Origin of the sequence: Cupriavidus basilensis (genome assembly GCF_000876015.1) — a bacterium.
GTDB classification, from domain to species: domain Bacteria; phylum Pseudomonadota; class Gammaproteobacteria; order Burkholderiales; family Burkholderiaceae; genus Cupriavidus; species Cupriavidus basilensis_B.
On sequence record NZ_BBQM01000019.1, the window covers coordinates 112,154 to 224,730 of the forward strand.

Annotated in this window: 101 protein-coding genes and 5 tRNA genes (2 of these 106 running past the window's edge); 48 read left to right on the forward strand and 58 right to left on the reverse strand. The window is 69.8% G+C overall.

Features of this window, described 5'->3' with window-relative positions; translation table 11 throughout:
• Positions 1-2,432, forward strand: the 3' portion of a protein-coding gene (locus KF708C_RS20800; RefSeq protein WP_059413109.1) for a PAS domain S-box protein. It extends 184 nt beyond the left edge of the window; the window shows 2,432 of its 2,616 coding nt (coding positions 185-2,616); the start codon falls outside the window, past its left edge; its stop codon occupies positions 2,430-2,432.
• Positions 2,433-2,568: 136 nt separating this feature from the next.
• On the forward strand, positions 2,569-3,201 hold the full coding sequence (locus KF708C_RS20805; protein ID WP_020201175.1) for a response regulator transcription factor: 633 nt from the start codon (positions 2,569-2,571) through the stop codon (positions 3,199-3,201).
• 70 nt (positions 3,202-3,271) lie between these two features.
• Here KF708C_RS20805 and KF708C_RS20810 read toward each other — a convergent pair whose 3' ends face one another.
• Positions 3,272-3,946, reverse strand: coding sequence for an energy-coupling factor ABC transporter permease (locus KF708C_RS20810; protein WP_059413261.1), 675 nt, complete (start codon positions 3,944-3,946; stop codon positions 3,272-3,274).
• A 147-nt stretch (positions 3,947-4,093) separates the two neighbouring features.
• Between KF708C_RS20810 and folD the strand changes: the two genes are divergently transcribed.
• From folD to KF708C_RS20865, 12 genes are all read left to right on the forward strand, one after another.
• Positions 4,094-4,945 (forward strand): bifunctional methylenetetrahydrofolate dehydrogenase/methenyltetrahydrofolate cyclohydrolase FolD, encoded by an 852-nt coding sequence (folD, locus tag KF708C_RS20815; protein ID WP_020201173.1) that lies wholly within the window; start codon positions 4,094-4,096, stop codon positions 4,943-4,945.
• Between the two features lie 91 nt (positions 4,946-5,036).
• Positions 5,037-7,130, forward strand: a complete 2,094-nt coding sequence (locus KF708C_RS20820) for a M3 family metallopeptidase (RefSeq protein ID WP_020201172.1) — start codon at positions 5,037-5,039, stop codon at positions 7,128-7,130.
• Between the two features lie 186 nt (positions 7,131-7,316).
• Complete coding sequence (gene hutC, locus KF708C_RS20825) at positions 7,317-8,030, forward strand: histidine utilization repressor (RefSeq protein ID WP_020201171.1); 714 nt, start codon at positions 7,317-7,319, stop codon at positions 8,028-8,030.
• Between the two features lie 135 nt (positions 8,031-8,165).
• A complete protein-coding gene (locus KF708C_RS20830) occupies positions 8,166-10,898 on the forward strand; it encodes a cation-translocating P-type ATPase (RefSeq protein ID WP_269432167.1) in 2,733 nt (910 codons plus the stop codon).
• Positions 10,899-10,965: 67 nt separating this feature from the next.
• A complete protein-coding gene (locus tag KF708C_RS36740) occupies positions 10,966-11,322 on the forward strand; it encodes a type II toxin-antitoxin system RelE/ParE family toxin (protein ID WP_059413111.1) in 357 nt (118 codons plus the stop codon).
• Positions 11,319-11,603 (forward strand): helix-turn-helix domain-containing protein, encoded by a 285-nt coding sequence (locus tag KF708C_RS20840; RefSeq protein WP_020201168.1) that lies wholly within the window; start codon positions 11,319-11,321, stop codon positions 11,601-11,603. Before KF708C_RS36740 ends, KF708C_RS20840 begins: the two co-directional genes overlap by 4 nt.
• Positions 11,604-11,660: 57 nt before the next feature.
• Positions 11,661-11,813: a hypothetical protein gene (locus tag KF708C_RS35805; protein ID WP_156173894.1), complete on the forward strand. Its 153-nt coding sequence runs from the start codon at positions 11,661-11,663 to the stop codon at positions 11,811-11,813.
• A 245-nt stretch (positions 11,814-12,058) separates the two neighbouring features.
• Positions 12,059-12,373 carry a type II toxin-antitoxin system RelE/ParE family toxin gene (locus KF708C_RS20845; protein ID WP_059413112.1) on the forward strand — a complete coding sequence of 105 codons (315 nt, stop codon included), beginning with the start codon at positions 12,059-12,061 and terminating at the stop codon, positions 12,371-12,373.
• Entirely contained in the window at positions 12,370-12,681 is a 312-nt protein-coding gene (locus KF708C_RS20850; protein ID WP_059413113.1) for an addiction module antidote protein, read from the forward strand. Before KF708C_RS20845 ends, KF708C_RS20850 begins: the two co-directional genes overlap by 4 nt.
• 306 nt (positions 12,682-12,987) lie before the next feature.
• A complete protein-coding gene (xth, locus tag KF708C_RS20855; RefSeq protein ID WP_059413114.1) occupies positions 12,988-13,779 on the forward strand; it encodes an exodeoxyribonuclease III in 792 nt (263 codons plus the stop codon).
• 97 nt (positions 13,780-13,876) lie between these two features.
• Entirely contained in the window at positions 13,877-14,326 is a 450-nt protein-coding gene (hpaR, locus tag KF708C_RS20860) for a homoprotocatechuate degradation operon regulator HpaR (RefSeq protein WP_020201166.1), read from the forward strand.
• A complete protein-coding gene (locus KF708C_RS20865; protein ID WP_059413115.1) occupies positions 14,323-16,116 on the forward strand; it encodes a SulP family inorganic anion transporter in 1,794 nt (597 codons plus the stop codon). The genes hpaR and KF708C_RS20865 overlap by 4 nt, the downstream gene beginning before the upstream one ends.
• Positions 16,117-16,316: 200 nt before the next feature.
• Here KF708C_RS20865 and KF708C_RS20870 read toward each other — a convergent pair whose 3' ends face one another.
• Positions 16,317-16,580, reverse strand: coding sequence for a DUF1488 domain-containing protein (locus KF708C_RS20870; RefSeq protein WP_006159541.1), 264 nt, complete (start codon positions 16,578-16,580; stop codon positions 16,317-16,319).
• A gap of 236 nt (positions 16,581-16,816) precedes the next feature.
• Between KF708C_RS20870 and KF708C_RS20875 the strand changes: the two genes are divergently transcribed.
• Positions 16,817-16,892 (forward strand) — tRNA-Lys (locus tag KF708C_RS20875).
• 391 nt (positions 16,893-17,283) lie between these two features.
• Here the strand turns inward: KF708C_RS20875 and KF708C_RS20880 are convergent.
• Both KF708C_RS20880 and KF708C_RS20885 read right to left on the reverse strand, forming a co-directional pair.
• Entirely contained in the window at positions 17,284-18,672 is a 1,389-nt protein-coding gene (locus KF708C_RS20880) for an 8-oxoguanine deaminase (RefSeq protein WP_059413116.1), read from the reverse strand.
• Positions 18,673-18,798: 126 nt separating this feature from the next.
• Entirely contained in the window at positions 18,799-19,707 is a 909-nt protein-coding gene (locus tag KF708C_RS20885) for a LysR substrate-binding domain-containing protein (protein ID WP_059413117.1), read from the reverse strand.
• 138 nt (positions 19,708-19,845) lie between these two features.
• Here KF708C_RS20885 and KF708C_RS20890 point away from each other — a divergent pair.
• The 3 genes from KF708C_RS20890 (at position 19,846) to KF708C_RS20900 (ending at position 21,930) form a co-directional block, all read left to right on the forward strand.
• Positions 19,846-19,921: transfer RNA gene (locus KF708C_RS20890), tRNA-Lys, on the forward strand.
• A gap of 442 nt (positions 19,922-20,363) precedes the next feature.
• On the forward strand, positions 20,364-21,338 hold the full coding sequence (locus KF708C_RS20895) for a Bug family tripartite tricarboxylate transporter substrate binding protein (RefSeq protein WP_059413118.1): 975 nt from the start codon (positions 20,364-20,366) through the stop codon (positions 21,336-21,338).
• Positions 21,339-21,576: 238 nt separating this feature from the next.
• Positions 21,577-21,930, forward strand: coding sequence for a hypothetical protein (locus tag KF708C_RS20900; protein WP_020206199.1), 354 nt, complete (start codon positions 21,577-21,579; stop codon positions 21,928-21,930).
• Positions 21,931-22,361: 431 nt separating this feature from the next.
• On the opposite strand, the gene KF708C_RS20905 is transcribed toward KF708C_RS20900, so the two are convergent.
• Entirely contained in the window at positions 22,362-23,873 is a 1,512-nt protein-coding gene (locus KF708C_RS20905; protein ID WP_020206201.1) for an acetyl-CoA hydrolase/transferase family protein, read from the reverse strand.
• A 345-nt stretch (positions 23,874-24,218) separates the two neighbouring features.
• On the opposite strand from KF708C_RS20905, the gene KF708C_RS20910 reads away from it, so the two are divergent.
• Both KF708C_RS20910 and KF708C_RS20915 read left to right on the forward strand, forming a co-directional pair.
• Positions 24,219-29,144 (forward strand): NAD-glutamate dehydrogenase, encoded by a 4,926-nt coding sequence (locus tag KF708C_RS20910; protein ID WP_059413119.1) that lies wholly within the window; start codon positions 24,219-24,221, stop codon positions 29,142-29,144.
• Between the two features lie 168 nt (positions 29,145-29,312).
• Complete coding sequence (locus KF708C_RS20915) at positions 29,313-29,918, forward strand: DUF2939 domain-containing protein (RefSeq protein WP_059413120.1); 606 nt, start codon at positions 29,313-29,315, stop codon at positions 29,916-29,918.
• A gap of 19 nt (positions 29,919-29,937) precedes the next feature.
• Here the strand turns inward: KF708C_RS20915 and KF708C_RS20920 are convergent, their stop codons facing one another.
• The 20 genes from KF708C_RS20920 to KF708C_RS21010 all read right to left on the reverse strand — a co-directional run bounded on the left by KF708C_RS20920 (position 29,938) and on the right by KF708C_RS21010 (position 44,695).
• The gene (locus KF708C_RS20920) at positions 29,938-30,192 is read right to left on the reverse strand and encodes a hypothetical protein (RefSeq protein WP_020206204.1); all 255 of its coding nucleotides are present in this window, start codon (positions 30,190-30,192) and stop codon (positions 29,938-29,940) included.
• A 215-nt stretch (positions 30,193-30,407) separates the two neighbouring features.
• A complete protein-coding gene (locus tag KF708C_RS20925) occupies positions 30,408-30,776 on the reverse strand; it encodes a hypothetical protein (protein WP_020206205.1) in 369 nt (122 codons plus the stop codon).
• A 74-nt stretch (positions 30,777-30,850) separates the two neighbouring features.
• Positions 30,851-31,102 (reverse strand): hypothetical protein, encoded by a 252-nt coding sequence (locus KF708C_RS20930; protein ID WP_020206206.1) that lies wholly within the window; start codon positions 31,100-31,102, stop codon positions 30,851-30,853.
• A 66-nt stretch (positions 31,103-31,168) separates the two neighbouring features.
• Positions 31,169-31,411 (reverse strand): hypothetical protein, encoded by a 243-nt coding sequence (locus KF708C_RS20935; RefSeq protein WP_020206207.1) that lies wholly within the window; start codon positions 31,409-31,411, stop codon positions 31,169-31,171.
• 33 nt (positions 31,412-31,444) lie between these two features.
• The gene (locus tag KF708C_RS20940) at positions 31,445-31,726 is read right to left on the reverse strand and encodes a hypothetical protein (protein WP_020206208.1); all 282 of its coding nucleotides are present in this window, start codon (positions 31,724-31,726) and stop codon (positions 31,445-31,447) included.
• A 167-nt stretch (positions 31,727-31,893) separates the two neighbouring features.
• The gene (locus KF708C_RS35810; RefSeq protein WP_156173895.1) at positions 31,894-32,094 is read right to left on the reverse strand and encodes a hypothetical protein; all 201 of its coding nucleotides are present in this window, start codon (positions 32,092-32,094) and stop codon (positions 31,894-31,896) included.
• Between the two features lie 5 nt (positions 32,095-32,099).
• Positions 32,100-32,176, reverse strand: a tRNA-Pro gene (locus tag KF708C_RS20945).
• Positions 32,177-32,233: 57 nt separating this feature from the next.
• On the reverse strand, positions 32,234-32,665 hold the full coding sequence (locus tag KF708C_RS20950) for a MerR family transcriptional regulator (protein ID WP_029044283.1): 432 nt from the start codon (positions 32,663-32,665) through the stop codon (positions 32,234-32,236).
• A gap of 213 nt (positions 32,666-32,878) precedes the next feature.
• Positions 32,879-33,292 (reverse strand): integration host factor subunit alpha, encoded by a 414-nt coding sequence (locus KF708C_RS20955; protein ID WP_029044284.1) that lies wholly within the window; start codon positions 33,290-33,292, stop codon positions 32,879-32,881.
• Positions 33,293-33,377: 85 nt separating this feature from the next.
• Positions 33,378-35,825, reverse strand: a complete 2,448-nt coding sequence (gene pheT, locus KF708C_RS20960) for a phenylalanine--tRNA ligase subunit beta (protein WP_059413121.1) — start codon at positions 35,823-35,825, stop codon at positions 33,378-33,380.
• 69 nt (positions 35,826-35,894) lie between these two features.
• Positions 35,895-36,920, reverse strand: coding sequence for a phenylalanine--tRNA ligase subunit alpha (gene pheS, locus KF708C_RS20965; RefSeq protein ID WP_196812941.1), 1,026 nt, complete (start codon positions 36,918-36,920; stop codon positions 35,895-35,897).
• A 331-nt stretch (positions 36,921-37,251) separates the two neighbouring features.
• On the reverse strand, positions 37,252-37,608 hold the full coding sequence (gene rplT, locus KF708C_RS20970) for a 50S ribosomal protein L20 (RefSeq protein ID WP_029044285.1): 357 nt from the start codon (positions 37,606-37,608) through the stop codon (positions 37,252-37,254).
• Between the two features lie 28 nt (positions 37,609-37,636).
• Positions 37,637-37,834: a 50S ribosomal protein L35 gene (gene rpmI, locus KF708C_RS20975; RefSeq protein WP_006575466.1), complete on the reverse strand. Its 198-nt coding sequence runs from the start codon at positions 37,832-37,834 to the stop codon at positions 37,637-37,639.
• Positions 37,835-38,003: 169 nt separating this feature from the next.
• The gene (gene infC, locus KF708C_RS20980) at positions 38,004-38,525 is read right to left on the reverse strand and encodes a translation initiation factor IF-3 (RefSeq protein ID WP_081651578.1); all 522 of its coding nucleotides are present in this window, start codon (positions 38,523-38,525) and stop codon (positions 38,004-38,006) included.
• A 45-nt stretch (positions 38,526-38,570) separates the two neighbouring features.
• A complete protein-coding gene (gene thrS, locus KF708C_RS20985) occupies positions 38,571-40,478 on the reverse strand; it encodes a threonine--tRNA ligase (RefSeq protein ID WP_059413122.1) in 1,908 nt (635 codons plus the stop codon).
• A 391-nt stretch (positions 40,479-40,869) separates the two neighbouring features.
• Positions 40,870-40,946: transfer RNA gene (locus KF708C_RS20990), tRNA-Val, on the reverse strand.
• 106 nt (positions 40,947-41,052) lie between these two features.
• Positions 41,053-41,129, reverse strand: a tRNA-Val gene (locus KF708C_RS20995).
• Positions 41,130-41,150: 21 nt separating this feature from the next.
• The gene (locus KF708C_RS21000; protein WP_059413123.1) at positions 41,151-43,370 is read right to left on the reverse strand and encodes a RelA/SpoT family protein; all 2,220 of its coding nucleotides are present in this window, start codon (positions 43,368-43,370) and stop codon (positions 41,151-41,153) included.
• Between the two features lie 15 nt (positions 43,371-43,385).
• Positions 43,386-43,748 (reverse strand): RidA family protein, encoded by a 363-nt coding sequence (locus KF708C_RS21005; protein WP_020202607.1) that lies wholly within the window; start codon positions 43,746-43,748, stop codon positions 43,386-43,388.
• A 62-nt stretch (positions 43,749-43,810) separates the two neighbouring features.
• Positions 43,811-44,695: an alpha/beta fold hydrolase gene (locus tag KF708C_RS21010; protein WP_059413124.1), complete on the reverse strand. Its 885-nt coding sequence runs from the start codon at positions 44,693-44,695 to the stop codon at positions 43,811-43,813.
• 250 nt (positions 44,696-44,945) lie between these two features.
• Between KF708C_RS21010 and KF708C_RS21015 the strand changes: the two genes are divergently transcribed.
• On the forward strand, positions 44,946-45,413 hold the full coding sequence (locus KF708C_RS21015; protein WP_059413125.1) for a DUF411 domain-containing protein: 468 nt from the start codon (positions 44,946-44,948) through the stop codon (positions 45,411-45,413).
• A gap of 163 nt (positions 45,414-45,576) precedes the next feature.
• Here KF708C_RS21015 and KF708C_RS21020 read toward each other — a convergent pair whose 3' ends face one another.
• Positions 45,577-46,215, reverse strand: a complete 639-nt coding sequence (locus KF708C_RS21020) for a CoA transferase subunit B (protein ID WP_059413126.1) — start codon at positions 46,213-46,215, stop codon at positions 45,577-45,579.
• Between the two features lie 11 nt (positions 46,216-46,226).
• The gene (locus KF708C_RS21025) at positions 46,227-46,940 is read right to left on the reverse strand and encodes a CoA transferase subunit A (RefSeq protein ID WP_020202602.1); all 714 of its coding nucleotides are present in this window, start codon (positions 46,938-46,940) and stop codon (positions 46,227-46,229) included.
• A gap of 178 nt (positions 46,941-47,118) precedes the next feature.
• Here KF708C_RS21025 and KF708C_RS21030 point away from each other — a divergent pair, with 178 nt between their 5' ends.
• Positions 47,119-47,664 carry a PAS and helix-turn-helix domain-containing protein gene (locus KF708C_RS21030; protein ID WP_020202601.1) on the forward strand — a complete coding sequence of 182 codons (546 nt, stop codon included), beginning with the start codon at positions 47,119-47,121 and terminating at the stop codon, positions 47,662-47,664.
• A gap of 22 nt (positions 47,665-47,686) precedes the next feature.
• Here the strand turns inward: KF708C_RS21030 and KF708C_RS21035 are convergent, their stop codons facing one another.
• From KF708C_RS21035 to KF708C_RS21065, 7 genes are all read right to left on the reverse strand, one after another.
• Positions 47,687-48,085, reverse strand: a complete 399-nt coding sequence (locus KF708C_RS21035) for an acyl-CoA thioesterase (RefSeq protein WP_059413127.1) — start codon at positions 48,083-48,085, stop codon at positions 47,687-47,689.
• Between the two features lie 79 nt (positions 48,086-48,164).
• Positions 48,165-48,935, reverse strand: a complete 771-nt coding sequence (locus KF708C_RS21040; protein WP_059413128.1) for a hypothetical protein — start codon at positions 48,933-48,935, stop codon at positions 48,165-48,167.
• Positions 48,936-49,217: 282 nt separating this feature from the next.
• A complete protein-coding gene (locus KF708C_RS21045) occupies positions 49,218-49,916 on the reverse strand; it encodes a DUF2968 domain-containing protein (protein ID WP_059413129.1) in 699 nt (232 codons plus the stop codon).
• Between the two features lie 273 nt (positions 49,917-50,189).
• Positions 50,190-51,218 (reverse strand): DctP family TRAP transporter solute-binding subunit, encoded by a 1,029-nt coding sequence (locus tag KF708C_RS21050; RefSeq protein ID WP_029043513.1) that lies wholly within the window; start codon positions 51,216-51,218, stop codon positions 50,190-50,192.
• A gap of 121 nt (positions 51,219-51,339) precedes the next feature.
• Positions 51,340-52,644 carry a TRAP transporter large permease gene (locus KF708C_RS21055; protein ID WP_020202597.1) on the reverse strand — a complete coding sequence of 435 codons (1,305 nt, stop codon included), beginning with the start codon at positions 52,642-52,644 and terminating at the stop codon, positions 51,340-51,342.
• Positions 52,641-53,264, reverse strand: a complete 624-nt coding sequence (locus KF708C_RS21060) for a TRAP transporter small permease (RefSeq protein WP_059413130.1) — start codon at positions 53,262-53,264, stop codon at positions 52,641-52,643. The genes KF708C_RS21055 and KF708C_RS21060 overlap by 4 nt, the downstream gene beginning before the upstream one ends.
• A 302-nt stretch (positions 53,265-53,566) precedes the next feature.
• Complete coding sequence (locus tag KF708C_RS21065) at positions 53,567-54,352, reverse strand: SDR family oxidoreductase (RefSeq protein WP_029043511.1); 786 nt, start codon at positions 54,350-54,352, stop codon at positions 53,567-53,569.
• Positions 54,353-54,743: 391 nt separating this feature from the next.
• On the opposite strand from KF708C_RS21065, the gene KF708C_RS21070 reads away from it, so the two are divergent.
• Entirely contained in the window at positions 54,744-56,423 is a 1,680-nt protein-coding gene (locus KF708C_RS21070) for an electron transfer flavoprotein-ubiquinone oxidoreductase (protein WP_020202594.1), read from the forward strand.
• A gap of 64 nt (positions 56,424-56,487) precedes the next feature.
• Here the strand turns inward: KF708C_RS21070 and KF708C_RS21075 are convergent, their stop codons facing one another.
• Positions 56,488-57,474 (reverse strand): Bug family tripartite tricarboxylate transporter substrate binding protein, encoded by a 987-nt coding sequence (locus KF708C_RS21075; protein WP_059413131.1) that lies wholly within the window; start codon positions 57,472-57,474, stop codon positions 56,488-56,490.
• Between the two features lie 61 nt (positions 57,475-57,535).
• A complete protein-coding gene (locus KF708C_RS21080) occupies positions 57,536-58,579 on the reverse strand; it encodes a cyclase family protein (protein ID WP_020202592.1) in 1,044 nt (347 codons plus the stop codon).
• 157 nt (positions 58,580-58,736) lie between these two features.
• Here KF708C_RS21080 and KF708C_RS21085 point away from each other — a divergent pair, with 157 nt between their 5' ends.
• Both KF708C_RS21085 and KF708C_RS21090 read left to right on the forward strand, forming a co-directional pair.
• Positions 58,737-60,233 (forward strand): class I adenylate-forming enzyme family protein, encoded by a 1,497-nt coding sequence (locus tag KF708C_RS21085; RefSeq protein ID WP_156173896.1) that lies wholly within the window; start codon positions 58,737-58,739, stop codon positions 60,231-60,233.
• A 62-nt stretch (positions 60,234-60,295) separates the two neighbouring features.
• On the forward strand, positions 60,296-61,045 hold the full coding sequence (locus KF708C_RS21090; RefSeq protein ID WP_020202590.1) for an IclR family transcriptional regulator: 750 nt from the start codon (positions 60,296-60,298) through the stop codon (positions 61,043-61,045).
• A gap of 91 nt (positions 61,046-61,136) precedes the next feature.
• Here KF708C_RS21090 and KF708C_RS21095 read toward each other — a convergent pair whose 3' ends face one another.
• The gene (locus KF708C_RS21095) at positions 61,137-62,399 is read right to left on the reverse strand and encodes an MFS transporter (RefSeq protein WP_059413132.1); all 1,263 of its coding nucleotides are present in this window, start codon (positions 62,397-62,399) and stop codon (positions 61,137-61,139) included.
• 161 nt (positions 62,400-62,560) lie between these two features.
• On the opposite strand from KF708C_RS21095, the gene KF708C_RS21100 reads away from it, so the two are divergent.
• Positions 62,561-63,700 carry an acyl-CoA dehydrogenase family protein gene (locus KF708C_RS21100; RefSeq protein WP_059413133.1) on the forward strand — a complete coding sequence of 380 codons (1,140 nt, stop codon included), beginning with the start codon at positions 62,561-62,563 and terminating at the stop codon, positions 63,698-63,700.
• Positions 63,701-63,746: 46 nt separating this feature from the next.
• On the opposite strand, the gene KF708C_RS21105 is transcribed toward KF708C_RS21100, so the two are convergent.
• The 3 genes from KF708C_RS21105 to KF708C_RS21115 form a co-directional block, all read right to left on the reverse strand.
• A complete protein-coding gene (locus KF708C_RS21105; protein WP_231586544.1) occupies positions 63,747-64,838 on the reverse strand; it encodes a lipase secretion chaperone in 1,092 nt (363 codons plus the stop codon).
• Positions 64,825-65,910 (reverse strand): esterase/lipase family protein, encoded by a 1,086-nt coding sequence (locus tag KF708C_RS21110; RefSeq protein WP_082079660.1) that lies wholly within the window; start codon positions 65,908-65,910, stop codon positions 64,825-64,827. The genes KF708C_RS21105 and KF708C_RS21110 overlap by 14 nt, the downstream gene beginning before the upstream one ends.
• A gap of 181 nt (positions 65,911-66,091) precedes the next feature.
• Complete coding sequence (locus tag KF708C_RS21115; protein ID WP_029043510.1) at positions 66,092-67,015, reverse strand: flagellar brake protein; 924 nt, start codon at positions 67,013-67,015, stop codon at positions 66,092-66,094.
• A 306-nt stretch (positions 67,016-67,321) separates the two neighbouring features.
• Here KF708C_RS21115 and KF708C_RS21120 point away from each other — a divergent pair, with 306 nt between their 5' ends.
• Both KF708C_RS21120 and KF708C_RS21125 read left to right on the forward strand, forming a co-directional pair.
• Positions 67,322-68,026, forward strand: coding sequence for a FadR/GntR family transcriptional regulator (locus tag KF708C_RS21120; protein WP_059413136.1), 705 nt, complete (start codon positions 67,322-67,324; stop codon positions 68,024-68,026).
• An 86-nt stretch (positions 68,027-68,112) separates the two neighbouring features.
• Complete coding sequence (locus tag KF708C_RS21125; RefSeq protein ID WP_059413137.1) at positions 68,113-69,222, forward strand: NAD(P)/FAD-dependent oxidoreductase; 1,110 nt, start codon at positions 68,113-68,115, stop codon at positions 69,220-69,222.
• Positions 69,223-69,234: 12 nt separating this feature from the next.
• On the opposite strand, the gene KF708C_RS21130 is transcribed toward KF708C_RS21125, so the two are convergent.
• From KF708C_RS21130 to KF708C_RS21145, 4 genes are all read right to left on the reverse strand, one after another.
• Entirely contained in the window at positions 69,235-70,467 is a 1,233-nt protein-coding gene (locus tag KF708C_RS21130) for an MFS transporter (protein WP_082079661.1), read from the reverse strand.
• 1 nt (position 70,468) lies between these two features.
• A complete protein-coding gene (aroC, locus tag KF708C_RS21135; protein WP_059413138.1) occupies positions 70,469-71,587 on the reverse strand; it encodes a chorismate synthase in 1,119 nt (372 codons plus the stop codon).
• A 121-nt stretch (positions 71,588-71,708) separates the two neighbouring features.
• Positions 71,709-73,607, reverse strand: coding sequence for an MFS transporter (locus tag KF708C_RS21140; RefSeq protein WP_020202580.1), 1,899 nt, complete (start codon positions 73,605-73,607; stop codon positions 71,709-71,711).
• A gap of 200 nt (positions 73,608-73,807) precedes the next feature.
• Positions 73,808-74,254 carry a CBS domain-containing protein gene (locus KF708C_RS21145; protein ID WP_020202579.1) on the reverse strand — a complete coding sequence of 149 codons (447 nt, stop codon included), beginning with the start codon at positions 74,252-74,254 and terminating at the stop codon, positions 73,808-73,810.
• A 335-nt stretch (positions 74,255-74,589) separates the two neighbouring features.
• On the opposite strand from KF708C_RS21145, the gene KF708C_RS21150 reads away from it, so the two are divergent.
• The 3 genes from KF708C_RS21150 to KF708C_RS21160 all read left to right on the forward strand — a co-directional run bounded on the left by KF708C_RS21150 (position 74,590) and on the right by KF708C_RS21160 (position 77,350).
• Positions 74,590-75,900 (forward strand): O-acetylhomoserine aminocarboxypropyltransferase, encoded by a 1,311-nt coding sequence (locus KF708C_RS21150; RefSeq protein WP_059413139.1) that lies wholly within the window; start codon positions 74,590-74,592, stop codon positions 75,898-75,900.
• On the forward strand, positions 75,900-76,724 hold the full coding sequence (locus KF708C_RS21155; RefSeq protein WP_059413140.1) for an alpha/beta fold hydrolase: 825 nt from the start codon (positions 75,900-75,902) through the stop codon (positions 76,722-76,724). Before KF708C_RS21150 ends, KF708C_RS21155 begins: the two co-directional genes overlap by 1 nt.
• A gap of 308 nt (positions 76,725-77,032) precedes the next feature.
• On the forward strand, positions 77,033-77,350 hold the full coding sequence (locus KF708C_RS21160; RefSeq protein WP_059413141.1) for an Mpo1-like protein: 318 nt from the start codon (positions 77,033-77,035) through the stop codon (positions 77,348-77,350).
• A 13-nt stretch (positions 77,351-77,363) separates the two neighbouring features.
• Here the strand turns inward: KF708C_RS21160 and KF708C_RS21165 are convergent, their stop codons facing one another.
• Positions 77,364-78,728, reverse strand: a complete 1,365-nt coding sequence (locus KF708C_RS21165; protein ID WP_020202575.1) for a YihY family inner membrane protein — start codon at positions 78,726-78,728, stop codon at positions 77,364-77,366.
• A 238-nt stretch (positions 78,729-78,966) separates the two neighbouring features.
• Here KF708C_RS21165 and wrbA point away from each other — a divergent pair, with 238 nt between their 5' ends.
• From wrbA to KF708C_RS21180, 3 genes are read left to right on the forward strand one after another with little or no spacing between them, the layout of a single operon-like run.
• Entirely contained in the window at positions 78,967-79,572 is a 606-nt protein-coding gene (gene wrbA / locus KF708C_RS21170; protein WP_059413142.1) for an NAD(P)H:quinone oxidoreductase, read from the forward strand.
• Positions 79,569-79,982: a DUF2069 domain-containing protein gene (locus tag KF708C_RS21175; RefSeq protein WP_059413143.1), complete on the forward strand. Its 414-nt coding sequence runs from the start codon at positions 79,569-79,571 to the stop codon at positions 79,980-79,982. Before wrbA ends, KF708C_RS21175 begins: the two co-directional genes overlap by 4 nt.
• A 50-nt stretch (positions 79,983-80,032) precedes the next feature.
• The gene (locus KF708C_RS21180) at positions 80,033-81,454 is read left to right on the forward strand and encodes an FAD-binding oxidoreductase (protein WP_059413144.1); all 1,422 of its coding nucleotides are present in this window, start codon (positions 80,033-80,035) and stop codon (positions 81,452-81,454) included.
• A gap of 26 nt (positions 81,455-81,480) precedes the next feature.
• Here KF708C_RS21180 and KF708C_RS21185 read toward each other — a convergent pair whose 3' ends face one another.
• The 4 genes from KF708C_RS21185 to KF708C_RS21200 form a co-directional block, all read right to left on the reverse strand.
• Positions 81,481-82,386, reverse strand: a complete 906-nt coding sequence (locus KF708C_RS21185) for a TetR/AcrR family transcriptional regulator (protein ID WP_059413145.1) — start codon at positions 82,384-82,386, stop codon at positions 81,481-81,483.
• A gap of 75 nt (positions 82,387-82,461) precedes the next feature.
• Positions 82,462-83,529 (reverse strand): phosphotriesterase family protein, encoded by a 1,068-nt coding sequence (locus tag KF708C_RS21190; protein WP_059413263.1) that lies wholly within the window; start codon positions 83,527-83,529, stop codon positions 82,462-82,464.
• 89 nt (positions 83,530-83,618) lie between these two features.
• Complete coding sequence (locus tag KF708C_RS21195; RefSeq protein WP_231586545.1) at positions 83,619-84,956, reverse strand: MFS transporter; 1,338 nt, start codon at positions 84,954-84,956, stop codon at positions 83,619-83,621.
• A 46-nt stretch (positions 84,957-85,002) separates the two neighbouring features.
• Entirely contained in the window at positions 85,003-86,094 is a 1,092-nt protein-coding gene (locus KF708C_RS21200) for a porin (protein ID WP_231586546.1), read from the reverse strand.
• Positions 86,095-86,569: 475 nt separating this feature from the next.
• Here KF708C_RS21200 and KF708C_RS21205 point away from each other — a divergent pair, with 475 nt between their 5' ends.
• The 4 genes from KF708C_RS21205 (at position 86,570) to KF708C_RS21220 (ending at position 91,635) form a co-directional block, all read left to right on the forward strand.
• On the forward strand, positions 86,570-87,541 hold the full coding sequence (locus KF708C_RS21205; RefSeq protein WP_059413147.1) for a Bug family tripartite tricarboxylate transporter substrate binding protein: 972 nt from the start codon (positions 86,570-86,572) through the stop codon (positions 87,539-87,541).
• 69 nt (positions 87,542-87,610) lie between these two features.
• A complete protein-coding gene (locus tag KF708C_RS21210; RefSeq protein ID WP_059413148.1) occupies positions 87,611-89,137 on the forward strand; it encodes an amidase in 1,527 nt (508 codons plus the stop codon).
• A gap of 90 nt (positions 89,138-89,227) precedes the next feature.
• Positions 89,228-90,550 (forward strand): aspartate aminotransferase family protein, encoded by a 1,323-nt coding sequence (locus tag KF708C_RS21215; RefSeq protein ID WP_059413149.1) that lies wholly within the window; start codon positions 89,228-89,230, stop codon positions 90,548-90,550.
• A gap of 149 nt (positions 90,551-90,699) precedes the next feature.
• Entirely contained in the window at positions 90,700-91,635 is a 936-nt protein-coding gene (locus KF708C_RS21220) for a 3-keto-5-aminohexanoate cleavage protein (RefSeq protein ID WP_059413150.1), read from the forward strand.
• Between the two features lie 17 nt (positions 91,636-91,652).
• Here the strand turns inward: KF708C_RS21220 and KF708C_RS21225 are convergent, their stop codons facing one another.
• Together KF708C_RS21225 and KF708C_RS21230 are read right to left on the reverse strand one after the other, a co-directional pair.
• On the reverse strand, positions 91,653-92,195 hold the full coding sequence (locus KF708C_RS21225) for a gamma carbonic anhydrase family protein (protein WP_059413151.1): 543 nt from the start codon (positions 92,193-92,195) through the stop codon (positions 91,653-91,655).
• Positions 92,196-92,269: 74 nt separating this feature from the next.
• Positions 92,270-95,524, reverse strand: a complete 3,255-nt coding sequence (locus KF708C_RS21230) for a response regulator (protein ID WP_231586547.1) — start codon at positions 95,522-95,524, stop codon at positions 92,270-92,272.
• Positions 95,525-96,127: 603 nt separating this feature from the next.
• Here KF708C_RS21230 and KF708C_RS21235 point away from each other — a divergent pair.
• On the forward strand, positions 96,128-96,466 hold the full coding sequence (locus tag KF708C_RS21235) for a DUF883 family protein (RefSeq protein WP_059413152.1): 339 nt from the start codon (positions 96,128-96,130) through the stop codon (positions 96,464-96,466).
• A 55-nt stretch (positions 96,467-96,521) separates the two neighbouring features.
• Here the strand turns inward: KF708C_RS21235 and KF708C_RS21240 are convergent, their stop codons facing one another.
• Entirely contained in the window at positions 96,522-97,790 is a 1,269-nt protein-coding gene (locus KF708C_RS21240) for an MgtC/SapB family protein (protein WP_063923041.1), read from the reverse strand.
• Between the two features lie 398 nt (positions 97,791-98,188).
• Between KF708C_RS21240 and KF708C_RS21245 the strand changes: the two genes are divergently transcribed.
• Genes KF708C_RS21245 through KF708C_RS21255 form a run of 3 tightly spaced genes read left to right on the forward strand, consistent with a single transcriptional unit; the run spans position 98,189 to position 101,215 of the window.
• Positions 98,189-98,695 (forward strand): phasin family protein, encoded by a 507-nt coding sequence (locus KF708C_RS21245; protein WP_059413153.1) that lies wholly within the window; start codon positions 98,189-98,191, stop codon positions 98,693-98,695.
• On the forward strand, positions 98,685-99,431 hold the full coding sequence (gene phbB, locus KF708C_RS21250) for an acetoacetyl-CoA reductase (RefSeq protein ID WP_059413154.1): 747 nt from the start codon (positions 98,685-98,687) through the stop codon (positions 99,429-99,431). Before KF708C_RS21245 ends, phbB begins: the two co-directional genes overlap by 11 nt.
• Positions 99,428-101,215, forward strand: coding sequence for a PHA/PHB synthase family protein (locus KF708C_RS21255; protein ID WP_059413155.1), 1,788 nt, complete (start codon positions 99,428-99,430; stop codon positions 101,213-101,215). Before phbB ends, KF708C_RS21255 begins: the two co-directional genes overlap by 4 nt.
• Before the next feature lie 123 nt (positions 101,216-101,338).
• On the opposite strand, the gene KF708C_RS21260 is transcribed toward KF708C_RS21255, so the two are convergent.
• The 4 genes from KF708C_RS21260 to KF708C_RS21275 form a co-directional block, all read right to left on the reverse strand.
• The gene (locus KF708C_RS21260) at positions 101,339-102,697 is read right to left on the reverse strand and encodes an MBL fold metallo-hydrolase RNA specificity domain-containing protein (RefSeq protein WP_059413156.1); all 1,359 of its coding nucleotides are present in this window, start codon (positions 102,695-102,697) and stop codon (positions 101,339-101,341) included.
• Positions 102,698-102,815: 118 nt separating this feature from the next.
• Entirely contained in the window at positions 102,816-103,241 is a 426-nt protein-coding gene (locus tag KF708C_RS21265) for an Hsp20/alpha crystallin family protein (protein ID WP_059413157.1), read from the reverse strand.
• A gap of 123 nt (positions 103,242-103,364) precedes the next feature.
• Positions 103,365-104,009 carry a response regulator gene (locus tag KF708C_RS21270; protein WP_059413158.1) on the reverse strand — a complete coding sequence of 215 codons (645 nt, stop codon included), beginning with the start codon at positions 104,007-104,009 and terminating at the stop codon, positions 103,365-103,367.
• Complete coding sequence (locus tag KF708C_RS21275; RefSeq protein ID WP_059413159.1) at positions 104,006-105,169, reverse strand: PAS domain-containing sensor histidine kinase; 1,164 nt, start codon at positions 105,167-105,169, stop codon at positions 104,006-104,008. Before KF708C_RS21275 ends, KF708C_RS21270 begins: the two co-directional genes overlap by 4 nt.
• 226 nt (positions 105,170-105,395) lie before the next feature.
• On the opposite strand from KF708C_RS21275, the gene KF708C_RS21280 reads away from it, so the two are divergent.
• From KF708C_RS21280 to KF708C_RS21290, 3 genes are all read left to right on the forward strand, one after another.
• Positions 105,396-105,833 (forward strand): response regulator, encoded by a 438-nt coding sequence (locus KF708C_RS21280; protein ID WP_059413160.1) that lies wholly within the window; start codon positions 105,396-105,398, stop codon positions 105,831-105,833.
• Between the two features lie 82 nt (positions 105,834-105,915).
• The gene (fnr, locus tag KF708C_RS21285; protein ID WP_231586548.1) at positions 105,916-106,728 is read left to right on the forward strand and encodes a fumarate/nitrate reduction transcriptional regulator Fnr; all 813 of its coding nucleotides are present in this window, start codon (positions 105,916-105,918) and stop codon (positions 106,726-106,728) included.
• Between the two features lie 121 nt (positions 106,729-106,849).
• Positions 106,850-108,364: a bifunctional aminoglycoside phosphotransferase/ATP-binding protein gene (locus KF708C_RS21290; protein ID WP_059413161.1), complete on the forward strand. Its 1,515-nt coding sequence runs from the start codon at positions 106,850-106,852 to the stop codon at positions 108,362-108,364.
• A gap of 128 nt (positions 108,365-108,492) precedes the next feature.
• Here KF708C_RS21290 and KF708C_RS21295 read toward each other — a convergent pair whose 3' ends face one another.
• Together KF708C_RS21295 and KF708C_RS21300 are read right to left on the reverse strand one after the other, a co-directional pair.
• Positions 108,493-109,038: a flavodoxin family protein gene (locus KF708C_RS21295; RefSeq protein ID WP_082079663.1), complete on the reverse strand. Its 546-nt coding sequence runs from the start codon at positions 109,036-109,038 to the stop codon at positions 108,493-108,495.
• A 52-nt stretch (positions 109,039-109,090) separates the two neighbouring features.
• Positions 109,091-109,549, reverse strand: coding sequence for a universal stress protein (locus tag KF708C_RS21300; protein ID WP_059413162.1), 459 nt, complete (start codon positions 109,547-109,549; stop codon positions 109,091-109,093).
• Positions 109,550-109,825: 276 nt separating this feature from the next.
• On the opposite strand from KF708C_RS21300, the gene KF708C_RS21305 reads away from it, so the two are divergent.
• The 3 genes from KF708C_RS21305 to KF708C_RS21315 all read left to right on the forward strand — a co-directional run.
• Complete coding sequence (locus KF708C_RS21305; RefSeq protein WP_082079664.1) at positions 109,826-110,842, forward strand: zinc-dependent alcohol dehydrogenase family protein; 1,017 nt, start codon at positions 109,826-109,828, stop codon at positions 110,840-110,842.
• Positions 110,843-110,971: 129 nt separating this feature from the next.
• Positions 110,972-111,427 carry a universal stress protein gene (locus KF708C_RS21310; RefSeq protein ID WP_059413163.1) on the forward strand — a complete coding sequence of 152 codons (456 nt, stop codon included), beginning with the start codon at positions 110,972-110,974 and terminating at the stop codon, positions 111,425-111,427.
• Positions 111,424-112,577, forward strand: the 5' portion of a protein-coding gene (locus KF708C_RS21315) for a L,D-transpeptidase family protein (protein ID WP_082079665.1). 493 nt of this gene lie beyond the right edge of the window; 1,154 of the gene's 1,647 nt are visible here — the first part of the coding sequence; the start codon lies at positions 111,424-111,426; the stop codon falls past the right edge of the window. Before KF708C_RS21310 ends, KF708C_RS21315 begins: the two co-directional genes overlap by 4 nt.

Here is a 112,577-nt window from a genome sequence, read left to right on the forward strand (position 1 = left end):
CCGCCGTGAGCGGCCCGCCGCGCGGCCTGTGGTGGCTGCGCTGGCGCAACCTGGTGGCGACCAGCTGGTTCATGTTCATCCCGCTGGTGGCGATCGTGCTGTTTACGGCGGCGATGGGCGTGATCCTGTGGTCGCTGCACGAGACCGAGCGCCAGCAGCAGCGCGACGCGCTCTACCGCGACGCGGCCTGGGCCCAGCAGCGCGTGCGCCTGTCCCTGCTGAGCAACCAGGACCAGATGGCCTCGCTGGCGCGCGACATCGCCGCCGCGCAGCTCGACCAGGGCGCCTACCGCACCGCGGCCCAGGAAATCCTGCGCGAGAACCCCGAGATCGTCTTCGTCAACTGGCTCGACGCCACCCACCGCGGGCGCTGGTCGCTGCCCTCCACCTCCGAGTTCGCCAGCCGGCTGCGCGAGACCCAGGACCAGCCGCTCGAGCCCGAGGTGCTCGACACCTTCGACGCCGCGCGCGAGACCCAGCGCGTGGTGTACTCGCGCCCGCTGGTCAACGACCGCGGCGACAGCTTCATGCTGATGGAAGTGCCGATCGTGCGCGACAACGAGTTCCTCGGCACGCTCGGCGCGCTCTACTCGATCAACGGCATCCTCACCCACCTGCTGCCGCCCGAGCTGACCGAGCGCTACCGTTTCTCGCTGATCGACAAGAACAACCAGATCCGCGCCAGCACCTCGCTGCGGCCGGTGCCGGGCAACGCGCTGTCCTACGAGGTGCTGCTCGACCCGCCCGGGCATTCGCTGTCGCTGCGCGCCGACGCCTACCCGCCCGCCTCCAACCTGCCCAACAACATGCTGCTGTGGCTGGTGGTGGGGCTGTCGTGCTTCCTGCTGTGGAGCCTGTGGAGCATGTGGCGCCATACCAGCCGCCGCTCCGAGGCGCAGCGCGCGCTGCTGGCCGAGACCTCGTTCCGCCGGGCGATGGAAAACTCCATGCTGATCGGGCTGCGCGCGCTCGACCTGAACGGCCGCATCACCTACGTCAACCCGGCGTTCTGCCGCATGACCGGCTGGCAGGACACCGAGCTGGTCGGGCGCATGCCGCCCTTCCCCTACTGGCCGCCCAACGACCAGCAGGAAATGCAGAAGCAGATCGACCTCACGCTGCAGGGCAAGTCGCCGGCCAGCGGCTACGAGATGCGCGTGATGCGCCGCGACGGCAGCAGCTTCCACGCGCGCATGTACGTGTCGCCGCTGGTGGACAGCCGCGGCCGCCATACCGGCTGGATGAGCTCGATGACGGACATCACCGAGCCCAAGCGCGCGCGCGAGGAGCTGGCCGCCGCGCACGACCGCTTCACCACCGTGCTGGAAAGCCTGGACGCGGCCGTGTCGGTGCTGGCCACGGACAAGGCCGAGCTGCTGTTCGCCAACCGCTACTACCGCCAGTTGTTCGGCTGGGAGGCCGAGGGCCACCTCAAGCTGGCCGGCGGCGAGGTCGACAAGGAACAGGTGTCGAGCGACGCCACCGACTACATCGACGCCTACGCCGGGCTGCCGGCGTCGGAGCTGATGCCGTACTCGTCGGACGCGCGCGAGGTCTTCGTGCCCGACATGCAGAAGTGGTTCGAGGTGCGCCGCCGCTATATCCAGTGGGTGGACGGCCACCTGGCGCAGATGCAGATCGCCACCGACATCACGGTGCGCAAGGCGGCCGAGGAAATGACGCGCCAGCACGAGGAGCGCCTGCAGTTCACCAGCCGCCTGACCACGATGGGCGAGATGGCCTCGTCGCTGGCACACGAGCTCAACCAGCCGCTGGCCGCCATCAACAACTACTGCATGGGCGCGGTGGCGCGGCTCAATTCCGGGCGCAGCAACGCCGAGGACCTGATCCCGATCCTGGAAAAGACCTCGGCGCAGGCGGTGCGCGCCGGCACCATCATCAGCCGCATCCGCGGCTTCGTGAAGCGCAGCCAGCCGCAGCGGCGCGAGGCCGCGCTGCACGACATCGTGGCCGATGCGGTGGGCCTGGCCGACCTGGAAGCCACACGCCGCCGCGTGACCATCCTGACCCGCCTGCCGGCGCCGCCGCTGCTGCTGTACGTGGACCCGGTGCTGATCGAGCAGGTGCTGGTCAACCTGCTCAAGAACGCGGTGGAGGCGATGGCCGGCCTGCCCGCCATGCGCTCGACCGGCGTGGTGCGCCTGCACGCGCGCGTGGAGCCCGGCGAGTTCGGCCAGATCGTGCGCATCGACGTGATCGACCAGGGCCCGGGCGTGGACGAGGCCACCAAGGAGCGGCTGTTCGAGCCGTTCTTCAGCACCAAGTCGGACGGCATGGGCATGGGCCTGAACATCTGCCGCTCCATCATCGAGTCCCACCAGGGACGGCTGTGGGTGGAGAACAATGCCGACGGCATCGGCTGCACCTTCAAGATCATGCTGCCGCTGCTGCCGGCGCTGGCCGAACAGTAGCGCCGCGGTAGCGGCGCCGCGCGGCGCCCCGGCAACGCGGCAGGCCGGGCGCCCGCGCCGGGCGCCGGCCCCTGTTGCTAGCCGCCCGGGCCGGTTACACTTGGCGGCAAATGACTTCGATGTCCCAGGAGACTTCATGAACGTGACGCCAAACCCCACCTCCCACCGCGGCGAAACCGTCTTCATCGTCGACGACGACGAAGCCATGCGCGACTCGCTGACCTGGCTGCTGGAGGGCAATGGCTACCAGGTTCGCAGCTTTACCAGCGCCGAACAGTTTCTCTCCGCCTACGACGCCGGCCAGGTCTCGTGCCTGATCCTGGACGTGCGCATGCCGGGCATGAGCGGGCCGGAGCTGCAGGAGCGCATGATCGCGGAGAACATCAACATCCCGATCGTCTTCATCACCGGCCACGGCGACGTGCCGATGGCGGTGTCCACCATGAAGAAAGGCGCGATCGACTTCATCGAGAAACCGTTCGATGAGTCCGAGCTGCGCTCGCTGGTGGAGCGCATGCTGCAGAAGGCGCGCACGGACCACTCCGCCGCGCGCGAGCAGCGCGCCGCCAAGGACCTGCTGGGCAAGCTCACCACGCGCGAGCAGCAGGTGCTCGAGCGCATCGTGGCCGGCCGCCTGAACAAGCAGATCGCCGACGACCTGGGCATTTCCATCAAGACCGTGGAGGCGCACCGCGCCAACATCATGGAAAAACTCAACGTCAACACCGTGGCCGACCTGCTGCGCCTGGCGCTGTCGAAAAACGCCTGAGCCCCGCCCGCGGTCCCGCAACAGGGCCGCCGCAACCCGCCGCCGGATCACCGGCGGCCGCCCCGCCTTCCTATCCCTTCAGATATTCCTCGTCGCGGAAGGTCACGACCCATTGCGGCTTGTAGACCACGAACACCGCCACCAGCATGCCGGTGAGGAACGCCTCGCCGAACGCCAGGATCAGCACCGCGGTGAGCGTGTCGGGCAGCGTCAGCACGCCGCCGCGCGCGCCGTGGCTGTGCCACACGGCGCGCGCCGCGCCGGCGCCCAGCGCCGCCAGCCCGGCGGCGAAATAGCCGTGGCCGAGGATGAAGACGAACGGATGGCGCGGCAGCAACCGGCGCATGGCGCCCTGCAGCGCCGCCGACAGCAGCGCCGGCAGCAGGCCCATCCACACATAGCGCGGCCACAGCGCCGCCCAGTCGACGCCGCTCCAGTTCGCGCCGGCCAGGTAGCCCAGGCCGAGCAGCGACACCAGGTCCACCACGAACAGCGACAGCAGCGCCAGCGGCAGCCCGAACAGCGTCACCATCAGCGTGGCGCCGAACAACTGGAACACCAGCCCGCCCGGCAGCGCCACGCGCGCCGTCCACAGCAGCGTCACGAACAGCAGCGCGCCCAGCCAGCCGTGCTGGAGGTCGCCGCGCCGCAGCAGGTGCCAGGGCCGGCGCCACAGTGCCCAGGCCAGCCCGGCCAGCCCGCACGCCGCCAGCCAGGCCTGCGCGGCCGGGCCGTCCGGCGCCATCAGGCGGGCCAGCGCCTCGCTCAGTGAATCGATCGGTACATGCATGGGCAGATGCTACCAGCGCCCCCGCCGAGTTCGCCCCGGGTTGCGTCAACCTTTATAATTCCGCTTTGTTCCCTGTTTCCCCACCTTCCCCCTCCCATCCCCATGCCAGCCCAACTGATCGACGGCAACGCCCTTGCCAAGCAACTCCGCACGGAAGCCGCCCAGCGCGCCGCCCGCCTCACCGAGCGCGGCCACCGCCCGGGCCTGGCCGTGATCCTGGTCGGCGAGGACCCGGCCAGCCAGGTCTACGTGCGCAACAAGGTGAAGGCCTGCGACGACAACGGCTTCCACTCCTCGCTGGACCGCTATCCGGCCGACCTGAGCGAAGCCGACCTGCTGGCCCGCATCGACGCCCTGAACCGCGACCCGAACATCCACGGCATCCTGGTGCAGTTGCCGCTGCCCAAGCATATCGACAGCCACAAAGTACTCGAGGCGATCGCTCCTGAAAAGGACGTGGACGGCTTCCACGTGGCCAATGCCGGCGCCCTGATGACCGGCGCGCCGCTGTTCCGCCCGTGCACGCCCTACGGCTGCATGAAGATGCTCGAATCGGTGCAGTTCCCGCTGCGCGGCGCGCGCGCCGTGGTGGTGGGCGCCTCCAACATCGTCGGCAAGCCGATGGCGATGCTGCTGCTGCAGGCCGGCGCCACCGTCACCATCTGCAACAGCAAGACGCGCGACCTCGCCGCGCACACCCGCGAGGCCGACGTGATCGTGGCCGCCGTGGGGCGCCGCAACATCATCACGGCCGACATGGTCAAGCCCGGCGCGGCCGTGATCGACGTGGGCATGAACCGCGACGACAACGGCAAGCTGTGCGGCGACGTGGACTTCAACGGCGTCAGGGAAGTGGCCGGCTATATCACGCCGGTGCCCGGCGGCGTCGGCCCGATGACCATCACCATGCTGCTCATCAACACGCTGGAAGCCGCCGAGCGCGCCGCCGGCTGAACGCCGCACGCGCCGCCGCGGTACTGGAAAAACCCCGCCCCGCCCCAATGTGCGGGGTATTGCCTTTATGGGCCCCGCCAAGAGAGACGTCATGGACCAAGCCGCCACCGCCAACGCCGCCAATCCGCTGCTGGACTTTACCGACCTGCCCCGTTTCTCCGAGATCCGCCCCGAACACATCGGGCCGGCGCTGGACACGCTGCTGGCCACCGCGCAGGCCGCGGTCGAGCGCGCCGAGGACCCCGCCACCCCGGCCACCTGGGCCAGCGCCGTGGAAGCGCTCGAAACCGCCACCGAGCCGCTCGGGCGCGCCTGGGGCGTGGTCGGCCACCTGAGCGCGGTGGCGGATACGCCAGCGTTGCGCCAGGCGCACGCCGACAACCTGCCGCGCATGACCGAGTTCTGGTCGTCGCTGGGCCAGAGCCTGGCGCTGTACGATAAGTACAAGGCGATCGCCGCCAGCCCCGAGTTCGCCGCCATGAGCGCGGCGCGGCGCCAGTTGATGGAGAACGAGCTGCGCGGCTTCCGCCTGGGCGGCGCCGAGCTGCCGGAAGACAAGAAGCCGCGCTTCGCCGCCATCCAGGAACAGCAGGCGCAGTTGTCCAAGGCGTTCTCGGATCACGTGCTCGACGCCACCAACGCCTACGCGCTGGTGATCGAGGACGAAAGCCGCCTGTCCGGCATTCCCGCCGACGCGCTGGAAGCCGCGCGCGCCGCCGCCGAGAAGGACGGCAAGGCCGGCTGGAAGTTCACGCTGCACTTCCCGTCCTACTTCCCGGTGCTGCAGTACGCCGACGACCGCGCGCTGCGCCAGACCATGTACCAGGCCAGCGTGACCCGCGCGTCCGAGCTGGCCGGGCAATACGGCCAGGGCAAGGCCGAATGGGACAACACCGACAACATGCGCGAGCAGCTGGCGCTGCGCCAGGAAGAGGCGCACCTGCTCGGCTACGCCTCTTACGGCGAGGTCTCGCTGGTGCCCAAGATGGCGGAGTCGCCGGCCGAGGTGCTGCGCTTCCTCGACGAGCTGGCCGCGCGCGCGCGCCCGTTCGCCGAGAAGGACTGGGACGAGCTCAAGGCCTTCGCCGCCGGCGAGCTGGGCCTGGCGGAGCTGGCGCCGTGGGACGTGGCCTACGCCTCGGAAAAGCTGCGCGAGCAGCGCTACGCCTTCTCCGAGCAGGAGGTCAAGCAATACTTCCCCGAGCCGCAGGTGCTCAAGGGCCTGTTCGGCGTGGTCGAGAAGCTGTTCTCGGTGCGCATCGAGGCCGACCAGGCCCAGACCTGGCACCAGGACGTGCGCTTTTTCCGCGTGGTTTCGCCCGAAGGCAACCTGCTGGCGCAGTTCTACATCGACCTGTACGCCCGCGAAGGCAAGCGCGGCGGCGCCTGGATGGACGACGCGCGCGGCCGCAAGCTGCTCGGCGACGGCCGCGTGCAGACGCCGGTGGCCTACCTGACCTGCAATTTCTCGGCGCCGGTCGGCGGCAAACCCGCGCTGTTCACCCATGACGAAGTCATCACGCTGTTCCACGAATTCGGCCACGGCCTGCACCACATGCTCACCCAGGTGGGCGAGCTGGGCGTGTCCGGCATCAACGGCGTGGAATGGGACGCGGTGGAGCTGCCCTCGCAGTTCATGGAGAACTTCTGCTGGGAATACGAGGTGCTGACCGGCATGACCGCGCACGCCGACACCGGCGAGCCGCTGCCGCGCGCGCTGTTCGAGCGCATGCTGGCCGCCAGGAACTTCCAGAACGGCATGATGACGCTGCGCCAGATCGTGTTCTCGTCGTTCGACATGCACCTGCACACCGACTTCGACCCCGCCGGCGAGAAGTCCGTGCTGGCGCTGTCGCGCGAGATCAACGACCACGCCCACGTGGTGCCGCAGCACCCGCTGTCGCGCTGGCCGAACACCTTCAGCCACATCTTCGCGGGCGGCTACGCGGCCGGCTACTACAGCTACAAGTGGGCCGAGGTGCTGTCCGCCGACGTGTACGCGGCCTTCGAGGAAGCCGCCGGGCTGTCGGGCTCCGTGCTCGACGCCGAGACCGGCGCGCGCTACCGCCGCGAGATCCTCTCGGTCGGCGGCAGCCGCCCGGCGATGGAGTCGTTCACGGCGTTCCGCGGCCGCGCGCCGCAGATCGACGCGCTGCTGCGCCACGGCGGCATGGCCGTGGCGTGATCCCGGCGCATGGCGCGGCCCCGGCATCCGGCCGGAGCCGCGCCGGCGCCCGGGAGACGACTCGAAAAGCGACCCGGAAAGCAGCCCAGGAAGCGCCCCGAAGCGACCCGCGCGGCGCACGCGGGCGCCAGTCCGGCGCGCCGGTCCGAATTGGCTAGACAAGCCCGGTCAAGTAAGATGCGGGCCATGAGCTACCTCCCTCCCGCCGCCGCCTACGCGCACATCAAGAACTACCTCAAGGAAGGCCTCAGCGCGGGCCGCTGGCCGCCGGGCACGCTGATGCCGTCGGAATCCGAGCTCGTGACCCAGTTCGGCGTCAGCCGCATGACCGCCAACCGCGCGGTGCGGGAGCTGCAGGCCGAGGGACTGGTCGAGCGCGTGCAGGGCGTGGGCACCTTCGCCAGCCAGCCCTACCGCGCCTCGTCCACGCTGACCATCCGCGACCTCCACGACGAGATCACCGAGCGCGGCCACAAGCACCGCTCCGACGTGCACCTGGCGCGGGCCGAGACGGTCAGCGAGGCGCTCGCCCCGCGCATCGGCCTGCCGGTCGGCAGCCAGGTCTTCCACACGCTCATCGTCCACAGCGAGAACGGCGTGCCGCTGCTGTGCGAAGACCGCTACGTCAATCCCGCGCGCGCGCCGGACTACCTCGGCGTGGACTTCACCCGGACCACGCCCACCAACTACCTGCTGGCCGTGGCGCCGCTGTGGGAGGCCCAGTACTCCATCGAAGCGCAGCTGCCCACCGCGGAAGAGGCGCGGCTGCTCGGCATCAAGGCCAGCGAGCCGTGCCTGATCGTGGTCCGCCGCACCGAGAGCCAGGGCTCGCCGATCACGCTGGCGCGCCTGGTGCATCCCGGCTCGCGCTACACCATCGAGGGCTCGTTCAAGCCCTGACGGCACCGGCTTGCGTCACATCAATGCCGGCGCGCCCGCGCGTCCTATGCTGTAACGGATCACATCCACCCCGACACAGCGGCCGTCGCCGGCGCGGGCCAGCCCCGCCGAGGCGATTGCCCGGGAGCGCCTCCATTGTCTCCATCGCCATCGACCCCTGCCGCCGGCACGCCTTCCGGCGCAACCGGCGCCACTCCCTGGCATGCCCGCGAATGCTATGAGGTGGCACGCGAATACGCGGTCGATGCGGCGCGCGGGCTGGACAGCGAACAGGCGGCGCAACGCGCGCGCGCGCACGGGCCGAACGCATTGCAGGCGGCGCCGCGCCGCAGCGTGCTCGCCCTGGCGGCGGCCCAGCTGGCCGACCCGATGGTGGTGATACTGGTCATCGCGGCCATCGCCTCCGCGATCCTCGGCGACAAGTTGGACGCCCTGGTCATCCTGGCCATCGTGCTGATGACGACCGCGCTCGGGCTGAGCCAGACCTGGCGCGCCGACCGGGCCCTGGCGCAATTGCAGCAACTGGCGGCGGCGCAGGCCACCGTGCTGCGCGGCGGCCACCCGCATGCCATTCCGGCGCACGAGCTGGTTCCGGGCGACGTGGTCCTGCTCGAGGCGGGCAACCAGGTTCCCGCGGACCTGCGCCTGGTGGAGGTGGCGCAACTGATGGCGGACGAATCGGCGCTGACCGGCGAGTCGGCCACGGTCGCCAAGCACGCGGAGGCCATCGCCGCGCCGGCCGCCACGCTCGGCGACCGCCACAACATGGCCTACCTCGGCACCTCGGTCACGCAGGGCCACGGCCGCGGCATCGTGGTCGCCACCGGCACCGGCACCGAGCTCGGCAAGCTGGCGCGGCACCTCGCGCCCGCGCGGCCGGACACCCCGCTGCAGAAGCGGCTGGCCGCGTTCAGCTGGCGGCTCTCGGTGGCCATCCTGCTGCTGTGCGTGGCGGTGTTCTGGCTGGGCCTGCTGCGCGGCGAGCCACCCGTGTTGATGCTGCTCACGGCGATCAGCCTCGGCGTGGCCGCGATCCCAGAGGCGCTGCCGGCCGTCGTCGCCATCATCCTCGCGCTCGGCGCCAGGAAAATGGCCACCCGCAAGGCGCTAGTGCGCAAGCTGTCCTCGGTCGAGACCCTGGGATCGGTGACGGTGATCTGCACCGACAAGACCGGGACGCTGACGCAGAACCGCATGCGGCTGGAACGCCTGCTCGCCGACGCCCGGCCGTGGCTGCCGGGCGAGGCGCTGGCCACCCCCTGCCAGCGCCAGTTGCTGGTCGCCGCCGCGCTGTGCAACGACGCGCGCCCCGATCCGGACGCCGGCGGCGACACCACCACCACCTGGATTGGCGACCCGACCGAGACCGCCCTGGCGGATGCCGCGTCCGCCGCCGGCATCGACAAGCTGGCGCTGGAGGCGCGGCTGCCGCGCGTGCAGGAGCAGCCCTTCGACGCGGCGCGCAAGCGCATGACCACCTTCCATCGCCAGGCCGCCGGCTATATCGCCTTCACCAAAGGCGCGCCGGAGTCGGTGATACCGTGCTGCACCTCGCGCCAGACCGCGGACGGCACGCTGCCGATGGCGCCGCGAGCCGCACTGCATGACGCGCTGCATGACGCGCAGGCCCTGGCCGCGCAGGGCCTGCGGGTGCTGGCCCTGGCCATGCGCGAGCACGACACCCTGCCCGACCCCGATGCCGTGGCCGGCGCCGAGTCGTCGCTGACCTTTCTCGGTCTGGTGGCGCTGTTCGACCCGCCGCGCCCGGAAGCGGCGGCCGCGGTGCGCGACTGCGTCACCGCCGGCATCATGCCGGTGATGATCACCGGCGACCATCCCGAGACCGCGCTGGCCATCGCCCGCATGCTCGGCATCCTCGGCGAGCACGGCGGCGAGGTCCTCACCGGCGCCGCCCTGGCGCAGCTCGACCGCGCGGCGCTGCAGGCCGCCGTCGCCCACGTCCGGGTCTACGCGCGGGTCGATCCCGAGCAGAAGCTGCGCATCGTCGAAGCGCTGCAGGACCTTGGCCACTTCGTCGCCATGACCGGCGACGGCATCAACGACGCGCCCGCGCTCAAGCGCGCCGACATCGGCGTGGCGATGGGCAGGCAGGGCACCGACATCGCCCGGGAAGCCGCCAGCCTGGTGCTGCTCGACGACAACTTCGCCACCGTGGTGGCCGCCGTGCGCGAGGGGCGCCGCATCTACGACAACATCCGCAAGTTCGTCCGCTATGCGATGACGGGCAACTCGGGCGAACTCTGGGTCATCACCCTGGCGCCGCTGTTCCTGCTGCCCATCCCGCTGCTGCCGGCGCAGATCCTGTGGATCAACCTCGTCACCGACGGCTTGCCGGGCCTGGCGCTCGCCGCCGAGCCCGCCGAGGCGGACGTCATGCGCCGGCCGCCCCGCCATCCGCGCGAGAGCCTCTTCGCGCACGGCATGTGGCAGCACATCCTCGGGATCGGCCTGCTGATCGGCCTGGTCTCGCTGGGCGTCCAGGCATGGGCCCTCGGCCAGGGCCGCGACGGCTGGCAGACGATGGTGTTCACCACGCTGACGCTGGCGCAGATGGCGCACGTGATGGCGATCCGCTCGGAGCACGTCCCGCTGTGGCGGCTGCCGCTGGCCACCAACCTGCCGCTGCTCGGCGCGGTCCTGCTCACCCTGTGCCTGCAGCTCGCGGTGATCTATCTGCCGGTGTTCCAGGCGCTGCTCCACACCCGGCCGCTGGATGCGCTGGAACTGGCGGTGTCGGTCGGCGCGGCGGCCATCGTGGCGGTCGCCGTGGAGGCCGGCAAGGCCAGGCGCAATGCCCGCGCGGCGCGGGCCGCCCAGGCCGGCGGGACCGCGGCGCCGGCGCACTGACTGCCGGGGAAAATGGCAAGGCTGGGGTTGCCCTTGAGAAAGCTAATCCACTGGATTAGAATGGGCCATGAACGAAGCCCTGCGCGGCATTGCCGAACTGCCCACGTACAGCCGGTTGGCCGACAAGCTCCTGAGCACGGAAGAACGCCAGGACCTGATCGACTACCTCGCCGGGCATCCCAGGGCCGGGGACATCATGGAAGGCACCGGCGGCGTGCGCAAACTGCGCTGGCGCCGTGGCGGCCAGGGCAAGAGCGGTGGCGTGCGGGTCATCTACTACTACCATGACGACCGCATGCCGCTGTACCTGCTGACGCTCTTCGCCAAGGGTGACAAGGCCAACCTGACCAAGGCCGAGCGCAACGAACTGGCCGGCCTGGTCGATGTGCTGACAGGCATCTGGAAGGAAAGGACACCATCATGAGCACGGCATTCGAAAGCATCAAGCAGGGCCTGCAAGAGGCCATCTCCCACGCCAAGGGCGACGAGCACGGCGTGCGCGTGCACCGCCCCCGCGCCATCGACGTGAAGGCCGTGCGCGCCAAGGTGGGCATGACCCAGGAACAGTTCGCCGCGCGCTTCGGCTTTTCCACGGCAACCCTGCGGCACTGGGAGCGTGGCGACCGCACGCCGCGCGGCCCGGCGCTGGTGCTGCTCAACGTGATCGAGCGCAACCCGCAGGCTGTCATCGAGGCTCTGGCCTGACGGCGGAGCAACGAAAGCCCGCGTCGCGCGCGTCGTCATCGACGAGGGGCCTGGACTTTGCGCGAGCCGATCGCCGGCTACAGGGAGAAGGGCCTGCTGCTCACCGGGTTCGCCCAGGACACCATCGACTACCGGAACCGCGACTACGATCAGGTCATCACCCCGCACTTGGGTGCGCGCGCGGTGCAACGCAATCAGAGGTGGCGCTGAACCACAAGCTGGGCGAACGGGACGACTTCTACGACATGCGCGAAGAACGACCGGAGCGCGCAGCGTCGCGAGGCGCTGGAGAAGTGGCGCGAGTTCATCGTGACCTGACAGACCGGCGCGCCCACGCCTGCATTCGTCAAACCCACGCCCAACAACCTCATCCACCTGTTTTCACAGGCAAAGGCCGCGCAGCGCGGTAACCCCATCAACCTTGCCAATTAGTATTCGATCGAATACAATACCCCATGTATACGATAAAGCCCCTGCCGGAATTCGACGCTTGGTTTGATAGCCTGAAAGACCCTGCCACGCGCGCCCGCCTCATCCGCAGGCTTGAAAAGGCGGCTCAGGGCCTGCTGGGCGATGTGGAGCCGGTTGGCGAAGGCGTGAGCGAGATGCGCGAGTTCTTCGGCCCCGGCTGGCGCATGTATTACATCGAGCAGGGCGACGTGTTGATCGTCATGCTGGGCGGCGGCACCAAGGCCACGCAAAGCCGCGACATCAAGCGAGCCAAAGACTTGGCGCGCGCCCTGAGAAACGACGAGGAAGACCCATCATGAGCAAGAAGACGATTCAGGTTTCCGAACTGCCGACCTTCGACCCCGCGCGCTACCTGCGCGACGACGAGGACATCGCCGCCTACCTGACACAGGTGATCGAAGACGGAGACGCCGGCGAGCTTGCGCAGGCGCTGGGCGTCGCGGCGCGCGCGCGCGGCATGGCGCAAATCGCCGAGGCCGCCGGTATTGGCCGGGAATCCCTCTACAAAGCCCTGCGGGCTGATGCCAGCCCGCGTTTCGACACGATAGCCAAGGTGTGCAAGGCGCTGGGCGTGCGCCTTGTCGTCCAGGCTGAGCACCCCGTTTAAGCAGACGCGCCGCACCTCAGAGCGCCGGGCGGCCGGCCGCTATACCGTTGACGAGGCAGCCCAGAAAATCCGGCGCAACGTGGGAGAGCAAGCTGCGGGCGGCATTGGCCTTGCTCTCGCTCGGGCCGTGGATAGTGGCAATCTCATCGCCTACCGACCGGGAGAGGCCGTTCCGTAAATGGCGCCCTTCAATGCGGTGGAAAGCGATGGCAGCCTGCGTTGGACTGACGCGAACAACAAGATCTCGGGGTACCATGCATCATTGGAAACCATGAAAGCCATGGTACAAAAGGGTTTCAAAGAAACATGAGAATCGCCACCTGGAACGTCAACTCGCTCAAGGTCCGGCTGCCGCAGGTGCTGGACTGGCTGAACGAGCAGGAAAAAGCCGACACGCCCATCGACGCCCTGTGCCTGCAGGAGCTGAAGATGCCGGACGACAAATACCCGCTGGCCGAGCTGGAAAGCGCCGGCTTCCACAGCGTGTTCACCGGCCAGAAGACCTACAACGGCGTGGCGATCCTGGCGCGCGGCGCGACCATGCCGGCGCCCGCCGACGTGGTGCGCAACATCCCCGGCTTCGAGGACACCCAGCAGCGCGTGGTGGCGGCCACCTATGGCGACGTGCGCCTGGTGTGCGCCTATTTCCCCAACGGCCAGGCGCCCGACTCCGACAAGTTCGTCTACAAGCTCGACTGGCTGCGCGCCATGACGGCGTGGCTGCGCGGCGAGCTGGCGAAGTACCCGAAGCTGGCGCTGCTGGGCGACTTCAATATCGCGCCCGAGGACCGCGACGTGCACGATCCGGCCAAGTGGGAAGGCCAGAACCTGGTGTCGCCGCAGGAGCGGGAGGCGTTCCGCGCGCTGGAGGCGCTGGGCCTGGCCGATGCGTTCCGCCTGTTCGAGCAGCCGGAGAAGAGCTTCTCGTGGTGGGACTACCGCATGTTCGCCTTCCGCCGCAATGCCGGCCTGCGCATCGACCATATCCTGCTGTCGCCGGCGCTGCGCGAGGCCTGCCGCGGCTGCGTGATCGACCGCGTGCCGCGCGCCTGGGAGCAGCCGTCCGACCACACGCCGGTGGTGGCCACGCTGGATTGAGCCCGCGCGGCGCGGCGCGGAACCGGCCCGCGCGGCCGGCGCCATCGGTATCGCTACCGGCTCGCGCGATGGCCTCCGCGCGGCTACACTGGCGGGCATGAAACCGGCTACCTTCCGCCACCGCAACCTGCCCCACCTGCTGCTGCAGGCCCGCGAAACGCTCATGGCCGGCTTCCGGCCGATCCTGCGCCAGCATGGCCTGACCGAGCAGCAATGGCGCGTGGTGCGCACACTCAACGAGCAGGGTGAGATGGAGCCGAACCAGCTCGCCGACGCCTGCCTCATCTTAAGCCCCAGCCTGACCCGGATGCTGTCCAGCATGGAGGAGGCGGGCCTGATCCTGCGCTCGCGCTGCGCCACCGACCAGCGCCGCCAGCAGATCTCGCTGACGGACAAGTGCCGCGCCATGATCGCCGCGATGGAGCCGCTGATCGAGCGGCGCTACGCGGAGCTGGAGCGCATGATCGGCGCCGAGCGGCTCGGCAAGGTCTACGGCGCGCTCGACGAACTGCTGGAGAGCTTCGACGCGAAGGACCCGCGCGCATGAGCGCGGCCGGCCCCGGCGCGATGCTGGCGCGCCTGCTGCCGGCGTGGCGCCACCGGGTCGGCGCCGCCTCGCTGCGCGCCGACCTGGTGGCCGGCCTGCTCGGCGCGGTGCTGGTGCTGCCGCAGGGCGTGGCCTTCGCCACGCTGGCCGGGCTGCCGCCCCAGTACGGCATCTACGCGGCGGTCATCCCCTGCATCGTGGCCGCGCTGTTCGGCTCGAGCTGGCACGTGATGTCGGGGCCGACCAACGCCAACTCGCTGGCGCTGTTCGCCATGTTGAGCCCGGTGGCCTTCGCCGGCAGCCCGGCCTACATCAACCTCGCGCTGGCCGTGACCATCATGGTCGGCGTGCTGCAGCTGGCGGTGGGCACGCTGCGGCTGGGCTCGCTGGCCAACTTCATCTCGCCCTCGGTGCTGCTCGGCTTCACCTGCGGCGCGGCGACGCTGATCGGGCTCTACGCGCTCAAGGACCTGTTCGGGCTGGCCGTGCCCACCGGCACCAGCGCCTTCGGCGTGGTGCGCTTCCTGCTGGACAACGCCGCCGCCATCAACTGGAGCGCGTTTACCGTGGCGGTGGTCACGCTGGCCGTCACGCTCGCCGTGAAGCGCGTCTGGCGCCGCCTGCCGTTCATGCTGCTGGGCCTGCTGGCCGGCTACGGCACGGCCCTGCTGCTCAACGCGCCGGGCTGGAGCCGGGGCGCGCGCCACGTCAACGTGGTCGGGCCGATTCCCTCGGCGATCCCGCCCTTCCATCTGCCGGACATTGCCTGGCAGGCCGTGCCCGACCTGCTGGGCATCGCCGCGGCGCTGACCATCGTGGCGCTGGGCCAGTCGATCTCGATCGCCAAGGCGGTGGCGCTGCGCTCGGGCCAGCATATCGACGCCAACCGCGAGTTCATCGGCCAGGGCCTGTCGAACATCGCGGGCGGCCTGTTCTCGGCCTACATCTCGTGCGGCTCGCTGAACCGCTCGATGCCCAACTACGAGGCCGGCGCGCAGACTCCGCTGGCCGGCGTGTTCTCGGCGCTGCTGCTGGTCGTGCTGGTGACGGCCAGCGCGCCGCTGCTGGCGCAGATTCCGCTGGCGGCGATTGCCGCGATGCTGCTGCTGGTGGCGTGGGGCCTGTTCGACTTCGCGCGGCTGCGGCGCATCGCCAGCCTGAGCCGCGCCGAGTTCGCCATCGCCATCAGCACGTTCGCCGCCACGCTCGCCATCCGCCTGGAGATGGCGGTCCTGCTCGGCACCATCCTGTCGCTGGTGGCCTATCTCTACCGCACCTCGCGCCCGGCCGTGCGCAGCCTGGTGCCGGACGCGGACGACCCCGAGCGCCGCTTCACCCCGCTCGACGAACTGCGCCGGCCGCAGCCGGAATGCCCGCAACTGAAACTGCTGCGCATGGAAGGCGCGATCTACTTCGGCGCCGTGCAGTACGTCACCGACCGGCTGCACCACGCGCGCACGGCGCACCCCGGGCAGATCCACCTGCTGGCCATGACCAAGAGCATGAACTTCATCGACCTGGCCGGCGCCGAGATGTGGGAGAGCGAACTGACCGAGCGGCGCGCGGCCGGCGGCGATCTCTATTTCCACCGGCCGCGCACGCAGGTATTGCAGACCTGGGAGCAGACCGGCTTCACCGCCAAGCTGGGCGAGGACCACATCTTCCCGACCAAGCGGCAGGCCCTGCACACCATCATCGCCCGGCTCGACCCGGCGGTGTGCCGCGCCTGCCGCGCGCGCATCTTCGAGGAATGCGCCAGCCGCCCCGGCGCCGCCGCGCAGCCGGCATGAAGCGCGCGCAATGCGGCATTGCCACGGCACGCGGCACGGCATGCGGCACGATGGCGGCTAGTAGCGACGGGGAGTGAAACGAAAAGAGAAACGCCGGAGAATCCGGCGCCAGGCAACTGCTGGCGAATCGCCGGCAGCCGCAAACACATGAAGCGGGCGCCCGGGATCGGACCGATGACCGGCCCGGACTGAAGCCCGTTTCAGAGCGGCGCCACGTGGGCGCGCTTGACTACCACCGGCTGTGCGGCGCCCTGCTCGATCAGCACCACGGCGGCGCGCTCGATGGTCTCGCGCCCGGCGCGGAAAGCTTCTTCGAGCGACAGCACCTGGTCGGCGCTGAAGCCTTCCCACAGCGCCTCGCGCGTCACCACGCAGGTGACGGGTTGGCCGTCGACGACGGCGTGGAACAGCAAGCCTTCATTGTTGATATCGTAACGCTCTTGCTCTTGGAACTTGATATCCATCGGTACAGCCCTCCATTGCAAGTGAAAAAACATCCTAACATGGGTCGGCCCGACTCGTCCGCAAAGGCCTACGCTTCGTTCGCCTCCGGACGTGACCGCCGCAGGCGCGGGCAAGTTCCCGCCGCGTGCGCCGGCTTCATGCGCGATCGCCGCGCAAGCGCCGCCAACGCGGAACGAAGAAAAAGCACTAAACGTTTGACAAACTCAAAAACGATGATAGAATCTCTTTCTTCGTTGGGGCGTTAGCTCAGTTGGTAGAGCAGCGGACTCTTAATCCGTAGGTCGAGTGTTCGAGTCACTCACGCCCCACCAGCGAATTCTGAAAAGCCGGTAGCAGAAATGCTCCCGGCTTTTTTCTTTTCCGCTTTCCTTTTTTGCTTCCCGCGCCTGCCGCTTTTCCCCGCTTTTTCGTTGCCGCTGCGCGCGCCTCTTGTCCGCTTCGGTGCCTGCGTCGTCCCGACATTGATACCGCATCAATGTGACAGATGTCATCGGCACGATCGGCCGCCGCGGCATCTCGGCACGCCATCCTCGCGCGCAAAAAAAAGCCCGCGGGTCTGCGGGCTCGGGAAGGGTCAGGGGCGTTCGGGGAACGTCCCAGGGACAAGTGTGAATACATTGGAAACATGATGCTGCCCCACTCGAGTGGGGTCGCGCGCACGTGGCATTCCGGTCCTGCGCGCGCGGCGCCCGCCGCGCAGGCTTACGCCGGCGTGCCGGCGCGCTCGAACAGCGCGCGCGCCAGGCCGCGGTGCTGCGCCAGCACGCGCGGCAACTCCGCGCTCAGCAGCTCGCCGCCGCGCACCACCACCTTGCCGTTGATGACGCTGGCGGCGACGTTGCCGGGCGTGCAGAAGACCAGCGCCGCCACCGGATCGTGGCCGGCGCCGGCGTAGGCGACCGCGCGCATGTCGAAGGCGACGAAGTCGGCCGACATGCCGGGCGCCAGCGCGCCGATGTCGTCGCGCCCGAGCACGCGCGCGCCGCCCAGCGTGGCGATCTCCAGCGCCTCGCGCGCGCTCATGGCCGCGGGGCCGTAGCCCACGCGCTGCAACAGCATGGCCTGGCGCGCTTCGCCAAGCATGTGGGCGCCGTCGTTGGAAGCGCTGCCGTCCACGCCCAGCCCGACCGGCACGCCCGCGTCGCGCATCGCGCGCACCGGGGCGATGCCCGACGCCAGCCGCATGTTGCTGCACGGGCAATGGGCCACGCCGGTGCCAGTGCGCGCGAACAGCGCGATGCCATCGCCGTCGAGCTTCACGCAGTGCGCGTGCCACACGTCGGGACCGACCCAGCCGAGTGCTTCGGCGTACTGCGCCGGCGTCAGGCCGAAGCGCTCGCGCGAATAGGCGATGTCGTTGTCGTTCTCGGCCAGATGGGTGTGCATCGACACGCCGTAGCTGCGCGCCAGCCGCGCCGACTCGCGCATCAGGTCGCGCGATACGGAAAACGGCGAGCACGGCGCCACCACCACGCGCAGCATGGCGTGGCGCGAGGCATCGTGATACCGCTCGATCAGCCGCTGGCTGTCGGCGAGGATGGCGCCCTCCTCTTCCACCACCGAGTCGGGCGGCAAGCCGCCCTTGCTGCGGCCAACGCTCATCGAGCCGCGCGCGGCATGGAAGCGCATGCCCATGTCCGCGGCCGCCGCGATGGCGTCGTCGAGGCGCGCGCCGTTGGGGTAAAGATAGAGATGGTCGCTGGTGGTGGTGCAGCCCGACAGCATCAGCTCGGCCATCGCGGTGCGCGTGGAGACGTCGATCATCTCCGGCGTCAGGTGCGACCACAGCAGGTAGAGGCTGCCCAGCCAGGAGAACAGCTCGGCGTCCTGCGCCGCCGGCACCGCGCGCGTGAGGCTCTGGTACATGTGGTGATGCGTGTTGACCAGGCCCGGCGTGACCACATGGCCGCGCATGTCGAGCACCTCGGCCCGCCCCTCGTCGATCAGGCGGCGGTACTGCGGCGGCAGGTCCGCGCTGGCGCCGACCCATTCGATGGCCGGGCCTTGCGCCACCAGCGCGCCGTCGGCGATCTCGCGGCGCCGTTCGTCCATCGTCACGAGCACGTCGGCGTGGAGCAGGATCAGGGGCATGACGGCATCTCCGCAGCGGTTGTGGAAGGCCCGGGCAGTCTACGGCGCCGGCCGCGCCCGGCAAAGCATCGAATTGCGCCGATGCTGTGCGCAAAATCAGCACAGCGCCGGCCGGAGATTTGCAGGCTAGCGCGCCGCGCCGAACACCTCGGCCAGCGCGGCGCCGATGCGCCCGGCCATCAGGCCGGCGGCGGCGCCTGGCTCGCCGCGCGCCCGCGCCACCAGCCGCAGGGTCTGGCGCGGCAGGTTGCCGTCGCGCAGCGGCAGCCACGCGAGCGTGCCGCGCGCGCGTTCGTCGAGCACGTCGAGCGGATTGAGAAAGGCGATGCCGTCGCCGAGCATGACCAGGCTGCGCATCAGCGCGGTCGAGGTCGTCTCCGTGGCCGCCAGGACCGCCAGCCCGGCACGCGCGAAGCCTTCGTCGAGCAGGCCGCGCAGCGACATCGAGGGCGCGGGCAGGATCACCGGCCACGCCAGGCATTCGGCCAGCAGCGCCGACGGCTGCGCCGCCAGCGCGTGGCCTGGCGCCACCACCGCGCCGACCGGCCAGTCGCTGCCGGCGAGGATGCGGAATGCGGCCACGTCGGGCAGGTCGTAGCCCAGGCCGAGGTCGGCGTCGCCGCGCTCGACGGCGGCGGCGATTTCCGCCACCGGCAGATCGAGCAGGCGCACCAGGATGCCCGGGTACTGCTGGCGGAAACCGTGCACCAGCGACGGCATCAGCGAGCCGGCCAGGCCGGCCGTGGTGGCGACCGTGACCTCGCCCTGGCGCATGCCCTTGACGGCCTCGATCCGGCTGCGCAGCAGCTCGTGCTCGCGCAGGGTCTGGCGCACGTGGGCCAGCACCATCTTGCCGAGCGGCGTGAGCCGCAGCCGCTTGTTGATGCGCTCGAACAAGGGCGCGCCCAGCTCGGCCTCCAGATCCAGGATCTGCCGGTTGATCGCGGTCGGCGCCACATGCAGGTGCAGCGCGGCCTGGCGAATCGAGCCGCGGCTCACCACCTCGTCGAGGTAGCGCAGGACTCTGGCATGCATGAAGGGTTCTCCGTGTGCGGGGCCTGGCGATGGCCGGAACGAGCGCATTGTAGCCGCCGCCCCGTCATCGGATTCACAAGAAAATGCACGCAGCTATTGCGCGATCGAAAATGCCTTGATATAATTTTTGACTTCGTTGGGGCGTTAGCTCAGTTGGTAGAGCAGCGGACTCTTAATCCGTAGGTCGAGTGTTCGAGTCACTCACGCCCCACCAGCGAATTCAAAGAAGCCGGTAGCAGAAATGCTCCCGGCTTTTTTCTTTTCCGCTTTTCATTTCCCCTTCCTTTTCCCCACGCTTTCCCCACGCGCTTGTCCGCTTCGATTTTCACGCGGGCCTCGGCTTGACGTATCGATTCCCGGCCGCGGCGGCCCCGGGTGAATACCGGATTTCCGCCAACTTGATACCGGGTTGATACTGATTCCGCCCCGCCCGCTTTCACGGTTGAATTGCACCTGAAGCACATCGCGGAACATAGTTCCGCATCACGGAACAACTCCGGTCGCTTCGGCAAATCCGGGCGCGCCCTGCCGCCCGGAACACTGCGGCAAGCCAGCAGGGAATCACAACAACAAGACGGGACCAGACACGGGAACCCGCCATGCCCGCGCCTCCGTTGCCGCACCCGCAAGCCAACCTGGAATCTTCGGAGCCTCTCTTGAAAGCAGTCCTGAAAATCAGCAGTGCAGCCTGCCTGGCCCTGTTCGGCCTGTGCCAGGGCGCGATGGCGCAAAGCTATCCCACCAAGCCGATCCGCCTCATCGTGCCGTTCGCCGCGGGCGGCACCACCGACATCGTGGCGCGCTCGGTGGCCGACGGCATCGGCCGCGAACTGGGCCAGCCCGTGGTGGTGGAAAACCGCGGCGGCGGCGGCGGCGCGATCGGCGCCGATGCGCTGGCCAAGTCCGCGCCGGACGGCTACACGCTCGGCATCGCCACGGTCAGCACGATGGCCACCAACCCGGCCACCAACGCCCGCAACCCCTACGACCCGCTCAAGGACTTCGCGCCGATCACCAACCTGGTCAATGTGCCGAACGTGCTGACGGTCAACCCGAAGGTGCCGGCCAAGACCGTGCAGGAATTCGTCGCGCTGGTGAAGGCCAACCCCGGCAAGTACAGCTACGCCTCGGCCGGCAAGGGCAGCATTTCGCATCTGGACGGCGAGCTGTTCAAGTTCTTGACCAAGACCGACATGGTCCACGTGCCCTACCGCGGCTCGGGCCCGGCGCTGAACGACACGCTGGCCGGCCAGGTCAGCGGCCAGTTCGACAACCTGCCCTCGTCGATGCCGCACATCCAGGCCGGCAAGCTGCGCGCGCTGGCGGTGGCCGCGCCCAAGCGCGTGGAAGGCCTGCCCGACGTGCCGACCTTCGCCGAGGCCGGCATGAAGGACATGAACAACATGGCCTGGTATGGCCTGGTGGCGCCCGCCAACACGCCGGCCGCCGTCATCGCCAAGGTGCACGACGCTGCCGTGAAGACGCTGCAGGACCCCAACGTCAAGCGCCGGCTGGCCGAAAGCGGGGCCTATCCCGACGGCAACACGCCGCAGCAGTACGCCGCGCAGATCAAGCGCGAACTGGAACTGCGCAAGAAGATCGCGCACGACCAGAACATCACGCTCGAGTAAGCCTCGCGGCGGCCCCCGGCCCGATGCGGCGGGGGGCCGCCGGCCCTTCCCGCCCGCCTGTTGTTGCCATGCCGCGCCACTTGATCTGGCGCAGTATTCGTACCCGTCCTTGGTGCTTCAATATAACGGGAAGGAAATTGACATCGCAGGGCCCTCCCGAGTCGGTAAAGTAACCGGGTCAGACAACCAGTACGACGGCCGTGCCCCCTGCCCACGGCCAAACCCATGAGGACAAGCAATGCGCAACAAGACCGTATCCGCTCTGATGATCGTCGCCGTGACCGCTTTCGGGGGCGCGCAGCTGGCGCACGCCCAGAAGAACTACACCGATGGTGGCGACCTGTATGGCGGCGCCCACACCAACAAGGGCGATCCGAACAAGAACGCGGCCAAATCGGGCAAGTTCGATCCGTATACCGATGGCGCGAAGAAGTCGACCAAGTCCAATCTGAGCGCGGACGGCGCCAAGAAGAAGGCTGATCCCTATACGGACGGCGCCAAGTCCGGCAAGCCCGATCCGTACACCGATGGTGCCAAGTCGGGCAAGTTCGACCCGTACACCGACGGCGCCAAGGCCGCGCCCAAGCAGTAATCGCCAGCCTGCCCGCATTGCGCGGGCATTGCCGCGGATGGTGCGCCAGCGCACCGTCCGCGCGCGTCCCCGGCGGCAGCATCGGCATAGCCGAGATTGCAACGCCCGCTTGAAACGCCATCGCGCGGATGACGCCGTGTGGCGAAGTGTGAGATATATCCCGGCAGGAAAACTGGAAAGCAGCAGGAAGGCAGCCACGCGGCGTCCCGTCAGGCTATGGCCGCGCCCGTACGCGCATCCTTGCCCGCGATCGCGCCCGCGGCTTTGCCGCCCAGCCCCGCTCCTTCCGTGGAGACCATCATGCTCGATGTCCTGATACTCATGGCTTCCTCCCTCGTCCTGGCGGTGCTGATCTTCAAGGGATAGCAGCCAGCGCCAGACGGCGGGACGGCGCGGCGCGCGTCCGCCCCGCCGCCCGGGCCATCAGGCGCTCAGGCCGCCGCCAGCGCCGGGGTGGCGCTCATGGTGCCCTGCTCGCGCAGGCGCGCGTGCCAGGCCAGCGCTTCCTCGATCAGGTGCGGTGTCTGGCCGCCGCGCCGTCCGGCGCGCGTCACGTAGTCCTGCAGCAGGTCGCGGTAGAGCGGGTCCGCGCAATTGGCGATGATCTGCTGCGCGCGCTCGCGCGGCGCCAGGCCGCGCAGGTCGGCCAGGCCGTGTTCGGTCACGATGACGTCGACATCGTGCTCGGTATGGTCCACGTGCGAGACCATCGGCACGATGCTGGAGATCGCGCCCGCCTTGGCCACCGACTTGGTGACGAACACCGAGATATGCGCGTTGCGCGCGAAGTCGCCGGAGCCGCCGATGCCGTTCATCATGTGCGTGCCGCCCACGTGCGTGGAATTCACGTTGCCGTAGATGTCGCACTCCAGCGCCGTGTTGATGGTGATCAGGCCCAGCCGGCGCACCAGCTCCGGATGGTTGCTGATCTCCTGCGGGCGCAGGATCACGCGCGAGCGGTAGCGCGCCAAGTCCGCCAGGAAGCGCGCATAGACCGGGCCGCTCAGCGTCACCGAGGAGGCCGAGGCGAAACTCAGCCGGCCCGCGTCCAGCAGCTCGATGGTGCTGTCCTGCAGCACTTCCGAATACATCTTCAGGTCGCGGAACGGCGAATCGACCAGGCCGTGCAGCACCGCGTTGGCGATGGTGCCGATGCCGGCCTGCAGCGGCTGCAGCGACGGCGCCAGCCGGCCCGCGCGGACCTCGTGCAGCAGGAATTCGTTGAGGTGCCCGGCGATCTGCCGGGTGTCCTGGTCGGGCGGCAGCGCGCTGGACGGGCTGTCGTCCTTCTGCGTGATGACGATGGCGGCGATCCTGGCCGGGTCCACCGGGATGTAGGTCAGGCCGATGCGCTGGTCCACCGCGGTCAGCGGGATCGGCTCGCGGCCGGGGCGCGGCGTGGGCAGATAAATGTCGTGCAGGCCTTCCAGCTCGGCCGGCATGTTGAGGTTGATCTCGACGATGACCTTCTCGGCCTGCATGGCGAAGCTGGCGGAATTGCCCACCGAGGTGGTCGGCACGATGCCGCCGCTCTCGGTGATGGCCGCCGCCTCCACCACCGCCACGTCCACCGGTGCGATCTGGCGGCCGCGCAACTGCTCCACGGTCTCGGACAGATGCTGGTCGATGAACATCACTTCGCCGGCGTTGATCTTGCGCCGCAGGGTCGGGTCGACCTGGAACGGCAGGCGCCGCGCCAGCACGTTGGCCTCGGCCAGGATCTTGTCGGTGTCGTTGCCCAGCGAGGCGCCGGTCATCAAGGTGATGCGCAGTGGCTCGGTCGCCGCGCGCCGGGCCAGCGCCTCCGGCACCGCCTTGCAGTCGCCGGCCCGGGTAAAGCCGCTCATGCCCACGGTCATGCCATCCCGGATCAGCGCGGCGGCGGCATCCGCCGGCATGATCTTGTCGAGGAGGCTGGCCAGCCGGATTCGTTCCTTGTACATCTTATATGTCTCCATGAAACCTGCCCCGACCGGCCGCTGGCTGGCGCACGCCGTGGATGGGCCTTGCCCCCCGTCCGGCTCGCGCTGGCTACCCGACGGTAAGGCGCAGATAAGCAGTGTAGCCAGAGCGGACATATTCCAGCGGCGATATAAAGTCATGGATCCTAGTCGCTAAATTCATACCTGCCCCGGCGCCACCCGGCCATCACACGACTGACACGCCGCGCGCCTCTTTATGCTCTACAGTAGTTAGCAGGCTCATGCCGCCCCCGGCCCGGCACCGCACGACGGCGCCGCGCGGGCCCCGCGCGCATGGACCTGCCGAAACGACCCCGGGGAGACACCATGCTGGCGGAAAGCGAAACGCGACTGGCCCGGTTGCTGGCCGACCTGATGCAGTTCGCCCAGGGGCGCCTGCCCGGCGACATGTTCGCCAGGGCGGAGCCGTTCCTGCGGCACTACTACGACCTGGCCGACGCCGACGACCTGCTGCAGCGGGAAGTGGCCGACCTGTACGGCGCGGTGATAGCGCACTGGCAGACCGCGCAGCGCTTCGTCTCCGGCAGCGCCCGGCTGCGGGTCTACAACCCCAACCTGGAGCAGCACGGCTGGCATTCCGATCACTCCGTGGTGGAGATCGTCAACGACGACATGCCGTTCCTGGTGGATTCGGTGACGATGGAGATCAACCGGCTCGGGCTGGCCCTGCACTCCGCCATCCACCCGGTGTTCCGGGTCTGGCGTGAGGCCGACGGCAGCATCGCCAGGGTCGCGCTGCCCGGCGACGGCGAGGCCGGCGCACCGCCGGCGAACACAGCGGCGGACACAGCGGCGGACACGCCAGCCGCGGGCGGGCCGCGGCTGGAATCGTTCATCCACTTCGAGGTCGACCGCTGCGGCGACGCCGCCACGCAGGAAGCGCTGCGCAACGGCATCGCGCGCGTGCTCGGCGACGTGCGCGCCGCGGTCGAGGACTGGCCCGGCATGACCGCCACCGCCGCCGCCACCGTCGAGACGCTGGCCCAGCCCCCGCACGGCCGCCAGCCGGAGACCCAGGAAGCCTGCGCTTTCCTGCAATGGATGCTCGACGACCACTTCACCTTCCTCGGGCAGCGCGACTACGAACTGATCACCCAAGACGGCCGCTTCTACCTGCGCGGCGTGGCCGGGTCCGGCGCCGGCATCCTGCGCGAGAGCCTGCGCCCGGCGGAGGCCGGCGCGCTCACCGAGCTGCCGGCGGCCGCCAGCAGCGTGATCGAGGGCAGCTCGCCGATCTTCGTCACCAAGGCCAACTCGCGCGCGACCGTGCACCGGCCCGGCTACCTGGACTACATCGGCGTCAAGCTGGTCGACGCCAACGGCAAGCTGTTCGGCGAGCGCCGCTTCGTCGGGCTCTACACCTCCACCGCCTACATGATGTCGTGCGCGGAGATCCCGCTGGTGCGGCGCAAGTTCGCCAACGTCCTGGCGCGCGCGGGCTTCCTGACCAAGGGCCACCTGTACAAGTCGCTGGTGACCATCCTCGAGCAGTATCCGCGCGACGAACTGTTCCAGGCCGACGAGGACGAGCTGGCCGACATCGCGCTGGGCATCCTGCGCCTGCAGGAACACCAGCGCATCCGCCTGTTCGTGCGCCGCGACCGCTTCGACCGCTTCGTCTCCTGCCTGGTGTTCGTGCCGCGCGACAAGTACAACACCGACCTGCGCCAGCGCATCCAGAAGCTGCTGATGACCGCGTTCCACGGCAATGGCTGCGAGTTCACGCCGCAGTTGTCGGAGTCGCCGCTGGCGCGCATCCAGCTCATCGTGCGCGGCGAGCCCGGCACCATGCCCGAGGTCGACCCGGCCGAGCTCGAGGCGCGCATCGTGCAGGCCGCGCGCCGCTGGCAGGACGACCTCGCCGCCGCGCTGCTCGACAGCAACGGCGAGGAACAGGGCAACCGCCTGCTGCGCCGCTACGGCGATGCGTTCCCGGCCGGCTACCGCGAGGACTATCCGGCCCGCACCGCGGTGCGCGACATCGAGCTGATGGAGGCCGCGCTGGCCAGCGGCGGCGTGGCCATGAACCTGTACCGGCCCATCGAGGCCGCGCCCGGCGCGTTCCGCTTCAAGGTCTACCGCGCGCGCGAGCCGATCGCGCTGTCGCTGAGCCTGCCCATGCTGGAGCATCTCGGCGTGCGCGTGGACGAGGAGCGGCCCTACCTGATCGAGCCCAGCGGCGCGGCGCCGGTCTGGGTGCACGACTTCGGACTCGAGATGGCCGACGGCGTGGCCGCCGGCGCCGGTGCCGACCTCGGCGCCGACATCGAGCGCATCAAGGCGCTGTTCGAGGATGCCTTCGCGCGCGCCTGGAACGGCGAGATCGAGAACGACAATTTCAACCGCCTGGTGCTGCGCGCCGGGCTCGCCGCGCGCGACGTCACCATCCTGCGCGCCTATGCGCGCTATCTGCGCCAGGTCGGCTCGACCTTCAGCGACGCCTACATCGAGCGCGCGCTGACCGGCAACCCGGCCATCGCCGCGCAACTGGTGGCGCTGTTCGCGGCGCGCTTCGACCCGGCCACCGAGGCCGCGCGCGCGGCGCACTGCGAGCGGCTGCTGCAGGCCATCGGCGGCGCGCTCGACCAGGTGCCGAACCTGGACGAAGACCGCATCCTGCGGCTGTTCCTCGGCGTCATCAACGCCACCGTGCGCACCAACTATTTCCGCCACGGCGCCGACGGCGGGCCGCGCCCGTGCCTGTCGTTCAAGTTCGACCCGGCCCGCGTGCCGGGCCTGCCCGAGCCGCGCCCGATGTTCGAGATCTGGGTCTACTCGCCGCGCGTCGAAGGCGTGCACCTGCGCGGCGGCCCGGTGGCGCGCGGCGGCCTGCGCTGGTCGGACCGGCGCGAGGACTTCCGCACCGAGGTGCTCGGCCTGATGAAAGCGCAGATGGTCAAGAACACCGTGATCGTGCCGGTCGGCAGCAAGGGCGGCTTCGTGGTCAAGCGCCCGCCGCTCGCCGGCGACCGCGACGCGGTGCTGCAGGAAGGCATCGCCTGCTACCAGACCTTCCTGCGCGGCCTGCTCGACGTGACCGACAACCGCGTCGCCGGCGCGCTGGTGCCGCCGCCCGAGGTGGTGCGCGACGACGGCGACGACCCCTATCTGGTGGTGGCCGCCGACAAGGGCACGGCGAGCTTTTCCGACTACGCCAACGCGATCTCCGCCGAATATGGCTTCTGGCTCGGCGACGCCTTCGCCTCGGGCGGCTCGGTCGGCTACGACCACAAGAAGATGGCCATCACGGCGCGCGGCGCGTGGGAATCGGTCAAACGCCATTTCCGCGAGATGGGCATCGACATCCAGTCCACCGATTTCACCGTGGCCGGCGTCGGCGACATGTCCGGCGACGTGTTCGGCAACGGCATGCTGCTGTCGCCGCACATCCGGCTGGTGGCGGCCTTCGACCACCGCCACATCTTCCTCGACCCCGCGCCCGACCCGGCCGCCAGCCTGCGCGAGCGCCAGCGCCTGTTCGCGCTGCCGCGCTCGAGCTGGGCCGACTACGACGCCAGCCTGATCTCGGCCGGCGGCGGCGTGTTCCCGCGCACCGCCAAGGCCATCGCGCTCACGCCCGAGGTGCAGGCCTGCCTGGGCACCAGCGCCGCGGCGCTGTCGCCGGCCGACCTGGTCCACGCGATCCTGCTGGCGCCGGTCGACCTGCTCTACAACGGCGGCATCGGCACCTACGTCAAGTCCAGCCGCGAGACGCATGCGCAGGTCGGCGACCGCAGCAACGACGCGGTGCGCGTCAACGGCGCCGAACTGCGCTGCAAGGTGGTGGGCGAAGGCGGCAACCTCGGCTTCACCCAGCTCGGGCGCATCGAGTTCGCGCTGCACGGCGGGCGCATCAACACCGACGCGATCGACAATTCCGCCGGCGTGGACTGCTCCGACCACGAGGTCAACATCAAGATCCTGCTCGGCCTGGCGGTGTCCGACGGCGAGATGACCGAGAAGCAGCGCAACAAGCAACTGGCGGAGATGACCGACGAAGTCGGCCTGCTGGTGCTGGAGGATAACTACTACCAGACCCAGGCGCTCTCGGTGGCCGGCCGCGGCGCCGCCGCGCTGCTCGACCAGGAAGCGCGCCTGATCCACTGGCTGGAGCGCGCCGGGCGCCTCAAGCGCGCGCTGGAGTTCCTGCCCGCCGACGAGGAAGTGGTCGAGCGCAAGGCGGCCGGGCTGGGCCTGACCTCGCCCGAGCGCGCGGTGCTGCTGGCCTACAGCAAGATGTGGCTGTATGACGAACTGCTCGCATCGAGCCTGCCCGAGGACCCGCTGGTGGCGGGCCTGCTGCCGGCCTACTTTCCGCGGCCGCTGCGCGAGCGGCATGCCGAGGCCATGCTGCGCCACCCGCTGCGGCGCGAGATCCTGTCCACGCACCTGACCAACACGCTGGTCAACCGCGCCGGCGCCACCTTCGTCCACCGCATGCTGGAAGAGACCGACGCGCGCCCCGCGGACATCGTGCGCGCCTGCCTGATCGGCCGCGACGTGTTCGGGCTGGAGCCGCTGTGGGCCGAGATCGACGCGCTCGACAACCGCGTCGACGACGAAGTGCAGGCGCGCATGTTCGCCGCCGTGGGCCGGCTGCTGGAGCACGCCAGCCTCTGGTTCCTGCGCCATGCGCGCGCCGGCGGCGGCCAGGACGGCGGCGAAAGCGCGCGCTACGCCGAGGCCGCGGCCTGGCTCACGCCGCAGTTGCCGGCGCTGCTGGCCGCGCCCGAGGCGGCGGCGCTGGCCGAGCGGCGCCAGGCGCTAGCGCAGGCCGGCGTGGACGACGCGCTGGCGCTGCGCGTGGCCGCCGGGGAAATCTGCGCGGCCGCGCTCGACATCGCCGACGTGGCGGCCGCCACGCAGCGCGGCCTGGCGCTGGTGGCCAGCGTCTACTTCGCGCTCGACACCGAGTTCAGCTTCGGCTGGCTGCGCGAGCGCGCCCAGGCCCTGCCCGCCGACAGCCACTGGGACCTGCTGGCGCGCACCACGGCGCTGGAAGACCTGGGCCGCCTCAAGCGCGCGCTGACCGTGAGCGTGCTGTCGCAGCCGGTGGAACTGGACACCACGGAGAAACTGATCGAAGCCTGGCGCAACGGCCGGCAAGCCCAGATCGAGCGCTTCTCGCGCATGCTGGCGGACCAGCGCGCCTCGGGCGCGGCGGGCTTGTCGATGCTGTCGGTGGCGATCCGCGAGATCGGGCTGCTCGAGCGCAGCCAGCCCGGCTGCTAGGACGATCGGGCATTTGGGCGCTCGGGCGCTCGGGCGTTGGGACGTTGAGGACATCCGGACAGGCGCGGCAGGCGGCGCCGCGCGGAAGCTGGACGCGAGCGCCGGGCTTTGGGGACAATGGGCGCATCGCGCCCGCCGCCTTCCGCGGCGGCGCCAACCGGACCCGCGATGAACCGAACCCTCAAGACCGCAATCGCGGCGGCGCTCGCCGTCGCCGCCACCAGCTATGCCAGCCCCTACTGGACGCTCTACCAGATGCGCGCGGCCATCCAGGCGCACGATGCCGACAAGTTCTCGCGCTACGTCGACTACCCCGCCCTGCGCGAAAACCTCAAGGAGCAACTGACCGCGTCGCTGCAGCAGAAGCTCGGCGCGGCGCCGGCCCTGCGCGACACGCCGCTGGCCGGCATCGGCCAGGCCATCGGCCAGGCCGTCATCCACACCATGATCGACACGATGGTGTCGCCGGCCGGCGTGATGGCGCTGATGGCCGGCGAGAAGCCCGCCGCCGCGCCTTCGGCACCCTCAGCGCCGCCGGCATCCACCCCCGCCCCGCGGCAGGACTCGCCGGGCGCGGAAGACAGCGCACCGAAGCGCGAAGCCGCGAAGGACGCGATCAGGTATGCACTGTCCTACCGCGGCCTGAACACGGTCGAGGCGTCGGCCACGAAGGACAACGGCGAGCGCATCGTCATCGGTCTCACGCGCGACGGCCTGTGGAGCTGGAAATGGAGCCGCATCGCCTTGCCGGACGTCGCCTTGCCCGCGCGCTAGCGCGCGGGAGGCGGCCGGCTCAGCGCACCCACTTGGCCTCGAGCAGCACCGCGGCCTTGATGGCCGCGACGGTCTCTTCCTCGCTGCGGAATTCGCCCAGCAGGCGCTTGGACTTGCCGCTCAGCACCGCGGCCTGCAAGGCCTTGGCAGAAGCCTCGGAGGTGCCCGGGTGCCAGCAGTAGCGCGCCGTCCAGGTGCCGTCCTGCAGGCGTTCGGCCACCCAGATGACGCGGAAATCCTCGAACACAACCCCGAAAGGTTCGTCTTCGTCCATCACACATACCTCCAAGACTCGTGATCGCTCCCCTCGGACAACACGGCCGTGCGCGGGCGGCCGGTGCCAGCAAGGCTGTCCGGCCGCGATCGGCTTCGGCACGGGCAGCGTGTCGCCGTCTTGCGGCGATCTGATCGGTCAGGGCTGGAGGCCCCCCTGATTTTTGCGTGATGCTAGCATGCGGCGCGGCGGTTCTGCCAGCGGTGCCGGCCGCCTCAGGTGGGGGGAATGTCGTGGCTGCCGCGTACCAGCAGGTCGGCCGGGCCGTCGCCCAGCACGCGCGGGCGGCGTGGCTGCAGTTCCAGCCCGAGGCGGATCAGCAGCTCGAACGCATCCGCCAGCAGATGCTGCTGGCGCGGCAGCAGGCTGGCGTACGGCATGTCGTAGATGGACTGGTGGGCACCGCGCGTGCCCTTGAGGCCGCGGTCGCGCGCCATGTCGGACAGCAGCGCGGCGAAGCCGTGCAGGTCCTCGGCGGCCAGGGCGGTGTTGAGCACGGCCGCCAGCACGTGTGGCGGCGACGAACCCCAGCCTATGGCGTCGGCGTTGGCCGCGCCCTTTTCGGATGCATCGAATGAGTTCATACCCCGATTAACGACCGCGACCCGCCGCCATGTAGGCCGGGACGCAAAACTTCTGGCGCGCGCGGCACCGCCGCTCAGTCCGCCGCATAGGCAACATGGTCCACCGTGGCATCGATCAGGCGGCAGGCGCGCGCCTGGGCACGGTCCGCCACCTCCAGCAGATCGCCCTGCTCATGGCCCATCCACGACTGCAGCGGCGAAGGATTGCGCACCTCCCCCTTGCCCTCCCGCACGATCGACGCGCTCACCAGGCAGCCGCGCGCGTGCTGCTGCACCGAGATCAGGACCACGTGGCCGCGGTAGTGCAGCGTTCTCGATTCGCTCATGATGTCTCCCTTTGCCGGGCATCGTAGCATGCCGCGGCGCAACGGGAGCGCGGCGCCGGCAGCGGGTCAGACACACTCCAGCGGCCGCTCGTGCGGGCGCCGCCCCATGCGCCAGACATTGGGCGGGTCGCCGTGGGCCGCGTTCTGGAACATCCACGCGCCGCACACCGTGCAGTGCCACGGCCGGTCCACCCAGCGCGAGTTGATCTCCAGGCCGAGCGCGCCCGCGCCGGACGCGGCCAGGTTCTCGTGCGGCAGCACCGAGGCCGGCGCGCCGACGAGCAGATGGCAGGGATCGCAAGCCTGCATGCCGTTACTCCAACGAGGCCGCCGGCGGCCGCTTCACGAAGCGCCGCCGAACGGGTCGGCCGCGCCCTGGCCCGGCAACTCGGCCAGGTCGAATTCGTCGCGCGCCTTGTCCACCACGATGCGGATGCTCTTCTCGAAGCCGCTGGCATTGCCGAATGCCTTCATGTCCCAGTTGCGCCCGCGCGCGTCGCGCGGCTGCGCCTGCGGCAACGGCACGCGCACCTTCGCGCCGTCCTCGATGATGTCGTCGATACGCTGGATGCGCCGGCTCACCTCGTCCTGCAAGGCCCGTGCAGAGCGTTCGCGTTTGGCCATCGTCCACTCCTCGTCGTTGCGACCGGATGCTGCGGAAACCCGATGCCGCGAAAAAAGGCCGCGGCGATGCCGGCGCCTGCAGCGAACAAACGTCTGTTCCGAAAGACATGCAGAGCGCGCGGCCACGCCTTGATTGTAGAGTCAGCGCCGGAGCACTACAAACCCGATCATCTGCCCGCGTTCGCGCAAAGCGCCGATGTTTTTCCGGCCATGACGACATGGCTTCGATCCTTCGCGGCAATGGCCCGGCAATTACGTAAATTGACCGATGCGCGGGTATTGCGGATATTCGAACATTTTTCGGATGCAAAAAGAAGCGCGGACAAAAAGAAAAAACCCGCACAGTCTTCACTGTGCGGGTTTCTCATGATGCTGGTCGGGGCGAGAGGATTTGAACCTCCGACCACCTGCACCCCATGCAGGTACGCTACCAGGCTGCGCTACGCCCCGAAAGAAAAAGATTATATCAGAAGCATTTGCTCGCTGGCTAGACCCTTGATGCACTTTTTACTGGTGCCGCGCGATCTGCCGAAGCTGCGCGAGCAGGTGCTGGACTTCCACCAGCTCATTGCGCAGGTTGTTGATGTCGAGCGAGAAGACCGGCGCCTCGTCGGCCGCCGCCGCGACCGCGGCCTGCTCTTCCTCAGCCGGCGCATGGCCGTGCTGCCGCCCTTCGTCGAGGCGGTTGCGCGCGCCGTTGATGGTGAAGCCCTGCTCGTACAGCAGGTCGCGGATGCGGCGGATCAGCAGGACTTCATGGTGCTGGTAGTAGCGCCGGTTGCCGCGCCGCTTGACCGGCTTGAGCTGCGTGAATTCCTGCTCCCAGTACCGCAGCACGTGCGGCTTGACAGCGCAAAGCTCGCTGACTTCGCCGATGGTGAAGTAGCGCTTGGCGGGAATCGGCGGCAACGAAATGCGTTCGCTGGGTCTTTCCGACATACGGTGAATGGGCGGGCTTCAGGCCGTGCCGGCAGTGGTTGGCATGCCCGCGCGGACAGGTGCGCGGGCACGCGGGGCGATTCGGTACGGCAACCGAAGCGGCAATCGAAACGACGGACAGATGAGCAGGATAGCGACTGGCGGCGCGGCTGGCAAACCGGCGTGAACCGGCGACGTGAACGCGCGACGCCAGTTCGCGGCGTCAGCCCGCGGTCAGCCCGTCACCGCGATGCCGGCGCGTTCCTCCACCAGCGCCTTGAGCTTCTGGCTGGCATGGAACGTCACCACGCGCCGCGCGGTAATGGGAATGATCTCGCCGGTCTTGGGATTGCGCCCGGGGCGTTGCGGCTTGTCGCGCAGCTGGAAGTTGCCGAAGCCGGACAGCTTGACGCTGTCGCCGTGTTCCAGCGCTTCGCGAATCACGTCGAAGAAGGCCTCGACCATGTCCTTGGATTCGCGCTTGTTGAGACCGACCTGGTCGAACAGCATTTCGGCGAGCTCGGCCTTGGTGAGCGTGGGTACCTCGGCGGCACGGGCGTCGGCGGCCTCGTCGTCGAGCGATGCTGCCTGCCGGTCGCCTGCCTCACCCATTGCTGCGGCCATGAGATGCGCGTGTCGATCGTTCATTGTCATTCAGTGTGCGATCCGCCCGGATGCGGATGTCCGGGCGCTCCATTGTCATGTCGTCACGCCAGCCGGCGTGCCCGCTGGTTCAGCCGCGCAGCCGCGCCTGGAAGGCAGCGCCCGCGGCTTCGACCATGCAGCGCACCGCGCTGTCGACGGTTTCGTCCTGGAGGGTCGCCCCAGTATCTTGCAAGGTCAGGCGGAACGCAAGGCTTTTCTCGTCCGCGCCGATGGCCGCGGAAGCGGCCTTCGGGCGGAACTCGTCGAACAGCGCGAGGCTCTGGCAGTAGCGCCCGTAGCCCTGTTTTTCGAGCGCCGCGCGCATGGTGTCGAGCAGGTCCTGCACGCGCACGGCCTGCTTCACCACCAGCGCCAGGTCGCGCACCGCGGCCGGGAACCTGGAGATTTCGGTGTAGCCCGGCAGCCCCACTTCGCGCAGCGCCTGCAGGTCCAGCTCGAACACCACCGGCGCCTGGCTGAGCTCGTATTCCTGCAGCCAGCGCGGATGCAGTTCGCCGATCACGCCGGCCGGCTTGCCGTCGATCAGCACCTGCGCGGCGCGGCCCGGGTGCAGCGCCGGATGCGAGACCGGCTCGAAGCGCGCCACGCGCGGATGCAGCAGCGCCTCGACGTCGCCCTTGACGTCGAAGAAGTCCACCGGGCGCGTGGCCACGCCCCACTGTTCCTCGAAGGCCGGGCCGTAGGCGATGCCGCCGGCCACCAGCGGCTGGCGATAGCCTGCCACGGTCAGGCCGCCGTCCGCCACCGACGCGTCGCGGTGGAACACGCGGCCGACCTCGAACAGGCGCACGCGCGAGGCCTTGCGGTTGAGGTTGTAGCGCACCTTGTCGAGCAGGCCGCCGATCAGCGTCGAGCGCATCACGGCAAGCTGGCTGGCGATCGGGTTGAGCAGGCGGATCGGGTTGTCGTTGGCGGCGAAGTCGCGTTCCCACTTCTCTTCGACAAAGGCGAAGTTGATCACTTCCTGGTAGTCGCGCGCGGCGATCGCGTGGCGCACCACGTGGTTGGAGCGGCGCGCCTCGCCGGTCGGGCGCATCTCGCTCTCGGCCACCGGCGGGCGCGCCGGGATGCGCTCGAAGCCGTAGATGCGCGCGACTTCCTCGATCAGGTCTTCCTCGATCTCGATGTCGAAGCGGTAGCTCGGCGGCGTCACCACGAACACTTCGCCGTCGGCGCCCTGCTCGCGCGTGAACTGCAGCCGCAGGCGCTGGAACACGTCGGTGATTTCCGCCGACGACAGCGCGATGCCGAGCACGCGCTCGGCGCGCGCCACGCGCAGGCGCACCGGCTTGCGCTGCGGCAGGTTGACGATCTGGTCGTCGACCGGGCCGGCCTGGCCGCCGCAGATCTCGAGAATCAGCGCGCTGATGCGCTCGATGTGCTCGACCGTGGTGGCGTAGTCCACGCCGCGCTCGAAGCGGTGGCCCGCGTCGGTGGCGAAGTTGTAGCGGCGCGAGCGGCCCTGGATCGCCTCGGGCCACCAGAACGCGGCTTCGAGGTAGATGTTGGCGGTGTCGAGCGAGACCGCGGTGCTGTCGCCGCCCATGATGCCGGCCAGGCTCTCGATTTCCTTGTCGTCGGCGATCACGCCGACCTGCTCGTCGAGCTCCACGGTGTTGCCGTTGAGCAGCTTGAGCTGCTCGCCCTTGCGGCCCCAGCGCACGTCGAGCCCGCCGTGGATCTTGTCCAGGTCGAACACGTGCGAGGGGCGGCCCAGCTCGAGCATCACGTAGTTGGAGATGTCCACCAGCGCGGAGATGCTGCGCTGGCCGGCGCGCTCGAGGCGCTGCACCATCCAGGCCGGCGTGGCCGCGCGCGCGTTCACGCCGCGGATCACGCGGCCGGAGAAGCGGCCGCACAGGTCGGGCGCCGACACCTTGACCGGCAGCTTGTCGGCCAGCGTCACCGCGACCGGCTTCATCTCCGGCAGCGTCAGCACGGCGCCGGTGAGCGCGGCGACTTCGCGCGCCACGCCGTGGATCGACAGGCAGTCCGCCTTGTTGGGCGTGAGCTTGATGACGAAGACCTGGTCGTCGAGGTCCAGGTACTGGCGGATGTCCTGCCCGACCGGCGCGTCCGGCGGCAGGATCATCAGGCCGCCGTGGTCTTCCGACAGCTTGAGCTCGCGCGCCGAGCACAGCATGCCGAAGCTGTCCACGCCGCGCAGCTTGCCGACCTTGATCTCGAACGGCTTGCCGCCCGCCTCGGCCGGCGGCAGCACCGCGCCGACCAGCGCGCACGGCACCAGGATGCCGGGCGCCACGTTGGGCGCGCCGCACACGATCTGCAGCGTCTGGCCGGTGCCGGCATCGACCTGGCACACGTTGAGGCGGTCGGCGTTGGGATGGCGCTCGGTGGCGAGCACGCGGGCCACCACCACCTTGTCGAACGGCGGCGCGACCGGGCCGACCTCTTCCACCTCCAGCCCGGCCATCGTCAGGCTGTGCGAGAGCGCGTCGGTAGTGACCTTGTCGGGATTGACGAAACTGCGAAGCCAGGATTCCGAGAATTGCATGGCGCTTCTGATCCGGTAAGTATTCTGTTCTGTTGAGTCGGTGACGTTAGGCTCTGGCGCGCGGGCGCCTCAGGCGAACTGGCGCAGGAAACGCGCGTCGCCTTCGAAGAACAGGCGCAGGTCGTTGATGCCGTAGCGGAGCATGGTCAGGCGTTCGAGGCCGGAGCCGAAGGCGAAGCCGATATAGCGCTCGGGGTCCAGCCCCATGTTGCGCAGCACGTTCGGGTGCACCTGGCCCGAGCCCGAGATCTCCAGCCATCTGCCGTTGCCGAAAGCCATGTCGATTTCCGCCGACGGCTCGGTGAACGGGAAGTACGACGGGCGGAAGCGCACCTGGATGTCGTCGCGCTCGAAGAACTTGCGCAGGAAGTCGGTGTACACGCCCTTCAGGTCGGCGAAGCTCACGTCCTCGCCGATCCACAGGCCCTCGACCTGGTTGAACATCGGCGAGTGCGTGGCGTCGCTGTCGACGCGGTACGTGCGGCCCGGGCAGATCACCTTGATCGGCGGCATCGCGCGGCCCTTGTACTTCTCCACGTGCATGCGCGCGTAGCGGACCTGCATCGGGCTGGTGTGGGTGCGCAGCAGCAGGAGCTTGCCCTCGCTGTCGCGGCCGTCCACGTAGAAGGTGTCCTGCATCGAGCGCGCCGGATGGTTGTCCGGGTTGTTCAGCGCGGTGAAGTTCATCCAGTCGGTCTCGATCTCGGGGCCGTCGGCCACGTCGAAGCCGACCGAGCCGAAGATCTGCTCGACGCGCTCCCAGGTGCGCATCACCGGGTGCAGGCTGCCGCGCGCCACGGCGCGCCCGGGCAGCGTGACGTCGATGGCCTCGGCAGCCAGCCGCGCGTTCATCAGCGCGTCGGCCAGCGCCTGGCGGCGCGCGTTGAGCGCGGCCTCGACCTGCTGCTTGGCCTGGTTGATGCGCGCGCCTTCGCTCTTGCGCGCCTCCGGGTCGAGCTTGCCGAGGCTCTTGAGCAGCTCGGTGAGCGCGCCGGTCTTGCCGAGAAAGCGGGCTTTTTCGTTTTCCAGCGAGGCGTTGTCGTTGGCGGCGGCGAAGGCGGCCTGGGCGTCGGCGACGATTTGATCCGGATCCAGAGACATGGCGGCGGTCGGCGATAAATTTGGCGTCCGGGTCACGGGAAGGGCCCGGGCGTGGGTTGGCACTAGGTGCGATGTGGGTGCCGGGCCCCGCGCGGCACCGGGAGCGGCGCGGGGCTCGTTTCGGATGCCGTCTCGCCCGCCGCGCCCGCCTGGCCGGCGGCGCGCAAGAAGACACAAACGGCATTCGAAATGAAAACGGGGCTCGGTGAGGAGCCCCGTTCTTGCAGGTCCGCCGGACGCGAATCCGGTGGAGATGCTGTCGACCTTGCGGTCGGTGCTTGCCCCCGGCCCGCCGCGCAGCTAGCGCGCCGGGCCGGAGCCGGCATCAGGCAACGGAGGCTTTCACCTGGTTGACGATGGCGGCAAAGGCAGGCTTGTCATGGATGGCCATGTCCGACAGCACCTTGCGGTCCAGTTCAATCGAGGCCTTCTTCAGACCGTTCATGAACACGCTGTAGGTCAGGCCATGCTCGCGCGTCGCGGCATTGATACGCGCAATCCAGAGCGCGCGGAACACGCGCTTCTTGTTGCGGCGATCGCGGTACGCGTACTGGCCGGCACGCATGACCGCCTGCTTGGCGATGCGGTAGACGTTATTGCGACGGCCGCGGAAACCCTTGGCAGCGTCGATGACTTTCTTGTGGCGGGCCCGTGCAGTGACCCCACGCTTGACTCGAGGCATGAAATGCTCCTTTCGTTTTCGTTAGGGGTTATGCGTAGGGCATCATTGCGCGAACGGACTTCAGGTTCGTCTCATGGACGTCCTGGGTGCCGCGCAGTTGACGCTTGTTCTTGGTGGTCTTCTTGGTCAGGATGTGACGCTTGAAGGCCTGGCCACGCTTGAACGAACCGTTCGGACGCGCAGTAAAGCGCTTGGAAGCGCTTTTCTTGGTCTTCATCTTCGGCATGAAAAACTCCAGCTCTATGACATGCATGCAGGTGGCCGGCTGGCGCCGACGCTTGCATGACCCGCATCCACTTGTTGTTGCGCGGCGCCCCGAGGGGCTGTCCGCGCCGTATTCGCGCACCGCCGCGCCCGGCGGAATTCTCCACCTGGCCGCGGCGACGCGCAGAATCTTACTTCTTCTTCTTGGGAGCCAGCACCATCACCATCTGGCGCCCTTCCATCTTCGGCATCTGCTCGACCTGGCCGACTTCTTCCAGGTCCGCCTTCAGGCGTTCGAGCACACGCGCGCCGATTTCCTGGTGCGCCATCTCACGGCCGCGGAAGCGCAGCGTGATCTTGGTCTTGTCGCCGTCTTCCAGGAACCGCTTCAGGTTGCGCAGCTTGACGTTGTAGTCGCCGTCATCCGTACCCGGCCGGAACTTGACTTCCTTGACCTGGATGATCTTCTGCTTCAGCTTGGCGTCGTGCGCGCGCTTGGCTTCCTCGTACTTGAACTTGCCGTAGTCCATGATACGGGCAACCGGCGGCACCGCGGTCGGCGCGATCTCCACCAAGTCCAAGTCCTTATCCTCAGCCAGGCGAAGCGCGTCCATGAACTTGACGATGCCGAGCTGCTCATTATCAACCCCGACCAGGCGCAATTCGGGTGCGCTGATTTCGCGGTTGATGCGATGACCTTTGTCTGTAGCGATGTTGCGTTACCTCAAGAAGACAAAAAACAAGCCGTGCTCATCCCATCAGGCTTTGCTGGCAACGTCCTGTTGCAGACGCTCCACAAACGCGGAAACGGGCATCACACCCAGATCCGCATTGCCACGGGCACGCACGGCCACTTGATTGGCATCCCGCTCCTTGTCGCCCACTACCAGCAGGTAGGGAATCTTCTGAAGGGAATGCTCGCGGATTTTATACGTAATTTTCTCGTTACGCAAATCCGCCTTGGCCCTAAATCCTTGTTTTAGCAGTGATTGCACGACGTTTTCGGCATATTCCGCCTGCGAGTCGGCAATATTCATCACGATGACCTGTTCCGGCGCCAGCCACGCGGGCAGCGCGCCGGCGTGATTCTCCAGCAGGATGCCCAGGAAACGCTCGAACGAGCCCAGGATGGCCCGGTGCAGCATCACCGGGCGCTTGCGCGCGTTGTCCTCGGAGACGTATTCGGCGCCCAGGCGCTCCGGCAGCACCAGGTCGAGCTGCAGCGTGCCGCACTGCCACGAGCGGCCGATCGCGTCCTTGATGTGGTACTCCACCTTCGGGCCGTAGAAAGCGCCCTCGCCCGGCAGTTCCTCCCACTCCACGCCGCAGGCGCGCAGCGCCAGGCGCAGGCCTTCCTCGGCGTGGTCCCAGACCTCGTCCGAGCCGGCGCGCTGGTCGGGGCGCAGCGACAGCTTGACCGCCACGTCCTTGAAGCCGAAATCGTCATAGACCGAGAAGGCCAGTTCGTTGAAGGCCTTGGCCTCGGCCACGATCTGCTCTTCCGTGCAGAAGATGTGCGCATCGTCCTGCACAAAGCCGCGCACGCGCATCAGGCCGTGCAGCGCGCCCGAGGGCTCGTTGCGGTGGCAGGCACCGAACTCGGCCAGGCGCAGCGGCAGGTCGCGGTAGGAGCGCAGACCGTGGTTGAAGATCTGCACGTGGCCCGGGCAGTTCATCGGCTTGATCGCGTAGTCGCGCTTTTCCGACTCCGTGACGAACATGTTCTCCTTGTAGTTCTGCCAGTGGCCCGACTTCTCCCACAGCGAACGGTCCATCACCTGCGGCGTGCGCACTTCCTCGTAGCCGGCCTGCGTCAGGCGGCCGCGCATGTACTGCTCCACGGCCTGCCACACCTGCCAGCCCTTCGGATGCCAGAACACCATGCCGGGCGCCTCTTCCTGCAGGTGGAACAGGTCGAGCAGCTTGCCCAGCTTGCGGTGGTCGCGCTTCTCGGCTTCCTCGAGCATGTGCAGGTAGGCTTCCTGGTCTTCCTTCCTGGCCCAGGCCGTGCCGTAGATGCGCTGGAGCATCTCGTTCTTGGCGTCGCCGCGCCAGTAGGCGCCGGCCACCTTCATCAGCTTGAAGACCTTGAGCTTGCCCGTGGACGGCACGTGCGGGCCGCGGCACAGGTCGACGAACTTGCCTTCGCGGTACAGGCCGATTTCCTGGTCCTGCGGAATCGACGCGATGATCTCGGCCTTGTACTTCTCGCCCATCGACTCGAACAGCTTCACGGCCTCGTCGCGGCTCCAGACTTCGCGCGTCACCTGCTCGTCCTTCTTGGCGAGCTCGGCCATCTTCTTCTCGATGGCGACGAGGTCCTCGGGCGTGAAGGGGCGCTTGTACGAGAAGTCGTAGTAGAAGCCGTTCTCGATCACCGGGCCGATCGTCACCTGCGCGTCCGGGTACAGCTCCTTGACGGCGTAGGCCAGCAAGTGCGCCGTCGAGTGGCGGATCACGTCGACGCCGTCGGCGTCCTTGTCCGTCACGATGGCCAGGCTCGCGTCCTGCTCGATCCGGTAGCTGGTGTCGACCATGCGGCCGTCCACCTTGCCGGCCAGGGCCGCCTTGGCCAGCCCGGCGCCAATGCTCTGCGCCACTTCTGCGACCGTCACCGGGCCGGGAAACTCGCGGCGGGAACCATCCGGCAGCGTGATTGCGATCATCTTGCACCTCATCAGGAATCCACCCGCCGGCGTCTGCGCGGCGGCAAGCGGATGAAAAGCATCTTGTAGCACCGGGCAGCCATGCGGGGCATGGGCCAGGCAGCGGGGATTTCGCGCGGTCGCATCGGCCGGCGACCGGCAGCATAGCAGGCGGCTAACGAGCGACAGACGAAAAAAAACGCAGCCAAGGCTGCGTTTTTCTCGATTTCAACTCCGGCCGGACCGGGATCAAGGCGCACCTCGACTACTGTCGCTAATTAGCGGTAGTAGTTCGCGATGTCTTCATCATGGCGCCTTCCGTTCCTGTGAGCGGGTTGAACCGGTACTGCGAAACTGGATACTGCGAATTGGTACTGCGCTACTGCGAGGTTACTGCCTGCTGCAATGCTTTTGGTAGGCTCGATTGGACTCGAACCAACGACCCCCACCATGTCAAGGTGGTGCTCTAACCAGCTGAGCTACGAGCCTACTGCCACACTACTGCCCTACTTCTTTTTCTGCTGCACCGCCGTGCCGCACCATGTCGTGCTTCACGCCAGCGCACTACCAGAATTGCTTACCACTGCGAATTCGTTGGTAGGCTCGATTGGACTCGAACCAACGACCCCCACCATGTCAAGGTGGTGCTCTAACCAGCTGAGCTACGAGCCTAGCGAAAGCGCGAGTATAGCATCACTTTCGTTTCGCCTGCAAGACCCCTGCCACGTCCTCGATCAGCCCGAGCGCGCGCTGCAATTGCGTCGCCTCGGACACCTCGGCGGTGAACTGCATGCGCGCCACGCCCTTGCTCGACAGCGTCTTCACGCCGGTGACGTTGATCTTCTCGCGCGACAGCACTTCGGAGATGTCGCGCAGCAGGCCCTGCCGGTCGACCGCCTCGACGTGGATGTCCACCGGGTAGACCGCGTCGCTCTTCTTGCCCCACTCGGTCTGGATCACGCGCTCCGGCGCGCGCGCCGACAACTGGCCGAAGGTCGGGCAGTTGCGCCGGTGGATCGACACGCCGCGCCCGCGCGTGACGAAGCCGACGATGTCGTCCGGCGGCGCCGGCTTGCAGCACCGGGACATCTGCGTCATCAGCGAGTCCACGCCCACCACCAGCACGCCGCTCTTGGCGCCGCGCGCCACGCTGGTGGCGCGGCTCTTCTTGGTGACGGCCTCTTCCTCGCTGACCGGCGCGGCGGCCTCGCCCTCCGGGTGGCGCAGCGCCTGCTCCACGTGGCGCAGGCTGAACTCTTCCTTGCCCACCGCCGAGAACAGCTCGTCCGGCGTCTTGAAGCCGAGCCGCGCGGCGAGGTCATCCAGGCTGACCGCGGTCTTGCCCTCGCGCTGCAGCGTCTTGTCGATCAGCGCGCGGCCCTGCGCGATGGTTTCCTGCGAGTCGAGCGCGTTGAACCAGGCCCGCACCTTGGCGCGCGCGCGCGGCGCGGCGAGGTAGCCCAGCTCGGTGTTGAGCCAGTCGCGCGACGGGCCGCCCTGCTTGACGGCGATGATCTCCACCGTCTGCCCGTTCTTGAGCGGCGTGTTCAGCGGCACCATCGTGCCGTCCACGCGCGCGCCGCGGCAGCGGTGGCCCAGGTCGGTGTGCAGGTAGTAGGCGAAGTCGACCGGCGTGGCGCCCTGCGGCAGCGCCACCACGCGCGCCTGCGGCGTGAGCACGTAGATGTGGTCGTCGATGGCGGCGTGCTTGAGCTGCTCCCACGACTCGTCGTGCGCCACCGAATGGTCGGCGTCGTCCTTCCACGCCAGCAGCTGGCGCAGCCACGCGATCTTCTCGTCGTAGCGCTCGCTGGCCGAGAACTGGCCGCTGTAGCCCTTGCTGCCGGCTTCCTTGTAGCGCCAGTGCGCGGCCACGCCGTACTCGGCGAAGTGATGCATTTCCTGGGTGCGGATCTGCACCTCGAAGGCACGCCCGTCGTCGCCGATCACCACCGTGTGCAGCGACTTGTAGCCGTTGGCCTTGGGCCGCGAGATGTAGTCGTCGAACTCGCGCGGGATCGGCTGCCAGATATGGTGCACGATGCCCAGCACCGTGTAGCAGTCCTTGATGTCGTCCACGATCACGCGGAACGCGCGCACGTCGTAGAGGTCGGCAAAGTCCAGCTCCTTGCCGCGCATCTTCTTCCAGATGCTGTAGATATGCTTGGGCCGGCCCGTCACCTCGGCGCGGATGCCGGCGGTCTCGAGCTCGGACTGCAGCCGCGCGATGGCGCTGGCGATGTAGCCTTCGCGCTCGATGCGCTTCTCGTCGAGCAGCCTGGCGATGCGCTTGTAGGTATCGGGCTGCTCGAAGCGGAACGCCAGGTCCTCCAGCTCCCACTTCATCTGCCAGATGCCGAGCCGGTTGGCCAGCGGCGCGTAGATGTCCAGCGTCTCGCGCGCCACGCCGGGCAGCGGCTGCGCCTTGACCTGCGCCAGCCAGCGCAGCGTCTGCAGGCGCGAGGCCAGCCGCACCAGCACCACGCGGATGTCCTGCGCGAACGCCAGCAGCATCTTGCGCAGCGCCTCCACCTGCTCCTGGCGCGCGGCGATCTCGTCCTTGGTGGTTTCCGGCGCGCCGCTGTGGCCGACCGCGATCGCGCCGATGCGCAGCAGCTGCCGCACGCCCCTGACCAGCCGGGCGACCTCCTCGCCGAAACGCGGCTCGATATCTTCCTCGCAGCCCGGCACGAACGCCGCCACCGCGAACAGGCAGGCCGCCGCGCGCGCGGCATCGTCGACGCGCAGGCCGTCGAGAATGCGCAGCATGCCCTCGGCATGCGTGAGCACCGGCTCGCCGGTAGGCAGCTGCGCGGCGCCGCCGCGCTCGCGCACGTAGGCCAGCGCGCGCTCCACCAGCCCGGCGTCGGGCGTGCCGGCAACCTGCCCGGCCAGGTCAGTCGACGTCACCATCTCGCTGCACCCGCCTCACTTGAGCGCGGCGGTCACCACCACTTCGATGCGGTACCCGGGATTGGCCAGGCGCGCCTCCACGGTGGCGCGCGGCGGCGTGGCGCCGGGCACCACCCAGGCGTCCCACACCTCGTTCATGATGCCGATCTCGTCCACGTTGGTGAGGAAGATCTGGCACGACAGGATGCGGCTCTTGTCGCTGCCGGCTTCCGCCAGCAGGCGCTCGACGTGGCCCAGCACCTCGCCGGTCTGGCCGCGCAGGTCGGCGGCGGGATCGGTTTCCGCCACCTGGCCGGCGAGGTAGACCACGCCGTTGTAGATCGCGTATTCGGACAGGCGCTTGCCCACGTGGGCGCGCTTCAGTTCACTGGTGCTCATGGCAAAAAACTCTGTTGCTCCGGTTCGCCCGGTTGGTCTGTTGGAAAAACTGCCGCCGCGCGTCAGGCCGCGCCCAGGAAAAACTGGCGGGCGATGGCGATCTGCGCCGGGTCGATGAAGGTCGGCGCATGCCCCACGTCCTGCACTTCCACCGCGCTGACATTGCGCCCGCGCGACACCATCTCGGCCACGGTCTCGCGCGTGAGCAGGTCGGACTGGGCGCCGCGCACCACCAGCGTGGGCGCCTGGATGGCTTCGAACATGTGCCACAGCGCGGCCTCGCCGGCGCTTATCTGCTCGGGCGTGGTCTCGCGGAACGGCAGCGCCATCGCCGGATCGTAATGCAAGCCCCATTCCAGGCCCTCGGCGCCCTGCATCGGCTTGAGGATGGCGCCGTTGAGCTCGCGCCACTGCTCGGGCGTGTGGCGGCCGAACGAGGCGCTGATGGTCTGCAGGTAGGCCAGGCCTTCCTCGAAGGTCTTGAAGCGCACCGGCAGGCCGAGGTAGGCGCCGATGCGCTCCACCGCCGAGGCGGCCAGGCGCGGGCCCACGTCGTTGAGCAGCAGCTTGCGCACCGGCGCCTTGGGCAGGCCGGCCAGGCCCATGCCGATCAGGCCGCCCATCGAGGTGCCGAACCAGTCGACCTGCTCGACGTTGAGCCGCGCGATCAGCGTGACCATGTCGGACACGTACTGCGGCACGACGTAGCGGCGCGGGTCGGCCAGCCAGTCCGAGCGGCCGCGCCCGACCACGTCGGGGCAGACCACGCGGTACTCGCCGCACAGCGCGGCCGCCACGGTATCGAAATCGCGGCCGGTGCGCGTCAGGCCATGCACGCACATCAGGACACGGGGATTGGCGGGGTCGCCCCACTCGTGATACGCCATGCGGTGGAGCCCCGCCGGGCTGATGCACTGGACGAAGCCGAGGCGCGGACTGACTGACATCTGAACTCCCTGGCAAAGCGTTATCGAAGCGGCGCCGCCGGCTGGGCGGCACGCGGCTGGGCAAAGCTGGATTGTACGCCGCAGCAGTTACAATGCCACAGCATCCGGCTGCCACCGCCACACGCGCGCCATATGCGCGCCATATGCGCGCCGCGCACCCGCCACGCACGCGCCGCCAGGCGCGCAATCGCACAAGCCCGCGCGGGCACAGGCGGCCGCGCCACGAAGACCCGAACGCAAGGAACCGGTCATGCAAAGACGCATCTTCATCCAGACCCTGGCGGCCGGCGCCGCCGCCGCGCTCGCGCTCGGGCGCGCCCAGGCCGCGCCGGCGGCGGCCATCGAAGTCTTCAAGACGCTGACCTGCGGCTGCTGCGAAGGCTGGGTCGAGCACCTGCGCGCCAACGGCTTCGCCGTGACGGTGCGCAATGTGGACGATACGGGGCCGTACCGGGCGCGCGCCGGCATTCCGGAGCGCTTCGGCTCCTGCCACACCGGCATGATCGCGGGCTACGGCATCGAGGGACACGTGCCGGCCGCCGACATCAGGCGGCTGCTGGCCGCCAGGCCCGCCGCCGCGGGGCTGGCGGTGCCGGGCATGACGGTCGGCTCGCCGGGCATGGAGCAGGGTTCGCGCAAGGACCCGTTCGACGTCTTCCTGATCCGCCGGGACGGCGCGGCCTCGGTCTTCGCCAGCTACAACAAGCGCGGCGCATGAAGCGGAAATGGCCGCGATGCGGCCATTTGGGGTAGCGGGCGATCCTGGAACGGCGACGGCTGCCGATCTCCCCCGGCCCTCTCCCGCGTGGAAGAGGAAAGGCGACCGGCGGCATTGCCGCCGCCCGCAGTCCGGGCGTTCAGGCGGTCAGGCGGTCAGGCGGTCACAGCAGCGGCGCGCCGGTCTTGCTCTGGACCTCTTCGCGGCTCACGCCGGGCGCGGTCTCGACCAGCTTGAGGCCGGGCTCGGTCACGTCGAGCACGCCGAGGTCGGTGATGATGCGGTTGACCACGCCCACGCCGGTCAGCGGCAGGTTGCAGGCCTTGAGGATCTTGATGTCCTCGCTGCCGTCCTTCTTCTTGGCGGTGTGTTCCATCAGCACCACCACGCGGCCGACGCCGGCGACGAGGTCCATCGCGCCGCCCATGCCCTTGACCATCTTGCCCGGGATCATCCAGTTGGCCAGGTCGCCGCGCTCGCTGACCTGCATCGCGCCCAGGATGGCCAGGTTGATGTGGCCGCCGCGGATCATCGCGAACGAGTCCGCCGACGAGAAGATCGACGAGCCCGGCAGCGTGGTCACGGTCTGCTTGCCGGCGTTGATCATGTCGGGGTCGATTTCGTCCTCGGTCGGGAACGGGCCGATGCCGAGCAGGCCGTTCTCGGATTGCAGCCACACTTCCATGCCCGCCGGGACGTGGTTGGCCACCAGGGTCGGCAGGCCGATGCCCAGGTTGACGTAGAAGCCGTCCTGCAGCTCGGTCGCGGCGCGCGCCGCCATTTCCTCACGTGTCCATGCCATGATGTCGCTCCTTAGCTGGCCTGATTTTCTGAAACCCGCACGGTGCGCTGCTCGATGCGTTTCTCGGGGGTGGCGTTCACCACGATGCGCTGCACGAAGATGCCCGGCGTATGGATCTCGTCCGGGTCCAGCGTGCCGGTATCGACCAGGTGCTCGACCTCCACCACCGTGATCTTGCCCGCCATCGCGCACACCGGGTTGAAGTTGCGCGCGGTGCGGCGGAACACCAGGTTGCCCGCGCGGTCGGCCTTGTAGGCCTTGACCAGCGCCACGTCGGCGGTCAGCGCGCGTTCCATCACGTACTGGTGGCCGTCGAACTCGCGGATTTCCTTGCCCTCGGCGACGATGGTGCCCACGCCGGTCTTGGTGAAGAAAGCCGGGATGCCCGAGCCGCCGGCGCGCAGCTTCTCGGCCAGCGTGCCCTGCGGCGTGAATTCCAGCTCCAGCTCGCCGGCCAGGTACTGGCGCTCGAACTCCTTGTTCTCGCCCACGTAGGACGAGATCATCTTGCTGATCTGGCGCGTGGCCAGCAGCAGGCCGAGGCCGAAGCCGTCGACGCCGGCATTGTTGGAGATGCAGGTAAGCTGCTTGGCGCCGCTGTCGCGCAGCGCCGCGATCAGTGCCTCGGGAATGCCGCACAGACCGAATCCGCCGACCGCGATCGTCTGGCCGTCGCGGACGACGCCCGCGAGCGCCTCCGCGGCGCTGGCGTAGACCTTGTTCATCTTTATCTCCTTGCCTCGGTGATTTTCCTGTCGCTGTACGCGCCGTGCGGTGTGCCGCCGGCGAGCCACGCAGTGAAATTGTAACGGTACAATCGGGCGGACATCGCCCCGCTGCCGAACGTCCGACAGCATACGCATGTGCGGTATGCCGCGCCAATACGTAAAACTACATAAGCCAATGCCCGCCATCGACTACCAGACCGCCTTCCAGCTTGCTCCGGTCGGCCTCGTGCTGTCGCGCGAGCGCATGATCGAGGACTGCAACGACGAGGTGTGCCGCATCTTCGGCACCACGCGGCAGGCGCTGCTCGGCGAATCGTTCCAGGTACTCTACCCCACCGCCGACGAGTTCGAGCGCACCGGCGCGCGCATCGTGCCGATCATGAATGCCAGGGGGACCTATTCGGACGAGCGCATCATGAAGCGCGCCGGCGGCGAACTGTTCTGGTGCCATGTCACGGGACGCTCGCTGGACCGCTCGCAGCCGCTCGGCGCGGGCATCTGGACCTTCGAGGATTTGTCGCAGAAGCGCCCGGTCACGGCCGAGCTGACCGCGCGCGAGCGCGACATCGCCGCGCAGCTGGTGGAAGGCAGGACCAGCAAGCAGATCGGCAAGCTGCTGTCGATCAGCCCGCGCACGGTGGACATCTACCGCGCGCGGCTGATGAAGAAATACGGCGCCCACACCGCGGTGGACCTGGTGCAGCGCCTGGTCAATCACTGAGCGGCGCGGCCGCCGCCGGCGTCTACCCGATCAGCGCGCGGATCGCGTCCGGCACCGGCACCGATTTCTCCGCCTCGTAGTCGCACCACACCACCTTGGCGCCGCCCTCGGCGTAGACCACCTCGGGCTGGTCGGCGCGGCGGATCTCCAGGCGGGTCTCGAAGCTGGTGCGGCCCAGCCCGCCGGCGGACATGCGGCATTCGATGTCGCCGGGATAGCGCAACTGCCGGATGAAGGTCATGTGCGCGTTGATGATGACCGGGCCGTGGCCGGCGGCGTCCTTGCCGCCGTGCCCGAGCGACTCGAACCAGGCGATGCGCGCCTGCTCCAGGTAGCGGAAATAGACCGTGTTGTTGACATGGCCCATCGCGTCCATGTCGCCCCACCGGATGGGCATGCGCAGCGTGAATACGGGTTTCATGGGCGCTAGCCTATCATTCGCCGCGCGCTCGTTCCATCCACCCGCCCTCCGCCTTCCCGCCCCCCGCCGCTCTCCGGCCTCAGCCGTCGCTCAGGCGCGTATGCGTGGGCAGTTCGAACGGCGTGTCGGGCGGCAGGTAGGCCGCCGCGCTGGGACGCGGCCAGCCGTCGAAGGCGCCGTCCCCGGGCGCTTCGTCGCCGGTGTCCTCGGCCACATCCCCGGCCGGCCGGAAGTCGCCGCGGCTGGCGATCAGCCGCGGCGGCGCCGGCCGCGCCGGGCGGGCAGCGGCCACGGCAGGTTTTTCGACGCCAGCCGCCGCGGGCCGCGGCGAGGCGTCGGCAAACGCGGGAACCGCCGGAGACGCCGCCGCGACCGCGGCGGGCATGCTCTGCGGCACCGCGACCGGCTCGCTCCGGGTCGCCTCGGCAAGATGGACCGCCGGGGCGGCCGGCGGCGCGGCTTGCTCCACCACGGCCGTCGCCGTCACGGCCGGCGCGTGCGCCACGGTGGCCGCCGGCGGCCCGTTGCCGCGCAGGGCGATGCTGGCGAGCCAGAGCGCCAGCATCGCCACACCGCCGCCCAGCAGCCCGGTCACGAGGCTGCGCTGCCGCGCCCGGCGCAGCGAGCGCGCCTGGCCGGGGCCGATGGTGGCGAGATGGCGCTTGACCGCGGCGGCGCGCATCGCGTCGAGCGATTCGCGCACGTCGAAGCTCGTGCCCCACGGCGGCGGCACGGCCGCGTCGGCCGGCAGCGGCGGCAGGCCGGTGGCGACATCGACCGGACCGGCACCGCCGCCGGCACGGCGGCGGGAACCGGAATTGGAATTGAGACTGGAAACGGATCTGGACACGGCTCACCCCCGAGGCGCAATGGACGCGGCGGCGCCGGCCCGTCCGGGCGCCATCGGTCAGCGCAGGATCATAGGCGCGCGGCGGCGGCCTGCGACTCGGACGGAACGGATTCTGGCGTGGGAAAAATCGGCAAATGCCGCCGGCACGCGCGGCCGGGGCAAGCGCAACGCGGTGCCGGGCAGGATCGGGCGGGAAAGGCACTCGCGGCACTCGCGGCGCCAGCGGCGCCGGTGCATGCGGGGACGGCCCGGATCATGCCGGAGCCGCCGATGGCCAGCCGCTCAGCGGCGCGGACGGCTGCCCTGCGCGGGCGTGGCGAGGCCGGAATCGGCCAGCGAGGACTCCATGCGGCGGATCTGCTGCTGCAGCTGGTCCAGGCGGATGCGCGAGGCGCGGCTTTCGACCTCGGCGCTCTGCACCTCGGCATGCGCGGACTGCTGTTCCTCGGCGATGCGCTGGCGCTGGGCCTGCATCACGCGCAGGTCTTCGTTGAGCGCGTTGGCGCGCGCCTCGGTGTCCTGCAGCGCCTTGTCATACGCGCGTTTCTGCGACGCCAGCACCTGGCGCCGGATGTCGTCGCCGGCCCAAACGGCGCTCTGCCGCGTGACCTGGCGGTAGGCCTGCTCGGCCGGGACGATCGACTCGAAGCGGAACACGCGCCACAGGTTCTTCTGGTAGAACAGCGCCACGTAGCAGACCACCTGGTCGTCGGCCAGCATCAGCGTGGTGCCGTAGTCGCCGTTGTAGCTCGTGCGCAGCTCGCGCACGGTCCGGTCGCGCAGGCGCTGCTGCAGTTCGGCCACCAGCCCCAGCGAGGCGGGCGACGCCTGCGGGCTGCCGGCCGGGGCCGCGCTCAGCGGCGCCGGCGCTGCCGCCACCGGCACCGGATCGGCGGCAGCCAGCGCGCCAGCGGCGCACAGCGACGACGTCAGGCCGATCAGGCAGGCAAGCAAAGGGGCGCGGCGGGAATTGTTCAGCATAGCGTTCCGGCAGGGACAGAGCGAGGATTCGGGTTATCGGCAAGCCACGGCGGCATGGCCACGGCGGCGTCTCAAGTCTGCGGGGCGCCGCCGCGGCCGCAATGATGCGCCACGCGCACACGGCCAACGGCGGATTGTAACAAGCATGCCCTGGCATGCCTATTAACGGTCGCGTTTTGTCACCCTTGATAGCAGTTGCGGTATCAATCATGCAACAAAAGGAGAGTAAACCGCGCCGCCGCGGCGGCGCGTCCCCCTCCGGCGCCCGTCGATTCAGCGCTTGGCGATCGACGCCTCGGCCTTGGTCACGAGATCGGCGCCGATCTGCTTCTTCCACTTGTCGTAGACCTTGGCGGTGGCCTTGCGGAAGGCGTCGTGCTCGGCCGGCGTCAGTTGCGTCACCTTCACGCCGTGGGCCTCCATCTCCTTCCAGGCCGGCGCGCCGGCCTCGACCAGCCCCTTGCGGGCCAGCGCGGTTTCCTGCTTGCCGGCGTCGATGGCGGCCTGGCGCACGATCTCGCGGTCGGCCGGGGTCCAGCTTTCCCAGATCTGCTTGTTGACCACGAAGATCAGCGGATCGGCGACGTAGCCCCAGGCGGTGACGAACTTCTGGCCCACGGTGTACAGCTTGGCGGCGGCGAACACCGACTGCGGGTTCTCCTGGCCGTCCACCGCGCCCGAGGCCATCGCCGGCTGCGCGTCGGCCCAGCTCATCTGCGTGGGGTTGGCGCCCAGCGCGTTGAAGGTCTCGATGTACAGCGGCGAGCCCACCACGCGCAACTTCAGGCCCTTGAGGTCTTCCGGCTTGCGGATCTCGTGCTTGGAATTGGAGACCTCGCGGAAACCGTTCTCGCCCCACGCCAGCGGCACCACGCCGGACTTGTCCAGCGTGGCGAAGATCGACTTGCCGACCTCGCCCTGGGTGAGCGCGTCCAGCGCCTTGTAGTCGGGCATCAGGAACGGCAGCGAGAACAGATTCAGCTCCTTGACCTGCGGCGACCAGTTGATGGTCGAGCCCACCGCCATGTCGATCACGCCCTGGCGGATCGCCGAGAACTCGCGGGTCTGGTCGCCGGCCACCAGCGAGGTGCCCGGATACAGCTTGATGTTGATGCGGCCACTGGTGCGCTGCTTCACCAGATCGGCCCAGATCTCGCCGCCCTTGCCCCACGGGAACGCGGGGCCGAGCACCAGCGACATCTTGTATTCGGACTTGTAGCTCTGCGCCTGGGCGCCGGCCGGCGCGAGGGCGGCGGCGGCGATGGTGGCAGCCAGCGACAGCATCAGGGCACGACGTTTCATCGGTTCTCTCCTCTCGGGATGTGTTGTGTGTTGTTCTGTTGCCGGCGGCACAGGGACAGCATCGCCCTCTTCCGCCGGCTTGCGGCCCGGGCCGGTTCAGCCCGGTTCAGCCTGGTTCGGATCAGTAGCCGAGCCGGTCCGGCAGCCACGTCGCCAGCGGCGGGTAGGCCAGCACCATCAGCATGGCGACGAACATCGCCAGCAGCATCCAGACCACCCACGGCACGGTCTCTTCCATGCGCACGCGCGCGATCCGGCACGACACCATCAGGTTCACCGCCAGCGGCGGCGTGAACTGCCCCAGCGCCACCTTGAGCGTGAGCACCACGCCGAACCACACCGGGTTCCAGTGGAACGCGTTGGCGATCGGCAGCAGCAGCGGCACGAAGATCAGGAAGATCGAGATGCCGTCGAGGAACATGCCCACCGTCATCAGCAGCGCCACGATCAGCGCCAGCACGCCGTACTCGCCCAGGCCCGAATGCGCGATCGCGTTGGCCAGCGGGTCGATTACGCCGAGCGTGGACAGCGCGTAGGCGAAGATGCCGGCCAGCGCCACCACCAGCAGGATCACCGCGGAAGTCTCCGCCGCTTCCTGGAAGATCACGAACAGGTCGCGCATGCCGATGCTGCGGTAGATCACCATGCCGACGAACAGGCCGTACACCACCGCCACCACGGCGGCCTCGGTCGGCGTGAACCAGCCCGCGCGCATGCCGCCCAGGATCAGGAACGGCGCCACCAGCCCCCAGGCCGCCTCGCGCAGGCTCTTCCAGAACGGCGGGCGCGGCAGCGCGGCCTCGATGGCGCCCATGTTGTGCTTGCGCGCCAGCCACACCGCCGGCACGATCAGCGCCACGCCGGCCAGGATGCCGGGAATCATGCCGGCGGCGAACAGCGCCGGCACCGACGCGCCGGGCACCAGCACGCTGTAGATGATGAACGCCACCGAAGGCGGGATCAGAATGTCCGTGGCCGCCGCCGCGCCGACGACCGCGGCGCTGTACGCGCCCGGATAGCCCGCGCGCGACATCGCCGCGATCATCACGCCGCCCACCGCGGCCGCGTTGGCCGGGCCGGAGCCGGAGATGCCGCCCAGGAACATCGCCACCAGGATGGCCACCAGCGGCAGCATGCCGGGCCCGCGCCCGACGATGGCGATGGCGAACGTGACCAGCCGCTGCGCCACGCCGGAGCGGTCGAAGATCGAGCCGACCAGCACGAACATCGGGATCGCCAGCAGCGGATACTTGGCCAGGCCGGCGTAGAAGTTCTGCGGCACGGCCAGCAGGCCGAACATCTGCGTGTCGAGGTTGGACAGGCCGATCGCCACCAGGCCGCCCAGGCCCAGCGACACGCCGATCGGCACGCCGAGCATCATCAGCCCGAGGAACACCACGAACAGGGTAATGGCGACCAGCGTCATGGCGCGGCCTCCGTCTTCGCCGCGCCCGTGCGCCCGGCATGCAGCGCCTTGAGCGCGCGCAGGTTGCGCGCCACCAGCCCGAAGGCGCGCAGCGCGATGCCCGCCGACAGCACCGGCAGCCACACCGAATACCACCAGCTCGGGATGCCGATGCCGGGCGAGGTCTCGCCGAACGTGTATTCGTCCCATGCCACGCGCGCGCCCAGCACCGCCAGCGCGATGAACATCGCCGCCACCATCAGCGCCGAGAACACCGCCAGGCGCCGCTGCCGGGCCTCGCTGCCGCGCTCGAAGAAGAACTCGATGCGGATGTTGCGGTCGCGCGCCACCGCCGCGCTGCCGGCCACCAGCGCCAGCACGATCATCAGGAAGACCGAGAATTCCTCGGTCCAGGCGAACGATTCGTCGGTGAAATAGCGGACCACGACGTTGGCGAAGGTGATGCACACCAGCAGCACCATCACGATCACGCCAATCCAGTCCTCGATGCGCGGCGACACCCTGAAACCGCCGTCCGCGCTGTCCACGTTCTCCACAAGCTGGCTGGCGCCAGCCTCGCCGGGCACGGCCGCGGCGTGTTGCGGGCCGGCATCGCGCCGCCCCTCCTGGTCTGCTTGCATCTCCCCGGCCTCCGGTCCGGTCCGCCCGGCACGCCGGCCGCTCGCGGATTTTCTTTGAATTATGTAAAGACTTAATCTCAAGACATGGCGGATTATGCCAAGTCTGCGCACGGCGGGGGAATTTTTACGCCTGCCCTACGCCTGCCTGCGGTGCCGGGCGGGCAGCCAGACCCCGCGCGCTTCACGCCCAAGGGGACCGGATCAGCCCTGGGCCGGGGGAAACGCGCGCCCCGCCCGCGCTTGTGGCGCGGCGCGGGGCCGGCATCGCCGGTTGCGGGCGGACCGATGCCGCCCGTGCCCGCTCACACCATGCCGTCGTCGGCGGTGATCACCGCGCCGTTGATGAACTGCGACTGGTCGGACGCCAGCAGCAGCAGCAGGCCGTCGAGATCCTCGGGCTTGCCCACGCGCTTGCGCGGCAGCATCTGGATCAGCTTCTGGCCGGCATCGGTATCCCAGTGATGGTGGTTGATGTCGGTGTCGATGTAGCCCGGGCAGATCGCGTTGACGTTGATGCCGTGGCGCGCCCATTCGAGCGCCATCGCCTTGGTCATGTGCACCACCGCGGCCTTGCTCATGCAGTACACGCCGATCTGCGACAGCACCTTGAGCCCCGCCACCGAGGCGATGTTGACGATGCGCGACTGCGGCAGCGGATTGCCGTTCTTCTCCGAGCCCTTGGCGCGCGCGATCATGCGCTTGGCCACTTCCTGCGCCACGAAAAACGCGCCGCGCGTGTTGGTGTCGAAGACGAAATCGAAATCCTCGGGCGCCACCTCGGTCAGCTTCTGCGTGGTGGACACGCCCGAGTTGTTGACCAGGATATCGATCGCGCCGGCCTCGGTCTCGGCATGCGCCACCGCGGCGCGGATGCTGGCGGGATCGGTCACGTCGAGCCGCACCACGTGGGCGCTGCCGCCGTCGGCCTCGATCGCGGCGCGCAGCTCCTTGAGCCGCTCGGTGCGCCGCGACGCCAGTATCACCTTGGCGCCAGCGGCCGCCAGGACGTGGGCAAAGCGCGTGCCCAGGCCGCTCGACGCGCCCGTCACCAGCGCGACCTTGCCTTCCAGATTGATCGACAAACCCATAATGCCCTCTGTATTCGGAGCCCCGTCCGCCGTCTGCCATGGTCCGCGCCGGCGGGCGCTCCTAGCGAAAACTGCCCGGCCAAAACGGAAGGCAGCATATCAAAAAAAGAACGGTCGTTCCAAAAAATGTCTTGCCTGACCATGGCGAGTCCCGGACAATGCCGAAGATTCTAAGAACTCGGGCCACAAAGGGAAAGAGGAAAAACACGCAGGCCGCCGCCATCTCGTGCGCGCGCCGCCGCGTCCGTCCGCTTTCCCTGTCGCCTTCCTGCCGCTTTGCCGCCGCTTCGTGCACGGCTTGCCCGGCCCGGCCCGAGGCATTCCCCGAATCACAGAACCACGCATTTCCCACAATTGCGCGCAAGTTGCCAAGAATAGAGGGTTAGAGACAATGAATCAGCAGCAGCTCCTGGAGCAGTTCGGTCCCCGCGAGGCCATGGAATACGACGTTGTCATCGTCGGCGGCGGCCCCGCCGGCCTGGCAACCGCCATCCGCCTGAAGCAGCTCGCCCAGGAGAAAGGCAACGACGTCAACGTCTGCGTGCTGGAAAAGGGCTCCGAGCCCGGCGCGCACATCCTGTCCGGCGCCATCATGGACCCGCGCGCGCTCGACGAACTGTTCCCCGACTGGAAAGCGCTGGGCGCGCCGCTGAACCAGCCCGTGACCGAGGACAAGTTCCTGTTCCTCGACGAAACCGGCGCCAAGGGCGCCCCGCTGCTGCCGGAATGCTTCCTCAACCACGGCTGCTACATTCTCAGCCTGTCGAACTTCGTGCGCTGGCTCGGCCAGCAGGCCGAGGCGCTCGGCGTCGAGATCTTCCCCGGCTTCCCGGCCGCCGAGGTGCTCTACAACGAGGACGGCTCGGTCAAGGGCGTGGCCACCGGCAACATGGGCATCGACAAGGAAGGCGAGCCCACCGACAACTTCCAGCTCGGCATGGAGCTGCACGCCAAGTACACCATCTTCGCAGAGGGATCGCGCGGGCACCTGGGCAAGCAGTTGATCGCCAGGTACAAGCTCGACGACGGCAAGGATCCGCAAAGCTACGGTATCGGCCTCAAGGAACTGTGGGAAATCGACCCGGCCAAGCATCAGCCCGGCCTGGTCGTCCATGCGGCCGGCTGGCCGCTGGACCCCGATACCTACGGTGGCGCCTTCCTTTACCACATGGAAGACAACAAAGTAGCCATCGGCTACGTAGTGGGCCTGGATTACGCCAACCCTTGGCTGTCGCCGTTCGAGGAGTTCCAGCGTTTCAAGACGCATCCGGAGATCCGCAAGTATTTCGAAGGCGGCAAGCGCATCGGCTACGGCGCGCGCGCGATCACCGCCGGCGGCCTGCTGTCGCTGCCCAAGACCGTGTTCCCGGGCGGCGCGCTGGTCGGCTGCGACGCCGGCTATCTGAATTGCTCGCGCATCAAGGGCAGCCACGCCGCCATCAAGACCGGCATGCTGGCCGCCGAAGCGGCCTACGACGCGCTGCAAGCGGGACGCCAAGGCGATGAACTGACCGCTTATCCGGTCGCATTCGAAAACAGCTGGCTGCACAAGGAACTGCTGCAATCGAAGAACTTCAAGCAGTGGTTCAAGAAAGGCCGTACCGTTGCCACGCTGATGACCGGCATCGAGCAATGGCTGCTGCCCAAGCTCGGCATCCGCAACCCGCCGTGGACCATCCACCGCACCAAGCCGGACCACGTCTACCTCAAGCCGGCCGCCGAGTGCCAGCAGATCGCCTATCCCAAGCCGGACGGCAAGCTGACCTTCGACCGCCTGTCCTCGGTGTTCATCAGCAACACCAACCACGAGGAAAACCAGCCGGCCCACCTGACGCTCAAGGACGCCAGCGTGCCGGTCAGCGTCAACTGGGACAAGTACGCCGGCCCCGAAAGCCGCTACTGCCCGGCCGGCGTGTACGAGTTCGTCAAGAACGACGACGGCAAGGAACGCCTGCAGATCAACGCGCAGAACTGCGTGCACTGCAAGACCTGCGACATCAAGGACCCCACGCAGAACATCGTGTGGGTGACGCCGGAAGGCGGCGGCGGCCCCAACTACGTGGGCATGTAAGCGTCCGGCGCGATGCGCGCAGCGGGCATCCGGGTCGCTCCCGGATGCCCGCTTTGTTTTTGCGCTACTCGATCTTCGCGCCCGACGCCTTCACCACGCCCTGCCAGCGCGCGTACTCGGAGCGGATGAACGCGCCATAGGCTTGCGCCGTGCCGCCGAGCACGTCGACGCCCTGCTCCGCCAGCACCTTGCGCACCGGCGCGCTGGCCAGCACCGCGTTGATCGCCTGGTTGAGCCTGGCGATCACCGGCGCGGGCGTCCCGGCCGGGGCGACGATGCCCTGCCACGCGGTCGAGGAAAAATCGGTGGACAGCGCCTCGGCCACCGTGGGCACGTCCGGCAGCGTGGCCGCGCGGGCGCGCGAAGTCACCGCCAGCGCCTTGAGCCGGCCGTCGCGGATGTAGGGCAAGGCGGTGTTCAGCGTGGTCGTCATGAACTGCGTCTGCCCCGCAAGCAGGTCGACCAGCGCCGGCGCCGTGCCCTTGTAGGGCACGTGGATGGCCTTCAGCTGCCACATCGACGTGAGCTGCGCCGACGACAGATGCTCGATGGCGCCCGTGCCCGACGAGCCGTAGTTGAAATGGTCCGGCTGGCTCTTGATCAGCTGCATCAGCTCCTTGAGCGAATTCACCCGCACCTTGGGATTCACCATCAGCACCAGCGGCATCTCGGCGGTCAGCGCCACCGGCGCGAGGTCGCGCACCGGGTCGTACCCCACGCGCGCGTAGACCCACGGCGCGATGGTGATCGACGAGGTGTTGTAGAGCACCGTGTAGCCGTCCGGCACGGCCTTGGCGACCGTTTCGGCGGCGATGTTGGCGCCGGCGCCGGGCCGGTTCTCCACCACGATCGCCTGGCCGAGCTTGTCGCCGAGCGCCTGCCCGATGACGCGCGCGACGATGTCGGTCGGGCCGCCGGGCGCGAAGCCCACGATCATGCGGATCGGCTTGTTGGGATAGTCGCCCGGCTGGGCGCCCGCGAGGCCGGGCCATAGCGCCGCCGCCGCGCAGGCGAGCGCCGCCAGCCCCGCGCGCAAGGCTTGCTGGTTCATTGTTGTCTCCGTCGTTGTTATGGGAATGCGTGTCTGCGGGATGCGCGGGATGCGCGCCGCGCTACACGGTCGCCACCGGCGTCACCGGCGAGCCCACCGCGCCCGGCAGGTACAGCGGCGGCGCGGTCAGCAGGAACGCCGAGCGCCCGCGCGCCTGCAGCCAGTCCGCCAGATCGGCCAGCCACCACAGCTCGGCCAGCGGCACGCCCAGCTTGAACAGGCAATGCTGGTGCAGCGGCAGCGCGGGCCGCTGCCCGAGCGTGCTCTCCTGCGCGGGCAGTCCCTCCACCGCGTAGTTGTCCGCGCAGATCGCGGCCACGCCGCTGTCCGTGATCCATTGCAGCAGCGCGTCGTCGCGCCCGTCGAGCACGCTCGCGGTGCGGTCGAGCACCTCGATGTCCGGCTCGCGGTTCATGCCGACCAGCACCTCGGTGAAGCCGGTGCGCAGCACCAGCATGTCGCCGGGCGTGACCGTGATGCGGTCGGCGTCCAGCACGCGCATCAGGTCCTGGTAGCCCACGTAGCGGCGCTCCAGGCCGAAGTGCTTCTTGAGATCGACCAGCACCGCCCTGCCCTGGATCGCCTTGCGCGCCATGTTGGCCACGCCGAGCGCGTGCGCGCCGTACGGGCCGTCGACGTCCACGTCGCCGTCGGGACGGTAGTCACGCGGGCCCACCACGTGCTCGTTGGCGCGATAGCCGTTGTAGTAGACCTTCTCCTTCACGCCGTTGCCCATCGCGTCGAAGAACGCGCCGACGTGGGCGAACGAGTCCCACTGCGTGGAGTACTGCAGCGCGAGCGTGACCTGGTCGTCGCTGAGCACGTCGGTGTTGCGCCCGTCGAGGCGCGCCAGCGGAAAGTTCAGGCACGGGCAGCCGTCCTGCAGCGTCGGCGACAGCCGCGGCGGATGGCGGCGCGGGTTCAGCACCGCGCCGCCGGGAAAATCGAGCGGCAGGCTCAGGCAGAACGACAGCCCCTCCGTGACCTCGCCGATGCCGGCCTTGAGCTTTGCCGGCGTCAGCAGGTTCAGCCGCCCCAGTTGGTCGTCCTCGCCGAAATCCCCCCATGTCGAGCCCTCGGGCCGACGTTTCCATCGCGTTGCCATTCCACTGTCCCCTATGTCGTTTTCGTGTGGCCGGCGTGCGGGCGGCGACATGCCGCCCGTGCCAAAACCGCTTCCGAATTCTAATCCCACACCTTACAATGTCAACCTGCTGATTAATTATTCAACCTGTTGAATTTATAGAGACCTGGAGACGAATGTGATTTCACGCCTGATGCGCCTCGCCGACGAGCGGCCCGACACCCCGTTCCTGCTGTTCGAAGACCAGCAGTGGAGCTTTGGCGCCGTGGCCGGCGTCGCGCGGCGCGGCGCCACCTGGCTCGACCAGCTCGGCGTGCAGCCGGGCGACCGCGTGGTGCTGGCGATCGGCAACCGGCCGCTGTTCCTGTTCGCGTGGTTCGCGCTGCTCGCGCGCGGCGCCGTGGCGGTGCCGGTCAGCCACGACATGTTCGGCGAGCCGCTGCGCTACGTGGTGCGGCAGAGCGAATCCCGCTTCCTGCTGTGCGAGGCCGGCGAGCGCGCGCGCTTCGAGGAAGACACCCGCGACTGCGCCGTCGGCGTGCTCGCCTTCGCCGACGAGGCCGCGTTCCTCGCCGCCACCGATGCCTGCGCGCCGGCGCCCGTCGCCGGCATGGCGGCCGCCGCGCCCGCCGCCATCCTCTATACCTCCGGCACCACCGGCCAGCCCAAGGGCGTGGTGATCCCGAACCGCTCGTACCTCGCCGCCGGCGAAAAGGTCACGCAGGCGATCGGCATCACGCAGGACGACCGCATCCTCACCTTCCTGCCGCTGCACCACGCCAACCCGCAGATGTACTCGGTCATGTCCGCGCTGACGGTGGGCTGCAGCATCGCCATCGTGGCGAAATTCTCGGCATCGCGGTTCCTGCAGCAGGCCGCGCGGTACCAGGCCACCGGCTTCACCTACGTCGGCACCGTGCTCAGCATCCTGGCCAAGGAATGGAGCGAGCCGGTGCGCAGCAGCCTGCGCTGGTGCGTGGGCGGCGGCGCGCCGCGCGCGGTGTGGGAACGCCTCGACGGCCTGCTGCCGGTGACGGTGCACGAGCTGTACGGCATGACCGAGACCGGCGGGCTCGTCACCATCAACGCGGGCGGGCGCTATCGCTTCGGCTCCGTGGGCGCCGCCCGCGACGACTTCGACGTGGCGGTGCTCGGCGACGACGACCGCGTGCTGCCGCCGGGGCGCACCGGCGAGATCGCGGTGCGCCCGCGCGAGCCGTTCGTGATGACCACCGGCTATTTCCGCAAACCCGAGGAAACGCTCGCCGCGCTCGGCAACCTGTGGTTCCACACAGGCGACCTCGGCCGCTTCGACGACGACGGCTTCCTCTATTTCGAAGGCCGCAAGAAGGAACTGATCCGCCGCGGCGGCGAGATGATCTCGCCGGTGGAGATCGAGCTCGCCGCGCTCAGGTTCGCCCACGTCGCCGACTGCGCGGCGGTGGGCGTGGCCGACGAGATCCTCGAGGAAGAGGTCAAGCTCGTGGTGGTGCGCCGCGACGGCTTCGATGCCGCCGAGCTGCTGTCGCACCTGCGCGGCGCGCTGCCGCGCCACATGGTGCCGCGCTATCTCGACTTCGTCGCCGAGATCCCCAAGACGCCGACGCAGAAGGTGCAGCGCTTCCGCCTGCCGAAGAACTCCGCGGCGACCATCGACCTCAAGGCCGCGGGTTGAGGTCAAGGCAGCGGGCTAACAAGCGCTATCATTCCGCCATCCCATTTCCGCCATATACGCCCATGACCGTACCCGCAGCCGGCCGCACCCTCGACATCATCGAAATCTTCGCGCGCGAGCGCCGCCCGATGTCGGTGTCGACGATCGCCAAGGCTACCGACATGCCGCTTTCGAGCTGCCACGGCCTGGTCAAGACGCTCGAGTCCCGCGGCTACCTGATGGAGAGCAAGACCCAGGGCGGGTACTACATGACCCGCCTGCTCGGCCACCTGGTGCGCGCGATCGAGGAATTCGACCCGCTGCCGGGCTGGATCGTGCCGGGCCTGGCGGAGATGCGCGACCAGTGCCTGGAGACGGTGGTGCTGGCCAAGCTGACCGGCGACAACGCCTCCTACGTCGAAGTGCTGGAGAGCGAGCAGAGCATCCGCTTCATCGTGCGCGTGGGCGACACGCGCCCGCTCTATGCCAGCGCGGTCGGCAAGGCGCTGCTCGGCGCCATGCCCGACGACGAGCGCGACGCGATGATCGACGGCATCGCCTTCACCCGGCGCGGCAAGAAATCGATCACCTCGCGCGCGGCGCTGCTCAAGGATCTCGAAACCAGCCGCGCGCGCGGCTGGTACATGACCGCCGGCGAATACTTCGACGACGTGAGCGCCGTCGCCGACGCCATGCGCATCGGCAAGGAATACTACGCGGTGGCCATCGCCGGCCCGTCGGCGCGCATCGAGGCGGCGCTGGACAAGCACGTCAAGCTGATCACGGCATTCACCCGGAACTGGCGCGCGTCGTTCGATACCCGGGGCGGCTGAGGCGCCCCCGCGCCTGCCTCCGAGGGAGAAGCAGGCTGGCGGCATCGCGCCGCCATTGCTTCGGACCCATTGCCCGGACCTTACTTGATCATCACTCGGCGGACGCCGGCGCCACCTCGCGGCTGCCGCCCAGATCCGTCCCCCGCGTCTCGGGCAGCAGCGTCGCCGCGATCAGCACCAGCACGTAGGCGCCGCCCGCGAACGCGCCGATCGCCGCCGCCAGGCCGATGCGCTCGCTCAGATGCCCCACCAGCGTCGGGAACAGCGCGCCCACGGCACGGCCGAAGCTGTAGGCGAAGCCCTGCCCGCTGGCCCGCACCGAGGCCGGGAACAGCTCGGTCAGGAACGAGCCGAGCCCACTGTAGATGCCCGACGCGGCAAACCCCAGCGGAAAGCCCAGCACCAGCATCTGGCCGTTGGTGATGTCGTACTGGCTGTAGAACCAGATCGACAGCCCGGACAGCACCGTGAACACGTAGAGGTTGGCGCGCCGGCCCCACCAGTCGGTCAGGTAGGCGCCGACGATGTAGCCGGCGAACGAGCCCACGATCACCACCATCAGGTAGCCGCCCGTGTCGAGCACGGACAGGTGGTACTTGGTCCGCAGGAACGTCGGCAGCCAGATCGTGATCGCGTAGTAGCCGCCCTGCACGCCGGTGCACAGCAGCGAGGTCAGCAGCGTGGTGCGCAGCAGCGCCGGCGAGAAGATGCGGTGGAACGGCACCGACTCCCCGCGCGCCGCGGCCAGCGCGCGCGCGTTGGCCGACACGCGCGGCTCCGGCACGTGCTTGCGGATGTAGAACACCAGCAGCGCCGGCAGGATGCCGATCCAGAACAGGATGCGCCACGCCAGCGCCTCCGGCACCAGCGAGTAGACCACCGTATAGGCGATGGCCGAGATGCCCCAGCCCACCGCCCACGCGCTCTGCACCGTGCCCACCGCCTTGCCGCGGTGCTCGCCGCGCACGATCTCGCCCATCAGCACCGAGCCCACCGCCCACTCGCCGCCGAAGCCCAGGCCCTGCAGCGCGCGCAGCACGAACGCCTGCTCGAAGTTCTGCGCGAAGCCGAGCAGCAAGGTGCACACGGAGAACCACAGGATCGTCCACTGCATCACGCGCACGCGGCCGTAGCGGTCCGCCAGGATGCCGGCGACCCAGCCGCCCAGCGCCGACACCAGCAGCGTGACGGTGCCCAGCATGCCGGCCTGGGTGCGGTCGATGTGCCAGAGCGACATGAACGTGCCGAGCACGAACGTAAACATCATGAAATCCACGCCGTCCAGCGCCCATCCGCCGAACGCCGCCACAAAGGTGCGCCGTTCGTCCTTGCCGAGTTCTCGGTACCACTTCATCGTTGTCTCCGGTCTTTCTTGTGAATTCTTCTGTCTTCTGGATTGCGCGCGGTGCCACGCCGGGCGCTTGCGCCAATTCTACGACCGGCCTGTATAATGTCAACCAGACGAATATAGTTTCAACATACTGAATACACAGAGAACAAGTACAGGAGGCAACGATGCAGGAAAACCGCAACAAGCTGTGGCAGGACATGGTCGAGCCGGCCTTCGTCGACGCGCTGCGCGCGCTGGTCGCGGCGCATGTCGAACCGAACGCCGCCGCCATCGACGCGCAGGACGTCTACCCCGTGGCGGAGATCCGCGCGCTGGCGCGCGCGGGCTACAACAGCATCTGCCTGCCGGCCGAGTTCGGCGGGCGCGGCAGCTACCGGCACGCGCTGGCGGTGTTCGAGGAGGTGTCCTACGCCAGCGCGGCGGTCGGCATCAGTCTGATCACGATCCTGCAGGCGCAGACCATCCTGCACCTGTTCGGCAACGAAGCGCTCCGCCGGCGCTACCTGCCGCGCTTCGCCGAGGGGCTGATCTCGGCCTACGCGCTGACGGAGGCCAACCACGGCAGCGACATCCGCTCGCTCGACACCAAGGCGCGCCGCGTCGGCGACGAATGGCTGCTCACCGGCGAGAAATCGTTCATCACCTCGGGGTCCGCCGCCGAGTTCTTCATCATCCTGGCGCAGACCGAGACCGGCGTGTCGGCGTTCGCGCTGCCGGGCGACACCCGCGGGCTGTCCACCTACGTCGGCGCGAATTCGGCCACCTTCGGCCTGCGCAACGGCCCGCACGTGAACCTCGTGCTCGACGGCTGCCGCCTGCCGCTCGACCATCTCATCGGCACCGAAGGCAAGGGCGTGCGCGCGGCCGTGACCACGCTCAACTATTCGCGCACGATGGCCGCCGGCATCAGCCTCGGCATCGCCCGCGCCGCGTTCGACAAATCGCTCGCGCACGCGCGCCAGCGCAAGGTGTTCGACAGCACCGTGTTCGACAAGCAGGGCATCCAGTGGTATTTCGCCGACATGCTCACCCGCATCGACGCGGCGCGGCTGCTGACCTACCGCGCCGCGCAGGCGCTCGACACCGGCGCGGACGTGCCGCGCCTGTCGAGCGAGGCCAAGCTGATGGCCGCCGCGCTGGCCACCGAGGTGGCCGGCACCGCGATCCAGATCTGCGGCGCCTACGGCGTGATGGAAAACTCGCCCTACGGCCGCTACCTGCGCGACGCCAAGGCGTACGAGATCGCCGGTGGCGCGTCGGAGATCCTGCGCAACACGATCGGCAAGGCCCTGATGGAATACTGACGCGGGACGGCGCGCGCATGCGCGGCGGCGCGTTGCCGCCGCCGCGTCACGGCGCGGCCGGCTGGTCCTGGCCCGCGCGGTCGTACACCTTGCCGTATACCGTGTCGCGCACGTAGGCGCGCAGGGCCTCGCCGGGGTCGGCGAACGACTGCGCCCGCAGCCGTTCCAGCTGCTGCTGCCGGTCGGCGTCCGCGAGGCCGGGGAACTGCTCGACCTGCGCGCGCTGGCGGGCATAGTCGCGGTAGCGGTCCTGCCACGACTGGTCGGCCTGCGCCTGCTGCTGGTAGCGCTGCGCGACCTCGGCGCCGTGGGACTGCGCCAGCGCCGCGGCGATGTCCTGCGCGCTGCGCCCCTCGGCCTGCAGCCTGCCGATGGTCTCGCCGATCTGCTGCGGGCGGGCGCTGTCGGCGCGCACCGCGCGGGCGTCATCGGGCAGCCGGCTGTCGAGCGCGGCCAGCCGCTGCCGGCGCTGCGCCGCGTCGAGGCCGGGCTGCGCGGCCACCTCCAGCCGCTCGAGCATGGCCGCGTCGTAGGCCTCCTCCGCGTCGAACCAGATCGCCGCCACGTCGGGCAGATGGCGCTGGCGCGCGGCGCGGCGCGCGTCCCACAACCGGCGCAACCGGGCCACCTGGACCGCCGACAGCGCGTCGGCATCGTCGCCCGGCTGTCCCTGGCCCGCGTCCGCCGCGCCGGCATGGACCTCGGCGAGATAACCGCGATAGCGCTGCCACAGCTGCCATGCCTGCGTCGCGGCCGGCTCGGGCACGCGTGCGCGGATGTCGGCGCGCACGAGCGCATCGAGCGCGCCGGCGTCGCCGGCATCGTGGGCGGCGGACAGGAAATAGTCGAAATAGCCGCGCAGGGCGCGGCTTGCGTGCAGGTTGCCGCGCGCGTCCGCCGCCAGGCCCGCGGGCACGTCCACGCCGGCCAGCGACGGCAACTGCGCCGGCACGCCGGCCGCCGCGCCGGATGCGGACATGGCATCGGGCGGCCCGCCCGGCGCCACGCCGGCGGCCACCGGCGCGGCGGCCGGCACCTGTGCCGGCGGCATCGTCATCCAGTAGATGGCGCCGCCCAGCGCGCAGCCGGGCAGCGCCATCCACCACCAGCCCGGCCAGCGCCGCTCAAAGGCGCGCATTGCGCAGGCGGTTGGCGTGGTTGAGGATGACCACGCGCGGATCGGCGTCCTGGTAGAGGCCGGCAAGCTGGTTCACCTCGTCCAGGTGATTCCAGTAGTAGCCGGTCGCCAGCACCTGGCCCCACTTGCTGCTGCAGACCGACACCATGCCGTCGTTGGGGCCGGCGCCCTTCAGACTCATCAGGCCGGCGGCGCCGGCCATCAGCGCCGTGGTGGGGTCGAGCAGGTTGGAGCGCAGCAGGCTGACCGGGCCGCCGCGCCCGGTCCACGAATACGCGGCCTGCGCGTGGCTGACAAGGTTGCCGGCGGCATCGCGCGCCTGTCGCATCTCGACCGGCGCGCCGGGCGTGGCGCAGTCCGGGCCCAGCGCCGAGGGCGTGCCCGGCTTGAGCGTGGCATTCAGGCGCGCGTTCTGCGCGGCCACCCCGGCGGTGGTCAGGTTCCTGAGCGCGGCCAGCGCGTTCTGGTCCAGCTTCACGCCATTGCTCACGCCCTGGAACCAGCCGATCGCGTCGGCCACGCCCTGGATCACGCCGACCAGCAGCGGGCCGGCCAGCGGGATGCGGTTGATGCCGTTGACGACGTCGAGCACCAGGTCCGCCAGCTCGCTGCCGCGGTGCGGGCTGCCGATGGTGGTCACTGAAGCCACGTCCTGCGGCGACATCGCGGCCAGCATGCGCGAGGTCGGCCCGCCCTGGCTGTGCCCGATCAGGTTGACCTTGTCCGCGCCGCTGTCGAGCTTGACGCCGCGCACGTAGGCCTGCAGCGCCAGCGCGCGCTCCTCGTCGCTGTTGAAGGCCGGCACGGTGGCCACGTACACCCGCGCGCCGTTGGCCCGCAGAAGCTGGGGAATGCCGTACCAGTAGTCCAGCACGCCGCCCATGCGGGCCGCGCCGGTCAGGCCGTGGACCAGCACGATGGGGTAGCGGGTCCGGGCGTAATTGGCGTTGACGTTGGCGTTGGCGTCGGCCGCCGCCATTCCGGGCCACGCCGCCGCCACGGCGGCCAGCAGCACGCCGGCCTTGCACGCGGCGCGCATCCTTGCCCGCGTCCACGCCGGCGCGGCCGGCATGGCAGTCTCTGTTGCGCCGCAGCGCTTGCCTTGATCCATCTTGTCTCCTCGACGACAGGGTTGTTCCCTTGTTTTTCCCTTCTTTGTTCTTGTCGGGTAGGAGAGTAAAGACGGCGGCCCGGCCCAGGCAAGCCGGCGCGCTAGCAGGATTCCTCCAAACGGGGTGGCGCGAGGCGCCGCGTCAGCCCGGCACCGGCATGCTGGCGCTGGTCAGCAACTGCTCGTAGATATAGCACTGCAACAGCGTCAGCTCGCGCTCGCCCAGCAGGTCGAACGCCACGCCGAACACCGGAAAGCCGGAGGCGGCGGAAATCGGCGTCGCGCTGCGCGCCACGCCGTCGACCATGATCTCGCTGTCCAGCGCCGCGGTGCGCAGGTGAAAGCACAGCCGCACCGGCGTGCCCGGCGCGGGCACCGCGTCCGCGGTCTCGATCTGCGCGCCGCCGGTGCTCAGGTCCGTCAGCATCACCAGGCGCGACGGCTGGCGCCCGCGCGGCGGCTGGGCGCCCTCGCCAGCCTCGCCGCCGGCGGCGTGGGCGGCAGCCCCCTCGCCCGCGCCGGCCGGGTCCACCAGGTACGCGGCCAGCCGGGTCGGCACCCGGGTCGCCTTGCGCACCGGCAACTGCTGCATCTGCGCCGGTGCGGACAGCACCAGGTAGCGGAACGGGCTGCGGCACACCGCGGTCACGGTGCATTCGAAGCTGAGGATGGCGTGGCCGGAAAAGCCGCGCAGCAGCACGGTCTCGCCCGCCTGCAACTGGAGTTCCTTGCCGCCGAGCTGGGGCCAGGTCACGAACATGCCCTGGTCGACGAAGCCGATCAGCCGGCTGGCCGCCGCGCGCCCGACGTGGCCCTGGTTCTTGATCTGCAGCAGCGTGCCGACCTGCAGGCCGAACGGCCCGGGGCTGGCCTGGCGCTCGTTCTCGGCGGCGTCGCCCGGCTCGCTGTCGGGGCGGCACACGACGCCGTGGCGGAACACCAGCGCGACGTCGCGGTCCTCGGGGATCACGCTGCCGCTGCCGAGCACGAGGTTTCCGCTTTCGTCCAGCAAGGACCAGGGCAAGGGCTGGCCAACCGGGAGATCGTCAGGAGTAAGTGCAATCATGGGAAGCAGCGGTGGATGCCCGACGGCGGGCATGGTGGATCGAACGGCGGCCGGACCTGACGCAGGTCCGCGGGCCGCCACCTGGCGGGGCACCCGGCACGCAATGTCGCCGCCCGGGCCCGCCGGACGCGCCGGCCACGAGGTCCCGGGTGGATGGCGCGTCTCATCAGACTTGCTATCGGCCTCCCGCGAAAAACCTTGAGCGCCGCGTTGCGGGATGGCCATCGCGCGCCTTCCCACGCCTTGACGCCGCCCGCCTTTCCCCCGAAAATGCCGAAAAGCTGTCTGACAGCCTTACAGATCAAGATGACCATTCTCAGCCGCCCGGACTCGCTCGCCACCCGCATCGCCGACGCCCTGCGCGCCGACATCGCCGCCGGCCGCTTTGCCGCGGGCGCCCGCCTGCCGGCCGAAGCGGCGCTCGGCGAGACCTTCGGCGTGAGCCGGCCGATCGTGCGCGAGGCCATCGCGCAGCTCAAGGCGGACGGCGTGCTGGTGACGCGCAAGGGCTCCGGCGCCTATGTCTCGGAGACGCCGGGCGGCCAGGTATGGCGCATGCCGAGCGTGCCGCAGGGCGGGCCGACGCTGGCGCAACTGTTCGAGCTGCGCATGGTGGTGGAATGCGCCTGCGCCGAGATGGCCGCGCTGCGCCGCGGCGAGGACGACCTGCTGGCCATCCGCGCGGCGCTGGCCGCCATGCGCGAGCACGCGCGGGACTTTCCCGGCGCCGCCGCGGCCGACGTGGCCTTCCACCACGCCATCGCCCAGGCCGCGCACAACCCGTGCTTCACCGGCCTGACCGATTTCGTCGGCCAGCACCTGCTGGCGGCGCGGCAGACCGCGTGGGAAAACGCGGCGCGCTTTCGCGGCGGCTCGCGCGGCGCCGACGGCGAGCACGCGGCGCTGGTCGAGGCCATCGCCGCCGGCAATGCCGGCGCGGCGCGCCTTGCCGCGCGCCGCCACCTCGCGGCCGCGGCAAGGCGCATGGGGCTGGAACTGAAGCTGCCCTGAAGCGGCGCAGATGCCGCCGCCGCGCGGCACGAACCAACGAACGCACGTCACGAACGGACAAACGGACAAACGGAACGAGGAAGACGATGGAAAAAGTGGATTGCGTGGTGATCGGCGCCGGCGTGGTGGGCCTGGCGGTGGCGCGGGCGCTGGCCCTGCGGGGCCGCGAAGTGATCGTGCTGGAGGCCGAGAACGCCTTCGGCACCATCACCAGCGCGCGCAACAGCGAAGTCATCCACGCCGGCATCTACTACCCGGCCGGCTCGCTCAAGGCCGAGATGTGCGTGCGCGGCCGGGCCATGCTGTACGACTACTGCGCCAGCCATCACGTCAGCCACCAGCGCTGCGGCAAGCTGATCGTGGCCACCTCACCGGCCCAGGTCGCCACGCTGGAAGGCATCCGCGCCAAGGCCGCCGCCAACGGCGTGCACGACCTGCGGCTGATCGGCCAGGCCGAGGCGCAGGCGCTCGAGCCCAACCTGCAGTGCCTCGCCGCCCTGCTCTCGCCGTCCACCGGCATCGTCGACAGCCACGGCCTGATGCTGGCGCTGCTGGGCGACGCGGAAAACGCCGGCGCCATGCTGGCGGTGCAGTCGCCGGTGGCCGGCGGCGCGGTCACGCCGGACGGCATCCGCCTCGACGTCGGCGGCGCGGATGGCGGCGCGGACGGCACCACGCTGCTGGCGCGCACCGTCATCAACTCGGCCGGGCTCACCGCGCCGGCGCTAGCGCGCCGCATCGAGGGCGTGCCCGCCGCGCACGTTCCGCCGCAGTTCTACGCCAAGGGCTGCTATTTCACGCTGGCCGGGCGCGCGCCGTTCTCGCGGCTGATCTACCCGGTGCCCGAGGCCGCCGGCCTCGGCGTGCACCTGACCATCGACCTGGGCGGCCAGGCGCGCTTCGGCCCCAATGTGCGCTGGATCGACGAGATCGAGTACGGCGTCGACCCGTCCGACGCCGACAGCTTCTACGACGAGGTGCGCCGCTACTGGCCGGCGCTGGCCGACGGCGCGCTGCAGCCCGGCTACGCCGGCATCCGCCCCAAGATCAGCGGCCCGCGCGAGGCCGCCGCCGACTTCCGCATCGACGGCCCGGCCACCCACGGCGTGCCGGGGCTGGTCAACCTGTTCGGCATCGAGTCGCCGGGACTGACCTCCTCGCTGGCGCTGGCCGAGCGCGTGGCCAGCCTGGTGTGAGCGCCTGAGCGCCTAGCTGCCGGCCTGGGCCTGCGCGGCTTCGGCGCGGAACGTCATCAGCGCGCACGCGGCGCCGGCCGCCGCCGCCAGCGCGGCCAGCCCGAAGGTATGGGCCGGCCCCAGCGCCTTCCAGGTCCAGCCCATCGCCAGCCCGCCCAGCGTGCCGCCCAGGCCATAGGAAATGCCGGTGTAGAGCGCCTGGCCGCGCCCTTGCAGCGGCCCGGCGAACCAGCGCTGCAGCCGCTTGAGGCTGGCGCTGTGGTGCGCGCCGAAGGTGGCCGCGTGCAGCACCTGCACCAGCGCCATCAGCCATGCCAGCTGCGCCAGGTAGCCGGTCAGGCCGAAGCGCAGCGCCGCCAGCACGAAGGTGCCGGCCAGGATGGCGCGCAGCGGCACGGCGTCGAACAGCCGGCCCTGGTAGAAGAAGAACACGATCTCCGCCACCACGCCGATGGTCCACATCACGCCGATGGCGAACTTGCTGTAGCCGAGCTGCTCCAGGTAGAGCGAATAGAACACGTACAGCGCGGCATGCGCGAACATCATCAGGAAGGCCGAGGCCATGAACCAGCGCACGTCGGCGCGCCGCAGCAGCGGCAGCGCCGGCGGCGGCTTCACGCGCGGGCCTTCCTCGGGCGCGTCGCGCAGGCCGAACACCACCACCAGGAACAGCGCCAGCATGGCGCTGGCCAGCCACGGAAAAGCCTCCATGCCGAGCCGCCCGAACAGCGCGCCGCCCAGCAGCACGGCGGCGATGAAGCCGGCCGAGCCGAACATGCGGATGCGCCCGTAGCGGTGATCGAAGGCGCCGTAGCGGCGCAGCGTGGAAATGGTGAGCGCGTCGCCCAGCGGCGACATCGCGCTGGTGATCAGGTTGAGCCCGATCATCATCGCCATCATGCCGCCGTAGCTGGTGATGCCCGGCACCGCCAGGAAGGCCAGCAAGGCGCTCACGCCGGCCAGGCGCAGCAGGCGCACCCGGGTATGCATCACGTCCGACAGCCAGCCCCAGAAATACGGGCCGACGATGCGGCTGACCTGGAAGCACGCCATCAGCACGCCGATCTGCACCGGATTGAAGCCGCGCCCGGCGAAGAACAGGCTCACATAGGGCGAGATGACGCCGACATAACCGTAGTAGCCGAGATAGAACAGGCCGAAGCGCGTCTCGGACAGGCGCCCGGCCGGCCCGGCGCCGGCCGCTTGCGTGGCCGTCTCGCCGGCCCGCGGCTGGACCCGCGCCAACTCAGCGCGGCTGGCCGGACTGCGGCGCCTGCGCGGGGATGCGCGGCGTGTCGACCTTGACGTCGCCGCACTGGGCGCGCTGGCGCAGCGCGTGGTCGATCAGCACCAGCGCCAGCATGGCCTCGGCGATCGGCGTGGCGCGGATGCCCACGCACGGGTCGTGGCGGCCGAAGGTCTCCACGGTGGCCGTCTGGCCGGTCTTGTCGATCGATTCGCGCGGCGTGCGGATGCTGGAAGTGGGCTTGATCGCCAGCGAGACGGTCACGTCCTGGCCGGTCGAGATGCCGCCCAGCACGCCGCCCGCATTGTTGGTGCGAAAGCCCTCCGGCGTCAGCTCGTCGCCATGCACGCTGCCGCGCTGGCCGACGCTGTCGAAGCCGGCGCCGATCTCCACGCCCTTGACCGCGTTGATGCCCATCATGGCGTGCGCGATGTCGGCGTCGAGCCGGTCGAACAGCGGCTCGCCCAGGCCCACCGGCACGCCGCTGGCCACCACCTCGATGCGCGCGCCGACCGAGTCGCCGTCGCGGCGCAGCGCGTCCATGTAGGTTTCCAGCTCCGGCACGATCTCCGCGTTGGCGGCGAAGAACGGGTTCTGCGGCACCTCGGCCCAGTCCATGAACGGCACCTGGATCTCGCCCAGCTGCGACATGTAGCCCCGGATCTCGGTGCCGTACTGCTCGCGCAGCCACTTCTTGGCCACCGCGCCGGCCGCCACCACCGGCGCGGTCAGGCGCGCCGACGAGCGGCCGCCGCCGCGGTAATCGCGGATGCCGTACTTCTGCCAGTAGGTGTAGTCGGCGTGGCCTGGACGGAAGGTCTCGACGATGTTGCCGTAGTCCTTGCTGCGCTGGTCGGTGTTGCGGATCAGCAGGCAGATCGGCGTGCCGGTGGTCTTGCCTTCGAACACGCCGGACAGGATCTCGACCTGGTCGGCCTCCTGGCGCTGGGTGACGTGGCGCGAGGTGCCGGGCCGGCGGCGGTCCAGGTCGCCCTGGATGTCGGCCTCGCTCAGGGCCATGCCCGGCGGGCAGCCGTCCACCACCGCGCCGATGGCCGGGCCGTGCGATTCGCCGAACGTGGTGACTGTGAAGAGCAGGCCGAGGGTATTGCCGGACATGATGGAGAACCGCGACAGCGCGTGGAAATTGGGGAACGGGCTACATTGTAAGGCTTTTGCCGCCCGCCCGGCCCCGCGCCGGCGTGCGGCGAAGCCGCCGCATGCCGGCCGCGGGGACGCCTCAGCGCCACTCGCCGCGCAGGCCCTGCACCACCTGCTGCAGGCTCTCCGGCGTGGCCAGCTCCGGCGCGATCGGGTCGCCCACCACCAGCTCCAGCCGGTTCAGGATGCCGCGCCGGAACGGCCGCGACATGGCCGCGCCGCCCTGGCGCGAGAAGAAGCTGCCCCACAGCCCGCGCAGCGCCATCGGCACCACCGGCACCGGCGTGCGGCGGATGATCTGCTGCACGCCCTGCTTGAACGGATTGATCTCGCCGTTGGCGGTGATCTTGCCCTCGGGGAAGATGCAGACCAGGTCGCCCTCGGCAAGCGCGCGCGCCACCTCGTCATAGGCGCGCTCGAGCATCTGCGGGTCTTCGTGCGCGGGCGCGATCGGGATCGCCTTGGCCTGGCGGAAGAACCACGACAGCAGCGGCACCTTGAAGATGCGGTGATCCATGACGAAGCGCACCGGACGCGGGCTGCCCGCCATCAGCACCACCGCGTCGGCGAAGCTGACGTGGTTGCAGACCAGCACCGCCGGGCCCTCGGCCGGGATGCGCTCGGCGTTCACGCGCCGCAGCCGGTACACGGTGTGCACCAGGATCCAGGCAATGAAGCGCAGCAGGAATTCGGGCACCAGGCTGTAGATGTAGATCGCCACCACCGCGTTGAGCACGCCCACCGCCAGGAACAGCTCGGGGATGGTGAAGCCGGCCTGGGTCATGACCATCGCCATCAGCGACGAAGCGATCATGAAAAAGCTGTTGAGGATGTTGTTGGCGGCGATGATGCGGGCCCGGTGCGTGGGCGCGCAGCGGCTCTGGATCAGCGCGTACAGCGGCACGCTGTAGAAGCCGCCGAACATCGCCAGCAGGAACAGGTCGGCCAGCACGCGCCAGTGGCGCGGCTCGGCGAGGAAGCCGGCCAGCCCCGACAGTTCGGCGTGATGCTCGCCGTGGCTGCCGAAGAACAGGTCGAGCGCGAACACCGTCATGCCGATCGAGCCGAACGGCACCAGCCCGATCTCCACGTGCCGCCCCGACAGCCGCTCGCACAGCAGCGAGCCGGTGCCGATGCCGAGCGAGAACACCGCCAGCAGCAGCGTCACCACGTTCTGGTCGCCGCCGAGCACGTCCTTGGCGAAGCTGAAGAACGAGGTCAGGAAGGTCGCGCCGAGGAACCACAGCCAGGAAATGCCGAGCAGGCTCAGGAACACCGTGCGGTTGGTGCGCGCCAGCGCCAGGTTGCGCCAGGTCTCGGTAAACGGGTTCCAGTTGATGCGCAGGTCCGGCTGCGGCGCCGGCGAGTCCGGCACGCGCGCCGACACCACGCGCCCGGCCAGCGCCAGCAGCACGCAGGCCGCGCCCACGTAGAGCGGCCCCGTCATGCGCCCGCCGTGCGCGATGCCGGCCAGCTCGCCGCCCAGCAGCGTGCCGAGCAGGATGGCGACGAAGGTGCCCATCTCCACCAGCCCGTTGCCGCCGACCAGCTCGGTTTCATCGAGGTGCTGCGGCAGGTAGGCGAACTTGACCGGGCCGAACAGCGTCGAGTGCAGGCCCATCAGGAACGTGCCGAGGTAGAGCAAGGCCGCGCTGTGCAGGGCGAAGCCGGCCAGGCCCAGCAGCATGATGCCGATCTCCAGCGTCTTGACCATGCGGATCAGCCGGGACTTCTCGATCTTGTCGGCGATCTGTCCGCTGGTGGCCGAGAACAGCACGAACGGCGCGATGAAGATGGCCGAGATCAGGAACGCCGCGCTGCGGGCGTCGACGCCCTCGAACAGGGCCGTGTGGTAGGTGACGAGGGAGGTAAAGGCAACCTTGAACAGGTTGTCGTTCATGGCCCCGAGGAACTGGGTCCAGAAGAACGGGGCGAAACGGCGCGAGCGGAGCAGTCGGAATTGGTTTTGTTGGCTCATGTAGACAGGAAAGAGATGACCCCGGCAAGCCGGATGCCCGTGGCGGGCCCCCGGCGCGACATTGCTGGCAACGTGGCTGCCGCCGCGGGCGCGCACACCCGATGCACACCCGATGCATACCCGATGCATACCCGCGGCGCTTGATTCCGTTCACATCGCCGCGGCGCCGCCCGTCCGGCACCCGCGGCGCGCCGCTGGCCTCAGTCGGTCTTTTCTTCCGGCCAGTCGCGGATGTAGGCCTTGAGCATGCGGTTCTCGAAGCTCTGCTCCTCCACCACCGCCTTGGCCACGTCGTAGAAGGAAATCACGCCCATCAGGGTGCGGTTGTCCATCACCGGCAGGTAGCGCGTGTGGCGTTCCAGCATCATGCGGCGCACTTCGTTGACGTCGGTTTCCATCGTGCAGGTCAGCGGCGCGTCGTCCATCACCTTGCGCAGGCTGAAGGTGCCCACCGAGCCGTTGTTGGCGGCCAGCGTGTTGATGATCTCGCGGAAGGTCAGCATGCCGACCAGCTCGCCGTACTCCATCACCACCAGCGAGCCGATGTCGTGCTCGGCCATCGTCCTGACCGCCAGCTGCAGCGAGGTGTCGGGCGTCACGGTAAAGAGCGTGTTGCCCTTGATCTGCAGGATGTCGCTGACTTTCATGGTGGTCTCCGCTTGCTGAATCTGCTTGTATGTATCTGCTGATGTACTGCCGCTGCCGGCCGGCGATACCGCGGGTTCGAATCCTACCCTTTCCGCCATTACTATGGAAAAGAGAGGGGAATTCGAACCCCCGATAGGCTATTAACCTATGCATGCTTCCAGGCGTGCGACTTGAACAACCCCGGCACCGCCGGATGGGCCGATCCTAGCCGAAACCGCCCGCCCAAGTAAAGCGCGGCGGCCCCGCGAGCCGCCCCGGCGCGCGCTTTGCCGTGCCCCGGCGCCGTCGCCGGATGCTACGATGCGCACCGGAGACAACTCTTGCCCTGGAAGCCATGTCCGGTACCCGATTCGACACCCTGGCGCTGCATGCCGGCGCCGCCCCCGACCCCGCCACCGGCGCGCGGGCCACGCCCATCCACCTGACCACGTCCTTCGTCTTCCGCGACAGCGAGCACGCCGCCTCGCTGTTCAACATGGAACGCGCCGGCCACGTCTACTCGCGCATCTCCAACCCCACCGTGGCCGTGTTCGAGGAGCGCGTCGCCGCGCTGGAGAACGGCGCCGGCGCGATCGGCGTGGCCTCCGGCCAGGCCGCGCTGCACCTCGCCGTGGCCACGCTGATGGGCGCCGGCTCGCACATCGTGGCGTCCAGCGCGCTGTACGGCGGCTCGCACAACCTGCTGCACTACACGCTGCGCCGCTTCGGCATCGAGACCACCTTCGTGCAGGCGCGCGACATCGACGCCTGGCGCGCCGCCATCCGGCCCGAGACCCGGCTACTGTTCGGCGAATCGCTCGGCAACCCCGGCCTGGACGTGCTCGACATCCCCACGCTGGCCCAGCTCGGCCGCGACCACGGCATCCCGCTGCTGGTCGACTCCACCTTCACCACGCCCTACCTGCTCAGGCCGTTCGACCACGGCGCCGGCCTGCTCTACCACTCGGCCACCAAGTTCCTGGGCGGGCACGGCACCACCATCGGCGGCGTGCTGGCCGAGGGCGGCACCTTCGATTTCGAGGCCGCCGGCCGCTTCCCCGAGCTGTCGGAGCCGTATGCCGGCTTCCACAACATGGTGTTTACCGAGGAAAGCACGGTGGCGCCGTTCCTGCTGCGCGCGCGCCGCGAAGGCCTGCGCGATTTCGGCGCCTGCCTGAACCCGATGGCCGCCTGGCAACTGCTGCAAGGCATCGAGACCCTGCCGCTGCGCATGGCCCGGCACGTGGACAACGCGCGCCGCGTGGTGCAGTTCCTGGTCTCGCACCCGATGGTGGAGTCGGTGGCCTACCCCGAGCTCGAATCCCACCCCGACTACGAACTCGCCAAGCGCCTGCTGCCGCGCGGCGCCGGCGCCGTGTTCAGCTTCAACCTCAAGGGCGACCGCGCCGCCGGCCAGCGCTTCATCGAAAGCCTGGCGCTGTTCTCGCACCTGGCCAACGTCGGCGACGCGCGCTCGCTGGTGATCCACCCCGCCTCCACCACGCACTTCCGCATGGACGCGGCGGCGCTGCAGGCCGCCGGCATCGGCGAAGGCACCATCCGCCTGTCGGTCGGCCTGGAAGACGCGGACGACCTGATCGACGATCTCAAGCGCGGCCTCAAGGCCGCCGAGCGCGCCATGAGCGGCAAGGGAGGGCAAGCCTGATGGAACTGACGATCGCGGGCCGCAAGGCCTACGCCTACACCGGCGGCAAACCCTTCAACCCGGCCCTGCCGTGCGCCGTGTTCGTGCACGGCGCGCAGAACGACCACAGCGTGTGGGCCCTGCAGACGCGCTGGTTCGCCAACCACGGCTTCGGCGTGCTGGCGGTGGACCTGCCCGGCCACAACCGCAGCGAAGGCGCGCCGCTCAAGACCATCGAGGCGATGGCCGACTGGGTGGCCGAACTGCTGCGCGCCGCCGGCGTCGCCGCGCCGGCGCTGGTGTTCGGCCACAGCATGGGATCGCTGATCGCGCTGGAAACCGCCGCGCGCCACCCCGATGCGGTGCGCGCCATCGCGCTGCTGGCCACGGCCTACCCGATGAAGGTCTCCGACGCCCTGCTCGAAGCCTCGCTCAAGCAGGTGGACCAGGCCATCGCGATGGTCAATGCGTGGTCGCACTCCAGCCTCGCCAACAAGCCGTCCTCGCCGGGACCCGGCTCGTGGATGCAGGGCGGCAGCCAGCGCCTGATGGAGCGCGTGGCGCAGCGCAACCCGCAGGGCCACGTCTTCCACAACGACTTCTCGGCCTGCAACGCCTACGCCAACGGCGAAGCCGCCGCCGCCGCGGTGCGCTGCCCGGCGCTGTTCATCAGCGGCAGCAAGGACATGATGACCTCGCCCAAGGCCGCGCTGGCGCTGGCGGCAAGAATGGCCTCGGCCAGCACCGTCTCCGTGCCCTGCGGCCACGCGCTGATGGGCGAAAAACCCGACGAAGTGCTCGACGCGCTGGCCGCGTTCGCGCGCAAGGCGGTGGCGGCGGGTTGAGCGAGGCTTCGGCCCAAAGGCACGCCGACCCTCTCCCCCGACCCCTCTCCCGCAAGCGGGAGAGGGGAGCAAACCCCCGGCGACTGGCGAAGCCCGCGAATGGGCCCAAGCCGCCAGAGCTAGCCCAAGCATGGTGTCCTCCCTCTCCCCTCACGGGGAGAGGGCCGGGGAGAGGGGCGGTTTAGCTAGGAGCCACATCAAGCAGGGCCAACGGTGTTGTCCGGCATCGCAGCCCCATGAAGACCCCTCTGGACACCCGCCCCACGCCGGCTAGACTGAAACATGCCGCACCCCCACAGGAGTACGACATGCCCCAGGCACGCACCCGCGAATTCCGGAATTTCACCGCCTTCTACCCGTTCTACCTGAACGAGCACCGCAACCTCACCTGCCGCCGGCTCCATTTCGCCGGCTCCACGGTGGCGCTGCTGTGCCTGCTGGCGCTGCTCATCAGCGGCAACTGGTGGTGGCTGGCGGCGGCCGCTGTGTCGGGCTACGCCTTCGCCTGGGTCGGCCATTTCGGGTTCGAGAAGAACCGCCCGGCCACGTTCCGCCACCCGTTCTACAGCCTGATGGGCGACTGGGTCATGTACGCCGACATCTGGCGCGGCAGGATTCCGTTCTAGCCGCGCGCGCGGCTCAGATCTGGCCGTGCCAGCCCGGCGGCACCACTTCCAGCGCGCGGCGCGCGCCCTCGGCCGGACGGCCGGGCGCCGCCGCTTCCTCTTCCGCCAAGACCTGGGCCTGCGCCTGCCGCTGCGCGAACACCGCTTCCAGCGGCTGGTCCAGGCGCGGGTTGTCCAGCACCTGCCGCAGCGCGTCGGCGCCCTGCAACTGCTGCGCCAGCGCGGTGCGCGGCAGGCGCGGCAGGTTCAGCACCAGGCGGTCGTGCAGCGTGCGCAGCGTCACGTGGGCGGGGTCGCACAGCAGCGCCCAGTGGGCCTGGCCGCGGTCCTGCGCCAGCTTGCCGATCAGGTGCATCGCCTTGAGCCGGCCGAGCAGGCCGGACAGGTAGTCCGCTTCCACCCGCAGCTTGCGCCCGAGGTCGAGCTCGCCGATGCTGCGCGGCACTTCGTCGCGCGCGCGGTAGAGCAGGTAGAGCACGCCGAGCGCGTCGAAGAACTCGCTGCCGGCGAACGTGCGGCGGCGCCAGTAGCCCTGGCGGATCACCGGCAGGTTGGCGGCGATGGTGGCGCCCAGCAGCGTCACCAGCCAGCTCAGGTAGATCCACAGCAGGAAGATCGGCAGCGCGGCGAAGGTGCCGTAGACCGCGGTGTAGGTCGGGATGTGCGTGACGAAGTAGCCGAAGCCGCGCTTGGCGAACTCGAACGCCAGCGCCGCCACCAGCCCGGCGGTGATGGCGTCGCGCCACTCCACGCTGGCATTGGGCACGGCGATGTAGAGGAAGGCGAAGGCCAGCGCCGACAGCACCACCGGCGTCAGGCTCACCAGCAGGCCCAGCCCCAGCGGCATGGTGCCCGCGTAGCCGGCCGAGACCGAGATCAGGTAGGAGCTGATCGACAGGCTGGCGCCGATCAGCACCGGCCCCAGCGTCAGCACCGCCCAGAACACCAGCACGCGCTGCGCCAGCGGGCGGCGCTGCTTGACGCGCCAGATCGCGTTGAGCGCGTCCTCCACCGTCAGCATGGTCAGCACCGAAGTCACCATCAGGCCGCCCAGGCCGGCCGCGGTCAGGCCCCTGGCGTTCTTGGAAAACTGCCCGAGATAGCTGGTGATGGAATCGCTGACGTTGCCGGGAATCAGGTTCTGGAACAGGAAGGTCTCGATGGAGCTGCGGAACTCGCGGAACACCGGGAACGCGGCCAGCAGCGCGAACGCCACGGTCAGCACCGGCACCACCGCCAGCACGGTGGTGAAGGTCAGGCTGGCCGACACCTGCGGCAGGCGGTCCTCGGCCGCGCGGCGCAGCGCGTAGCGGGTCAGCGCGCGCAGCTTCTGCAGGTTCCATTCCCTGCGCAGGCGGACGATGCGGGCGGCGAACATGCGGGGGCGGGCTCCTGGCGTGATGCGGTGATGATGGATAGTGATGACGGGCGGCAATGATCGGCAGCAATCGATGGCAATCGACAGCAATCGGCGCCGGCGACGCCGCCATGACGGCTCCGGCGGGCCGCGCCGGGGCCACAACTATAATACGCGCATTGCCCGGCGCGCCGCGCCCGGCGCCAACCAGCCTGCCCTCGCTGCCTGCCGCCCGGCGCGGCCAGCCGCGGCCCCGTCCATGACCGACATCCTCGTCCTCTACTACAGCCGCCACGGCAGCACCCGCAAGCTCGCGGAACTGATCGCCCACGGCATCGACAGCGTGCCCGGCGCCCATGCCCGCCTGCGCACGGTGCCGCCGGTATCCACCGTCAGCGAAGCCACCGCGCCGGACATCCCCGCCGACGGCCCGCCCTATGCCGAGCTGCGCGACCTGGAGGAATGCCAGGGCCTGGCGCTGGGCAGCCCGACCCGCTTCGGCAACATGGCCGCGCCGATGAAATACTTCCTCGACGGCACCGTGGCGCAGTGGCTGGCGGGCGCGCTCAGCGGCAAGCCGGCCTGCGTGTTCACCGCCACCGGCAGCCTGCACGGCGGCCAGGAAACCACGCTGCTGTCGATGATGCTGCCGCTGCTGCACCACGGCATGCTGCTGGTCGGCCTGCCCTACTCGGAAAGCGCGCTGATGACCACCACCAGCGGCGGCACGCCCTACGGCCCCAGCCACCACGCGCGCGTGGACAACAGCGCGCCGGTGTCCGAGGACGAAGCCGCGCTGGCGCGCGCGATGGGCCGCCGCCTGGCCGAGACCGCGCTGCGGCTGGCCGCCGGGAGCCGCGCATGAGCGCCGCGCCGGCCGGCGCCGCGGCCACCGACGGCGCGCTGCACAGCGCCGCGCTGTACCGCCTGAGCGCCGGCAGCCTGCTCGCGCTGATCGTGCTGTGCATCGCCTGGGAATGGTTCCTCGCGCCGCTGCGCCCGGGCGGCTCGTGGCTGGTCCTCAAGTTCCTGCCGCTGCTGCTGCCGCTGCGCGGCGTGCTGACGCGCAACCGCTACACCATGCAGTGGTCGTCGATGCTGATCCTGCTGTTCTTCACCGAAGGCATCGTGCGCGCCACCAGCGACCGCCCGCCCTCCTCCGCGCTGGCGTGGCTCGAGGTGGCGCTGACGCTGCTGTTCTTCTTCGCCACCATCCTCTACCTGCGCCCGTACAAGCGCCGCGCCCGGGCGCTGCAGCCGGCCCGCCGCAAGTAGCCGCGCCGGCAACCACGCCCGCCATACCAGAAGCCGCACCGGACCTCACCATGACCGCCACGCCGTTCGAATCCTTCCTCGCCCTCTGCCGCGCCGCGCTGGGCAGCCAGCACGTGCTGACCGACGACGCCGACAAGGCGCCCTACCTGACCGACTGGCGCAAGCGCTACACCGGCGAGGCCATCGCCGTGCTGCGCCCCGGCACCACCGAGGAAGTCGCCGCCGCCGTGCATGCCTGCCACGCGCACCAGATCGCGATGGTGCCGCAGGGCGGCAACACCGGGCTGTGCGGCGGCGCCACGCCGATGGCCGGCACCGGGTCCGTGGTGATCTCGCTGCAGCGGCTCAACCGCGTGCGGCAGGTCGACCCGCTCAACAACACCGTCACCGTGGAGGCCGGCGTGATCCTGCAGCAGCTGCAGGACGCCGCGCGCGAGCACGGCCGCCTGTTCCCGCTGAGCCTGGCGGCCGAAGGCAGCTGCACCATCGGCGGCAACCTCGGCACCAACGCGGGCGGCACCGGCGTGCTGCGCTACGGCAACACGCGCGAGCTGTGCCTGGGGCTGGAAGTGGTCACGCCGTCCGGCGAGGTCTGGGACGGCCTGCGCGGCCTGCGCAAGGACAATACCGGCTACGACCTGCGCGACCTGTTCATCGGCGCCGAAGGCACGCTCGGCATCATCACCGCCGCCGTCATGAAGCTCTACCCGCTGCCGCGCGCGCGCGTGACCGCGCTGGCCGCGGTGGCCAGCCCGCGCGCCGCGCTGGCGCTGCTGGCCATCGCCCAGCAGCGCGCCGGGGCGCTGCTGACCGGCTTCGAGCTGATGTCGCAGATGTGCCTGTCGCTCGTCACCACGCACTACCCGCAACTGCGCTATCCGTTCGACCGCCCGCATCCGCAGGTGGTGCTGCTGGAACTGTCCGACAACGAAAGCGAGGAACACGCGCGCGCCATCTTCGAGGCCATGATGGAAACCGCGTTCGAGACCGGCGTGGTGGAAGACGCCGTGGTGGCCGAGTCCGTGCAGCAATCGCGCGACTTCTGGAACCTGCGCGAGCACATCCCGCTGGCGCAGGTGGAGGAAGGCAAGAACATCAAGCACGACATCGCCGTGCCGATCTCGCGCGTCGCCGACTTCATCGACACCACCGACGCGCTCATCCAGCAGGCCTTCCCCGGCGCGCGCATGGTCACGTTCGGCCATCTCGGCGACGGCAACCTGCACTACAACGTGTCGCCGCCGGCGGGCCAGAACCACGACGCCTTCCTCGACAACAGCCCCGCCGTCAACGCCATCGTGCACGACAGCGTGCACGCCCACCGCGGCTCGATCTCGGCCGAGCACGGCCTGGGCCAGCTCAAGCGCGAGGAAAACCGCCGCTACAAGAGCGAGGTCGAGCTGGCCATGATGCGCGCGGTCAAGCAGGCGCTGGACCCGCGGGGGCTGATGAATCCCGGCAAGGTGGTCTAGCGTCCGGCGCCCGGAGAACGCCTGCCCTAGCCGGGCAGGCAGCTTTCGATGCCACGGATGACCACGTTCACGTACAGGTCGAAGCTCGTGTCCATCGGCGCGTCGGTGCCGTTCTGCCACCTGACGATGAACGCCTTGTTGGCCATGTCCGGCAGGTATCGGGCCAGCGTGGGATAGTCCATCGCGCGAATCGAACGGGTCCGCTCCTGCAGCTGCCGCGCCCAGGCTTCCGTGTCGTCCTTCGGCACCGATGCGTATTCCAGGGTCGGAAAGCCCACCATCGTGGAGACCACGACGTTGTACATCTCCAGCATGCGGTCGTCCGGGCAGCCCGCGGCGCGCAGCACCGAGAGAATGCGGTCGATCAGCGTCGGGCTCAGGCTCGCGTTCGCCACCAGCTGGGCGCCCACCAGCTGGGCGATGTTCGGATGCCGGCGCATGACGTCGCGGCAGCGGACGAACAATTCCCTCAGCCAGTCCTGCCACGCCAGCTCGCCCGGCTCGGGCGCGACGTCGACCATCGTGGTCTCGACCACGGACGCCAGGAGGTCGTCGCGCGTGGCCACGTGCCAGTACAGGGCGGCGGGATAGACGCCCAGCGAGCGGGCAACGTCGCGCAGGCTGAACGCCATCACACCGTTGCGGTCGATCTGCTCGAGGGCGGCCGCGACGATCTTCTCCCGGGTCAGCGCCGGTCCCGAAGCCCTCCCCCGCGGCGCGCGCGCCGCCTCCTTCCTGGCGGCGGGCGGCGCGGCCGGCACCGCCCGCTTGCGAACGCCCTGGGCGGAGGCGCTCTTCTTCGCCCCGGCGCCGGCCGCGGCTTTGACCGCGACTTTGACCGCGGTCTTGACCGTGCCCTTGTCGCCTGCCCTGGTCCTCGTGGTCCCCGCGCCGCTGGTGCTCCTGGTGCCCCTGGTCCCTGTAGCCATCATGTCTCTTACTTGGTGTTCAGTAAGATCATTGTACGCCAACCGACACCCCGGGCCGATGAGCGCGGGCCGGGAGGGTCAGGCTATCGTGAGCAGGCGCCGGGGATTTTCCACCAGGATGGCGTCGACGTCCGCCTGGCTGAATCCGCGCTGGCGCATGCGCGGCGCGATGTTGGCGAACATGTGCTGATAGCCATGTCCGCCATACCGGCCCAGCCGGGTGCGCGTGCAGATGTCCTGGCTCATCAGGACCTGATCGCGATGGCCCCGCTCCACCAGCAGCCGGACCATCTTCAGCCTGGCGCCGTCGTTCGGCATGTCGATCTCGCTGGACATCGGATAGTAGCTCTGCTCCCAGCCGAAGAGATCGAACTCGATCACGCAACCGGTATCCGCCAGGCGCAGCAGGCGGTCGTCGTCGAAGATGGTGCGGTCCACATGGCTGATGATCACGCGCCCGACGCCGTGCCCGGCCGCCTCGATGAACGACACGATCTCCGCGGGCTGGTCCGGATGCCGGCCCGGATGCACGTTGATGGCGGCGCCGGTCTCGGCCTGCGCGATCAGGGCGCCGCGCATCACGCGCTGCTCGAGCTCGGTCCACGGCGACTGGCAGCCGATCTCGCCGATGATGCCGGCACGGATCCCGGTGCCCCACGCGCCCTGCGTCAGCTGCGCGATCATCTCGGCGGCAAAGCTGTCGACGGTCCTTTCGTGATTCGCGGGGTCCTGGTAGGCATGCACGTAGTGGCCGCAGCCCATCACGATGTGGGCGCCGGTGGTGCGCGCGATCCGCGCCAGCCCCGCCGGGTCGGGCTTGAGCCCGCCATTCGTCAGGTCGACGATGGTGCGCCCGCCCGCGCCCATCATCTCGCGCACCTCCTCGACGGCCACGTCGATCTGGTCGAGCTGGTAGTTCTTCAGGTACGACTTCTGGCCATTGCCGATGCCCCAGCAATTGCACAGCGTGATCTCCGCTTCCTGCGCGGCCGGGCCGCCGGCGAGCAGCGACGGCGGCGGCGTCAGGTCGATGAGCAGGTGCTCGTGCATCAGCGTCGGGCCGAGCTCGCCCGGATTGACCGGCCCGAGCACGGTCTGGACGATTCCTCTTGTTTTTCCCGGCGTCTGGTCAGGGTTCGCATTCATGGCAATTTCGAACATGCGTGTGCAGTTTCACAAGGGCCGCTCGAACGATAGCTGGAGCGGTCGCGCGGCCCGGGGGGATCCGGAGCGGTTCAGTCCAGGCGCGCGTGCGCCGCGTCCCGGATCGTCAGGACGGCGGGCAGCGAGACCAGCGCGACCAAAGCGAGGAACGTGCCCGCCGCGGTCGCCGCGCCGGTGCCCTGGATGATCCACGTCACCGTCAGCGGCGCAAACCCGCCGAACAGCCCGGCGCAGGCCCCGGCAACCGAGATGCCCGTGGTGCGGATGTAGGTCGGGAAGGCTTCGGTGAGGTAGGCCGGGCCGGCGCCGGCCAGCAGCGAGTAGAGCGCCACCAGCGAACACTGCACGGCCAGGAACACCGGCACCGATCCGGGGTGCGACAGGACCGCGCCGTAGAGCGGATACGACAGCACCAGGAAACCGGCGCATCCGGCCAGCAATACCGGCTTGCGGCCGATGCGGTCGGATACGTGGCCGAACGCCGGCGCCAGCACCGCCGTCAGCGCCAGCGCGATGGTCACCGACCACAGCGTTTCGCTGCGCGTGAGGCCGCCGTAGGTCTGGCCGAAGGTCGGCATGTACACGGTCACCATGTAGGAGGCCACGCCCCAGATGGCCACGAAGACGATGGCGTGCAGGATGCGCCGGAAAAAATCCGCCCGCGACAGCCGGCCCGACGGCGACGCGGACCGATAGACCGGCGGCTCCGCGATGTTGCGGCGCATGTACGCGCCGACCGGCCCGAGCACCGCGCCCAGCAGGAACGGAATCCGCCAGCCCCAGCCTTCGAGGTCCGCGGCGCCGAGCGAGGACGCCAGGATCGCCGTCACGCCCGACCCCAGCAGCAGCCCGATCGCGATGCTGGATTGCTGGAACGCGCCGACGAAGCCGCGCCGGCCCTCGCCCGCCCACTCGGTGATGAACGCGGTCGCGCTGCCCCATTCGCCGCCGGCGGCAAAGCCCTGCACCAGCCGCGCCAGCACCAGCAGGACCGGCGCCAGCACGCCGGCCGTGGCGTAGGTCGGCAGGATGCCGATGGCGACCGTGCTCCCGGCCATGAGGAAGATGGTCAGCGTGAGCACCGTCTTGCGGCCGCGCCGGTCCGCGAGATGGCCCAGGACGATGCTGCCCACCGGCCGCGCCACGAAGCCGACGCCCAGCGTGGCGAAGGCGATCAGCAGCGAGCCCACCCCGCTTGCCGACGGAAAGAAGCTCCTGGCGATGATGGCCGCCAGGAAACCATAGACGCCGAAGTCATACCACTCGAGGATGTTCCCCGCGACGCCGGCGACGACCGCCTTGCGCCTCGCCTTCGCGCCGCCTCGCGGCGCCGCGCCGGACTGCGCCGCAGGCGGCCCGCTGGTTGAATCCGTGCCTGAGTCCGTTCTTGAATCGGTCATTGCGTTCATGGCCAAGCCCTGCCTGTTCGTTCGGTTTCGGAATCGGGATGCGGCATCAGAATTTGTGCCGGATGCCCACGCGCAATCCCAGCTGACGGTCGTTGCCCGAGGCCGGGTTTGTCGTCAGGATCGCGTGGGTCTGCGCGCTGGCGTCCTGGAAGTTCGCCATGAAATACACGTCGGTGCGTTTCGAGAGCAGGTAGTCCACGGCGCCGTTGTACGTGTTCCACCGATAGTCGCCCAGCTTCGAGTACGTATAGGCCGAGACCAGGATCCAGCTCGGCGTCAGCCAGTACGCCACGGTGAGCGACGCGTTGTGCAGCGTCTCCGACGGCGCGCCCTTCGGCTCCAGCCGGGTGTTGGTGTACAGCCCGCTGACCGCCACCTTGTCGAACTTGTACGCCGCGCCCGCGCCGACGGTGCGGTAGTCGTCGAGAACGATCGTCTGGGCCGCGTTCGCGGCCGCGCCGAACAGGAAGGGCACGCCGAGCGCGCTGGCCGACTTGGCCGCGTACTGCTTGATCCCCGTGGCCGCCACCACCGCGTTGAACGGGCCCGCGGCATAGGCCGCGCTGAAGCTGTATGCGCGCCCGCCGTTGGTGGTGCTGGTGCCGTCCTCGGCAAAGCTGTACTGCCCGTTCAGGGTCAGGCCGCCGATGCTGGGACTGCTGTAGACGACCGTGTTGTTCAGCCACGCGCCGGAGATGCGGTCCATGTCGCCCGGCGTGAACGAATAGATGCCGGTGTAGTAGCCCGGGTGATAGCGGATCAGGCTCACCATCTGGTCGAAGCGCCGGCCCAGCGTCAGCGTGCCGAAGCGCTCGGAGGCCAGGCCGACATAGGCCTGCCGCCCGAACAGCAGGCCGCCCTGCCGGCTCGCGCCGGTGTCCGACATGAAGCCGCCTTCGAGGTTGAAGATGGCCGACAGGTCGCCCGAGATGCTTTCGCTGCCGCGGAAACCGAAACGGTTCCCCTGGCTGATGCTGTCGTCCATCTTCACCTGGTTGTGGCCGCCCACATTGCTGAGGTAGGTCACGCCGGCGTCGATCGAGCCGTAAACCGTCACGCCCGAGGTCTGGGCCTGCGCCCCGCCCGCCAGGCCGAACAGGGCTGCACCGGCCGCCCATGCCTTGCTCCATGTATTCAAGTCTTGCTCCCCTTGTGTCGTGTGCGTCCGTCTTCATTCAACTCGCCGTGCCTCGCGCCGCGCCGCGGCGGAAAAAATCGAGGCATGGCACCGGCTACGCAATGTGCATGCCAGACCTGTACGACGTTCTATGATTGTCGATACCAAGGTCAGTTTATTTATTGTTCGGTGTACAACGAATAGGTGATTACGCGTATTACGACCGTGCGCGGCGCGCCGGCCGGGATCGCGCGGCGCCGCCGCGGACGAGCAGGGGACGAGCCGGGGGCAGTCCGGGGACGAACCAGGATGAAGCGCGGCGCCTCGATTCCGTGCATCGGCGCGCCGGCCGGCACAAGATCAGTGCCGCCAGACTATAAATTTATTGTACGATGAACAATGTATTGAAAAACGACGAACAATGATCCAATATCGGCGGCGCCGGGCACGCGAACGCGGGCGGCCGGCTCCCTCGAAGATTGAATTGGAGTGCTTCATGCGTAGTTTCCTTTCGGCGATCGCCACTGCCGGCGCCGCCCTTGCCGGCATCGTCGTTTCCCAGCCGTCCTTCGCGCAGCCCTACCCCTCGCGGCCCGTGACGGTCGTCGCGCCGGTGCCGGCCGGCGGCACGGGGGACACGATCGCCCGGCTCATGGCCACGAAGCTGCAGGAGCGGCTGCACCAGCCGTTCGTCGTGGACAACCGCCCCGGCGCCAACACGACCATCGGCGCCGGCTTCGTGGCGAAGGCGAAGGCCGACGGCTATACGCTGCTCATCACGGGCGCCCCGACGTTTACGATCAATCCGCTGCTCTATCCGAACGCGCGCTACGGCGCCGCCAGCTTCGACTACCTGGGCATCGTCGCGGCGATGCCGATGGTCATGCTGACCTACCCCGGATCGCCGCTGAAGACCGTCGCGGACGTGGTCGCGGCGGCGCGCAAGGAGCCCGGCAGCCTGGCCTACGGCTCCTTCGGCAACGGCTCCATGCCGAACATCATTGCCGAGAGCTTCGCCATGAAGGCCGGCGTGTCGCTGCTGCACGTGCCGTTCCAGGGCAGCGCGCCTTCGCTGACCTCGCTGATGGGCAAGCAGACCGCGCTGGCAATCGACAGCGTGGTGGCCGCGGCGCCCTTCATCCAGTCCGGCGCGCTGGTCCCGATCGCGGTGGCGTCCCGGACCCGCGCCGCGCTGCTGCCGCAGGTGCCCACGTTCATCGAGCAGGGCGTGCCGGAATTCGTGTTCGACAACTGGGTCGGCGTCGTCGCGCCCAGGGGGCTTGCGCCCGAGGTATCGGCGCGCCTCGAAGCCGAACTCAAGGCCGTGGTGCAGGACCCGGAGGTGCAGAAGAAGCTCGGCGCGCTGGGCTTCTCGGCAAGCTGGCAGGACGGCGCGGCGTTCCGGCGGCGCGCCGCCGCCGAGATGGCGCAGAACGTCACGGTGGTCGAGAAGGCGAAGCTGAAGTGATGCCCGCGCCGACCCGCCCGCCATTTCCCGCGGCGCCGGACACGGCCCGCGCCACCACAAGAGAGACCCATGACCGCCGAGCTTGCTGAACTCACCGCCCCCGTGCTGCGATCGCTGATCCGGTCCCGCGAAATATCGCCCGTCGAGCTGCTGCAGTCGTGCATCCGCCGCATCGAAGCCGTCAATCCCTACGTGAACGCCGTCACCGCGACGTGCTACGAGCGTGCGGAGGCGGAAGCGCGCGCCGCCGAGCGCGCGCTTGCCCGGGGCGAGCCCGTGGGCATCCTTCACGGGCTGCCGATGGGCGTCAAGGACCTGGAGGAGACCGCCGGCCTGCTGACCACCTATGGCTCGCCGCTATACCGCGGCAACGTCCCCGCGCGCGACAACGTGCTGGTCGGCCGCCTGCGCGCCGCCGGCGCCATCCTCGTGGGCAAGACCAACGTGCCCGAGTTCGGCGCCGGCGCCAACACCCGCAATCCGGTGTGGGGCGCCACCGGCAACCCCTTCGACGCGCGCCTGAACGCGGGCGGCTCGTCCGGCGGCTCGGCCGCGGCGCTGGCCTGCGACATGCTGCCGGTCTGCACGGGGTCCGATACGGGAGGCTCGCTGCGCATCCCGGCGGCCAAGTGCGGCGTGGTCGGCATGCGCCCGTCCCCGGGACTGGTGCCGAGCGAGCGGCGGCTGCTGGGCTGGTCGCCGCTGTCGGTGGTGGGGCCGATGGGCCGCACCGTGGCCGAGACCGCGCTGCAGCTCGCGGCGACGGCGGGCCTGTGCGACGCGGAGCCCCTGAGCCAGGACGCCAATCCGCACGACTTCCTGGACCTGCGCGGCACCGACCTCGGCGCGCTGCGCGTCGGCTTCACCGAGGATTTCGGCGCGTGCGAGGTCGACGAAGAGATCCGCGCCACGTTCCGGGAGCGCATCGCCCGGATCTCCGGCTTCTTCGCCGCGTGCGAACCGGTCGACTTCGCCCGCGAGCCGCTCGGCGACGTGCACCGCTGCTTCGACGTCATGCGCGCCCAGGCCTTCGTCGCCGCGATGCGCGGGGCCTACGAGCGGGACCCCGGCTCGATCGGCCCGAACGCGCGCGCCAACTACGAGATCGGCGCTGCGCTCTCCCTGGCCGACACGGCGTGGGCGCACGCGGAGCAGACCAGGATCTTCCGCGCGTTCCAGCGGCTGTATTCGCGCTTCGACGTGATACTGGCTCCGACCACGCCGGTGTCGCCCTTCCCGTGGACCCGGCCCCATGCCGAAGCCATCAACGGCCGGCCGCTGCCCAACTACTACCGCTGGCTCGACCTGACCTACGTCGTCACGCTAGCCACCAACCCGGCGCTGTCGCTGCCGTGCGGGCGCGACCGGCAAGGGCTGCCCTTCGGCCTGCAGGTGATCGCGCCCTTCCGGCGCGACCGGCGCCTGCTGGAGATCGGCGCGGCGCTCGAAGCCGCGTTCGACGCGCACGCGGCGCTGCGCCGCCCGCGCCCGGACCTCGACGCATTGCGCGCGGGCACGGCCTCGCTGCGGTCCATCGTCACCCATCCGCCGCTGGCGGCGGAAACCGCGGGCAGCGCCCCGATCTCCGTCGTCTGAGCCGGCGCCCGCATCGCTTGCGCCGATTAATTGTACGGTGTACAGTAATTGCACAGTACACATTTCAATAACCTTCGGAACCGCATCATCATGGATCCACATCTCTTCGCGGTCGACACCGCCCCGATCGCCACCGCGGTGGCCGAGGCGGCCGACCGCTATGCCAGGCGCAACCCCGCCAGCCAGAAGCAGTTCGACCTGGCCTCGCGCTACATGCCTGGCGGCAACACGCGCTCGGTCCTGTTCTACGCCCCGTTCCCGCTGGCGATGGCGCGCGGCGACGGGTGCCGCCTGTGGGACGCCGACGGCCATGCCTACGTGGATTTCATCGCGGAATTCACGGCCGGCATCTACGGCCACTCCAACCCCGTGATCCGCCGCGCCATCGACGACGCGCTGGATGCCGGGATCAACCTGAGCGGGCACAACGTGCTGGAGGCAAGGCTGGCCAGCCTCATCTGCGAGCGCTTCCCCTCGGTCGACGTGGTGCGCTTCACCAACTCGGGCACCGAGGCCAACCTCATGGCCATCTCGGCGGCGAAGATCCACACCGGCCGCGCCAAGGTCGTCGTCTTCGGCGGCGGGTATCACGGCGGCGTGCTCACGTTCGCCAGGGGCAACACCCCGGTCAACGTGCCGCACGATTTCCTGATCGCCTCGTACAACGATCTCGACAGCGTCCGCGCGCTGTTCGCGGCCAACCCGCGGGACATCGCCGCGGTGGTGGTCGAGCCCATGCAGGGCGCTTCCGGATGCATCGAAGCCAAGGTGGAATTCCTGCGCGGCCTGCGGGAACTGGTGTCCCGGCAGGGCGCGCTGCTGGTCTTCGACGAAGTCATGACCTCGCGCCTGGCTCCGGGCGGCCTGCAGGAAAAGCTGGGCATCCACGCCGACCTGACCACGCTGGGCAAGTACATCGGCGGCGGCATGTCGTTCGGGGCCTTCGGCGGCCGCGCCGACATCATGTCCCAGTTCGACCCGCGCCGCACCGACGCGACGCCGCATGCCGGCACCTTCAACAACAACGTGCTGACGATGGCCGCCGGCGCCGCGGGCCTGTCCCGGATCTACACCGCGGAGGCCGCGGTGCGCCTGAACGCGCTTGGCGACACCTTGCGCGACCGGCTGAACCGGATCTGCAGGGACAACGGCGCGGCCCTGCAGTTCACCGGCGTGGGCTCGCTGATGAACCTCCAGGCCGGCACGCACGAGATCCGCTCGACCGCCGACATCCTGCCCGGCGGCAACGCCATCAAGGATCTCTTCTTCTTCCACATGATCGAGAACGGCGTGTACCTCGCGCGCCGCGGTTTCGTCGTGCTCAGCGTTCCTGTCGGCCAGGAGGAAATCGACCGGTTCGTCAATGCGTTCACGAGCTTCGTGCGCCAGTACGGGCATTTCTTCCCCGCCTGAAGCACGGGCGCGCCGGTCCCGCAGGCGCCGCAAGGCGGGCGCCCGCGGGAGCGGCCGGCAGCGTTTTCCCCGCCGACATCGAGACCAGCGACACCGGAAAGACCGGCAACGACTGGCGCAGCGGCATTCATCAACCCGGAGACAAAAAAATGACTGCATCGAACAAGGTGGTGGTCCTGGTGGCCCCGACGGGCGGCATGGCCTTCAAGTCCCAGAACCCGCACCTGCCCACGCAGCCCGACGAGATCGCGCGGGACGTCCTCGACTGCTACAACGCCGGCGCCAGCGTGGCCGCCATCCATGCCCGCCTGCCCGACGACCAGGCCACGTGCAACGCGGACATCTACCGCGACATCAACGAACGGATCCGCGCCGGATGCGACATCGTCATCAACAACTCGACCGGCGGCGGCGTCCACGGCGACATGATCCGGCCAATGGCCGGCGGGATGTGGGACACCGTCTGGGAAGAGCGGCTCAAGGGCATGGACGCCGGCGCGGAGATGTGCACGCTCGACGCGTGCACCTTCGTCGGCAGCTTCGGCGGCAAGGAAATCCTGTTCAACACCTCGCCCTCGCGCTGCCGGACGCTGGCCGAGGAAATGAAGCGGCGCGGCATCAAGCCCGAGTGGGAGGTCTTCAGCCCCGCGCACATCGTCCAGGATGCGGCGACGCTGATCCGGATGGGACTGGACGAGCCGCCCTACGTCTTCAACCTGGTGATGAACGCGCATCGCGGCTTCCAGAACGCCATGCCCTACGACCCGAAGACGCTGCAGTTCATGGTCGACCTGCTGCCGCGGCAGAGCGTCTTCTGCGTCAGCGGCATCGGGCCGTCCCAGTTGCAGGCGGGCATCAACTCGCTGCTGCTCGGCGGCCAGGTGATCCGCGTCGGCCTGGAAGACAACCTGTACTATCGCCACGCGGAACTGGCTCGCAACGTGGAGCTGGTCGAGCGCACGGTCCGCATTCTCAGGGAAATGGACTACGAGATCGCCACGCCGGAGGAAGCCCGCCGGATTCTCGGCCTGCCTCGCGGCGACGCACCGGCGCGTCCCGCCTATGCGGGCGGCGGCCCGGCTTGAGCCAGGCGGCGGCGCCCTCAGCCGCCGCCCTGCTCCGCCAGGTACTGGTCCTTGAGCTTCACGTAGTTGCCCGCCGTATAGCGGAAGAAACCGCGCTCCTTCTCCGTGAGCGCTCGCGCCTGCCGCGCCGGGCTGCCGACGTACAGATGGCCGCCCTCGAGCACCTTGCCCGGCGGCACCAGGCTGCCGGCGCCGAGGATCACTTCGTCGCCGATCACCGCGCCGTCCATGACGATGGCGCCCATGCCGATCAGAATGCGGCTGCCGACCGTGCAGCCATGCAGCAGCGCCTTGTGGCCGATGGTCACGTCGTCGCCGATGGTCAGCGGGAAGCCGTCGGGATTGAACGGCCCCGCGTGCGTGATGTGCAGCACGCTGCCGTCCTGCACGCTGGTGCGCGCGCCGATGCGGATGCGGTGCATGTCGCCGCGGATCGTCACCATCGGCCAGACGGAACTATCGGCGCCGATCTCGATGTCGCCGATCAGCACGGCGCTGGCATCGACGAACACTCGGTCGCCGAGCCGGGGGGCATTGCCCTGGAAACTGCGGATGCTCACGTTGGAATCCTGAAAACGCGGAAAAAAGGATTGCTCTAAAGAAAAGGAATCGCCAAGGAAAAGAAAGTGCAAGCCTAGGCGGCCACGGCGGCAAGCGCCTGGCCGACGGTCTCCAGCGTCAGCGGCTTGATCAGCACGCGGTCCATGCCGGCCGCCAGGCAGCGCTGCACCTCGGCCGGCTCGGCGCTGGCCGTGACCGCCAGGATCAGGCAGCGGCGGCGCCCGCCGCGCCCTTCCTCCTCGCGGATGCGGCGGGCCAGCTCCAGGCCGTCCATGCGCGGCATCTGGCAATCGGTCAGCACCACGTCGAACGCGCCGGCCTGCCACAGCTCCAGCGCCTCCAGGCCGTCCGAGGCCAGCGTGACGCGGTGGCCGAGGTGCTTGAGCTGCTGCCGGAAGGTGATGCGGTTGGCCGGATGGTCGTCCACCGCGAGCACGTCCAGGTTGCGCGCGGCCGCGTCCGGCGCCAGCGCCGGCGCCTCCGCCGCGGCGGGCGCCGCGCTCAGCGGCAGGTCCAGGTCGACGCTGAAGCACGAGCCGCGGCCCGGCTCGCTGCTCAGGCTGATGCTGCCGCCCAGCAGCTTGATCAGGCGCAGGCTGATGCTCAGGCCCAGCCCGCTGCCGAAGGCCTGCCCGGCCTGCGCCGCCTCGACCTGCGAGAACGGCTGGAACAGCTTGGCCTGGTCCTGCTCCGAGATGCCGATGCCGGTGTCGATGACCTCCAGCAGCAGGCGCAGGCGCCCGTCCACGCGGCGCCCGGTGGCGCGCAGCGTGACGCCGCCGCGCTCGGTGAACTTGATGGCGTTGCTCAGCAGGTTGAACAGCACCTGCTTGAAGTGCAGCGGGTCCATCATCACCCACTGGTCGACCTCGCCCTCGAAGCGCAGGTCCAGCGACAGGTGCTTCTGCCGCGCCATGCCGAGCACCAGCGTGACGATGCCTTCGATCTGCGCCTTGAGCGCCACCGGCTCGGGCGAGGAATCGAGCTTGCCGGTCTCGATGCGGGTCAGGTCGAGCACGTTGCCGAGCAGCAGCAGCAAGCCCCGCGCGGCCTCCTGCGCGACCGCCAGCGAAGTGGTGTCGAGCGCGCCCTGCTCGGCCTTCTGCAGCACCAGTTCCTGCAGGCCGATGATGGCGTTCATCGGCGTGCGGATCTCGTGGCTCATGGTGGACAGGAAGATGCTCTTGGCCTGGTTGGCCGACTCCGCCTTCTCGCGCGCCACCTGCAACTGCTCGATCAGGCTCTGGCGCTCGGTCAGGTCGACCCAGCCGCCGATCATGCCTTCGACCTCGCCGTCGACGTTGCGGTACGGCACCGTCCAGTGCTGGATGTAGCGCACCTGGCCGTTGATGTCGAGCAGGTGCTCCTCGACCGCCGGCGTGCCCTGCGCCATGCGCTGGCGCTGCTCGCGCAGCAGCCGCTGCGCGAGCTCGGCGGGGAACCAGTGCAGTTCGAGGATGGTCTTGCCCAGGCTCTGCTCCGAGCCGGCGCAGAACAGCCGCAGCAGCGCCGGGTTGCAGGCGCTCAGGCAGCCGTCGCGGTCGAGCAGGTAGACCGGGTTGGGAATGGCGTTGATCAGCGTGTTCTTGAGCGCGAGCTGGTTGGTCAGGCGCTTTTCCGCGCGCCGCGTCTTGCGCACCTGCCGGGTCAGGTAGAAGGCCCACACCAGCGACAGCGCGACCGGCAGCGCGAACACCCCGCCGAGCTGGACGATGCGGCCGCGGTGGTCGCGCCAGAAGCTGGCGCCCACCGCGGGAAAGCGCGGCTCCCACTGGCGCACGATGTCGGCCACCTCGTCCGGGCCGATCGACATCTGCGCCTTCTCCAGGATGTTCTGCAGCTCCGGCTCGCTCTTGAGCACGCCGATGCTGACCGGCACGGTGCGGTCCTCCAGGATGCCGCTGACCACCAGCCTGCCGTTGAAATTGTGCGCGGCGAGAAAGCGCCCGGAAAACAGGTTGGAGATGCAGGCGTCGCTCTTGCCCTCGTCGACGCTGCGCATGGCGTCGAGCAGGTTGTCGTAGACCTGCAGGTCGATCGCCGGGTAGTTGCGCCGGATGGTCTCGTTGAGGTAGTAGCCGGCGCCGGTCGCCAGCCGCTTGCCGGCCAGGCGGGCGAGGTCGCTCACGCCTTCGCGGTCCTGGCTGGTCATCAGGATCACCGAGCTGCGCAGGTACGGCGACAGGATCTCGAGCTTGCCGTCGGCCGGGTTGTCCGGCGGCAGCACCGGCGTCAGCATCGCCGCGCCGTCATTCATGCGCTTGCTCAACTCCGCGAAGTTGTCCACGCTGCTGTAGGTGAATTTCAGCCCGCTGCGCTTGGCGATCAGCTCCAGGTAGTCGTGGCCGATGCCCGACACCCGGCCGCGCGCGTCGAGCTGGGTCAGCGAGCCCAGGTAGCGGTTGACGATCACCGGCACCTCCGCGTGCGCGGCCAGCCAGCGGTTCTCGGCCGGCGTCAGCGCCAGGCGCTGCTCGTCGAGCCGGAAGCGCCGCCCGGCGCTCCAGCTGCGCAGGATCTCGTCGCCGAACTGCACGTTGACCTGCACCAGCGCGCGGTCGAGCAGCGCGCGCAGCCGGTTGTCCTCGGAGCGCACCAGGAAGCCGAAGCCGTGGCTGTCGATCGGCGCGAAGTTCTCGATGCGCAGGTTCAGCAGGTAATTCATGTTGATCAGGTAATGCGTGGACAACGCATCGCCGACCATCGCATCCACGTGCCCCAGGCTCAGCGCCTCGAGCGCGCGCTGCGGCGAGGTAAACAGCAGGATGCGGCTCCTGGGATAGCGCGCGGCCAGTTGCCGCTCGGCCAGGTAGCCGGCCACCAGCGCCAGCGTGGCGCCCTCGCGCTGGTCGTCGAAGCGCCTGCCGTCGGCGGAGATCAGCACCGGCTGGTCGGCCAGGTAGATGTGGGAGACGCGCAGGTCGTAGTCGGCGGCCTCGGCGGCGCTGCCGCGCCCGAGCAGGTCGATCTCGCCGCGCCGCAGCGCCTCCAGCGCCGCCTGCCGCGAGGTGAAGGCGCGCACGCGCGGCAACTGGTCGAACATCAGCGCCAGATAGTCCGCCGTGACGCCCTCGAAGCGGTCGGCATTGAGCATCTCCAGCGGCGGATAGTCGGGCGTCACCACGCCCACCGTCAGCGGCGCGCGGTGCGCCAGCCACTCGCGGTCGTCCTGGCTCAGCCACGGCTTGGGCGCCGAGGTCAGGCGCCCGAACACCTCGATGTGCGCCGGCGGCGCCGCGGGGGCGGACACGCTGGCTCCCCGGGCGACGGAAACCAGGAACAGGACAAGAAGGCAGAACAGCGCTGCGGCCCGGGGCGATTTGTGCATGGCGCTCCAATGCGGCAACCGATCGGGGCCCCTCGCTCGGCCCCGGGCGCAGGCATCGGGCCGCCGGTCGTCGCGGCGCCGGCCGGATCGACACGGCAGGCGCGGGGAAAGCGCGGCCTCCGGGGGCCGCAGGTGGAAATACTATAGCCGAAGCGGCGCGCGCGGCGCATCCGGGACATCGGGCACCGCCCCGCGGCGGCGGATGGAGGTGCGATGCGCAAAAAAAAACCCCGGGCCAGGGCCCGGGCGGCGCGGATTCTACCAGCGCCGTTCCGGCAACGGCAATAGCGCCGCGCGCGCATGTTGCCGAATCCCGACGCGGGCGCGCGCGGCGCCCGGCAAGGGCCAGCGCCCGCGCGCGCGGGCGCGGCGCCTTGCCCGGCGGCGCCTGGCGGGCCGCGCGGCGGCATCCCGCCACGGCGCCGCGCCCGCCGCCCGCCATGCTATTGACTATGGTCAAGCGGCATGCCGGCGTGCTGCCTATAGTGGCTGGCGCGCGCCTGCGGGCCGCGCGTTCCCGGCCCGCGCGTTTCCATCCCGCGATCCCCACCCGAGCCCTGTTCCAGTTTGTCCCAACCTGTCCCAACCTGCCGGCAGAACACCATGACCGACGACTTCCGCTCCGAGCTGTCCGCGCACCGCACCACGCTGACGCGCGACATCGAGACCCTGCTGGCCGACCTGCACGCCCTGCTGCGCGAGGCGACCACCGACGCCGGCGGGCAGGCCGGCCCGGCCCGCGGGCAGTTCCGGGCGCGGCTCGACGCCCTGCAACTGCGCCTGCGGGAACTGGAGACGCAGGCGCGCGGACAGGTCCGGCACGGCATGGAGGCCGGCGACGCATTCGTGCACGAGCACCCGTGGCGCGTGCTCGGCGCGGCCGCGGCCTTTGCCGCCGCCTGCGGCGCGCTGTGCGCGCTGGCGCTCGACCGGCGCGGCTGATCCCCGGCGCCGGTTCTCAGCACCGGGGATCAGCACCGATTCTCAGCGCCGGGGATCAGCGCCAGGCGTCCAGCGCGAGCGCGACGCTCCAGGTCGACGCGGCGGCCAGCACCAGCCCCGCCGCGACGCGCCAGGCGAAGGCGCCGCCGCCGGCCGCCGCCGCCACGATCTTGGTCAGGGTATTGGCGGAAAACGCCGCCAGCACGGGCCAGACCGCGTCCGCGGCCGACACGCGCCCGGCCGCCACCTGCGCGGCGACCGAGACCGTCGCCGCGTGCGCGTCGGCAAACCCGCCGACCGCGGCGACGCCGAGCAGCACCCCGGTCCCCGGCCACGCGCGCACGGCGGCGTTGACCAGCATCAGCAGCGCCATCAGCGCCACGAACCCCACCGCCACCCGCCAGTCCATGCGCTGGCCGGCCGCCTGCGCGCCCGCGCGCGCATCGTCGCGCCCGGTCTTCCGGCACACCGCCCGCCATAGCCAGAAGCCGGCGCAGGCCGCCATCACGGCGAGCCCGGCCGCCAGCGGCAGCGCCAGCATCCGCAGGGCGGCCGCGCTGGTGGCGGCCAGCAGAAGCAGCATCTGCACGAAGGTGGCGACGCTGGACAGCAGGGCCGCCGCCACGGCCGCATCACGCACGCCGGGCGTGCCCGGGGCCTTGCGCACCAGCGCGGCCATCGAGGCCACCGTCGCCACGCTCGAGACGAAGCCGCCGAACAGGCCGGTCAGCGGCAGCCCCGCCTTCTCCCCGAACACGCGCGTGGCGATGTGCCCGGCCGCGCCCATCATCATGACCAGCACCGCCACCAGCCAGAGCGTGCGCGGGTTCCAGGCGTCGAGCGGCCCCATGTAGCGGTCCGGCAGCAGCGGCCAGATCACCAGCGCGGCCACCGCCAGCGTCAGCGCGTCGTTGACCTCCTGGCGCGTGAGCGCGCTGCGCACCAGCCGGTGCAGGGTGGCCTTGCCGTGCAGCAGGCTCACCAGCACCGCGGCGAGGCCGGCGGCCAGGCCGGGATGCGTGATGGCGAGCGCACCGAGCAGCACCGTGCACAGCATCGCGAACTCGGTGGTCAGGCCCGGGTCTGCCGCCGCGGTGTGCCGGTAGCCCACCGCGGCGAGGCCGGCCGCGCCGAGCAGCACCGCCGGCAGCAGCCCGGCCTGCGGCAGGAAGGCGCCCAGCGCGCCGCACAGGCTGGCGATGGCGAAGGTGCGCAGGCCGGCGGCGGCCTCGGCGCCGTCCGCCGCCTGGCTGCGCTCGCGCTCGAGCCCGAAACCCAGCCCGATGCCGAGCGCAACGCAAAAAGAGACGACGGTCTGGTTCATGCCGGGTTCCTCTGGCCGGGGGCGGGCGCAATGCCAGCGCGATTGTGGAAGATTGCGCAATGGCAGTCAGTGTGGGCCGTGCGCGCACATTTTGCCTGATGCACCTCAACCTATGTGGCCGCCGCGGGGTGCCGCGGGGTGCCGCCGGACGCCGCTTCGGCGCGCGCCCGCGCCGAAGCTTGATGCGTGTCAACCAGCGCGCTCGGCGCTCTCCTAGAATCAACTGACGGGCCAGCGCCCGCCCGGCATCAATGGCGGGCGTTGCGCCCGCCGCTTCCGACGGAGACAAGCCCCGGACACCTCGCCGCGCTCCACCACGGCCCGTCCGGTCCCTGCCCCCGCTTCCCGCCAGGCATTGCCGCGGCCCCCGCGGCGCGCGCAAACCAAGGAGATTCATCATGGCAGAACCGACCAGCATCCCGACCGACCTCCTGACCTTCCCCTGCGAAACGGGCCTGCGGACGCTGACGCTGCTGCAGGAAAGCCGCGCACGCCTGCTCGAGGCCCAGCTCGAGGCGGTGCGCAAGGACATCAAGACTTCGCGGGAAATCGGCGAGCAGCTCGTCCACGCGGGCGACTTCGGCGCGCTGGCCGCGCTGCCGGCCGCCCTGTTCCGCAGCCAGGCCGAGCACTACGCCACGCTGATGCAGGCGTGGATGCGGCTCGCCATCCACGACCAGAACGCCGTGCTCGAGCAACTGCGGGAAACCGGCGAGTCCTGGCAGCGCTGCCAGACCTCGCTGTGGCAGCACGCCGCCAACCCCGCCGCGCTGGCCGCGCCGGTGAAGGACCTGTTCGAGAAACTGAGCCAGCCCACCTCGTGGATGCCGAGCGCCACGGAACCCGCCGCCACCACCGCCGCCACGGCCGGCGGCAAGTCGAGGAGCGTCGTTCATGCCGGCTAACCGCACCGCGCTCGTCACCGGCGGCATGGGCGGCCTCGGCGAAGCGATCGCGATCCGCCTGCACGACGCCGGCCACCGGGTCGCCGTCACCCACTCCCTGGGCAACGACCACGTGCAGGCCTGGCTCGGGCACCAGCGCGAGGCCGGGCGCGAGTTCAGCGCGTTCGCCGTCGACGTGGCCGATTTCGACGCCTGCCAGCGCTGCGCCGCCGAAGTGCTGGCGCAACTCGGCCAGGTCGACATCCTGATCAACAACGCCGGCATCACGCGCGACATGACCTTCCGGCGCATGGGCAAGGCCGACTGGGACGCCGTGCTCAGGACCGACCTCGACTCGATCTTCAACATGACCAAGCCGCTGTGCGAAGGCATGGTCGGCCGGGGCTGGGGGCGCATCGTCAACATCGCCTCGGTCAACGGCTCCAAGGGCGCCTTCGGCCAGACCAACTACGCGACCGCCAAGGCCGGCATCCACGGCTTCAGCAAGTCGCTGGCGCTGGAGCTGGCCACCAAGGGCGTCACCGTCAACACGGTCTCGCCCGGCTACCTGGCCACGCACATGGTCACCGACATTCCCGCCGACATCCTCCAGACCCGCATCCTGCCGCAGATCCCGCTGGGCCGGCTGGGCCGGCCCGACGAAGTGGGCGCGCTGATCGCGTTCCTGTGCTCGGACGATGCGGCCTTCATCACCGGCGCCAACATCGCCATCAACGGTGGGCAGCACATGCAATGAACGCACCGACCACAAACAAGGAACTCGCGGCCGCCGAGGCCGGATGCGGCTGCGAGCCGGTCCCGGCCGGCCCGCACGAACTGCTCGACGAACAGGTCCGCTCCATGCTGGCCGGGGCCACGCAAGGCCTGTCGCTGGCCTCGTTCTGGCTGGCCGGCATGGACTGGGCCCTGCACACGGCGACCTCGCCCGGCAAGGTCAGCGCCGCGGTGGGCCAGTGGCTGGCCGGCGCCGTCGCCGCCGGCGGCTGCGTGCTGCCCGGCACCGAACCGGCGCCGCCGGCGACGCCCGACCAGCGCTTCGCCGACCCGGCCTGGTCGCAATGGCCCTATCGCTTCTGGCGCGATGCCTTCTGCAACAACGAGGCGTTGTGGGAGTCGCTGACGCACGGCCAGAGCGGCGTGTCGCACCACCATGAGCGGCTGGTGTCGTTCTGCGCCCGGCAGGTGCTCGACACCTGCTCGCCCGGCAACGCCTGGTGGCTCAACCCGGTGGTGCTGCAGGCCACCGCCGCCAGCGCCGGCGGCAATTTCGCCAACGGCGCGCGCAACTGGCTCGAAGACCTGCAGGACGTGGTGGCCGACCTCACCCACGAGCCCGCATTGCGCCGCCCGCCCGCCTTCAAGGTGGGCGAGGACGTGGCCATCACGCCGGGCAAGGTGGTGTTCCGCAATGCGCTGATCGAGCTGATCCAGTACGCGCCGGCCGGCGACGAGGTATGGCGCGAGCCGGTGCTGATCGTGCCGTCGTGGATCATGAAGTACTACATCCTGGACCTGCAGCCGCACGACTCGATGGTGCGCTACCTGGTCGAGCAGGGCCACACGGTCTTCATGATCTCGTGGAAGAACCCGGGCGCCGAGGCGCGCGACACCAGCCTCGACGACTACCTGCGGCTGGGCATACAGGCCGCCCTGCGCGTGGTGCAGGAACGCTGCCCCGATACCCACGTCCACGCCGCCGGCTATTGCCTGGGCGGCACGCTGCTGTCGATCTGCGCCGCGGCGCTCAGCCGCGACAACGACGGCGATGGCGACGGCGACGGCACGCCGCTGCAGAGCCTGACCCTGTTCGCCAGCGAGACCGACTTCACCGAGCCGGGCGAGCTCGGCCTGTTCATCGACAGCAGCGCGCTGGCGACGCTCGACGCCACCATGCGCCGGCAAGGCTACCTCGACGGTCCGCAGATGGCCGCCGCGTTCCAGATGCTGCAGTCGCGCGACCTGATCTGGTCGCGCATGATGAGCGAGTACCTGCTCGGCAAGCGGCTGCGCCCGAACGACCTGGTGTCGTGGAACCGCGACCTCACGCGCCTGCCCTACCGCATGCATTCGGAATGCCTGCACAAGCTGTTCCTCACCAACGACCTGGCCGAGGGCCGCTACTGCGTGGACGGCCGCCCGGTGGCGCTGGCCGACCTCGGCATGCCGATCTTCGCGGTGGGCACCGAGCACGACCACGTCTCGCCGTGGCGCTCGGTCTACAAGCTGCACCTGCTGACGTCGACCACGCTGACCTTCCTGCTGACCTCGGGCGGGCACAACGCCGGCATCGTGTCCGAGCCGGGCCATCCGCGCCGGCGCTTCCGCGTGTCCACGCGCGACGCGCTGGCGCCCTACGCCAGCCCCGAGCATTTCCTCGCCAACGCCACCCACCACGACGGCTCGTGGTGGCCGTGCTGGCAGGCGTGGCTGGCGTCGCACTCCACCGGCCGCGTGGCGGCGCGCGACCCCGCGCCCGGCGCGCTCGCCGATGCGCCGGGCAGCTACGTGCTGGAGGACTAGCGGCAGACTGGAAGGCTGGAGACCGGAACGCCGCGCGGCGCCGGCCCGGGCAATGCCCGGCCGGCGCCGCGCGGCGTTTTGCGTTCAGTCCGGCGAGAAAAGCGAGCAGGTCAATTGAGCAGGTCAGTCCAGCGCATACGACCGCAGGTATTCCGGCATCGACACCGGCCACTGCAGCTCGCGCTCGATGCGCTGGCGCAGCGCGTCGCTGGCCGCCGGCTCGCCATGCACCACGAAGGTCTGCCGCGGCGCCTGGCCGAAGCCGCCCAGCCACGTCATCAGCTCGTTGGCGTCCGCGTGCGCGGACAGGGTCTCGATCTGCGCGACCGCGGCCCGCACCGGCACCGGCTTGCCGTGGATGCGCAGCTCGCGCGCGCCCGCGGCCAGCGCCGCGCCGCGCGTGCCGGCGGCCTGGAAGCCCGACAGCAGGATGGTGTTGCGCGCGTCCTGGCCGTAGGTCTGCAGGTGATGCACGACGCGCCCGCCGGTGGCCATGCCGCTGCCGGCGAGGATGATCTTGGGCGCGCGGTCGCGCTGGAGCCACGCCGACTGCTGCACGCTCTGCACCAGGATGGCCATGTTGCAGGCCGCGGTGCAGTCGGCGCGCTCGATGCGCAGCTCGTCCGGGTGCAGCGCGAACACCTCGGTGGCGTCGATGGCCATCGGGCTGTCGAGGTAGACCGGCACCGCCGGGATGCGGTTCTGCTGGCGCAGGCGGTACAGGCAGTACAGCAGCGCCTGGCTGCGCCCCACCGCGAAGGCCGGGATCACCACGCTGCCGCCGCGGCCGATGGTGCGGCTGACGACTTCGCCGAGCGTGTCGAGCGGGTCTTCGTCCGGGTGGACGCGGTTGCCGTAGGTGGACTCCACCAGCAGGTAGTCCGCCGCGCGCACGGCTTCCGGCGCGCGCATGACGATGTCCTGCTGCCGCCCCAGGTCGCCCGAGAACACGATGCGCCGTCCGCCCGCATGCAGCGTCACGATGGCCGAGCCGATGATGTGCCCGGCGCGGTGGAACTCCGCCTCCACGCCGGGCGCCACCGCCACGCGCGTGTCGTAGTGGGACGGCTCCAGCCGCCGCAGCGCGCGCACGGCGTCGGCGCCGTCGTAGAGCGGCAGCGCCGGGTGGTGGCGCGAGAAGCCCTCGCGGTTGGCGAAGCGCGCGTCCTCCTCGGCCAGGTGGGCGGAATCGGGCAGCAGGATGTTGCAGAGCTGGGCGGTGCCCATCGTGCAGAAGACCCGCCCGCGGAAACCGTTGCGCACCAGCAGCGGCAGGTAGCCGCTGTGGTCGATGTGCGCGTGCGTCAGCACCACCGCGTCGAGCCGGGCGGGGTCGACCGGCAGCGGTTCCCAGTTGCGCAGGCGCAATGCCTTGTAGCCCTGGAACAGCCCGCAGTCCACCATCACGCGGCTGTGGCCGGTATCCAGCACATACCTGGAGCCCGTCACCGTGTCGGTGGCGCCGAGAAATTGCAATTGCATCGCTGCGTTCCGCCTGTGGGGGTATATATGGGATGGGCGCATCGCCGCGGCCGGCGGTGCGCGCCAGGCCGGTCCGGCGGCGGCACAGCTGCGGGCCGCGCCGGTTGCCGGCGGACCGTCAGCGAATCGTCACGCGCTGCTGCGGCGACGCTTCTTTCTTGGGCAGCACCACGCGCAGCACGCCATCCTCGTAGCTGGCGTCGACCTTGCTTTCGTCGATGGCGCTGTCGAGCGTGAACGCGCGCTGCATCGCGCCGCTGTAGCGCTCGCGGCGGATCACGCGCTCGCCGTCCTTCTGCTCGGACGAGCGCTCGACCTTGGCCGAGATCATCACCGTGCCGCGGTCGACCGACACGTCGATGTCTTCCTTCTTCGCGCCGGGAATCTCGGCCACGAGGTTATAGGCCTTGTCGGACTCCGTCACGTCGACCTTGAACGCGAAGCCGCCGGCTTCGGGGCCGCTGCGGAACGCCCGCAGCATGCCCTGGAACAAGTCGCCGACCGGTTCGATCGACAGCGGGTCGTAGATCCTGAGATTGCTCATCGCTTGCCTCCATGAGGTGAACGGCCCGGGCCGGGCCTGCGTTTCATGGTGGCACAGGGGGGCAAAACGGCCTTGTTCCAGATCAAGGCCGGCGCCACGCCGCGGCGGCGCGGACGCGGCGCCTCAGAGCTCGCCTTCGCCGAACAGCCGGTGGCGGATCGCATAGCGCACCAGCGCGGCCTCGCTGGGCAGCTGCATCTTCTCCATCAGCCGCATCTTGTAGGTGCTCACGGTCTTGGCGCTGACGCACAGGGCGGCGGCGATCTCGGTGAGCGGCTCGCCGAGCACGAGCCGCCGGTAGACCTCCATCTCGCGGTCCGACAGGCGCAGGTGCGGCTCGTCGCGGTGCTCGTCCTGCAGGCTGTTGGCGAGCTTCTCCGCCATCGCCGGGCTCACGTAGGTGCCGCCGCCGGCCACCTTGCCGATGGCGCTGACCAGCTCGGTCGCCGCGCTCTCCTTGGTCAGGTAGCCGGCCGCGCCGGCGCGGAACGCGCGCACCACGTACTGCTCCTCGGCGTGCATGGTCAGCACCAGGATGCGCAGCGCCGGCTGCTCGGCGCGCAACTGCTTGATCAGCTCCAGGCCGCTGCGCCCGGGCATGGACAGGTCCAGCAGGATCACGCGCGGCTGGCACTCGCGCGCCATCTGCAGCACCTGGGTGCCGTCGACCGCCTCGCCCACCACTTCGAAGCCGCCCGACCTGCCGAGGATGTGGCGCAGGCCGTCCCGCACCACGGCGTGGTCGTCGGCGATCATCACGGAAATCATGACAGGGCCTCCGGGCTGGTCTTGTCGGCGTCCGCTTCGGCGCCGGGCAGCGGGAAGCAGACCGTCAGGCAGAACCCGGCGCCGTCGGCCTGCGTGGTCGAGACCGTGCCGGCCAGCAGGCGCGCGCGCTCGCGGATGCCGACCAGCCCCAGCGAGATGCGCCGGCCGCGCGCCGGCCGGCCGGCGCCGGCGGCGCTGCCGCGGCCGTTGTCGCGCACCGTCAGCTCGTAATGCGCCGGGTGGCGCACCAGCCCGATGTCCACCCGGCTGGCCTCGGCGTGCTGGACCACGTTGCTGAGCGCCTCCTGCACGATGCGGAACACCGCCGTGGCGGCGCGCTCGCCCACGTCCTCCTCCTCGGCCGCGTGCACCGCCACGGCGATGCCGTAGCGCGCGGAGAACTCCTTGGCCAGCCACTCGATGGCCGGCATCAGACCGAGCTCGTCGAGCAGCGCCGGGCGCAGGTCGGCGGCGATGCGCCGCACCGAGGCCACGGTCTCGTCGATCACCAGGTTCATGGCCGCGGCCTGGTCCAGCAGGCCTTGCGCGGCGCCGGCCTCGCGCAGGTCGCCGGCCAGGATCGCCAGGTCCATCTTGAGCGCGCTCAGGCGCTGGCCGAGGTCGTCGTGCAGCTCGCGCGCGATGCGGCGGCGCTCCTCCTCGCGCGAGGCCTGGACCCGGTCGGAAAGCTGCTGGAGCTCCTCGCGCGACTGGCGCATGGCGGCTTCGGCCCGCACGCGCTCGGTGGTGTCGCGCAGGATCACGGTGAACAGCTTGCCGTGGCCGTCCTGGGTCTGCGAGATCGACGCCTCGATCGGGAATTCGGTGCCGTCCCGGCGCAGCGCGTGCAGCACGCGCTGCAGGCCCATCTGCCGCTCGCTCACGCCGGTCACGCCGAAGCGGCGCACATGTGCTCCATGCGCCTCACGGAAGCGGGCCGGGATGAAGTCCCCGAGCGGCCTGCCGAGCGCCTGCGCCGCGGTGTAGCCGAACAGCCGCTCGGCCATCGGGTTGAACAGCACCACCTGCTGCGCCTCGTCCACCGTGATGATGGCCTCCATCGAGGAGCGGATGATGCCGGCGAGACGGGCCTCGCTGGCCTGGGTGCGCGCCAGGTCCTGCGCGCCGGGTTGCGGTAGGTCGGTTGGTTCGGGAGCCATATCGGTAGCCGTCTTTGGGGCGAAGCGTGCTCCGCCGGCAGGTCGGCCGGCGGAGACGAAAGGTAGCCGATCTGCATGATACGCATTCGTGGCCCGCGGCGGGCACCCTTCTCGCGTTTGCCGGCCGTCTTTGTCAGGAAAACCTGACACGGACCTTCCTTTCCCGGACGCCATCTTCAGCCGTCGCTGCTTTCGGCCGGCCCCGCCGGCGACGATACTGCAACCCATGAATTCGTTGCCCTGCACCCAACCGCTGACCGTCCTCGTGCTCGAGCATGCGCCCATGATCAGCGCGCGCCTGACGCGGATGCTGCGCGCGATGAAGGAAGTGGAGCTGGTGGCCTCGTCGCGGGAGCCGCGCGCGGCCATGCTGGCGGCCCTGATCCTGCTGCCCGACGTGGTGATCCTGGCGCTGCCGCTGCGCCGCGAAGCCGGCATGCGCGCGCTGCAGGACCTGGCGCGCATGCGCCGGCCGGCCACCATCATCGTCCTGAGCAACTGTTCGATCCAGCCGATGCGCGATGCCTACCTGCAGGCCGGCGCGTCGTATTTCTTCGACAAGACGATGGAACTGGATGCGCTGCGCGGCGCGCTGCTGCAGCTCGCCGCCAGGAAGACCGCCGCGCAGCAGGCAGCGCCGCAGATTGACGTATCGACGCATTGACGTACCGACGGCAGCACCGGGAAACAGCGCAGTTGAATCGCGGCACGCCAGCCGGCATGCCGAAGGGATGAACGAGGCCACCATGTCACACCACCTGCAACAGGAAGCACCGCCGGCAGCCAGCGCTGCCATCCACGCCCCCCAGGTCCTGCGACTGCTGCGGCAGGAACCGCAGGCGCCGGCGGCGCCGGCCCCGTGCGCGGGCGCCAGCCACAAGGCTAGCTGCTCCAACTGCGCGATGCGCACCATCTGCCTGGGCAGCAAGCTGAACGACGCCGAGCGCATGCGGCTCGACACGGTGATCCACAACTGGCGCATGGTCAGGCGCGGCGAGGCCCTCTACCGCGCCGGCGATGCCTTCCAGAGCATCTACGCGCTGCGCTCGGGTTCGTTCAAGACCGTGGTGGCCCACGCCAACGGCTGCGAGCAGGTCAGCGGCTTCTTCCTCACCGGCGAGACGCTCGGGCTGGACGGCATCTGCACCGAGCAGCACGCCTGCGACGCCATCGCGCTCGAGGACAGCGCGGTCTGCGTGATCCCGTTCCACCTGCTCGAAGCGCTGTGCCGCGAAATGCGCTCGCTCCAGCAGCAGGTGCACCGCATGCTGAGCAGCGAGATCGTGCGCGAATCCGGCGTCATGCTGCTGCTGGCCAGCCTGTGCGCCGAGCAGCGCGTGGCGGCGTTCCTGCTCAATATCTCGGCGCGCCAGAAGGCGCGCGGCTACTCGCCGCGCGAACTCGCGCTGCGCATGACCCGCGAGGAAATCGGCAGCTACCTCGGCATGAAGCTGGAAACCGTCAGCCGGACCCTGTCGCGCTTCCAGCGCGACGGCCTGATCAGCGTGCACGGCAAGCGCATCAGCCTGCTGGACCTCGACGCGCTGGACCGCATCTAGCATCCCGCCCGGCGGCGGCCCCCGCCCCCTCTTGACCCCGGTCAAGCCGGCGCCCGGCCACCCGCCTAGCATGGAGACTCGGCCCGCCGGCACCGGCGGGCGCCACCCGGGAGAGCCGAGCATGGAATCCGAGGGACTCGCGCGGGCGCTGATGCGGCCCGCGGCCTACCCCCACCCCGTGGACAAGGTCACGCTGATCGAAACCCACATCTCGCAAGTCTTCCTGGCTGGTGCCTTCGCCTACAAGGTGCGCAAGCCGGTATGCCTGGACTTCGTCGATTTCCGCAGCCTGGCGGCGCGCCGCGCCGATTGCGAAACCGAGCTGCGGCTCAACCGGCGGCTGGCCGCGCCGCTGTACCTCGGCGTCGTGCCGATCGCCGCCGGCCCCGGGCCGCGCGAGGTCACGGTCGGCGGCGACGGCCCGGCGCTGGAATACGCCGTCAAGATGCGCCGCTTCCGCCAGCGCGACCTGCTGGCCACGATGGCCGAGGCCGACCAGTTGAGCGGCCCGCAGGTCGAGGCGCTGGGCCGCCAGCTCTCCGCCTTCCACCGCGCCGCCCCGGCGGCGGCCCCCGGCGGCGGCCACGGCACCCCGGCGCAGATCGGCGCGGTGATGGAACAGGCGCTGGCCGGGCTGGCCGCGCTCGCGCCGGAAGACGCCATGACGGCGCGGGTGGCGGCGCTGCTGCGCGAGCGGGCGGCGGCGCTGCGGGCCGCCTTCGGCAAGCGGCTGGCCAGCGGCCACGTCAGGGAATGCCACGGCGACCTGCATCTGGGCAACGTCGCGCTGATCGACGAGGTGCCGACGCCGTTCGACTGCCTGGAATTCGACGCCGGGCTGCGCTGGATCGACACCGCCAGCGACATCGCCTTCCTGTTCATGGACCTGCAGCACCACGGCCGGCAGGACCTGGCCTACCGGCTGCTCAACACCTACCTGGAATGCAGCGGCGACTACGCCGCGCTGGCCGTGCTGCCGTTCTACACCGCCATGCGCGCCGTGGTGCGCGCGCGCGTGCTGCTCGAGCGCGCGCGGCAGCGCGGCGCGGCCGGCGCCATCAGCGCCGAGGAAACCGCCAGGACGCGGCTGCTGTGCAAGGACCTGCTGGGGCTGGCCGCCTCCACGCTGACGCGCCGCCCGGGCGCCATCACCATCATGCACGGGCTGTCCGGCAGCGGCAAAAGCACGGTCTCCCGGCGCCTGGCGCTGGCCGGGGCGATGGTGCGGGTGCGCTCCGACGCCGAGCGCAAGCGCGCCGCGCGCCGCGCCGGCCCGCCCGGCGGCGAGCTTTACGCGCCCGGGCGCACCGCGCGCGTCTACCGGCGCATGCTGGCGATCTGCCGCCTGGGCAGCGGCGCGGGCTTTCCCATGATCGCCGACGCGACCTTCCTCGCGCGCGGCCAGCGGCAGCAGTTCGCCGCGCTGGCGGCGCGGCGCGGCGTGCCCTTCTCCATCGTCGACTGCGATGCCGACGTGGCCGTCCTGCGCGAGCGCATCGCGGCGCGGACGCGGCAGGGCGGCGATCCGTCCGACGCCACGCTGCAGGTGCTGGAAGGACAGCGGCGCACGCAGGAGCCGCTCGGCAGCGACGAATGGCGCCACGTGGTGCGGATCGGCGCCGGGACGCTGGCCTGACACGCCGGCGGCGCCGGCACGCTCCGTCACGCCGGCAGCACGCCGACACCTCCAGATCCAGAGATGGATGGAAATTGAAGGGTGGAAATTGAACCAGGCCCGCCGCGCGCGGGCCTGGCTGCGCTGGCTCAGGCTTCCTTGGGCGAGATCCACGCGGGGCGCTGCGCGCCGCCGCCCTGCCTGCCCGCGGCCTCGACCTGGTCGGCGAAGGTGCGCAAGGGCTGCTGCACCGTGCCGCTGACCACGTCGCTCTGGCGCAGCGCCAGCACCGGCGACGGCGGCGTCCTGCCCAGGCGGGCGATCTCTTCCGCGGCGTTGAACGCGCCCTGCCGCGACATCACGCAGATCACCGACGTATCGCAGCCCAGCGGCGCGCGCTCGCGCAGGAAGCTGCGCATCGGCGCGGCCAGCTTGCCGATCCAGACCGGCGCGACGATCACCAGCCGCCGGCAGTCGGCCGGCGCCGGCCCGCCGTAGCGATAGGCCACGCGGCGCAGCAGCAGGTTGTCGATCACGCAGCGCAGGTCGCCCGCCAGCCCGGCGCGGGTGGCCACGTCGCTGACTTCCGCGAGCGGCCAGCCGGTCAGCGCCGCCAGGTCTTCGGCGACCTGGCGCGCGGTGCCGGTGCGCGAGTAATAGACGATCTGGATGCCTTGCTCGTTGTCGTTCATCATGTCTCCCCGGCCATCTTGGCGTGGTTGGCTGCGTGGTTCGCTGCGTGGTTGCCTATTGCGCCGGCTTCGGCGCGTGCACCAGCAGCACCGGCAGGTGGCTCTGCCGCACCAGGCCCTCGGCCACGCTGCCCATCAGCAGCCGCTTGACGCCGCGGCGGCCGTGCGTGCCCACCACCAGCAGCTCGGCGCCGGCCTGCTCCGCCGCCTGCTCGATCGCGCTGGAGACGTCGCCGATCGCGAGCGGCTCGTCGATCATGATGGTCGAGCACTTGACCTTTGCCGCCGCGGCGAGGGCCTTGGCCTCGTCGAGCAGTTGCTGCCCGCCCTCGACCAGGCTGGAGCGCAGGTCCGTCAGGTCGACATAACCGACCTCGTAGCGCAGGTAGCTGTTGTCGATCACATGCACCACCACCAGTTCGGCGCCGGTCGCGCCGGCCACGCGCAGCGCCTCGTCCAGCGCCTGCATGGAGGATTCGCTGCCGTCCACGGCAACCAGGATCTTGCTGTACATCGTCTTCTCTCCCGCCGCGGTCGCTCCGCGGTCATCAAAGGGGGGAACATGGCCGCCCCTGCGGCAGCCCTGGTCCCGATGGTTCCAGTTTGTCCGCGCCGGCGCCGGCCATGTTGATGTGGATCATGCATTTCGCAGCTTTGCCGGCGCGCTCCGGGGGCTGCCCCGCCACCACGCGCCACCACGCGCCACCTTGATGCGGCGCAAGCGGCCGCGCGCGGCGTGGCCTAGCATGGAAACAGGATAATCCGGCCGGCGGCCGGCAAGGAGGCGGAGATGCAGCAGTGGATGCGAGCGATGGTGTTCGACGGCGGCGGCCCGGTCCTGCGCGCGGCGCGCGTGCCGGTGCCGGTGCCCGGGCCAGGCGAGGTGCGGATCGCCGTGACTGCCTGCGGCGTCTGCCGCACCGACCTGCACATCCTCGACGGCGAGCTGGCGCAGCCCAAGCCCGCGCTGATTCCGGGCCACGAGATCGTCGGCCGGGTCGAGTCCTGCGGCGCGGGCGTCACCGGCTTCGCCGCGGGCGACCGCGTGGGCGTGCCCTGGCTGGGCCGGACCTGCGGGCACTGCCCGTTCTGCGCGGCGCACCGCGAGAACCTGTGCGACGCGCCGCAGTTCACCGGCTACACGCGCGACGGCGGCTACGCCGAGTACGTGGTGGCCGACAGCCGCTATTGCTTCCGCATCCCGGACCGCTACGACGACGAGCACGCCGCGCCGCTGCTGTGCGCGGGCCTGATCGGCTATCGCACGCTGCGCATGGCCGGCGCGGCCCGGCGCATCGGCATCTACGGCTTCGGCGCGGCGGCCCACCTGGTGACGCAGATCGCGGTGGCGCAGCAGCGCGAGATCTACGCCTTCACGCGCCCCGGCGACGACGCCGCCAGCCGGCTGGCGCGCGCCACCGGCGCCTGCTGGACCGGCCCCAGCGACCAGCCGCCGCCGCGCCTGCTCGACGCCGCGCTGATCTTCGCGCCGGTCGGCGCGCTGGTGCCGCTGGCGCTGCAGGCAGTCGACAAGGGCGGCACGGTGGTCTGCGGCGGCATCCACATGAGCGACATCCCGGCCTTCGCGTACCGGCTGCTGTGGGAGGAGCGGTCCCTGGTCTCGGTGGCCAACCTCACGCGCGAGGACGGCGAGGCCCTGATGCGGATCGCGCAGGACACGCCGCTGCGCACTACCATCAAGGTCTATGCGCTGGAGCAGGCCAACGCCGCGCTGGCCGACCTGCGCGCGGGCACCCTCAGCGGCGCCGCGGTGCTGCGCATCGGCGCGGACGCGGCGGGCGCTTGATGTGCGTCAACCCCCGGACGGCGCCGGCCCTTATTCTCCAGGCAACGGCGCCCCCCGCGGGGAGGCTGCCCTTGTCACACGGCGAATACTGACGAACACAGCGGCTGCTCAGCCAGGAGAAACATCATCATGTACGACAAGATCTTGCTCGCGGTGGACGGCAGCCGCTCCTCGGACCTGGCCGTGAGCCAGGCCATCCTCTTCGCCAAGGCGACCGGCGGCGAAATCAAGGCGCTGTTCGTGGCCGACGACGCCGACGTGTTCTACTTCGCCGGCACCACCTACCCGTCCTGGCTGATGGACAGCATCCGCACGATGGGCGAGGAAACGCTGGCCGCGGCCGCCCGGCGCATGACGGAAGCCGGCGTGCGCCACGCCACCAAGCTGATCGAGAACCCGGTCTCGCCCGGCCTGATCGCCGAGACCATCGTCGGCGAGGCCAATAGCTGGGGCGCCGACCTGATCGTGATGGGCACGCACGGCCGCCGCGGCGTCAAGCGCATGGTCATGGGCAGCGTGGCCGAAGGCGTGGTGCGCGAAAGCAGCAAGCCCGTGCTGCTGATCCGCAGCGAAATCAAGGAATGAGGGCAGCGCACCGCACTGCCCCGCCACGCGGCCACGCCGGCACCGCCGCGATCCTGAAGGCGCCGCTGGTCGCTGCCCTGCTGGCCGCCGCGCTGGCGGCCTGGCATGCCGGCGCGCTGGCCACCGAGGCCGGGCTGTGGTTCGCCCAGGGCCGCCCCGTGGCCGAGGCGCAGCAGGCCGTCGACAGCCTTGCCGATGCCGCCGCCGACGGGCTCGAGCCGGACGACTACGGCGCCGCCGCGCTGCGCCGCGCCCTCGCGCAGGCGCAGGACGGGCCGCCGCTGGCGCCGGACGCCGCGGCCGGCCTCGACCGGGCGCTGACGGCGGCGATGGAGCGCTACCTGGCCGACCTGCACGGCGGCCGCATCGACCCGCGCCAGATCCACGAGAATTTCTCCGGCGCGGCCGACGCCCGCTTCGACGCCGCCGCCTACCTGCGCGCCGCCGTCGCCGCGCACCGCCTGCCCGAGGCGGTGCGGCAGGCGGCGCCCTCGTTCCCGCTCTACGGCGCCCTGCGCGACGCGCTGGCCCGCTACCGCGCGCTGGCCGCCGGCCCTGCCTGGCAGGCGCCGCTGCCGCCGCTGCCGGCGCGCAAGCTGGCGCCGGGCGCGCCCTACGCCGGCGCGCCGGCGCTGGCGCAGCGCCTGGCCGCGCTGGGCGACCTGCCCGCCGGCCAGCCCGCCGGCGCGGCGCCCGCGCGCTACGAAGGCGCGCTGGTGGACGGCGTCAAGGCCTTCCAGTCGCGCCACGGACTGGACCCGGACGGCGTGATCGGCGCGGGGACGTTCGCGCAGCTGAACACGCCGCCGGCCGGCCGCGTGCGCCAGATCGAGCTCACGCTGGAGCGCCTGCGCTGGACGCCGCTGCTGGACGGCCCGCGCATGATCGTGGTCAACGTGCCGGAGTTCGTGCTGCGCGCCTACGAGGTGGAGGACGGCGGCGTGCGGGTCAGGGCCGAGATGAAGGTCATCGTCGGCAAGGCGCTCGACACGCGCACGCCGCTGTTCAAGGAGGACATGCGCTTCATCGAGTTCAGCCCCTACTGGAACATTCCGCCGTCCATCGCGCGCGCGGAGACCCTGCCCCGGCTGCGCCGCGACCCCGCCTATTTCACGCGGCAGGGGCTGGAGTTCGTCGGCGGCGACGGCAA

Excerpts from the sequence above, each read along its gene's own strand:
- KF708C_RS20805 (WP_020201175.1), top strand. The coding sequence starts at position 2,569 with ATGAACGTGACGCCAAACCCCACCTCCCACCGCGGCGAAACCGTCTTC.
- KF708C_RS20810 (WP_059413261.1), bottom strand. The coding sequence starts at position 3,946 with ATGGCGCCGGACGGCCCGGCCGCGCAGGCCTGGCTGGCGGCGTGCGGG.
- folD (WP_020201173.1), top strand. The coding sequence starts at position 4,094 with ATGCCAGCCCAACTGATCGACGGCAACGCCCTTGCCAAGCAACTCCGC.
- KF708C_RS20820 (WP_020201172.1), top strand. The coding sequence starts at position 5,037 with ATGGACCAAGCCGCCACCGCCAACGCCGCCAATCCGCTGCTGGACTTT.
- hutC (WP_020201171.1), top strand. The coding sequence starts at position 7,317 with ATGAGCTACCTCCCTCCCGCCGCCGCCTACGCGCACATCAAGAACTAC.
- KF708C_RS36740 (WP_059413111.1), top strand. The coding sequence starts at position 10,966 with ATGAACGAAGCCCTGCGCGGCATTGCCGAACTGCCCACGTACAGCCGG.
- KF708C_RS20840 (WP_020201168.1), top strand. The coding sequence starts at position 11,319 with ATGAGCACGGCATTCGAAAGCATCAAGCAGGGCCTGCAAGAGGCCATC.
- KF708C_RS20845 (WP_059413112.1), top strand. The coding sequence starts at position 12,059 with ATGTATACGATAAAGCCCCTGCCGGAATTCGACGCTTGGTTTGATAGC.
- KF708C_RS20850 (WP_059413113.1), top strand. The coding sequence starts at position 12,370 with ATGAGCAAGAAGACGATTCAGGTTTCCGAACTGCCGACCTTCGACCCC.
- xth (WP_059413114.1), top strand. The coding sequence starts at position 12,988 with ATGAGAATCGCCACCTGGAACGTCAACTCGCTCAAGGTCCGGCTGCCG.
- hpaR (WP_020201166.1), top strand. The coding sequence starts at position 13,877 with ATGAAACCGGCTACCTTCCGCCACCGCAACCTGCCCCACCTGCTGCTG.
- KF708C_RS20865 (WP_059413115.1), top strand. The coding sequence starts at position 14,323 with ATGAGCGCGGCCGGCCCCGGCGCGATGCTGGCGCGCCTGCTGCCGGCG.
- KF708C_RS20870 (WP_006159541.1), bottom strand. The coding sequence starts at position 16,580 with ATGGATATCAAGTTCCAAGAGCAAGAGCGTTACGATATCAACAATGAA.
- KF708C_RS20880 (WP_059413116.1), bottom strand. The coding sequence starts at position 18,672 with ATGCCCCTGATCCTGCTCCACGCCGACGTGCTCGTGACGATGGACGAA.
- KF708C_RS20885 (WP_059413117.1), bottom strand. The coding sequence starts at position 19,707 with ATGCATGCCAGAGTCCTGCGCTACCTCGACGAGGTGGTGAGCCGCGGC.
- KF708C_RS20900 (WP_020206199.1), top strand. The coding sequence starts at position 21,577 with ATGCGCAACAAGACCGTATCCGCTCTGATGATCGTCGCCGTGACCGCT.
- KF708C_RS20905 (WP_020206201.1), bottom strand. The coding sequence starts at position 23,873 with ATGTACAAGGAACGAATCCGGCTGGCCAGCCTCCTCGACAAGATCATG.
- KF708C_RS20910 (WP_059413119.1), top strand. The coding sequence starts at position 24,219 with ATGCTGGCGGAAAGCGAAACGCGACTGGCCCGGTTGCTGGCCGACCTG.
- KF708C_RS20915 (WP_059413120.1), top strand. The coding sequence starts at position 29,313 with ATGAACCGAACCCTCAAGACCGCAATCGCGGCGGCGCTCGCCGTCGCC.
- KF708C_RS20920 (WP_020206204.1), bottom strand. The coding sequence starts at position 30,192 with ATGGACGAAGACGAACCTTTCGGGGTTGTGTTCGAGGATTTCCGCGTC.
- KF708C_RS20925 (WP_020206205.1), bottom strand. The coding sequence starts at position 30,776 with ATGAACTCATTCGATGCATCCGAAAAGGGCGCGGCCAACGCCGACGCC.
- KF708C_RS20930 (WP_020206206.1), bottom strand. The coding sequence starts at position 31,102 with ATGAGCGAATCGAGAACGCTGCACTACCGCGGCCACGTGGTCCTGATC.
- KF708C_RS20935 (WP_020206207.1), bottom strand. The coding sequence starts at position 31,411 with ATGCAGGCTTGCGATCCCTGCCATCTGCTCGTCGGCGCGCCGGCCTCG.
- KF708C_RS20940 (WP_020206208.1), bottom strand. The coding sequence starts at position 31,726 with ATGGCCAAACGCGAACGCTCTGCACGGGCCTTGCAGGACGAGGTGAGC.
- KF708C_RS35810 (WP_156173895.1), bottom strand. The coding sequence starts at position 32,094 with ATGAGAAACCCGCACAGTGAAGACTGTGCGGGTTTTTTCTTTTTGTCC.
- KF708C_RS20950 (WP_029044283.1), bottom strand. The coding sequence starts at position 32,665 with ATGTCGGAAAGACCCAGCGAACGCATTTCGTTGCCGCCGATTCCCGCC.
- KF708C_RS20955 (WP_029044284.1), bottom strand. The coding sequence starts at position 33,292 with ATGAACGATCGACACGCGCATCTCATGGCCGCAGCAATGGGTGAGGCA.
- pheT (WP_059413121.1), bottom strand. The coding sequence starts at position 35,825 with ATGCAATTCTCGGAATCCTGGCTTCGCAGTTTCGTCAATCCCGACAAG.
- rplT (WP_029044285.1), bottom strand. The coding sequence starts at position 37,608 with ATGCCTCGAGTCAAGCGTGGGGTCACTGCACGGGCCCGCCACAAGAAA.
- rpmI (WP_006575466.1), bottom strand. The coding sequence starts at position 37,834 with ATGCCGAAGATGAAGACCAAGAAAAGCGCTTCCAAGCGCTTTACTGCG.
- thrS (WP_059413122.1), bottom strand. The coding sequence starts at position 40,478 with ATGATCGCAATCACGCTGCCGGATGGTTCCCGCCGCGAGTTTCCCGGC.
- KF708C_RS21000 (WP_059413123.1), bottom strand. The coding sequence starts at position 43,370 with ATGGTGACGTCGACTGACCTGGCCGGGCAGGTTGCCGGCACGCCCGAC.
- KF708C_RS21005 (WP_020202607.1), bottom strand. The coding sequence starts at position 43,748 with ATGAGCACCAGTGAACTGAAGCGCGCCCACGTGGGCAAGCGCCTGTCC.
- KF708C_RS21010 (WP_059413124.1), bottom strand. The coding sequence starts at position 44,695 with ATGTCAGTCAGTCCGCGCCTCGGCTTCGTCCAGTGCATCAGCCCGGCG.
- KF708C_RS21015 (WP_059413125.1), top strand. The coding sequence starts at position 44,946 with ATGCAAAGACGCATCTTCATCCAGACCCTGGCGGCCGGCGCCGCCGCC.
- KF708C_RS21020 (WP_059413126.1), bottom strand. The coding sequence starts at position 46,215 with ATGGCATGGACACGTGAGGAAATGGCGGCGCGCGCCGCGACCGAGCTG.
- KF708C_RS21025 (WP_020202602.1), bottom strand. The coding sequence starts at position 46,940 with ATGAACAAGGTCTACGCCAGCGCCGCGGAGGCGCTCGCGGGCGTCGTC.
- KF708C_RS21030 (WP_020202601.1), top strand. The coding sequence starts at position 47,119 with ATGCCCGCCATCGACTACCAGACCGCCTTCCAGCTTGCTCCGGTCGGC.
- KF708C_RS21035 (WP_059413127.1), bottom strand. The coding sequence starts at position 48,085 with ATGAAACCCGTATTCACGCTGCGCATGCCCATCCGGTGGGGCGACATG.
- KF708C_RS21045 (WP_059413129.1), bottom strand. The coding sequence starts at position 49,916 with ATGCTGAACAATTCCCGCCGCGCCCCTTTGCTTGCCTGCCTGATCGGC.
- KF708C_RS21050 (WP_029043513.1), bottom strand. The coding sequence starts at position 51,218 with ATGAAACGTCGTGCCCTGATGCTGTCGCTGGCTGCCACCATCGCCGCC.
- KF708C_RS21055 (WP_020202597.1), bottom strand. The coding sequence starts at position 52,644 with ATGACGCTGGTCGCCATTACCCTGTTCGTGGTGTTCCTCGGGCTGATG.
- KF708C_RS21060 (WP_059413130.1), bottom strand. The coding sequence starts at position 53,264 with ATGCAAGCAGACCAGGAGGGGCGGCGCGATGCCGGCCCGCAACACGCC.
- KF708C_RS21065 (WP_029043511.1), bottom strand. The coding sequence starts at position 54,352 with ATGGGTTTGTCGATCAATCTGGAAGGCAAGGTCGCGCTGGTGACGGGC.
- KF708C_RS21070 (WP_020202594.1), top strand. The coding sequence starts at position 54,744 with ATGAATCAGCAGCAGCTCCTGGAGCAGTTCGGTCCCCGCGAGGCCATG.
- KF708C_RS21075 (WP_059413131.1), bottom strand. The coding sequence starts at position 57,474 with ATGAACCAGCAAGCCTTGCGCGCGGGGCTGGCGGCGCTCGCCTGCGCG.
- KF708C_RS21080 (WP_020202592.1), bottom strand. The coding sequence starts at position 58,579 with ATGGCAACGCGATGGAAACGTCGGCCCGAGGGCTCGACATGGGGGGAT.
- KF708C_RS21090 (WP_020202590.1), top strand. The coding sequence starts at position 60,296 with ATGACCGTACCCGCAGCCGGCCGCACCCTCGACATCATCGAAATCTTC.
- KF708C_RS21095 (WP_059413132.1), bottom strand. The coding sequence starts at position 62,399 with ATGAAGTGGTACCGAGAACTCGGCAAGGACGAACGGCGCACCTTTGTG.
- KF708C_RS21100 (WP_059413133.1), top strand. The coding sequence starts at position 62,561 with ATGCAGGAAAACCGCAACAAGCTGTGGCAGGACATGGTCGAGCCGGCC.
- KF708C_RS21105 (WP_231586544.1), bottom strand. The coding sequence starts at position 64,838 with ATGCGCGCCTTTGAGCGGCGCTGGCCGGGCTGGTGGTGGATGGCGCTG.
- KF708C_RS21110 (WP_082079660.1), bottom strand. The coding sequence starts at position 65,910 with ATGCCGGCCGCGCCGGCGTGGACGCGGGCAAGGATGCGCGCCGCGTGC.
- KF708C_RS21115 (WP_029043510.1), bottom strand. The coding sequence starts at position 67,015 with ATGATTGCACTTACTCCTGACGATCTCCCGGTTGGCCAGCCCTTGCCC.
- KF708C_RS21120 (WP_059413136.1), top strand. The coding sequence starts at position 67,322 with ATGACCATTCTCAGCCGCCCGGACTCGCTCGCCACCCGCATCGCCGAC.
- KF708C_RS21125 (WP_059413137.1), top strand. The coding sequence starts at position 68,113 with ATGGAAAAAGTGGATTGCGTGGTGATCGGCGCCGGCGTGGTGGGCCTG.
- aroC (WP_059413138.1), bottom strand. The coding sequence starts at position 71,587 with ATGTCCGGCAATACCCTCGGCCTGCTCTTCACAGTCACCACGTTCGGC.
- KF708C_RS21140 (WP_020202580.1), bottom strand. The coding sequence starts at position 73,607 with ATGAGCCAACAAAACCAATTCCGACTGCTCCGCTCGCGCCGTTTCGCC.
- KF708C_RS21145 (WP_020202579.1), bottom strand. The coding sequence starts at position 74,254 with ATGAAAGTCAGCGACATCCTGCAGATCAAGGGCAACACGCTCTTTACC.
- KF708C_RS21150 (WP_059413139.1), top strand. The coding sequence starts at position 74,590 with ATGTCCGGTACCCGATTCGACACCCTGGCGCTGCATGCCGGCGCCGCC.
- KF708C_RS21155 (WP_059413140.1), top strand. The coding sequence starts at position 75,900 with ATGGAACTGACGATCGCGGGCCGCAAGGCCTACGCCTACACCGGCGGC.
- KF708C_RS21160 (WP_059413141.1), top strand. The coding sequence starts at position 77,033 with ATGCCCCAGGCACGCACCCGCGAATTCCGGAATTTCACCGCCTTCTAC.
- KF708C_RS21165 (WP_020202575.1), bottom strand. The coding sequence starts at position 78,728 with ATGTTCGCCGCCCGCATCGTCCGCCTGCGCAGGGAATGGAACCTGCAG.
- wrbA (WP_059413142.1), top strand. The coding sequence starts at position 78,967 with ATGACCGACATCCTCGTCCTCTACTACAGCCGCCACGGCAGCACCCGC.
- KF708C_RS21175 (WP_059413143.1), top strand. The coding sequence starts at position 79,569 with ATGAGCGCCGCGCCGGCCGGCGCCGCGGCCACCGACGGCGCGCTGCAC.
- KF708C_RS21180 (WP_059413144.1), top strand. The coding sequence starts at position 80,033 with ATGACCGCCACGCCGTTCGAATCCTTCCTCGCCCTCTGCCGCGCCGCG.
- KF708C_RS21185 (WP_059413145.1), bottom strand. The coding sequence starts at position 82,386 with ATGATGGCTACAGGGACCAGGGGCACCAGGAGCACCAGCGGCGCGGGG.
- KF708C_RS21190 (WP_059413263.1), bottom strand. The coding sequence starts at position 83,529 with ATGAATGCGAACCCTGACCAGACGCCGGGAAAAACAAGAGGAATCGTC.
- KF708C_RS21195 (WP_231586545.1), bottom strand. The coding sequence starts at position 84,956 with ATGAACGCAATGACCGATTCAAGAACGGACTCAGGCACGGATTCAACC.
- KF708C_RS21205 (WP_059413147.1), top strand. The coding sequence starts at position 86,570 with ATGCGTAGTTTCCTTTCGGCGATCGCCACTGCCGGCGCCGCCCTTGCC.
- KF708C_RS21210 (WP_059413148.1), top strand. The coding sequence starts at position 87,611 with ATGACCGCCGAGCTTGCTGAACTCACCGCCCCCGTGCTGCGATCGCTG.
- KF708C_RS21215 (WP_059413149.1), top strand. The coding sequence starts at position 89,228 with ATGGATCCACATCTCTTCGCGGTCGACACCGCCCCGATCGCCACCGCG.
- KF708C_RS21220 (WP_059413150.1), top strand. The coding sequence starts at position 90,700 with ATGACTGCATCGAACAAGGTGGTGGTCCTGGTGGCCCCGACGGGCGGC.
- KF708C_RS21230 (WP_231586547.1), bottom strand. The coding sequence starts at position 95,524 with ATGCACAAATCGCCCCGGGCCGCAGCGCTGTTCTGCCTTCTTGTCCTG.
- KF708C_RS21235 (WP_059413152.1), top strand. The coding sequence starts at position 96,128 with ATGACCGACGACTTCCGCTCCGAGCTGTCCGCGCACCGCACCACGCTG.
- KF708C_RS21240 (WP_063923041.1), bottom strand. The coding sequence starts at position 97,790 with ATGAACCAGACCGTCGTCTCTTTTTGCGTTGCGCTCGGCATCGGGCTG.
- KF708C_RS21245 (WP_059413153.1), top strand. The coding sequence starts at position 98,189 with ATGGCAGAACCGACCAGCATCCCGACCGACCTCCTGACCTTCCCCTGC.
- phbB (WP_059413154.1), top strand. The coding sequence starts at position 98,685 with ATGCCGGCTAACCGCACCGCGCTCGTCACCGGCGGCATGGGCGGCCTC.
- KF708C_RS21255 (WP_059413155.1), top strand. The coding sequence starts at position 99,428 with ATGAACGCACCGACCACAAACAAGGAACTCGCGGCCGCCGAGGCCGGA.
- KF708C_RS21260 (WP_059413156.1), bottom strand. The coding sequence starts at position 102,697 with ATGCAATTGCAATTTCTCGGCGCCACCGACACGGTGACGGGCTCCAGG.
- KF708C_RS21265 (WP_059413157.1), bottom strand. The coding sequence starts at position 103,241 with ATGAGCAATCTCAGGATCTACGACCCGCTGTCGATCGAACCGGTCGGC.
- KF708C_RS21270 (WP_059413158.1), bottom strand. The coding sequence starts at position 104,009 with ATGATTTCCGTGATGATCGCCGACGACCACGCCGTGGTGCGGGACGGC.
- KF708C_RS21275 (WP_059413159.1), bottom strand. The coding sequence starts at position 105,169 with ATGGCTCCCGAACCAACCGACCTACCGCAACCCGGCGCGCAGGACCTG.
- KF708C_RS21280 (WP_059413160.1), top strand. The coding sequence starts at position 105,396 with ATGAATTCGTTGCCCTGCACCCAACCGCTGACCGTCCTCGTGCTCGAG.
- fnr (WP_231586548.1), top strand. The coding sequence starts at position 105,916 with ATGTCACACCACCTGCAACAGGAAGCACCGCCGGCAGCCAGCGCTGCC.
- KF708C_RS21290 (WP_059413161.1), top strand. The coding sequence starts at position 106,850 with ATGGAATCCGAGGGACTCGCGCGGGCGCTGATGCGGCCCGCGGCCTAC.
- KF708C_RS21295 (WP_082079663.1), bottom strand. The coding sequence starts at position 109,038 with ATGATGAACGACAACGAGCAAGGCATCCAGATCGTCTATTACTCGCGC.
- KF708C_RS21300 (WP_059413162.1), bottom strand. The coding sequence starts at position 109,549 with ATGTACAGCAAGATCCTGGTTGCCGTGGACGGCAGCGAATCCTCCATG.
- KF708C_RS21305 (WP_082079664.1), top strand. The coding sequence starts at position 109,826 with ATGCAGCAGTGGATGCGAGCGATGGTGTTCGACGGCGGCGGCCCGGTC.
- KF708C_RS21310 (WP_059413163.1), top strand. The coding sequence starts at position 110,972 with ATGTACGACAAGATCTTGCTCGCGGTGGACGGCAGCCGCTCCTCGGAC.